Raw genomic sequence first — 115343 nt, forward strand, 5'->3', positions numbered from 1 at the left:
TAGTGCATTTAGTTCAGGTGAGTTTGATGGTGGCAATATAAATCCCCATAAAGATAAACTTAAAAACGGAATAACCTACATAGGTGGAAAAGGCTCAGATACAATTATAGGCACTGAATTTGATGATATTTTATATTCAAACGATAAATCATTAAAAGATGACAACTCACCAGATATCCTAAAAGGTGGAGATGGTTATGACACCTACTACGCTAACGACAAAGACATTATAACAGATAGCGATGGAAAAGGAGAGGTTTATTTTAATAATACACAACTTATTGGAGGTATACTTGATAAAGATAAAAGCTCTAATTCTATAAAAGTTTATCTAAGCGAAGATAAAAATATAGAGTATCATCTAGATGAAAACAGCAAAGTCCTAAAAGTAATTGATAAAAATAACAATAATGCAGAACTTACTATAAATAACTTTAATAAAGAAGAAAAAAGCTTAAATATAAACCTAGCTGATAATCTTGGTAAAGAAGTAGCTATAGTAATAGATACAACTGGATCTATGTGGGATGATATAGAAACTACAAAATCTAAAGCTTTAACTATCGCTAAAAATATATTTAGAGAAAACAGCTCTAAAGATTTAGCACAATCAAACACTTTTTCTAAAATTTCAATTGTTACTTTTAGTGATAACAACATAAAAACCATAGGAACTTATTACAACTACAACTCTTTTCAATCAGGCATTAATAGTATAAATATTGAAAATGGTGGAACTGAGTATCATTGTGCTGCTATGATAGAGGGTATGAGTAACTTTACAAAAGATAATGGACTTGATAAACAGATATTTTTAATGACTGATGAGAGTGGAGATGATAATCATAGAATGGACGAAGTTATAGATATGGCAAATAACTTTGGCAAAGAGATGACAACTTTTACAAGAATGATGAGTAGTTTTACTAACTCTAGTAAAATTATTTATGACAATAGTGTAAAGATAAATGTCATATCTATAAATAGTAATCTTTCTCATCTAAAAAGACTATCAGATGAAACAGGTGGTCTATTTTTGCAACCAAATAGCTTAAATGAGCTAGAAGATGCTTTATTTGATGCAAGTAACTTAGGTACAAACAAATCAGAAACCATAATAGGAAATAATAAAAACAATATCATTGAAGGTAAAGGTGGAGATGATATTTTACAAGGCAAAGAAGGAAGTGATACTTATATCTTTAAAGATAAATTTGATAAAGATATCATAATAGAAACAAATAAAAATAATATTGATAAAAACAAAATTGATTTATCAAGCTTTAGTATAAAAGATGCTAAATTTAAAGTAGATAATAATGACTTAACTATAACTATCATTGATACAAAAAAAGATAGTTTTATAACTGCTTTAGATAAAATTTCTCATAATATTACTAAATTTCTAGATCTAAATTTCACTGAGTTTAAAAATATAAATATTAAAGATAGTATAAAAGGCTCTATTACTATAAAAGAGTTTTTCAATAAAGATGAATTTAAAATTTCTACTATTAAATTTAGTGATTACACAATAGATGAAACTACTTTAAATTCTTTATCAAAAAATAGAGTTGATAATATAGAAATTTTAAATAATAGTTTTATAAATCCATTTAAATCAAATCTAATAATATCTAATGAAGATATAGTTAAAGCTACATTAAAAGATGATATAGTAGTGGCTAATAAAGATAATCAAACCATCATCTCAAATTTAGGTAACGACACCCTAATTACCAATAAAAATAACAACACCCTAATAGGTGGAAATGGAGATGATACCTACATAATAGGAAAAAATGCAAATAATACCATCATAAGAGATAAAGAGTATGTAAATTTAATAGATGGAGGAAATGATACTTTAATACTAAATGATATAGATAAAAGTAGTGTAGAGTTTAAACTAGGTGGAAGCTTTAATAAAGATCTAATTATTAATTATTCAAATAGCAATAGTAAAGACATTAAAACCCTAACTATTCAAAACCAAACTAACAAATACTCTGCTATAGAAAATATTAATCTAGATGGCACAATGCTTGGTACTGAAACGATTAATAAAATCATACAAGATTTAAACTCATATGGCGATGATAAAGGATTAAGCTTAAATTTCAACAGTGAGTTTAAAAATAATGATATTATGCAGATATATAATGGTTAAAGTATAAAATATACATAAAGGGATATTATTTCCTTTAATGCTGGTTTAAGATAAGTTACAATAGCTTAATTTTAAAGTAACTACAACAAATTTCACTAATTGAAAACTAGTATCAAACTTATGATGAATTAAGTTTGGGTTTGGTAGAATGCTGTTATAAAAAAATAAAAGGTATGGTATGAAAAAAATAATTTTTAGCTTAATCATCATATTGATATCATGCATTTTATTTATAAGAATAGTTCCAGATTATTCATCGAAATTTGGCTATAAAATTGTCTCGCTAAATGATTATAAAAAATACAAACATGGGTATTGTTTAAAAGAAGATAGGGTTTTAGGTAAGGAAGAAATATTTAAAAGAGCCGTTAAAAACTATTTTCTTGTTATAAAAAAAGACGCCGAAAATCCAAAATACTGGAACGGTATGCAAGAAGAATATTACTATAGCTACCGTTGTAGTGATGGTGATTCTTGCTTTTTTTATAAATTTGATTTTACCAATTTGGATGATTACAACAAGCTTATGAAAACTATATATAAAATAAGCAAGACCGATTTTATTGAGCAATATGGCAAAAAGACAGACATAAAAAACGCAAAAATTTTTGATGAGAATGGAAATTTAAAAGTTTCAATAGGATTCAATAATAGGAAATATAATTATTTCTATCTGTATTTGCCAAAAAGTTTTGAAATATTATCTTGGGATGATATGAAAAAAAGCAATACGCTATTTGAAAATAATCCAACTAGAAAAATTCCAAGTATAACAAATGAATATAGTAGATATTATCTAAGACTTAAATATATATATACATACGACCTTATGCCTAATTTTATTAAGCATTATATTAAAAAAGATATATATTCAACAGAAAATGATATGCTTATAATAGAAAATATACCTGTAACAAAGTGTGGTGATATCAATATAAGAGATATCTATTTTCAAAGATTTGAACATACACCTTATAGTTTTGATGGAGTATAAATTTCAATACAAAGGATAAATTATGGCAACATTGGATTTAAGTAAAAGTGGTTATGGTTATACTTATAAATAAGCAAAAGCACCTAAGAGGCACTTATAAATATATTATAATCAACCTAATTACAAGGTAATTCATACAAAATTTAAAAGTTAAAATTAGATATGAAATTTATTATAGGCTAAGTTTAGATTTGATAGAATGCGGCTACATATAATTTAAGAAATATAAAATGAAAAGAATAATTCTTTTATTGCTCTCGCAGTTGTGTTTTTTATTGGCAAACAGCACTAAATATATTGAACCAATTAATAAAAATCCACCTAAAAATTTAAGCTATCTTATATCTTGGATCAAAAATATGGATATCAAAACTGATGATGTTTATAGCTCTGAGATAGCGCCATCTTTGCACTCTTACGCAAGTTTTGAAAATCTGTTAGAAGGCAAAAAAGTCTATCGGGACAATAACAAAACTTGGCAAAGAAAAAAGAGAGCACTTGGCATAGAGTTTGACTATTTTTGCGATAAATTTTATGATGATTTGCTAAATTTAGAAAATATTTTAGTTCATAAACCGGTTGTTAACCATACTTCATACGACAATGAAAGATTTCAAAAATATATGGGTAATTGCCTTTCAATGCTTCATTATGCACAACAAAATCAATTAATTGAAGATAGCCCCGATTCATATAGTTTATATGACAATATAAATATTGGATATGGCAGTCAAATTTTTATAATTGAGCATAAAAATAGCGATACTGTCGTTACCTATGAAAAAGATTATTGTGATAATTTTAAAGACAGAGCTAATTTATACTATGTTCCAACTAGATATAATGATGAATACTATGCTAACACTGATAATAGCTTGCAAGATTTATATTTTGGGATTATAAAGTATAAAAATGAGGACTATATTTTACAAATATCAAAGCCTGATATTGCTATGAAAAATTACGATGTGATATATGTAGAGATAAAAAACGATATTCCTGTTGGTTGGCGTTGGAATATGGGTGATGTTTGCAGTAGGACATATTTATTAAAAAAGAAATAAGAAAGGGCTAATTTAATAAAACATAAAAAGCCGTGCAAAAAGCACGACTTCAAAAGTTAAAATTTGTATTCAAAACCTAAAAGTAAGTTATGATTTTTATACTCTTTGCTAAATTTTGCATTGTACCCAAAATCAATATTAAAAAGCTCTGTCACATCATAAGATAGCCCAATTCCTATAACTCCTAAAACTTCGCTATCTGTTTTAGACTTGATGTTAAATTTACTATCCTTTTGCCCCATAAATCCCAAAAACTCAGCATCTACAGAAGTTTTTTTATCAAGCATTCCTTTAGCAACTCCAACTTTTGCATTAAGATTCAAATTTGATGCTAACATAAAATCACTCTTTAATCCAGCCTCAAGCATAAGTGAATCAAATTTTGATTTATCTACACTAAGAGCGATTTTATTATCACCTGTTTCTTTATATGCGTCATTTGCTATATTAAAATAATCAGCTTTAAAATATGGCATAAATTTCATACCATTATTTTCAAAAGCTGTATATGAAGCACCTAAACCAAATGTGTAGAACTTGCTATCATATTTTGATTTTAGTAAGTTATTAGCAAGTCTTATATTTCTTTGACCTTTATTTTTTGAGATACCAGCTCCAGCTATTAAATCAAATTTAATTTTATCTGTTGGATAGATATCGCTATATAAAAATGTCTCATAAGAGTTAATATCTAATTTATGGTCTAAATCTCCTTTTACATTACTTTTTGTAAAAGCAAAAGCAATACCTAAATTTATATTGTCATCTACAAAGCCATCAATTCCTGTAATTGCTGAATAATGATCGCCCTTATAGCCTAAAACTCCGTCATTTCTAAAATCTTTTTTATCAAAGTTTGTTGATATTATGCCCCAGAAATTTTTATCTTTTTTATTTTCTTTATTTAAAATTGAATTTTTATTACTATTAGATATATCAGAAACTATCTTTGTTCCTTGCCCTGAAAGAAGTGGTTGTAGATAAATAAGCTCTTCTTTTTTTACAGCACCTCCTCCAAGAGTATTTGCCAAAGCATCAAGCACACTTCTTGATCTAAAATTTCCATTTTTATCCTTATCTGTTGCAGCATCAAGTGTTTTTCCCATATCTAAAAGAGCAGTGTAACCTAAATCATTAAGTCTTTTTTGAAATATTTTAGATCCTTTTGGTGCTGGACTTGGGTTTGGTTGTGGATTTGGCACTGGTGGTTGTGGTGCTGGACTTGGGTTTGGTTGTGGATTTGGCACTGGTGGTTGTGGTGCTGGACTTGGGTTTGGTTGTGGATTTGGCACTGGTGGTTGTGGTGCTGGACTTGGGTTTGGTTTTGGGTTTGGCACTGGTGGTTGTGGTGCTGGACTTGGGTTTGGTTTTGGGTTTGGCACTGGTGGTTGTGGTTTATTATTTTCTTCACTTTTTTTACTTACTTTTGCATAAAGTTTATTACCTTTATTTACTAGTTCGTATTTGAAAAACTCATTATTGTTATTCATAAGTTCAAATTCGCCAACTATACTTTTAGCCTTTACAAATGGATTGCTCTCACCTCTTTGATTTAAATCATTTATCGCACCCAAAAGATTAAATTTTGCTTTATTGTTTTGACTTAAAGCTTCTTGATTAATGCTAATTTCAGAATCACTTTCTAAAAGTCCTTTTTGAGAATTCATGCTTAAAATTTTACCATTTTCAAATTTTAGCTCTCCATCTGTTATTTTAAGAGTTCCATCAGTTATTTGGAGATGGTTTATTGAGTTAATCGTATCAGCATTTGCCTTTAAAGTACCCATTCCATGTTTTCTAAAAATACCTCCACCATTTGAAAATCTCAATCCACTTCCAAGAGTTGCTTCACTATCACTTATAAAAACATTTTCACCTTTTAAAGTTACTATATCTGTCTCGCTAAAATTTTCAAAAAGTTTTGCATTTTCTTTGGCAATAATATCCACATTTTCAAGATTTAAATTTACTTTATTTCCATTTTCTTTTTTAGTACTTTTAGTTCTAATTTTTACTCTATTGTTTGGTGCATCACTAAAATTATCACTACCAATTAAATTTACATCTTTTTCAAATAAAATATTATCAGAATTAATAGTTGTTTTTTTGCTAATTGTTGTATTGTTAATAGTTAATTTTCCATTTTTACCTTCACTATCACCAACTAAAACATCACTATTATGAATATTTGCCATTACATCTTTTAGGCTCATCTCTTTTACTGCTTTAAAATTGGTATTATATATATCGCCACCATTTAAATTTGAAATATTGATATTATGCCCATTTAACTCGGTGTCTATTAAGGATACTTTTTCTCCGTTTATTGTGATTTCAGCTGAAGGAGTTCTTTCTTCTCCAAGTTTTGATTCTTTAATTACAACATTTGAATTTTCTATATTTACTTCGTTACCAGAAAAAGTACTTTGTTTAAATTCACTACCATCTTTTAAATTTTTTAAATGAACACCATTAAATAAAGCACTAAATGTAGTAGAAGTTGAATTTATAAAACTATCTTTTATCTCTATTTTATTTGCACCAAGAGAGCTTGTTTCAAGTTTTGCATCAAAGCCTTCTAAATTTATATTATTGCCACCTATGGAAGCATTTTTTATTTTTCCACTATCTATATTTTTTAAATTTACATTTCCATTATTTGAGATTATATTGCTTTTATCTGTATCTTTACCATTAAAGTTAATTTCTCCAGATATTTCTACATCGCCATCAGTTGATTTTATATCTGTTTGATTAAAACTTCCTTTATTATTTTCTAAGCTTAGTTTATCTTTTGCTTGGATCGTTGAGTTGGTAAAATTTGCAGTTGAATTTTTTATGGACATTTCCTTATAGCTATTTAGAGAGCTATTTTTTATATCTCCGTTCACTATATTTCTCATTGTAAAATTTTCAGTTGATTGTAATGTATAATTATCAACCTCCATTTTGTTTAAGGTATTTAAGTCTATATTTTTTGCTACAATCTTTGTTGTTTCTTTATCATCAGATTTTAAAGTTATTTGTGAATTATTTTCTGTTTTAAAGTCATTAGCTACTGTAAAATTTGAATTATTAAGCTTTAAAATTCCATTATACATTCTAACATTTTCGAAGCTAAAATCAGAGCTTTTATTTTCTACTTTCAAAATTCCAAGACTTTTTAAAACCAAATCACCATCTCTTTTAAAGGTTAGTTTTCCATTATTGCCTGTTACTTTTACTAAACCATCATCTTTTATAATAAGAGTTGTTTGTTTCTCTGTAGTTTCACCTACTTCTGTTAAATTTTGATTTTTATCTAGCATACTATTACCAGAAACAGACTTATTTTCATAAGTCTCATCAGTATCAACTTTTAACTCAATTTCTCCAGCCTTTGGAATACCATTAATTTTTTTTACTACCTCCGCAGAAGCCACCGTCGCTAAAGCCGTCACACACACTAAAGAAAATAAGTGTTTATTCATAATAATTCCTTAAATTAATTTATATAGGGGCGAAATAATATCAAAATAAAACTTAAATTTATATAAGTTTGATTATGATTATTATATATATTTAAGTAAATATTAAATTAGCAAGATAGATAAAATTTTATTAAAAGACTTAAATTTTTTAAGTCTTTTAAAATGTTTTTAAGCAAGTATTTGGTTAATTGCGATGATTAAAATAGCAATTGGAGCTACAAATTTAAGCATAAAATACCAAATTTCAAAAATAATTTCTTTTTTCATAAAAGGCATAAAAAATCCTTTTACTCTTTGTTTTGGTATGACAAATCCAACAAAAATAGCACTCAAAATTGCTCCAACAGGAAGTCCAACATTTGAACTTGCAAAGTCTAAAATATCAAAAAAGCTTTTTCCACCAAAATTTAAAGCTTGGCTAAAATTTAAATTCAGCGACATTATGCAAAGTGAACCTAAGATAAAAACAAAACCACCTAGATAACAAAGTGCTTTTTTACGGCTAAATTTATACTCATTTATAAGATAAAAAGTAAATGGTTCTATCATAGAAATCGCAGAAGTAATACCTGCAAAAAATAGGCTTAAAAAAAACAAAAAAGATAAAATGTTTCCAACTATCCCAAGCTTTGCAAAAAGCGTAATAAGTGAGAAAAATACAAGGCCAACACCTTGTTGGGTTGGGTCACCACTGTATTCAAAAACAAAGGTAAAAACTATAAGTCCCATCATTAATCCAATTGCAATGTTTATTAAAACTATGTAAAATGAACTTGTTACTGGATTTACATTATCACCTAAGGATGCAGCGTAGGTTAATATACATCCAACTCCTAGACAAAGTGTGAAAAATGAAAGACCCAAAGCTGTTAAAAGCGAATCAACACTTAGCTTTGAAAAATCGGCATAAAATAAAAACTTAAATGCTTCTTTGAAACCATCAAAACTAACCGAATATAAAAGCATCAAAACTAGCAAAATAAAAAGCGTTGGCATAGCATAGACATTTAATTTTTCAATGCCACTTTTTACTCCTTTTGAAACAACTAAAATAGTTAAGATAAAAGCTATGAAAAAGAAAAATATACTTCCTAAAAGATCACTTCCAACAAAACCTTCAAACATAGCCCTTGCACTATCAATATCTTTTGGCAAAGCAAAAAGTGAAATAAAAATATATCTTATAACCCAGCCCAAAATTACCAAATAAAAAGATAAAACTAAAATTCCACTTACCATAGTAAAACCTGCAAATTTCCATTTTTCTTTATTGTTTGGAGCTAATGTTTTATAGGCATTTACTGGATCTTTTTTACTTGATTTACCCATATAAATTTCGGCTAAAAATATGGCAAATCCAATAGTTATGGTAATTAGCAAATATAAAAGCACAAAGGCAAATCCGCCATTCATACCAACTAAAGTTGGGAATTTCCAAGCATTGCCAAGCCCAACGGCACCACCAACAACTGACAAAATAAAACCGATTTTACTAAATTCTTCTCTCATAAAAATCTCTTTTTAGCTAAAAAATAGTTGATTTACCATGATTATAACAACAGCAACTGGAGCAATAAATCTTAAGAGAAAATACCAAATTAAAAATAATTTTCTCCCCATATAAAGTCCAAACAAAGCGTAAAGGCTTTGTTTTTTCATAACAAATCCAACAAAAATAGCTACGATTATACCGGTTATTGGCATCATTAAATTTGAAGTTAAATAATCTAAACAATCAAAAAATGACTTGCCAAAGAATGTTAAGTTGTTAGAAGTTACGTTTTGATAAGATAAAATACAAAGTATTCCCATGATATAAACAAACACAAAGATAAATTTTAAAGCTTTTTTGCGACTAAATTTATAGTTATTTATAAGAAATAAAGCTGATGGTTCTATCATAGAAACAGCACTTGTTAAAGCAGCAAATAAAAGCGAGATAAAAAACATAGCAGCAAATAAATTCCCAATAAAGCCGAGCTTTGAAAAAAGAGTAATTAAAGATATAAATACAAGACCAGGACCTTCTTGAGCTGGATTTCCACCGTATTCAAATATAAAGGTAAAGACAATTAAGCCCATCATAATGCCAATTAAAATATTTATAAAAACAATTGATAGTGAGCTTGTTAGTAAATTTGTTTTATTAGGAAGACTAGCTGCATAAGTTATTATAGTTCCAACACCAAGAGATAAGGTAAAAAATGCTAAACCTAAGGCTGATAAGATAGAGTCTTTATTAAGCTTTGTAAAATCAGGCATAAGCATAAATTTGGCTGAGTCTAAAAAGCCATTCATATTCATAGAATAAATTAGCATTATTATCAAAAATATAAAAAGTGCTGGCATCATCCAAATATTTAACCTTTCAATACCACTTTTTACACCTTTAGAAACAACATAAAAACTCATTAAAACAGCAATTGTAAAGTAAAATATACTAGTACCTAAATCTTTTGTCAAAAGCGAATTAAAGATTTCCTCGCTTTCTTTCATAGAGTTTGGTAAAAAATAGATACTTGTAACTACATATTTTAAAATCCAACCCATTATAACGCTGTAAAATGAAAAAATTAAAATTGCACCGATTATACAAAACCCTGCAAATTTCCATAAATTTTTATTTTTTGGAGCTAAACTTTCAAACGCACCAACGGCATCTTTTTCGCTTATTTTTCCAATTGCAATTTCACCTAAAAATATAACAAAACTAACTAAAAATGTTAGTAGTAAATATAAAACTATAAATGCAGATCCACCGTTTTGACCTACTAAAGTAGGAAATTTCCACGCATTTCCAAGACCAACTGCACTTCCTGCAACTGCTAAAATAAAACCAATTTTGCTAAATTTTTCATTCATTATATTACCTTTTTCTAAGCTTTTAAAAGTGAATTTATCATTATAACTACAACAGCCACTGGAGCTATAAATCTAACGAAAAAATACCAAATTTCAAAAACTTTTTTGCTCATACAGTGGCTAAAAAATGTTTCTAAAGTCTCTTTTTTTAGGATAAATCCGACAAAAATAGCAGCAAAAAATCCGCCAAGAGGCATAATGATATTTGAAGCTAAATAATCAAGCAAATCAAAAAAGCTTTTATTGAAAAATGTAAAATAATCACTCGTTAAACTAAGTGAGGATAAAATACAAATAGTTCCTAAAAGATAAACTACAATTCCTATTAAAATAAGTGCCTTTTTACGGCTAAATTTATACTCATTTATAAGGTGAAACGCAGATGGTTCTACCATAGAAACTGCACTTGTTAATCCTGCAAAAAATAAAGCTATAAAAAAAGTTATTGCTAAAATATTTCCTAAAACTCCCATATTTGCAAAAAGCGAAGTAAGTGAGATAAAAATAAGTCCAGGACCTTGCTGTGACGGGTCACCACCATATTCAAAAATAAAAGTAAATACTATAAGTCCCATCATTAAACCAATTAAAATATTTATAAAAATTATAGAAAATGTGCTTCTTAAGAAATTTGTATTGTCATTTATACTTGCTGAGTAAGTTATAATCGACCCTGCTCCAATTGACATACTAAAAAAAGCAAGTCCTAAAGCATATAAAACGCTATTTGTATTTAAAGCGTCAAAATTTGGCACAAATAAAAATTTAACCGCTTCATAAAATCCATCCATACTCATAGAATAAATTAGCATTAAAAATAAAAGTATAAAAAGTGTTGGCATCATCCATATATTAAGCTTTTCAATACCGTTTTTAATCCCTTTTGATACCACAAAAAAAGTTATAAAAAAGACAAAGCTAAAGCATAAAATTTGGCTTAAAAAATCTTTTAAAAGTAAATTTTCAAAAGTAGTTTTTGAGCTATTTATATCAACTGGTAAAGAGCCAAAACTCATAAAGAAGTATTTTACAATCCAACCAATTATAATACTATAAAAAGATATTATTAAAATCGCACCAATTATAGTATAACCAACGAGCGACCAAGCTTTTTTATGTTTTGGAGCAAGAGTTTTATAGGCATTTACTGGGTCTTTTTCACTAAGTTTTCCAATACTTAACTCAGCTAAAAATATAGTTGATCCAACACATAAAGTTAAAATTATATATAAAAGTATAAAAGCAGATCCGCCATTTTGCCCTACTAAAGTAGGAAATTTCCACGCATTCCCAAGACCAACTGCACTTCCTGCAACAACTAGGATAAAACCTATTCTACTAAATTTCTCATTCAAAACCAAACCTTTTTAAAATATTAAATTGATTTAAATTTATAAGTTTGTAATACTACCATAAAAAAGCTTTGTTTTAAGTCAAAATTTAAAATTTGTTATAAATTTATAAATTTAATTTCTTTTTTTATCATCTACAAAAATTAAGTCAAATCCAGTTCGTCTTTTTTCTAAGTATCTTTTTGTTCCTGTATTTGAAAATTTATCAATCTCTTTTTTTAGATCTTCTATCATTTCTTCATATTCATCGATTTGTTCTTTTAGTCTAAAAACAACATCAACTCCTGCCAAATTTAAACCCAAATCTCTAGTTAATCTTAAAATCATCTTAATTCTATCAACATCATTTTGAGAATAAAGTCTCATCTTGCCTTTTGTTCTATCTGGCTCGATCAATCCTTCTCTTTCATACTGTCTTAGTGTCTGAGGATGAATATCTAAAATTTTAGCAACTACACTTATCATATAAACTGGCTCATCATAGCTTTGCATAATAGATTCCTTTCTAAAATATTTTTATAAATTTATCTTATAGTTTTTCTTCAAGTATTTTTACAACTTCTTTATCAAGCTTTTCAATATCTGGAAGCAAAACATTTACTTTTAGGTATAAATCTCCATAAATTTTTGTATTTCTATTTTGAATACCATATCCTTTAAGTCTTATTTTTTGTCCATTTTTTGTATTTTTACCGATTTTTATACTAACTTCTTTTTTTGGGGTGCTTACTTCAACTTTACCACCAAATAAAGCAGTTTTTAAAGAAATTTCAATTTCTTTGTATAAATCATCATCTTTTATTTCATATTCACTGCTTGGAGTAACGCTTAAGTGTAAAATTATATCCCCTACACTTCTTCCATCGCTTGAGACTTTTCCTTTGTTTCTTATACGAAGTTTTTCCCCATCTTTTACACCTGCTGGGACTCTTATTTTAATACTTTGATTATTTATATTGATTGTTTTTTCGCCACCATTTATAGCAAAATCAAAATCCAAATTAAGTCTTGCATTTATGTCTAAATTTTCACCAAATCCTCCAAAACCACCACCGAAGCTACCGCTAAAATCTGCATTTTTAAAGCCTCCGCCAAAAATATTTCTAAGTATGTCATTTAAATCACCAAAATTTTCGGCATTTCTTGCAAAATCACTAAAATTTTGATTGCCAAACATACTATCACCTCTGGCATCATATTGTCTTCTTTTTTCATCATCGCTTAAAATTTCATAGGCTGCATTTATCTCTTTAAATTTATTCTCGGCTTCTGGGTCTTTGTTAATGTCTGGATGGTATTTTCTTGCTAGTTTTCTATATGCTTTTTTTATATCTTCATTACTAGCATCTTTACTAACACCTAAAGTTTCATATAGGCTATCACTCATACTTCCAATCTCCTTTTAACTATCATTTAATAATTCTAATGAAACTATTATAAATCAAGTTTAATATTTTTACTTTAAAAATTTAAGTCTTATTGTATCATAAAGTTTAGTCTAAGTCAATCAACTTTAAATTTAAACTTTTTCTCACTGGCTATTAATCACAAAATTTAAGCATAAAAATAAACACTTTTAGTTATAATGTCTTAAAAATTTAAAGGGCATTGTATGAAAATTTTAATGATTGAAGATGATGTTGAACTAGCTGAAATTTTAACAGAATATTTAGAAAAATTTAAAATGGAAGTTGTGGTCGCCGATGATCCATATATAGGACTTTCAAAGTTAAATTTAGATAATTTTGATGCTGTCATATTAGATCTTACACTACCTGGACTTGATGGGCTTGAAGTCTGTAAAGAAATAAGAAAATCAAACAATGTTCCAATAATTGTTTCAAGTGCAAGACATGATTTAACTGATAAAATAAATGCGTTTGATTTTGGTGCAGATGATTACTTGCCAAAACCATACAACCCAAAAGAACTTCTTGCAAGACTAAAAAGTGTTATAAGAAGAAGTGAGGGTTTGCTTAGTCAAAATGAGCAAAAACAAAACTCCACAAAAGATCTTGTTGTAAATGAGTTTGAACACACCATAACCTTAAAAGGAAAACCATTAAAACTAACAGTTGCTGAGTATGACATACTAGCATATCTTATACAAAAAGAAGGTGGAGCTATAAAAAGAGAAGAGTTGATTTATAACTGCGATGCGATAAGTGAAGACTCAACAAATAAAAGCATAGATGTAATAATTGGAAGAATTAGAGCAAAACTTGGAGAAAATTCTAAAAATCCAAAATATATTCACGCAATAAGAGGCGTTGGCTATAAGTTGATACAATAATAAAAAAAAGAAAATTTATGAAACATTCATCTATATTTTATAGTATAACTTTTATATTTATACTATCAACAACAAGTATTTTTTTAACTTTTTTATGGCTTATTAATTACGATAAAGAAAACTATACAAAAGAGCTTAATAACAAATACTCAACAGTTTCTGACACGGCACTTTATAGGTTTGCTAAACTAGTTAGCCAAGATGAGTATGAAAATCAAATGAAAAACTACAATATGGTAAAAATATCAGATGATAAAAATATAGCTGCTATTGAACAAAATGGAACTATTTTGCAAGAAGTAAGTGTCAAGCTTGGAACTTCGGCTATTATTTTATATAATAGGCACCATTTTTTAAAAATTAAGCACAACGATGAAGAAATTTTGCTTCAAGATGCAGACTATCAACCATATCGCTATCACATCATAAAAGTTATATTTTTATTTGTTTTTACAATTCTTTTAATAACATATATTTTCATCATAAGAAAAATAAAACCTTTAAGAAAGATAAAAAGACAGATTGACAAATTTGCAAATGGGGATTTAAATATAGAAAATGCAAAAACTGGAAATGATGAGATAAGCGAAGTCGCTGATGCGTTCTACACCGCTGTAATGCAGATAAAAAAACTAAATAAATCAAGACAGCTTTTTTTAAGAAATATCATGCATGAGTTAAAAACTCCAATTACAAAAGGTAGAATTACAGCCGAGATGATACCAGAAGATAAGTATCAAAAAAGGCTTATTTCTGTTTTTGAAAAACTTGAAGAACTTATAAACGAATTTGCAGCAGTTGAAGAGGCAACTTCTGGGAAAAAGCTAAATATAGTTGATGTCTATCTTATAAGCGAACTTATAGATGAAGCTATAAATTTAGCAATGGTTGATAGAAAAAATATCAAAATTTATGGCGATAAAGAGTTAGAGCTTAAAGTAAATTTTAAGCTTTTTAGCATAGCTATAAAAAATATTATTGATAACGGGATAAAATATTCAACTGATAAATTTGTGGAAATTTATATAAAGGAAAATTCTTTAGAATTTCACACAAAAGGAGAAAATTTAGAACAAGATTTAAGCTTTTATATAGAACCATTTTCAAAAGGAAGTAACGCTAAACAAAGCTTTGGACTTGGGCTTTATATAGTTGATAATATTATTAAATCGCACAATTTAAAATTTTGCCATAGATATGAAGATGGAAAAAATATATTTTATTTTGATGAGCTAAAAAATATAATTAGCAATTCTGAAAATATTGATCTCAGCATAATTGATGAAGTTCAAAAGTCAGACAGTAAATAAATTTAAGCTTGATTTAAATCTTAATCTTTAATGATTGTTGGCTTAAATTTATTATTTTACATCTTTAAAATTTATACAAATTCTTTGTGAAATTTAGATAAAAAACTCCACTCACTCCACAAAGGCTAAATTTCACAAAAGTTTTAAAAAACTAAATAAGCCCTACTTCTTTTTTTATAATTTTTACATATTCATCTCTTAAAATTTTACTCCATTTGCCTATTTTGCCACCATTTATTGGCTTATCATCTATTTGAATAACGGGAAGCAAAACCCAAGTTGCAGCACTCATAAAAACTTCATCAGCACTATAAGCCTCATCTAAAGTTATATTTCTCTCCTCAACTTTTAGGTTAAGTTTTGAAGCGATTTTTAATATAGTTTTTCGTCTAATTCCAGGAAGAATTTCATTTGAAAGTGGTTTTGTTATCAAAACATCATCTTTTACTATAAAAAACGACGAACTTCCACCTTCGGTAATGTATCCATTTTCCACCATAACACACTCATTAGCTCCTAATTTATAAGCTTTTGTTTTTGCGATGCACTGAGCAAGCAGTGAAACGCTTTTTATATCTCTTCTTTTCCATCTTAAATCATCAGTTGAAATTATTTTTATACCACTTTTTGCTAAAGGGTTATTTAGTATTTCACATTCATAAACAAATGATACAAATGTTGGTTCTAAATCCTCTAAAAATATGAAATTTCTTGGTGCTACGCCTCTTGTAATTTCTAAATAAACAGCCCCTTCAATAATATTATTTTTTTTAATAAGATTATAAATAATTTCTAAAACTTGTTCTTTAGTAAAATTAAGTTTTATCTCAATTTCATTCAAACTTCTTGTAAATCTCTCCCAAAAGTCATCTTTATTTGCCAAATTTGAATTAATTATCGGAACTACTTCATAAATTCCATCACCAAACACAAACCCTCTATCAAAAATACTTATTTTTGCATCTTTTTTATCCACATATTTACCATTTACATAGACAATTTCACCAAGTTTAGAAGCCATTTTAAAATCCTTTTATAAATTTGAGATTTTTATTTTATCAAAATATAAATTTATAAAAGTTAAAAAGTGATATTTATAACAAAGTTTTGAGAAATTTTTGGTAAAATAGGAGCAAAAAATATTTAAGGTAGAAAAATGAAAACTAACTGTTTTATAGATAAAATTCTTTATGGTATGTTTTTTGTATCAAAAAAACCTGTTTTATTTAGAGATTTACTGGAAGCAAACTCAGCTTACAATGACGGAATGTTAGTAGATCCTTCGAAGTTAAATTTTAGATTTAAATATGGAAAATCATACATAATTTTTGGAATTTTGTGTATTGTAGTTTTAATGCCACTTATTGGAGTTGGACATAAATTTTTTGAAAAGCTTAATATCCATTTTTCACTTTTAATAACAATTTTAATAACTTCTTGTATTTTTATAGGTTTTGATATATTTAAAGCTTACGCTAGAAAAAAACTTACCCACAAGCTTATAAAAGATGCTTGGCAAGTACATTTTCCATATTTTCCTTATGAAAAATACTCAACCAAAACTCAAGAAATTTATGATGAAGCTATTAAAAAAGAAATCCCAAAAAGGGATTTGGAGCAGTATGTTTTAGACAAACTTGTCACAAACAATAGTTAAAATTTTTCAATATTTTTAAATTTTGTATAAATTAAATTTGAGTTTTTATAAAAAATTTCTATATTTTTATTTAGTTTATTAGAGCTGTTTAAAACACTCTCACCTTGCTTTTTGAACTCTTCAAAAATTTTTGAAAGCTCAAAAATTTCATTTTTTATAGAAGAGATATTTTTATTTATATTTTCATCTTTTATGAAAACACTTGCATAATTTAAAATAATAAGCAAATTTGTAGGACTTGCTAAAAATACTGATTTTTGCACCATATACTCAAAAAGCTCGCTACAATTTGAACAAATATAGTTAAATATTGCCTCGCTAGGCAAAAACATAATGGCATATTTTACTGTTTGACCTGAAATTATATATTTATTTGAAATATCATCAATATGTTTTTTTAAATTTCTAACAAACTCTTTTTGATACTCCAAAATATTTTCATTATTATCCAGTCCGTTGCAAATTTTTTGATAACTAGATAGTGGAAATTTCGAATCAATTCCTAAGATAAGATCACTTTTTAAAAACAAAGCCGCATCTACAATTTTATCATTTTTAAGTTTATATTGGGTTTTATAAAATTTACTATTATCGCCATAACTTAATTTTAAAATTTTATATAATTCAAACTCACCAAAATTTCCTCTAAGTTTGTGGTTACTAAAAATTGAGTTTAATTTCATTACTTCATTTTTTAAAAGAATTGCTGAATTGTTAGCACTTTCAAGCTCGTTAATTTTATCTAAAATGTGTTTAAAACGCTTATCTAGGCTATCTATACCACCTGTTAGTGTGTTAGTTGTTGTTATGTTTGAGTTAGTAACACTATCATTTAAGCTCTTATTAAAAAGATAAAAATTATCCTTTAAACTATCATTTACATCGTTTATTAAAGAAACACTGTTTTGATTTTGTTCATAGATAAATTTTTGCGTATTTAAGATCTCTTTTTTTAAAATTTGACTCAATATAAAAAAACTAACTACTAAAATAATTAATAAAATTACGGCAAAAACTAGCATTAAAAGCATTTGATTACTCATTTTCAAATTCCACACTTAATGGATCAATTATCTCATATTTAAATTTTAAAGATTCGATTTTATTTTCTAAATCTTTATTTTCCTCAACTAGTACAGAATGCTTTACACGAAGCTCTTCAATATCTCTACTAATATAATAAATTTCGTTTCTAATATAAATAATAGGTACAAAAATAGCAACTGCCAAAGCCAAAATTAAAAAAGCTACAACAAGATCAAAAAAACCAAGCCCTTTACTTTCTTCATCAATATCTTTGTTATCAATGTCTTGATTTTGTAAATTTGTATTTTTTAGATTAATATTTTGAAAATTTATGTTTTCATTCATTTTATTTTAAATATCCTTAATTTTGCACATTTGCTTCGCGAGTTATTAAGTATCTCACCCTTACTTGGAGTGATTGGTTTTTTTGTCACTATCTTACCTAAGGCATGATTTCCACCACATTCGCATTTTATAAAAAATTCAGGACAAATACACTCTTTTTCCCATTTTTTAAATCTATTTTTTACAATTCTATCTTCAAGAGAATGAAATGAAATTATAGCAACCACAGTATCTTTTAAATTTGCATTTTCAATTGAATTTAGTAAATTTTCAAGTTCCAAAAGCTCATCATTTACCTCTATTCTTAAGGCTTGTAAAACTAAAATTATCTCTAAAATACCGTTTTTCCTAACAGGTTTTAATCCAACTAAATTTGCCAGTTCTTTTATGCTTGAAATTTCTTTTTTTTCTCTATAATTTACTATTTTACTAGCTATAAACTTAGCGTTTTTAAGTTCGCTATATTCTTTAAAAATTCTTTCAAGCTCGCCTAAGCTATATGAATTTATAACAAATTTTGCATCTTTTTTATCATTTTGGTTCATTCTCATATCAAGATTATCACTATTTAATGAAAATCCTCTACTATTTTTATCAAGTTGTAAAGACGAAACACCAATATCTGCTAAAATTCCCCTAACATCATCTGTGTTAATATCACTGAGTGAATTTGAAAAATTTGAATGTTTTATAAAAACTCTATCATTAAACTCATCAAGATATTTTTTTGAGTAATTAATTGCTTCTAAATCTCTATCAAAGCCTATTAATTTTATATTTTTATTTTGTCTTAATATAGCACTTGAATGCCCCCCATATCCAAGTGTGCAGTCGATTATAGTACCATTTTTTATACCCTCAAATGCTTTTAGTACCTCGTTTAACAAAACAGGAGTATGTATCACATATGTCCTTAACTTTAAAAATTTCGTGTATAATAACACAATTTTATTTAAAAAGGCTAAATTTTGGACATAAATCAAACCACTTTGCTATTTCAAAAGCTTTCTTTATCAATGTTTAGAAAGAATTTTTTTGGTATATTTCATGGCTCACTTTCTGCAAAAATAGCCTCAAATAAATTTATGATAAATAAAAAAGATGCAGTTTTTGATGGACTTTTAGAAGATGACTTCGTTGTTTTATATGACAAAAAAGATTATAGATGGAATGATGCAAGCATAGATAGCGATATTCATTTAAATATTTATAAAAATATTTTTGAAGCAAAATTTATAGCTTTTGCGATGCCACCACACACAGTTAGTTACTCGTTAAATCATGATTATATAATCCCAAAAGATTTCTTTGGTTATAAAAAATTTGAAAAAATTAAAATTTATGATCCTAAAAATTTAGATGATTGGTATGAAAGAGCACCTTATGAAATATATAAAACAATGATTACAAATAAGACAAATTTTTTAGTCATTAGAGGATATGGTGTTGTAGCATATAATAGAACTATGACAAATTTGGCAAAAGAAATTGCACTTTTAGATAATAGTTGTAAAATACTATCTTATGAAAAAATATATAATTAAATTTCAAATTTAATTATTTTTTTGCACTAACTAACAAAATGTTAGTAAAAAAGTGTAAAAATTTTAAAAATAAAATGTCTATTTTTTAAGCTTATATAAGCTTATTTTTAGTAGAATATACAGAATTTTGTTAGTTAGTAAGGGGAGATTGATGTTAAATTGGATGCAAAAAAATAGAAAAGCACTAATTCCAACTATTTGGATAAGCACTATTGCTTTTGTTGGAGCAGGTTTTGTTGGATGGGGTGCGTATAGTTTTAAAGCAGATAGCTCATCTTCTGTGGCAAAAGTAGGAAATACTCCTATAACAATAAGAGAATTTCAACAAAAATATAATAATATTTATAGCTATTTAAACTCACTTTCAGGCGGAACTATGACTAGTGAGCAAGCTGATAAAATGAATCTTGATATGGTTGCTTTATCACAAATAATACAAGACACATTAAAACTAAATTTTGCAAATGATTTAGGTATTGGTGCAAACAATGAAGATGTTGCTAAGTATTTGGTTTCTATGCCAGAGTTTCAAATAGCAGGAACATTTGATGAAGAAATTTATAAAAATGCCCTTGCAAGAGTTGGTATAAAACCAAAAGATTTTGAAAGCGATCTTAGAAAAAGTGTTATTTTAGATAAACTTACTCATGCTTTAAATTTAAGTGTTTCAAAAGAAGAAATACAAGCTTTAGCAAGTGCATATTTTATGCAAGATAGAGTTAAAATAGATATAAAAACTTTAAATTTTGATGATGTTAATGCAACAGATGAAGAGATAAAAGCATTTTGGGAAAAACAAAAAGACAGTTATAAAACAAAAACAAACTATGAGTTAGAAAGTTATTTTGTAAAACTAGATCAAGATATTGATGAAGACAAAATCAAAAAATACTGGGAAGATAATAAAAATTTATATATAAATAATGATGATACAATAAAAACTTTTGAGGAAGCAAAAGAAGATGTTTTAAAAAATTATAAACTTGATATAACTAAAAAAGATGCAAATAAAGCTTATATTGCTTTAAAAAATGGCGATTTAAAAACAAATAAAAAACTAAATATAAAAGAAGATGATTTAGACTTTCCAGTTAATGAAATAATTGGTAAAAATGTAAATGAGTTTTTGAAGCCATTTGAATATAAAGATGGCTATTTAGTAGTAAAGATAGCACAAATAAATTCTCCAAAAACTATGGATTTTGAACAAGCCTATGAATACGCTAAAAATGACTATAAAGATGAAAAAGCAAAAATAGAACTTGAAAATTTAGCAAAAGAAAGTTTAAATAGTTTTGATACAAATGATAAAGTAAAAGATCTTGGTTACATTTCAAGAGATAGTAAAATAACAGTTGATGGTCTAACAGAAGAGGAAACTAATTATTTTATAAATGAGCTTTTTAATACAGTTGGAAAACAAAAAGGTTATATAACTCTTAATAATAAAGCGGTATCTTATGAAATCACAGATCAAAAACTTGAAAATCCTGAAAAAATAGCAGAATATAAAGAGAGTATAAAAGAAAATATATCAAATTTAAAAAATACTGAATTAAATCAAGATTTACTAAATTTACTAGAAAAAAGATATAAAATAGAACAATTCTATAGAGGTAAAAACATTGAATAATTCATTAAGTGATAATAATTATTGTATATTAGGTTTAGATGTTGGATCTGTAAATACAACCGCCATTGTAGCTAAGGTAGACGAAAATGGAGTTAGTATATGCGGCGTTGGAAAAAACCCAACTTCTGGACTTAAAAAAGGTATTATTACAAATATTGAAAAAGCTGCGTTTTCTATAAAAAATACAACAAAAGAAGCTATCAGAAGCGCTGGTAAAAATCCAGATAAAATAGTAGTTTCAATTGCTGGAACATACACACACAGCGTTAAATCTCACGGTATAGTCAGTATTTTATCAGGTGAAATAACAATAGGTGAAATCAAAAGAGCAATGCAATTAGCTCAAGATAATGCAGTCGTTGGAAAAGATAGAGCTATTTTACATGTTTTACCATATAGTTTTAAAGTTGATGGGCAAGATCACATAGAAGACCCAATTGGAATGTGCGGATCAAGACTTGAAGTTTTTACTCATGTTGTAACAGCCGATGAAAATTCTATAAGAAATTTAATAAAAGCAACAAAACTTGCAGGACTTGAGATAGATAATATGCTTCTTTCTGGTTATGCCTCGGCTATATCAACACTTACAAAAGAAGAAAAAGAGCTTGGTGTTGGACTTATTGATATGGGTGGTGCAACCTGTGATATAGTAATTCATCTTGGAAATTCAATCATATATAATGAAAGTCTACCAGTTGGCTCATCAAATATAACTATGGATCTTTCAAAAGCACTAAATACTCCACTTGCAAATGCAGAGGAGCTAAAAACAAACTACTCAAAACTGGTTGAAGAAAATACCAAAGAGCTTAGAATTCCAACTATGGGTGAAAACTCATCAACACATACTGCAAGTATGGATATAGCCATAAAAGTAGTCTATGCAAGAATAGAAGAAACTATTTTACTACTTTATAAAAAACTTGAAAGTAGCGGATATTTAAATAAGCTTAGTGCGGGGCTTGTTGTAACTGGAGGTTTAGTAAAAATAGATAATGATATAAGAAATATAATTTCTATGGCTTTTGGCAATATTCCAGTAAGGTTAGCAAAACCAAAAGAAATTGGTGGGCTTTATGAGATTTGCAATGATAGTGAGTATTCTTGCGTTATAGGGCTTTGCCTATATGGAGCTGGACATTTTACTAGATATGAAATAGATTCAAATGGACATTTGAAGTATCTTGATAATAAAAAAATAGATTTTGAGAAGTCTATTTCTTTAAACGATCAAGAAGAGTATAAAAATGAAGACATGACAATAAAAGATAATGAAAATTCGGTGAAGCCAACTCAAACATTAAGAGATGTTAATGATATAAGTGCTTTAAAAAAATTTATTAATAGATTAAAACAAATATTTTAAAGGATAATAATATGAATGGTTTTATAATAGAGGAAAGCAAAGGCGTTTATGGTGCAAAAATGAAAGTTATAGGTGTCGGCGGTGGCGGCGGAAATATGATAAATCATATGATTAGAGAGGGCTATGATAGGATAGATCTTTTGGTGGCTAACACTGACTCACAAGCTCTTGAAAATTCACTCGCAAAAACAAAAATTTTGCTTGGTGAAAAAACTGCAAAAACACTTGGTGCTGGCATGGACCCAACAGTTGGAAAAGACTCAGCTGAAGAAAGCTTTGATACTTTAAAAGACGCACTTGAGTACTCAGACATAGTTTTTGTTGCATCAGGTCTTGGTGGAGGAACAGGCACAGGCGCTTCTCCAGTAGTTGCAAGAGCAGCTAAAGAAAATAAAGCTTTAACAATAGGTGTTGTAACAACTCCTTTTAAGTTTGAAGGTAAAAAAAGAGCAACTCTTGCGCAAGCTGGCATAAACGAGTTAAAAAAAGAGTGTGATTCTATACTTGTAATACCGAATCAAAAACTTCTTAGCCTAATAGATAAAAAAGCAGGAATTAAAGAAAGCTTTAAAATGGTTGATGATGTTTTGGCAAGAGCAGTTGGTGGAATGTCATCTATAATACTTGATTCAGGAGATAGTGACATAAACCTTGACTTTGCAGATGTTAAAAAAATAATGTCTCATAGGGGTCTAGCCTTAATGGGTGTTGGTGCAAGCGAAGGAGAAGATGCTCCAAAAGAAGCTATTCAAGATGCTATACAATCTCCGCTTTTAGATGATATGAGTATAAACGGTGCAATGGGTGTTTTAATACATTTTAAAATTCATCCTGATTGCTCTTTGCTTGAAATAAGTGAAGCAGTTAGCCTAGTAGAAGAAGCAGCCCACGATAATGCAGACATCATCTTTGGAACTACAACTGATGAATCTATAGAAAACAATAGAGTTGAAGTAACACTTATAGCAACAGGTTTTGAAGAAACATCCGAAAAAAAAGAAGATGACAGCCAAAAAGATTCTTTGGATGAAACTAAAGTAATTTCAAGAAGACAGATTAATCAAAGAGTTAGTGGAAGCGATATAGATTTAAAAGATATATATGATAATCTTGATGAGCCAACATACCTTAGATACAAAGCCGATTAAAATCTAAATTTAAACTATAAAATTTATAAAATCTGATAGTTTAATTGCTGTTTTAATCATTTTAAAAGTAATTAAATAAATTTAAAAACTGTATATTAAATCAAATTTGACAGAGCTATCTCTGCCAAATTTGATTATATTTTTTAATGTAAAAAGTGTCTTATTCCAGTAAAATACATTGACATTTTATTATCATCAGCAGCTTTTATAACCTCATCATCTCTTATTGATCCACCAGGTTGTATAACAGCACTAATTCCTACTTTTGCAGCTATTTCAATACTATCACTAAATGGAAAAAACGCTTCACTTGCAAGTACTGCACCTTTTAGATCGATTCCCATATCATTAGCTTTTAAAACAGCAGCTCTAGCAGCATCAACTCTACTTGTCATGCCCATACCAATAGCCACTAAGGCACTATTCTTAACATAAACTACACAATTGCTTTTTGTTAAAGCTGCTACTTTCCAAGCAATTTTTAAATCTTGTAATTCAGTTTTTGAAGCTGGTTTTTGGGTTACACATTTTGCATTTTCAACTTCACTATCTTTTACAAAATCTCTTTCTTGATATACAAACCCGCTATCAACATGTTTAAAGTCAAAACTCTCATTTGCTCTAACTAAAAAATCACTATTTTGAGTAAAAATTTTAGTTCTTTTTTTATCACTAAAAACATCTAAAGCCTCATCAGTTACATTAGCAGCAATAATAACTTCCATAAAAGTTCCTTTTTTATGAAGCTCTAAAGCAAGTTCTTTATCTAAAGTTCCATTTATTGCTATAACGCCACCATAGGCTGAAACTGGATCACACTTTAAAGCTTCTTTATAGCTATTTAGCAGATTATCTTTTATAGCAAAACCGCAAGGATTTGCATGTTTACAAATCGCAACAGCAGGACTTTTTCCAAAGCTACTTGCTAAACTTAAAGCTCCATGGATATCTGTCATGTTGTTAAAACTTGCTTCGCCTTTTACGGCTTTAAAGTGCTTTGTAAAGTGATCTTCAAACTCATATAAAGCACCTTTTTGGTGAGGATTTTCACCATATCTAGTATCAAAAACTTTTTTGCCAACTATAAATTTATACTCACCAAAATCATTATTAAAACGCTTATTCATATAGTTTGCTATCATGGAATCATAGCTTGCGGTATGTTCATAAGCCTTTATCATCATTTTTTTTCTAAACTCTGCATCATTTTTGCCATTTTTAATAGCTTTGATTACTAAATCATAATCCATACTATCAGTTACTATTAAAACGCTTTTATAGTTTTTTGCAGCACTTCTTACCATTGTTGGTCCACCAATATCAATATTTTCTATAATTTCATTAAAATCATCAGTTTTATTGATGGTTTCTTTGAATGGATATAAATTTACACAAACTAGATCAATAGCTTCAATGTCATTTTTAGCTGCCTCATCATCATCAAGACCTCGTTGAAATAAAATACCACCATGAACTTTTGGATGGAGTGTTTTAACTCTGCCACCAAACATTTCAGGACTTTTTGTAAAATCACTTATCTCAGTAACATCCAAGCCATTTTTTTTAAGTAATTTATATGTTCCGCCTGTGCTTATTAGCTCATATCCTAAATTTACAAGCTCTTTTGCAAACTCACAAATTCCACTTTTATCACTAACGCTAATTAGTGCTTTCATGCTTTTTTTCACCCTAACTCCTTTTAAAAAATTCACCTTTTAAACTCTTTTTGTAAAATTTCATACGCCTCATTTATCTCTTTTAATTTTTTGGTTCCTGCATTTATTATCTCCTCATCAGCACCTTTTCCCATTAAGATATCTGGATGATATTTACGAACCAAATTTCTATACTGTTTCTTAACCTCATCAAAACTCGCGCCTTTTTTAAGACCTAAAACCTCATATGGGTTTTTTACATTTTCGTTTTGGTAAGTATTTTGTGAGTGGTTTTGGTAAGTGTTTTGAAATTTGGCAAAAATTTCTTCTTTTATATGTGGTGGGAGTCCAAACCCATCGCAAATTTTTGAGATAATTTGTTTTTCTTCATGGCTAAAATCTCCATCTATAAAAGCCATGTTTAAAAAAAATATAATTCTATTAACAGCATCTAAAAAAGATAAATTTAACTCTTTTTTATATCTAAAAGCTACTTCATATGCATTATTAATATTTTCTTTTTCTTTATTATAGACAGCTTTTAAGATCTCTCTATCATTGCTATTTCCATCAAATTTATAAACTAAATCATCTAGAATTTGGGATAGCAAAGAAGCCTCTTCTTCATTTACTCTACCATCGCTTTTTGCTATTTTTGCTAACAAACTCACTATAAATTTAGCCTCCAAAAGGCTAAATTTAGTAGTTTTTTTATATGTTTTTTTACTTGTTGATTTAGCTAAAAAATAAAATATAATTAAAGCTAAAATAAAATAAAACATTTAAATAAGCTTTTCAAGTGTTTTAAAATAAATTTCTCTAAGCTTATCAATGCTAAAACTCATATCATCAAGTATGAATTTATCTCCACCACTAACACCTAGTTTTACAACTTTTAAGCCTAAATTTAGAGCCTCTTTTTTAAATTTTTCCTCATCTTTTACGCCAATAATTGCTCTTGAAAAACTCTCATCAAAAATAAAATTTTCATTTTCAAAATTAGTTTTAAACTCGCCTGCAATGTTTGAAACAGCGGCCATTTTTGCTAAAGTTATAGCAATGCCACCAATTTCAACTGAATTTGCAAACTCTAAATTATCATCTTTGTTTTGTGAAATTATCAAATCCCACAAAGCTTTTTCTTTTTCAAAATCGATTTCGGGCAATTCTCCACCAAGCTCATTATTAATCACAGTTTGATAAAGTGATCCTGCAAAAACGCCATTTGTTTCACCAACTAAATACACACTTACACCACTTTTAAAAATGCTTGGTAAATTTTTATTTTCATTTACACCAACACAAACTATTGCAGGTGTTGGATGAATATTAATACCATCACTATCATTATATAAACTAACATTTCCACTAACAACTGGAGTATTTAGTTCTTTACAAGCATCTTTTATGCCTTCACAACCCATCATAAATTGCCACATTATTTCAGGATTCTCAGGATTTGCATAATTTAAACAATCAGTTATAGCTAAGGGTTTAGCGCCACTCATAGCCACTTTTCTTCCACTTGTAGCAACTGCCAAAGAAGCCCCTACTTTTGGATTTACAAAATTCATTTTAGGATTACAATCAAGCCCCATTGAAAGCATAACCCCATTTTCTTTTACTCTTAAAATATTTGCACCTAAATAACCAGGCTTCTTAACTGAGTTTGTGCCAACTGTAGAGTCAAACTGAGTATAGATATAGCCTTTATCAACTACATTTTCATCACTAAAAAGCTTTAAAAAAGCTTCTTTTTTTGGAATGCTAAAATGAGTTTTTATATTTTTTATTTCATCTAAATAATTAGGTCTCTTTATTGGCCTATCAAGTATAGGAGCATCTTCACTGAGTGGTTCTATTGGAAGTTCTCCAACCAACTCATCATACCAAAATAGTTCCATTTTTTTAGTATTTGTAACCTCTCCTACAACTGCTGCATCAAGCCCTCTACTTGTGAAAATTTCAATTACTTTATCTTCAAAGCCTTTTTTGGCACAAATTAGCATTCTTTCTTGGCTTTCACTTAGCATTAAATCATAAGGTGTCATACCCTCTTCTCTCATAGGAACTTGATCTAAGAAAAGCTTCATACCACTTTGACTTCTTCCAGCCATCTCAAAACTTGAGCTTGTAAGCCCTGCTGCGCCCATATCCTGGATGCCAACTATATAGTCTTTTTTAAATAACTCTAAGCAAGCTTCCATTAAAAGCTTGCCCACAAATGGATCACCTACTTGAACAGTTGGTCTTAGGGCTTTATTTTCATCATTAAAGCTATCACTTGCCATTACAGCTCCGCCAAGCCCATCTCTTCCTGTTTTTGAGCCAGCATAAATTATCAAATTTCCAACTCCACTTGCCTTGGCATAAAAAATCTCATCTTTTTTAACTATTCCAAGACAAAAAGCATTTACTAAAATATTTCTATCAAAGCTATCATCAAATGTTGTTTCTCCACCTATTGTTGGAATTCCAGTGCAGTTTCCATAGTGCGCTATTCCACTTGCAACACCTTTTAAAAGATGTTTTTGATATTTATTGGTTTTTATATTTCCAAATCTAAGTGAATTTAGATTTGCCACAGGTTTTGCTCCCATGGTAAAAATATCTCTTAAAATTCCACCAACCCCAGTTGCAGCACCTTGAAATGGCTCAATATAGCTTGGATGATTGTGACTTTCCATTTTAAAAACAGCTGCCATGTCTCCACCAATATCAATAACTCCTGCATTTTCACCAGGTCCTTGTATAACCCATGGTGCTTTTGTAGGAAAACCTGTAAGATATTTTTTACTTGACTTGTAAGAACAGTGTTCACTCCACATAGCTGAAATTACACCAAGTTCTAATAAATTTGGTTCGCGGTTTAAAATAGAGAGAATTTTTTCATACTCGCCATCTGTAATTTTATGTGCTTTGATAGTTTCTTTATCCATTTTTTGTCCTTAATATAGATATTTAAAATATATAAAGATGATAGCTAAATTTGACTATGAGTTTAATTAATTTTGTTAAAATTAGAATAATTTTATAAATAAAGGCAAGTTATGCAAAATTTAAATGATGAAATTTCACAAAACAGAAGTCAAGTTAAATTTCCAGATGGAGATGAAGGAATAAAAACCTTAAAAAGAATGAATGAAGCTCATAACGAGGGTGCTTTGTGGGCTATTTCTAAAATAAATTTAGATGAAAATAAACAATTAAATATTTTAGATATTGGTTGTGGCGGCGGACAAAATTTACTAAATTTAAGCATTAAATTTAAAAACTCAACGCTTTTTGGCATTGATTATTCGCCAACTAGTATAAATTTAAGTGCTGAAATTTGCAAAAATTTAGTGGTTAATAAAAGACTTTGTTTGAATATTTCAGATGTTCATAAAATGAGTTTTAGTGACAGCAAATTTGATTTAGTAACTGCTTTTGAAACGCTTTATTTTTGGGAAAATTTAGACATTGCATTTAAAGAGATAAAAAGAGTTCTTAAAAAAGATGGCAAATTTATGATATTTTTGGAAGGCACAACAAAGCAAACTCTTGAAAAATGGGAAAATTTAGGCGAAGGGATTAAACTTAAAAATAAATTAAATCCAACTGAGGTTAAGGAAATTTTAAATAAAAATGGCTTTTTAAATGTTGAAATTTACCAAAAAGACAAAAGCGAAAAAACTTGTTTTATAGCAAAAGTGTAAATTTGCTCAAAGTCATAATATATGGTCTTTTAAGCTGTTTTTGAACAAAATGTGTTTTATTAATATTTTATAAACATTTACTTAATTTTTATAGAGTGTATCCTTTAACAAAGGAGAAATATATGAATTTTAAATTTAAAAAAGCCTATAATCCAGCGGTTTTTTATCCATCGATTATAGTGCTTTTTATAGTTTTAAGTATATGTTTGGTCTTTCCTACATCTACTTTAAAAAATCTTAAAGCAATCCAAAGCTATCTAACGACTAATTTTGGATGGTTTTATGTATTAAGTGTTGCTTTAATTTTCTTTTCAATGTTATTTTTAATGATATCTAGATTTGGAAATATAAAACTTGGAAGTGATCACTCAAAGCCTGAGTATTCAAATCTAGCATGGTTTGCTATGCTTTTTGCAGCAGGAATGGGAATTGGACTTATGTTTTTTGGAGTTGGTGAGCCACTTATGCACTATCTTGCTCCACCATCGGCAGATCCTCAAACCATAGAAGCTGCAAAACAAGCTATGAAACTTACATTTTTTCACTGGGGATTTAACGCTTGGGCAGTTTATGGCATAGTTGCTATAATACTAGCTTATTTTGCTTACAGGCACAATCTTCCACTTACATTAAGATCTGCTTTTTATCCAATAGTTGGAGATAAAATTTATGGAAGATTTGGGGATGTAATTGATATTTTAGCAGTACTTGCTACACTTTTTGGTGTTACAACTTCTCTTGGATATGGAGTTTTGCAAATAAATGCTGGATTTAATTATCTTTTTGGCATAGAAATGACTACAAATATTCAAATTATCACAATACTAATAATTACAGTTTTTGTAACAATCTCTGCAACAAGCGGTGTTGATAAGGGCATAAAAATTTTAAGTCTTTCAAATATATTTTTAGCATTTTTATTTGTAGCTTTTATATTTGTTTTAGGAAATACAACTGGGCTTTTAAAATCACTAGTCGAAAATACAGGAAACTATCTAACATCTTTCATAGGTGATAACTTCAACCTTTTTGCCTATGAGAAAAAAAATGAAAATTGGCTTGGTGGTTGGACACTTTTATACTGGACTTGGTGGCTTTCTTGGTCGCCATTTGTAGGACTATTTATAGCTAAAATTTCACGCGGAAGGACTATAAGAGAATTTGTTGTTGGAGTGCTTTTAGTTCCATCTGGATTTACATTTTTATGGATGAGTGCTTTTGGAAATAGTGCAATAGAGCTTGTAAATGAAGGCTTTACTAGACTTGCAGATGTAACAAATCAAGATGTTTCACTAGCTTTATTTGTATTTTTAGAAAAATTTCCATTAACAAGTGTGCTATCTGGTATTTCAGTTTTAATGATATGTCTATTTTTTATAACTTCGGCTGATTCATCTGCTATGGTTATAGATATGCTTTGCTCACGCGGGAAAGATAGAACGCCTATTTGGCAAAAGATATTTTGGTGTGTTTTAATAGGTATTATCGCAGCTGTTTTACTCTATACTGGTGGACTTGATGCTCTTCAAACTATGACTATCATCTCAGCACTTCCACTTTCTATAGCACTACTTGGCTGTATGTATGGACTTTTTAAGGCTCTAAGGGTTGATTATGAAAAAGGCTACACAAGAAGCATTTTTAATCTCCCAACAGGACTTACTAGCTCAAAAAGATGGCAAGATAGGCTTAAAAACATTATTGATACACCAGATAAAGACGAAGCAAGAGATTTTTTACTTGAAGTTGCAGAGCCTGCGTTTAATGAAGTTTGCGATGAGTTTATAAAAAATGGACTAAAAGCAAGAGTGGAAAAAATAGGCATAAATGGAAAAATTAATATTCATGTTGGAATGGGTGAAGACACAGACTTTATCTATGGTGTAAAAATTATAAAAACTCAAACTCCTGATTATGCTATGAGCGATAACTACTATAGAGCTGAAGTTTATCTCTTTGAAGGCGGTCAAGACTATGATGTAATTGGTTGGAGCAAAGAAGCTTTAATAAACGATGTGATAGATCAATATCACAAACATATGTATTTTTTACATAAAACAAATAGCTAGTTAGCCAACCTAAAAAAGTCAAATTTGTTTTAAATTTGACTTTTTTCTTTTAAGTAAAGCTCGTAAAGTTTTGCCTCTTTTAAAAAAGCATAAAAAGCATTATTAATAGCATCTATAAAACCTATTCTTCCGTTTAAAAAATTTCGTCTTATAAAATAAGATTTAAAAAACATAACTGGAAAAATAAAAGTTAATTTTAAAAAAGATGATTTTTTACCCTTATTAAATTTTTCATTTGCCCTAAGAGTGGAATAAGTATTCGTTTTTTCAAGTTTTTTGCTAATGCTATCAGTGCCATAATGCTTAATAAAGCCTTTTACTTGTAAAATTTTTCCATTTATTTTTATACTTTCGTGTACTAATTTTTCAGGATAAACACCAAATTCTTTTTTAAAAAATCTAACTCTTGAAATTTGCTTTATTGCTTTAATTTGCCAAGGTTTTAATCTAAAATCAACTATTTTTATCTCAAGTGCTTGGCACTTATTTTCATTTATAGTTTCTATAATATCATCTTTTAAATTATCGCTTAACTCTTCATCGGCATCCAAATTGAGCACCCACTCATTTGAGCACAAATTTTTAGCATATTCTTTTTGGGCTGAATAACCTAAAAAATTTTTATGAAAAATTGCTACATTATATCTTTTTGCAATTTCAAGTGTTTTATCAGTGCTTCCACTATCCACGATTATAATTTCATTAAAATCCTTAACACTTTCAAGCACTCTTGCAATATGTTTTTCCTCATCTTGACAAATTATATAAACAGATGCTTTTATCAAATTTAATCCTTAAAATTTATTTCTAATACGTGTAAATCTAAGCCAAAAATCAAAAAAACTTTCCGTGCCAAGAATCCCTATTCTTTTAATTTTTAAACGCTCGTCGTTAATATCAAAAACTCCGCGCCTTACAATTACAGCATTTTTAAATCCAGCTTCATCCACTAAATCAACAATCTCATTATTGAATTTACCATAAGGATATGCAAAGCTCAAACAAGGTTTTTTTGTTATATTTTCAACTTCTTTTTTGGAATTTTCTATTTCACTTTTTGCCTGCTGAATTGAAATTGCAGTAAGATTTGCATGCGTACTTGTATGAGCACCAAATTCAACAATATCTCTCATCTGTAAAATTTGCTCTTTATTTAGCATTTTAGAAATATGTGATGTATTTTTAGCCTCCCAGTAATTTTCATCTTGATTTGGAATAAGAAAAATGGTTGCTTTTGCACCGTATTTTTTTAAAATTTTATAAGCATTTGTGAAGTTATCATCATATCCATCATCAAAAGTAATGCAAACTGATTTTTTTGGAAATTCTTTGCCATCTAAAAATTCACAAATTTCACTTAAAGTAAAAAATTTATATCCTTTTTTACTCATCCAAGCGATTTGGCTTTCAAAATCCTCAGGTTTTACTCGCCATTTATCAAACTTATCGCCAAAATGCTCATTAATGCTATGATACATCAAAACCCTTGCTTTATCATTTCCAGCAGGCACTCGCCACCAATTATAACGAAGAGAAAAAGCTATGAAAATAACAAAAAATAAAATATAAATAAATATCATTTTTTAAAATCCTCTATCAAATCTTTATATGCCTTTATATATTTTTGTGTCATTTTTTTTATGCTAAAGTTATCTTTTTTTAATTTTACCTTTGCAAATTCATCTTGATGCTCTTTATAGTTTTTATAAATATCATTTAGTTTTTGAGTTAAATTTTCATTATTAAAAATCAGCTTTTGCGGAAAAATTTGTCCCGCTATACCGGTTTTTGTAGATATCACAAGCGGAGCATAATAAATTCCATCAATTGTAACAAGCCCAAAAGGCTCAAAATGAGAAGCAATAATTTGCAAATCACAACTTGCTAAAACGCTGCCTATATCATCGTCAAATCCGCAAAATTTTACTTTATCGTTTAAATTTAACTCATTTACTAAATTTTTAAGCTCATTTTCATATTCGCCCCAGCCGTAAATTTCAAGCAAAAAATCAAAATCTACTTTTGATAGTGCTCTTATTATGTCTTGGTGTCCTTTTTCTGGACTCAATCTACCTGATGAGACAATGTAAAAAACACTAGATTTTTTTAATTGGCTTGGTTTTTTGTAAGCCATACCGTTTTCAATTACAATACTATTTTTTGGCAAAATTCCTAGCATATTTTCTAAAATTGCAACTGACAAATCAGCAAGTTTATATTTTTTTTTAAAACTTAAATCGTGTTTTGTAGCAATTATTGGAATTTTTTTATCCAGAAAAAATTGTGCATAATGCATAATCTCGATAACTTTTGTATTGTGAGCGTGAATAATGTCAGGTTTTATCTTTTTTAAAAGTTTGGCTGTCTTATATAAAAAAAATGGATTAAAACGATTTTTATCAAAATTAAACTCTATAAATTTGACATTTTTATCTAGTCTTTGTGTTGTATCTTTATTTGAAAGTAAAATTACTTCATGATTTTTACTCATCTCATTACATAGATCCACACAAACTTTTTCAGTTCCGGCAAATTGAATCCATTGAAGTGTTTGTAAAATTTTCAAATTAATTCTCCATTTTTATATATAAATTCTTTCCACTCATAGTCTTGACTAAAATTTTTATTAAAAAGCAATTCAAGCATAAATTTAGTTACGCGTTTTGCATTTGCGATTTTTAATGTTTTTTCTCTGCCATTTTTACTAATTTGCTCCCATTCTCCATTTTTTAAAATTGCTAAAATCTTATCACTACAATCTTTAAAATTTTTAAAATAAACTATATCTTTACTGGGCTCATAAAGTTTATCAAATCCTGTAATAACCGGCGAAAAAGTACATACCCCACAACCTAAAAATTGTGCCATTCTATCACTTGCACCCAAAAGTTTGTTTGAGTTCTCGCAATCCAATTCATCATCTCTGTTAAAATTTATAGCAATTTTGCTCTCATTTATGGCTTTTAAAAAATCATATCCAAAAACTGGTTTGTTCCCTAAACTTGCATAAATTTTATGCTTTATACTGTTTTTTTTACAAAACTCATGAAGCATTAAAGCAAATTTATAACGGTTATCTTCTTTATAATCTCTTGCTATATAGATGATATCATTTGTTTTTGATAAATTTAAATCCATCTCAAAAGCTTCGTCTGAAATATTGGGAAAAAATGAAAAAATCGTGTTTTGATATTTTTTTGAAATTTCTTTTAATTTAAGCGCATTTGCATAAAAAAACAGATCAATTATTTTAAATTTTTCAAAAAATTCAGCTTTTTCTTCTAGATGATCAACATACCACATCGCAATTTTTATATTTGGCAAAACTTTTTTTATCTTAACAAGCGTATCGTTTTCTATCTTTTCAGCTTTTGCAATAAGCAAAACATCAGCATTTATATTTTTACATATTTCAATTAGCTTTTGATTCATTTTTTTTAAACCACTATTTTTAACGCCAAAAAATCTTAAATTTTTCTCCCAATCTCTATAGCTGAAATCATATACAAAATGACCGTTTTGATGAAGTCCATGCGAAATTTTACGCTCTAAGCCATAAAAAAAATTTCCATCATCAAATTCATTAAAAATACCACAATGAACAATTCTAAGATTTTTCATAAATTTCCTCATAGTAATTTTGTAAATTTAAGATATATTTTTCAAATTTAAAATTTTCAATTATATTTTTATTTTTTTCTTTAAAAATTTCAACTTTTGCATCATAATTCATGTAAATTTCATCTATTTTATCACTTAAATTCTCATGGTTTATTAAAAATTCATCGTCTAAAATTTCAACTATTCCACCAACTGGTGTAGAAATTACAATAGGAGCGTAAAAAAGACCTTCTAAAAGCGTAAGTGGAAAACCTTCTTTTATGGAACTAATAACTTGTAAATTTGAATTTGCTAAAATTTGCGGAATGTTTTGACAAAAACCAAGAAGTTTAACTTTATTTTTTAAATTAAGACTATTTATTAAATTCTGCAAATTTTCCCTTTCGAAACCATCACCTACAATTTGTAAAACAAAGTTAAATTTAAGCTTCTTTACTTCATTTATCAAAATATCAAAACCTTTAATTTTATCAAGCCTGCCAACAGCTGTAATGGTAAAAGTTTTTGATAAATTCGGCTTTATATTTTGCTTATTTATACCAAAATAGATAACTTTTGATTCATGATTTATAGTATTTACGACATTTTTTGAAACAGCTATAACATTTTTAATTTTATTAAAAATTTTACCTTTTCTATTATTGTGCTTTGTAGCAATAAACTTAAATTTTAAAAATTTACTTAAAATAAAGCCCATTTGCGTAGCTTTTGCCCCATGAGTGTGTAAAATATCTGGCTTAAATTCGTGTAAAAATTTTATAATCTCAAAATATAAAAATATATTGTAACGTTTATCGTAGCTTTTATACTCATAAATTTTTACTCTTTTATCAAATTTATTTAAAAAATTAGCACCTTTTGGTAAGATAAGAGCTACCTCATAGCTTTTACAAAGCTCGTTTAATGTTTGCAAAATGATATTTTCAACACCGCCAAAAATATTTGAACAAGAGAAATAACAAACTCTCACCTACTTCTTCCTTTTTTTATTTTTAAAATAAAATGAAGTATATTTCCTCTACCACTTATCATGATTCTAGGAATTTCATAATTTGGGTATCTGTTTTTTAAAACATCATTGTTTGTAGTAACAGAAAATTTATATCCGGATTCTTTAGCTAGTCGCATACTTTCTTTATCATAAAAACCAAACGGATAAGCAAAGCTTTCACAAGTTATACCAAATTTTTTTTCAATTTCTAATTTTGAGTTTAAAATTTCATTTTGTTTATCTTTATAGCTTAGACTCGGCAAATTTGCATGATTTAAAGTATGAGAGCCAATTTCAATAAGACCACTTTCTAAAAGTTTTTTAACATCTTCGTCACTTAACATTTCTTCACTATTTAATTCATCGCTTGATTTTTTAAGATCTTTATCCGTCGCCCAATTTTTATCAAAGCGGTTACAAACTATAAAAATTGTAGCTTTAAAACTGTATTTTTGAAGTATTGGCAAAGTATTTGTGAGATTATCTTTATATCCATCATCAAAAGTTATAATAATTGATTTTGGTGGTAGATCATCTGATATTTCACGCACAAAATAACTTTTAAAACCATTTTTGCTAAGCCACTTGATTTGCTTTTCAAACTCTTTTGGCTCTACTCTTAAACGGTTAAATTTGCTTTTATTTTTAGGCAAATGCTTGCTTACCATATGATACATCAAAACACGAGGGTATTCATAAGAGATATTTTTTCTCCACCAAGAAAAGCGAAGCGAAAAAATTATAAAGCTAATTAATATCGTAAAAATTAATAATACAATAACTATTTGCAAGGTTTAGCCTTAAATTTATCAGAATACACTAAAAACATAAAAATAGTTACAGCACTAAAAAGTTCTTTTGAGTCAAAAACACTAAAATCAAACTGTGTAATAACTACAAAATATACAAGTAAAGACAAGCATATATAGTTTTTGTCTTTTAAAATTTGATAAAACACAGTTAAAACAGCACTAATCCATGCCACCAAACCAAATATTCCAGTAAAAAGTAATATTTCTAAAGTAGAATTATGAAGTCCTGTATGTGCTGCTATATCAACCGGTAAATTTAAATTTCTCCAACAACTAACACCGTGGCCAAAAAATAAATTATTTGGTATTTGAGTAAGTCCAAATTTCCAAAGATTGGTACGGTAGCTTGAATTCCCTTTAAGAAGTGAATTCACTCTATCTTGAAAAATATCAATGCTTAAATATAGTAGTATTACTGCCAAAATACAAATTCCAAAAATTATAAAAAATCTTTTGTCAAGTTTTTTATAATAAAATATATAAAAAACCATGTACGCTACAAAGCTAGCAACCCAACCTGAGCGTGAAAAAGAAAATAGCATACAAAAACCAAAAATTGTAAGTAAGACTAATCCTATTTTTATATTGTCTTTTAAAATAAAAAGAGTAAAGACAACACCTAAACTCATAGCAAGCCCCATAGCATTTCTATTGTCAAAAGTTCCCTTAAGTCCGCCATAAACAGTATCTGGATTTAAAATTAGCATAAAAATTGCGATGGCTGCCACAAACAAAAGTCCGAATAAAAAGACATTAACTAATACTTTTTTATCAAAATACTTAAGCCTGTAAAAATACGCTAAAGCTATAAAAACCAAAACATATCTATAAAAAAATGCAATTATATAATGCCAAGATTTTTTGGCTAAAAGTTCAGGATTTAAGATGTTTGCTAGACACATACTAAGCAAAATCAAAGCAATAAAAACAGTTAAAACTTTAGTTTTTTTAAAATTCTCAATTAAAACAGAGTAGTTTTTATTTATAATCAAATGCACTACAAAAAATAGTAAAACCAAAACAGTTGAAATTTGATAAATGGCATTCTTAAAAGGAATACTACAAAGCCAAATAAAAAGTATAATATTAAAAGCAAGCTTGTATTTATCTTCTTTTAAGCCAATTAAATACTCATGCATTTAAAACCTCCTTATAAATTTTTAAATTTTCGTTGCACATTTTTTCTAGTGAGAACTTACTCTTTATATAAGAATAGCCATCAAATTTAAGATCTTTTGCCATTAAAATTTTTTGTGCGAGTTCTTTTTCATCAAGTGGGGCAAAAAAATATCCGTTTACATCTTCAATAATTATGTCTTTTACGCCCCCATGATTACTTGCCACAACTGGTATGTTTAGAGCTATTGCCTCAGCTACGCTTCTTCCAAAGCTTTCAGGCTTTATAGATGCGCTAACTACAACATCACTAAGAGCATAAATTTTTGCAATTTCACTAATGCTTCCTAAAAAAATAATACTCTTTTTGATATCTAATTTACAAATGAGTTTTTTTAAGAACTCAAAATATTTTTTTCTTTTTGAGTGAACTCCGCCTACTACTAGAAGTTTAACATTTTTGCTTTCTAGAATTTTTATGGCCTTTATAATTGTTTCAATGTTTTTTAAATTTGAAATTCTACCAACACAGCTTATAATAAAATCATCTTTTTTTAAACCAAACTCACTTCTTAATTTCTCTTTGCTCTCAAATTTTGTAGCATCAAAATTTTCTAAATTTACACCTCTAAAGATAACTGAAATCCTACTCTCATCGACATTAAAATTTTTAATAATATACTCTTTTATAAAATTACTAGGCACAATGATTCTATCTGCTTTTACCATTATTTTACTATAAAAATTTACTGAATTAGCTCCATGAACCGTACTTATAATCTTGCATTTTGGTTTTGCAAAATGCACCATCCAAGCAGGCACGCGCGATCTTATATGCACAATATCCGGCTTTATCTCTTTTAAAATTTTGCAAAGTTTTAAAATCCTTACAGGAGCTGTAAAAATATTTTTTGAGCAAACATCATGTAAAATTACCTTGCCACCGTCTTTTTCTATGATACCAGCTAATTTTCCGCCTTTTGTAATCACAAAATTTTCAATTTTATTTTTTACAAATTCACGATTAAGCTCGACTACACCACGTTCAACGCCGCCTTCATTGAGCTCTGGTAAAATTTGAACTACTTTCATAAAATTATGCCTTTTAGAACATCTTTTAAATTTAGTTTTTCTGTTTTTTCAAAAGCGTCGTTTGGACTATAGATTTTTACCAAATTTAATTTTTCTAAATTTAATAAAAATTTATCAAATTTAGAATTTTTATTTTTTTTAAGAGGTAGCACATAAACTGAACTTTTGCCAGCACAAACAGCTTCACTTATCATAGATACACTATCTCTAGTTATAAACACAAACTCAGATTTTGTAACAAAATCATAGATTGGGTTAATTCTATTTTCACTAAAAATTATAGAAAAATTAAAATTTCTTTTTTTTAGTTCTTCTTCAAGCCATTTTGGAGTTCTTGGGGATGTGGTTAATAAAACTTCATATCCTCTAAATTTAGCCATAATTTCATCTATTGCATCTAAAATATTAGGTATTATTTCAAAAATTTTGTTATTTCCACCAATTATAAATGAAATAGATTTGGACTTAGGAGAATAAAACTCTTTTTTCTCTAAAAAATTTATGTTTACAGGTAAAATTGTCATATTTTCAAGCTTTATTTTTGCATCGTTTTTTGTAGAAAAAATATGATAAAAATCTTTTCTAAAACCCTTTGGCATCATTAAAGCTATATTTTTAGATTTAAAGTTTTTAGCAAAAAACTTATTTGCATAATAAGTTGTCGAACCAGCGGAAACTATGAAATCAAATTTATCATTTTTTGGCTTTTCATACATAAAGATTGGAATATAAATTTTTAAAAAATCCAACACATATGAAAAAAGTTTTAAAATTTTAAATTTAAACTTGACATTTATTATTTCATAATCAAAGTTTTTTAATTTACATAAAGCTACACTCTGACTTTCATGACCAAGTCTTTTGTCACTTATTATTAAAGCTTTCATTACATACATTAATCTTGTTTCCAACGATTATGCATCCAAAACCATTGCTCTGGGCTTTGAGATATAATTTCTTCATATATCCTATTACAAATTATAGTTATTGCCTCTATATCTTTTTCTTTATTACCACTTAGAGTTAAATCTGGAAACTTTTTTATAACTATTTCATATTTGTTGTTTGGAAGTCTTCTTGCAAAAATTGGTATAATTTCTGGATGAAATTTCATATAAAGTGAAGCTACAGTTTTGGCAGTATGGCATTTTCTACCAAAAAATGGTACATAAATGCTATTGTTTAATTTTAAATCAGTAAGCATGCCAACTATTCCACCACTTTTTAAAGTTTTTACAATCTTGCTCATTGCATGGTCTTTGTAAGCTAATTTATTGTTATACTCATCTCTAAAAGGTGTTGTTATTTTGCTTTCTATTAAAGAATTATTTCCCTCTCTTGAGATAACAAGCTGTGGAAAACCCATCTTTGCAACAAATTTGGTCAAAATTTCCCAATTTCCAAAATGAGCTGTAAAAAAAACAATTCCATTTTTTCTATTTTGCATGGCTTTTTCAACATTTTTTTTATAACCATTTGGGTCTTCAAAAAAATCTTCCAATTCAACTCTTTTGTTTATTAAAAGCAAACAATCAGCTGTTGTTCTTGCAAGACTCCTAAATGTCTTTTTTGCTAAATTATAAACTTCCTTTTCATTTAAATTTTTAAATGAAAAGGATAAATTATTAATTGCAATTCTACGTCTTGATTTTAGAATATAAAAGAAAAAAATCGATATCTTGTCTAAAAATAAATAAACTAAATTTTTAGGCATAAATTTTGATATTTTTATTAGCAGTAAAACAAAAATATATTCTATCTTTTCACGCAAAATTTCTCCTTTAAATTATAGAATTATAGCTTTTTTAATTAAAAAACTGCTAAAATTAGCGCAATAAATAATTTTGGAGTTTAAAGATGATAAAAATAGCAGTTGTAGGTTTAGGTTATGTTGGGCTTCCACTAGCTCTTGCTTTTTCAAAAAAATTTGACGTTATTGGTTATGATACTAACGAATCAAGAATAAAAGAGTTAAAAAATGGTCGTGATAAAACATTAGAAGCTAGCGATGATGAGCTAAAAGATGCATTAAACAATAATTTAAAATTCACCTACAATCTGGATGATTTAAAAAAATATAATTTTTTTATAATAGCAGTTCCAACACCAGTTGATAAAAATAATCGCCCAGATTTGACACCACTTTTAAAAGCTAGCCAAAGTGTTGGAAGTGTACTTAAAAAAGGTGATATTGTTGTTTATGAAAGCACTGTTTATCCAGGAGCTACCGAAGAAGAGTGTGTTCCAGCATTAGAAAAGTTTTCAAATTTGAAATTTAATAAAGACTTTTTTTGTGGATATTCTCCAGAGAGGATAAATCCAGGAGATAAAGAACATACTATTACAAAGATTAAAAAAATAACTTCAGGTTCAACAAAAAAAGTAGCTGATATAGTTGATGATGTTTATGCAAGCATTATAAAAGCAGGGACTTTTAAAGCCAGTAGCATAAAAGTTGCAGAAGCTGCAAAGGTCATAGAAAATACTCAAAGAGATATAAATATAGCTTTTGTAAATGAGCTTGCTATGATTTTTGAGAAAATGCATATTGATACAACAGAGGTTTTAAAAGCCGCTGGAACAAAGTGGAATTTTTTAAAATTTAGCCCAGGATTAGTTGGTGGGCACTGTATAGGTGTTGATCCATACTACTTAACTCACAAAGCTCAAGAGCTTGGATATCATCCTGAAATAATACTTGCAGGAAGAAGAATAAATGATAATATGGGAAAATATGCTGCAAATAGAGTCGTAAAACTCATGATAAAACATGATAAAAAGATTAATAAGGCAAAAGTTTTAATACTTGGCATTACATTTAAAGAAAACTGTACTGATATAAGAAACTCACGTGTCATTGATGTGATAAAAGAGTTAAAAGAATTTGGTTGTAATGTAGATGTTTATGATCCTTGGGCTGATAGAAATGAAGTTTTAAAGGAATATAATTTAAATTTAATAGAAAATTTAAATTTAAATAATTATGATGCTGTGGTATTGGCAGTGGCTCATGATGAGTTCAAAAATTTAGATTTTTCAAATTTAGATGCTGTAATATTTGATATAAAAGGTGTTTTAGAAAATGCAGATGGAAGACTTTAATATCTTCCTATTTACCCAAACAAAATGATGAAAACATCTCATCTAAAATTTCTGTTCGCTCAAATGGTCTTGTTATAGATGAAATTTCACTAATTGCTGAGTTTATTTCATAAGCAAAAAGCTCAAGCTCGTTTTCATTTAATAAATTTTTAGCTCTTAAAATTCCCTCTTTTGCTGAATTTACAGCATTTATTTGATAAGTTGCTGTAAGCATAATCCCATCATAATTTTTAGTATCAAGATAATTTTTCAACTCATCAGTAACTAGTCTAATGCCCTCTTTAACTGAAATTTGAAGAGGTTTATTTAGTTTTTTATCAAATTTTTGAATTAAATCTGATTTGTTTAAAATATAAAATATTTTTTTATCATTTTTTTCAAGACCCCTGCATATTTCTAAAATTACCCTATCCTCATCATCAAATTTAGCTGAGCTGTCAAACACTGCTAGAATAATATCGGCCTCATTTGCTTTTTTTATTGCAGTTTCAATGCCAATTTTTTCTATATTTGAAACACCCTCTCTAATGCCTGCAGTATCAATTATCCTAACTAAATGGCTTCCTAGCATAAGACTTTCTTCTATCGAGTCCCTAGTAGTACCAGCCTCATTTGAGATTATAGCTCTGTCATAAGATAAAAGTGCGTTTAAAATAGAGCTTTTTCCAACATTTGGCTTTCCTATAATAGCAACTTTAAATCCCTCTATAAGCCCTTTTCTTTGATTGCTAATAGTAACAATCTCATCAAGTTTTTTATAATTTTTACTAAGTAAAATATTAATTTTTTCTAAAATATCAGTTGGTAAATCTTCTTCTGCATAATCTATACAAACTTCAGTATAAGCAAGAGTTTTAACAAGCTCACCCCTTAAAGACTCAACAAATGCACTAAGTGATCCTTGCATTTGATAGGTTAAAATTTTTAAAGCATCTTTGCTTCTAGCAGTTATTAGACTTTGGATAGAGCTTGCTTTTGCAAGATCCATTTTATCATTTAAAAAGGCTCTTTTACTAAATTCTCCTGGTTGTGCAAGTCTAGCACCAGCTTTTAAAAGCTCATCAATGATTAAATTTGAAATCAAAAATCCACCATGAGTTTGAAACTCAACTATATCCTCTCCAGTAAAACTTTTTGGAGATTTAAAATAAATTATTATACCTCTATCTATAAGCTCATTGTCTAAAGAATAAATTTTTAGCAAAGTTGCATATCTTGGAGTTAAATTTTTTGTTTTTAAAAGTTTTAATGAGATATCTAAAGCTTCTTTTCCACTAACTCTTATAATAGATACTGCCCCAACCCCATTTGCAGTAGATATAGCTACAATTGTATCATTCATTTTTTTCCGGTCTTATAACTATAAATTTTCCATGCCTTGAAGAGCGAACACCGACATAATTATTAGGAAGCTCATTTCTAAGCTGTTCTAGGGCAATTTTTACCAAAACACCATCTAAAGGTTTAGTTTGAGCTTTTCCGGTTGTTTTTACCTTTTCAATAACATCAACCAAATATGCAGCAATCATTTTTTCTTGATTTTCTAAAAATCGTGAAATCTCAAGCCTTACATGATATCCGTATTTTGGATAAATCCAATTGTGAAGAAGATGTGTTATTGCCTTATATCTATATCCTTCTTTTCCTATTAAAAGTGCCGCATCATCACCATCTAATTTTATATAAATAGTTTTATCATCAAATTTATTTACTTCAAAGCTATTGATGTTGAAAAAATCATTTTTAAAAAGATTTTCGATTCCATTTTTTATTTCAATAATAGCCTTGTTTATTTCAACTTTTTCATTATTTGGTTTTGTAAATTCTTTCTTATTTTCAAAATTATTTTTTTGCTTTTCAGGTTTTTGATGGCTTTTATCATCCTTTTTAGCTTTTTGAGATTTTTCACCTTTATCTATATTTTGCTCTTTTTTAACTTTTTTTGATTCGCTACTTTTGTTTGTTTCTTTTAAAGATTTTGTATAGCCAACTTTTTTAGCATCTATGATTGCATTTTTTTTGAAAAAACCCAAAATCCCACTTTTTGGATGTTGCAAAACTTTAAAATCAAGCTCAGTTACAGAACACCCTAACTCAACTGAGGCTTTTGTGATAGCCTCTTCTAATGTAAATGCTTCAAATTTCACTATTTTTTCTCCGCCATTTCTAATTCTTTTCTCTTTTTAAACATTTTATTTATAATAATTTGCTGAATTAAGGCAAATATATTATTAACACACCAATAAAGTGTAAGTCCAGCTGGGAATGTCATAAAGAAAAATATAAATATTACAGGTAAAAATTTCATAATCTTTTCTTGCATTGGATCAGTAAAGCTCGTAGGAGTAAGGCGTTGTTGGATATACATAGCAGCACCCATTATAATAGGAAGTATAAAATATGGATCTTTAATAGCTAAATTATCTATCCAAAGTATCCAAGGTGCTCCTTGAAGCTCAATTGCATTTAATAAAACTCTATAAATTGCAAAAAATACAGGAATTTGTAAAATCATAGGCAAACATCCACCCATTGGATTTGCACCATGCTTTCTATATAGTTCCATAACTTGTGCTTGCATTTTTTGCGGATCATTTTTATATTTTTCTCTAATTTCTTTCATTTTTGGAGCTAAATCTTTTAACTTATTCATAGAAATCATAGCTTTATAAGTAAGTGGTGATAAGATAAGCCTTATTAAAATAGTTAAAATAACTATTGCCCAACCCCAGTTTCCAACCATAGTATAAAACTTACTAAGTAACCAAAACATAGGTTTTGCAATAAAAGTAAACCAGCCATACTCTATAACATCACTCAATTCAGGATTTATTGATTTTAAAAGCTCATGATTTTTAGGCCCTATAAAGCCACCAGCTTCAAAAACTCTATCTTCAACTGCTACAAAAGCTTGATTTATTCCATCACTTGTCTCATTTAGCGCTACTTTCATAGGTTTTTCAAAATTATAAAATAAAGTTGCGTAGTATCTATCAAAAGATGATGCAATATCGATATTATTATAAGTTTGAGCTTTATTTTTTACTTTTCCATCTTTTACGATTTCTAGATTATCTTCTAAATTTCTAAGTAATACTCCATGGATTGTAAGTCTATCTGCTGCAACATCTGGCCTAAGTCCTGGAGTTACAAAGTAATTTTCATTCTTATTTGTTTCTACTTTTACCTTATAATTACCCCTTTTTGAAAAAGTTATAGTTTTTTTAACTATAACTTCGCCTAAATTTTGAGTAAGAACAACGCTTTTTTCACCATCATTTAAATTAATGTTTGACACACTTGCTTCGTACGGAATTTCAAAAGCTAGCTTATTAATTTCTTGGTTTGCAAACCTAATTTCTAATGGTTTTGGATATTGTGTTATTAAATTTAAAAAATTTCCTTCTTCATCTTTATAAATATTTTCATTTAATTTAAATGAACTTATTCTTCCCAAAGAGTCAATTTTAGCATTAAAATAATTTGAAGTTATATTTACTATTGTTTTATCTTCTTTTGAAACTGTATTAATAGGAGCTTTATTTTGATTATCAAGCTTTACATCAGGTGCCTCGTTTGCGGTTTTTACCTGTTTTGTGGCAATTGTTGCATTTGTATCTCTAAATTTTGACAAATAAAGACTATCGTAGGCTATAAAAAAAATGAAAGCAAGAAGCGTTGCAATGATAGCTCTTTTTTGAATTGATTTTTCATCCATCATGGGGCTAATTTTCCTTTTTATATGATTTTATTACATAGTATTTTCCATTTTTATAAGGAACAAACCAAAATAAAAACTTCAAATTTCTATTTTTAAAAGAAAATTTTACAGCGGAAAAATCTTTATAAATTATAGGATAGTCAATTCCGCCTTTAAAAAGTTGATTACATCTTAGAATTCTTAGAATAGTTAAAAAAAATGCTTTTAAACAAAAGTTATGCTTAAATTGTATCAAAGCATATTCAGAACAACTAGGATAGTATCTGCAAGCCGCTGGAAAAAGCGGTGAGATGTTATGTTGATAAATTTTTATGATTTTTATAAAAAAATCCTTCATTTAAAAGCATCCATTTTTCTAAAAGACCATCTTAAACTCTTTTTTATAGAATCAAAGCTAAAGTTAATTATTGAAGGCTTCGCAATTATAATGTAAAATCCTGATTTTAAATCACATCCCATATTAGCAAATGCCGCTCTTAGAACTCTTTTAGCACGATTTCTAATAACTGCTTTTCCTACTTTTTTACTAGCAATTGCTGTAAATTTTCTATCATCAGAAGCCAAAAAATAAACAACTGCAAATTCAGTGTGCCATTTTTTAGCCATCTCATAAACTTTTTTAAACTCATCTGCCTTATTTATAGCAGAAAATTCAATCAAACAGCCAATCTTTTTCTACCTTTTGCTCTTCTTGCATTGATAACTTTTCTGCCGTTTTTACTTTTCATCCTAACTCTAAAACCATGTGTTCTTTTCTTAGGAGCATTATGTGGTTGATATGTTCTTTTCATATTTTTCCTTTTAATTTTTTTAATTTACCAAACGGTGATTTTATCTTAAAATTACTTAAAAATAGATAAGAACAACTTTTTTTATGTGTTTAATATTTTGCAGTATAATTTTGAAAGTTTAAAATAAATAAAATTTTAAAGGAAATTTATGAATAGAATTTTAAATATCTATCTTTTTTTGATTGCTATTTTAGTAGGTCTTGAAATTTGTGCAGGAGTTTTTGTTGCACCCGTAATATTTAATCCAGCAAATTTAATTGGTGAAGGTGTTTTAACCCATTTTCAAAGTGGACAAATAATGACTGAAATTTTTCTAAGATTTAATAAAATTTTACTTATCATATCAATTTTGGCATTTATTGCAGAAAGCATTAATCTAGCTAATAAAAATAAAAATTTTAACATTAAATTTTCAACTTTTATGCTTGCTTTTATAAATTTAGTATTAGCCCTACTTTTTATATTTTACTTTTCAAATTATATAGTCAATGCTCAACAAATCGGACCATCAATGACCCAAACTGCTTCTTTTGCACAAATGCATAAAGCCAGTGAATGGACTATGAAAATCATGCTTATAGCTCAAACATTTTTATTTTTTATCAAATTTCCAAGTAGTAAAAATGAACTTAAACAAGAGGTTAAATGAATGAAAATAAGAGTTTATTACGAAGATACAGATGCAGGTGGTATTGTATATCATACAAATTTTATAAAATACTGTGAGCGTGCAAGAAGTGAAATGGTATTTAACTCAAACCTAGATCCATTTACTCCAAATAGGCATTTTGTTGTTAAAAATATAAATGCCTCATATATAAAACCAGCTTTTTTAGGAGATATATTAGAAGTTATTTCAACACCAAATAGTATAAAAAAGGCAAGTTTAGTTATAAATCAAAAAATTTATAAAATTGCCTCTTTAGAAAAAAGCTTGGATGAAAAAGAGCTTATTTTTGAAGCAGATATCAAAATAGCTTATTTAATAGATAAAAAACCAGCTGCCATGAGTAGCAAAATGATAGAGTTTTTTAAAAATTATAAGTAGAATTTTCTACTTATAACTAAAAAGCTAACTCACTATTTAAATTCTTTTCTTCATCTCTAATAGATTCAAATTTATGATTTGTTGTTTTATAAATCTTTGTGTCATAATTTATACTTGAGCCAACGATTCTTTCTTTAAAAATCCGCTCATCATCAGTATTTGCAAAAGCATTGTATAAATAATCAAGCCCAATAGCCGTTGAATAAGCAATCCAGTTATAATAAATATCAACTCCCAAAATTGAACTTATAGAAGCAATATTTTGCGGAACATGAGTAATGGAATTTGCGATAAATAAATTTTGTCTATCTTTAAAATCTATAAGCGATAAAAGTTTTGGAGCATAATTAATCTGTGTTGTAAAAAAGGAATTTGGAGCTAAGTTATTTATCTTTAGCTCATAAATTATCTTAGCTGTTGCATTAAGTGGCAAATTTAAAAAAACATCAACATCTTTTAAACTCTCATCAACTCTTCCTAGAAGCGAAGTTTGGGCACCATCAACTAAAACTTTTTTTTCTATATTTGCACCACTTAAAGAAATATACTCGTCTAAAAATTTTGCCAAAAAGCTATTATCTTCAAAAACAACTATATTTTTATAATCAGAATACTCTAAAAGTTTTAAAACTTGATCTTCGTAGTCAATACCTCCAAAAAAGATATTTCCTTTGCTTGCTTTAACCATTTTATAGTGAAGTGTAGGTATGAAAAAAAGCATATTTATATCAGAATTTTTTGCGATTATCTCAGCGCCTTTTGCAGTAAATGGAGCAATAACCAAAGAAATACCATCATTTTTTATTTTATCAATAGCAGTTATTAATGATGCTTCATTTTCATTTCCAGTTAGATAAAATTTAACCTTTACATTTAAATCTTTAGAAATTATATAAGAAAACACCGCATTTGAAACTATGTGAGCATATCCACCTATTATATTTTGAGGAAGTAAAACAGCAATTTGTTGCTGTGATAAATCCATATCTTTTGTTACAACAAGCTTTGCAATGCCACTAGATAAACTCATATAGTAGCTTTCAAGATAAGAATTTGAATACTCCTTAGAGTATCTTGATAAAAAGCTAAAATCTTTTTTTTCATCAATTAATTTTTTTAAACATTGGCTATCGCAAATTCCAGGTTCAAAGTCTAGATAATAAAGACTTGCTGGTGGGATAGGAGAAGGTTTTTGAATTTTTGCAAAACAACTTGAGAAAATTAACAATAATATTAGTAAAATTTTTTTCATAACAACTCTTTAATTTTTTTTATATCATTTAAAAAAAACTCTTTTTTCGCTGGATTTAACCTTATAAAATCAAGATCAAACATAGGCAAAACAAAGTTTTTTTTATATTTTAAAACATAACCATGAAGTGTTTCTAAACTAGACATTTCAAAATCTTCAAAAATAGCACCTAAACACTCATCACCCATTGCCAAAATAAGCCTTGGATTTAGTTTTTCAATCTCATCAAAAAGATATGGCTTACACCTTTGAAAACTCTCATCATAAGGTTTAATATCTTTATTTGAGTGACATTTTACCATAAAAGTAAAGTATAAATCATCTTCACTTAAATTTAAGGTATTAATAAGCTCGTTTTTAAACTCTAAAACTAGCTTTGAGGATAGCAAATCTCCAGTTTTATTTTGAATATCACTTGGATTTTTTAAAATTATCATAATTTTAGCATGTTTATTTTTAGAAAAAACAGTATTAATTCTTTGTTTTGAAAGATTGCATAACTCGCAAATATTGAGGTTTTGCTGTAGTTCATCAAAGTCTTTAAATTTACTTTTTTTAACCAAATTTAAAACACTTTCATCTATAAATTTATATCCAAAAGCTCTATAACTTCTTAAAATATATATCAAATCACAATTCATCAAAACCATCTTTAAAAAGATTTGAATTTGAGGCTAAAAACACTCTATCAAAACCTGCTAAATCTTTATAAAATTTAGCTTCAAAACCATTTTCTCTTAAGATTTTACTTAAAGGTCTTTTTTGATCATAGCCTATTTCACAAGCTAGAATTCTTGTTTTATCTTTACTTAAATTAATAATGTGTTCTAAAATTTCATATCCTTTAACGCCGCCAAAAAGTGCTTCTTTTGGCTCATTTAAGACCCATTTATCAAGTTTATAGTTGTTTTTTATATATGGCGGATTTGATACTATGATATCAAAACTATCATCTATCCCATCAAGATAAGACGCATTTATAAAATTTACATCTAAATTTAGCTTTTTAGCATTTATACTTGCGACTTCAAAAGCTGTTTTTGAAATATCAGTAGCTGTTATATTTGAGCTTGGAATCATTTTTTTTAGGCTTAAAGAAATTATTCCACTTCCAAAACCAATTTCACAAATTTTAGGATTTGCAAAATTTTTTGCAACTTCATAGACTTTTTTGACTAAAATTTCAGTTTCAAATCTAGGGATTAAAACACCCTTTTTTATAAAAAACTCACTATCCAAAAAGCTTGCTTTACTCGTTATATACTCTAACGGCTCGCCATCTTCATATCTTTTTAATAATAAAAAATATCTATGAGGATGATCTAAATTTTCATTTATTTGAAGTAAAATTTCAGTCATACTTAAATTTAGATGAAATTTTAAAAGTTCTCTTGCAACAAAAGGTGTTGTAAGTTCTTCACCCTTTTTAAGAGCTTCAAATATTTTCATCATTTAACTCACAAATGCGCTCATACAAAGTTGGATGAGAATGGTAAAAATTTGAATAAAGCTTGTGTGATTTAGGAAAAGCTTTATTCTCGCTTCCAAGCTTCTTTAGGGCGTTTATCATGTCATTTTTATTTTGCATTTTAGCACCAAATTTATCAGCCGCAAACTCTCTTTTTCTGCTTAAAAAAGATTGAAGTGGAGTTATAATAAATGAAAGCAAATTTGATAAAATGGCTATCATCACTATAATACTTCCACCACTTTTTTCAATTCCAACAGCGTTAAAAATAGTTTCTGGCAAATTTCCCAAAAGACCAAAAATAACAAAAAATAAAATAGCTGAAAAAACTAAAATTCTTAAAATATCTTTGTTTTTAAAATGCCCTAGTTCATGACCTAAAACAGCTAAAATTTCATCTTTTGTAAGTTTTTTTATAAGCGTATCAAACAAAACTACCCTTTTAGCGCTTCCAAAACCACCAAAATAAGCATTTAGGCGATTATCTCTTTTGCTAGCATCGATTGTAAAAACACCGCTACTTTTAAATCCACATTTTTTAAGAAGTGATTCAATACTATCTTTTAAAACATCATCTTTTAAAATTTCCATTTTGTTAAAAAGTGGAGCGATTAAAGTAGGATATAAAAAATTTATAATTAAAACAATTATAAAAGATAAAATTGCAGCCCAAAACCACCAAAAATTTCCTAAAAAATTTATGCAAATTAAAAGCAAATAAACAACTATTGAGCCAAATATAATGCTTAGTGAAAAAGACTTTAATAAATCCAATAAAAAAGTTTTAACACTCAAATTTGAAAAACCAAATTTTTTATCTTTTACAAATTTAGAATAAATATCAATAGGCAAACTTAAAATTCCACCAATTAAAAAAAAGCTTATCACAAAGACTAAATTTTCAAAAATAGTATTGTTTAAAACCACATTTTGATACAAAAGTCTTAATCCAAAACTAAGCCAACAAATGGTTATAAAAAATTCATATATCAAAGTAAAAATAGCAAATTTTTTATTAAAAATAGTAATATTTCCAGCTTCTTTGTATGTTTTCTCATCTAAAATAACAGCTTCTTTTTTTATCTCTTCTTTTACAAATTTAAGTTCGCAAATTTCCAAAAAAATTTTAAACAAGCTATAAGCCAAAAACAATATTATCAGTATATAAAGCATATATTCTCCATTAATTTTTATTTTGAAATTTTATAAAATGTAATTTAGCATAAATTTAATAAAAAAATAATGAAAAAGCAGTTTTTACAAATAAATTTGTTATAATGCAAAATTTATTAAATTAAAAAGAAATGGTTTTACATGAAAAGGTTTATTTTTACGATTTTTTTATTTCTTCCGATATTTATGTTTGGAAATGAGTTAGCTGATTTAAACGCTCAAAAATTTGGAATTTTAACACTCATTCCTCCAGTTGTTGCAATCACATTGGCTTTTATTACAAAAGATGTTATTTTTTCTCTTTTTATAGGTGTTTTTAGTGGAACATTTATGATGTTTATAACACAAGATAATATTTTTAGTGCTTTTATAAAAGGTTTTGTAAATGTTTGCAATAGAATGGTTCACTCAATGGCAGATCCTTGGAATGCAGGAATTATTCTTCAAGTTTTGGCAATTGGTGGTGTTGTTGCACTAATTACAAGAATGGGTGGTACAAAGGCAGTTGCTGAATGGCTTGCAAAAAAAGCTAAAAACCATAAATCATCACAAATTTCAACTTGGCTAATGGGACTTTTTGTTTTCTTTGATGATTACGCTAATGCCCTTATTGTCGGACCTGTAATGCGCCCAGTTACTGATAAATTTAAAGTTTCAAGAGAAAAACTTGCTTTTATTATAGACGCAACAGCTGCTCCTATTTCTGGAATAGCTATAATCTCAACATGGATTGGGTATGAGCTTTCTGTTATAAAGTCTTCTTATGAAATCATTGGAATGACTGATGTAAATGCATTTGCAATATTTTTAGAGACACTTCCATATAGGTTTTATAATATATTTATGATAATTTTTGTTTTTGCTACAGCTATTACAGCAAGAGAATTTGGCCCTATGTATAAAGCTGAACTAAGAGCTAGAACAACTGGCATAACAACATCAAAAAACAATATGAAAATGGATGATATAGAAGATAAGTCAATTCTTCCTAAAGCAGGTATTAAGCTTAAAACATCAAATGCAATAATTCCAATTTTAGTTTTAATGTTTGGTGCTATTTTAGGTTTTTATCTAAATGGCCTTGGAGCATTAGAGGGTGAAATTTTAGAACAAGTTAAAGCTGATCCTTTTTCACTATTTGCTTTAAGAGAAACTTTTGGTAATGCTGATGCTTCGGTTGTGCTTTTTCAAGCTGCACTTTTTGCGACTGTAGTTGCTATTTTTATGGGTGTTTATAGAAAAATATTTACAATTAGCGAAGCAATTAGTGTTTGGGTAAAGGGTTGGAAAACGATGATAATTACAATAGTTATTTTACTACTTGCATGGTCACTTAGTTCAATCATTAAAGATTTAGGAACTTCGAGATATTTAGTAGGAATTTTATCAGATTCAGTTCCACTTTGGGTTCTTCCAACAACTATTTTTATACTTGGATCATCTATCTCATTTTCTACGGGAACAAGTTATGGAACAATGGGTATTTTAATGCCACTTGCCATACCTTTAGCTTTTGCAATAGGCGGATACAATGGCTTAACAGAGCATATACTTCACTCATATATGATAATAAATATTGGCTCTGTATTAACAGGAGCGATATTTGGCGATCACTGTTCACCGATATCAGATACAACAATACTTTCTTCAATGGGAGCAGGTTGCAATCACATAGATCACGTTGCAACACAAATGCCTTATGCGTTATTAATAGGTGCAATTTCAGTACTTATTGGCTATTTACCTGTATCTTTTGGACTACCGGTGGTATTTTCATTGGCACTTGGAGTAATTTTTATATTTATTATTTTAAAAACAATTGGTAAAAAAGTTGAATAAATTTAGGGTGTAAATTTACGCCCTAAATTTCAAAAGATATGAAAGAAAAATTTATTTTAAATTTAAAAAATCAAAAATCATATTCAATTAAAAAATACTACATTATCCAAACACTTTTTATATTAAGTTATCTATTTTTTGCCTTAATTGTGCCTTATGATATAGAAAAAATTTATCCAAACGCTTTAAAATTTATAGATTTTTTTAAATTTATCCAAGTAGTTGATATCTTAGATAAAGATGAAAATATAAAAAGCGGTATAGTGTTTTACTTTTGTTTTATGCTAGTTATTGGGCTTATTTATACGATTTGGCATTTTAAAAACTACTTTTATAAGCTTGTGATTTTAAATGGTTTCTTAGGCATAAATGAACCTGTAAAAGATGGTATTGTTGGTAAAATGAACGAACAAGATTTAAAACTAGTTAAAAATCCATTTTTACTTTTTATTTTACTGATTTGTGTTTACCTGTTTTTTATCTATATTTTATATTATTTTTTTAGCGGAAATTTTTTAAATGATTGTGGTGATATCTTTGAAAGACGAAATAATATAACTTATTTACAAAAATATCAAACAAAGCTTGGTGCTTCATATACCACAGCTATTTTTCAAGGAATTGCTTTTTATATAAGTATCGTTGTGATAAATTTAAGAGTGTTGCATCTTTTGTGGTTGTATAAAAATAGTAAAAATAAAATTGACTAAATTTTAAAAAAGTATTGAGCTTTCAACTTTTTAAACTCTCAGCCAGCGCTAAAACTTCAAAATACTCATTTTCCATATTTGTTAAATTTCCCTTTTTTTCTTCTAGTTCTTCAAAAAGAGATTGAATCCCTACTTCTTTATAAATTTCAGGTGTTGAAAGTGCGTGATTTAGCTCTTTTATACGGTTTTCAAGTCTTTCTATTTCAGCTGGATACTCATTTAAAATTTTATTTTGCTTAAAGCTTAATTTTGTTTGAGTTTTTGGCTGTAAGCTTTTTTGAGCTTGTTGCTCATTTGATTTTTCTTTGGCATCTTTTTCTATTTCATCAAGCTCTTCGATCTCATCTTCAAGTTCTAAATACTCACTATATGGCATATACGTTTGATTAATATTTCCGCTATTTTCAAAAATCCAAAGCTTATTTGTAACTTTATCTACAAAATATCTATCATGACTTACGATTATAACAGCACCTTCAAAACTCATTAAATACTCTTCTAAGATATTAATCGTAGCAATGTCAAGGTCATTTGTAGGTTCATCTAAAATTAAGCAATCATACTCTTTTGTAAAAAGTAAAGCCAAAGCTACTCTATTTTTTTCGCCACCACTTAAAGAGCCAACCTTTTGAGTTAAAAACTCTTTTGGGAAAAGAAAGTTTTTTAAATAGCCATATACATGCATATATCTACCTCTAACCCAAACATGGTCCCCACCATTTGGACAAAAAACTTCTATTAAGCTATCATCGTCGTTAATGCCTTCTCTCATTTGATCGAAATATCCGATTTTTAATTCACCTTTTTTTATAACTCCACTATCTGGTGAAATTCTACCCAAAAATGTTTTTAAAAGTGTGCTTTTTCCACTTCCGTTTTTTCCTACTATTCCAATCCTCTCACCTTGCAAAACTCTTGTATTAAAATTTTTAAAAAGTGTTTTTCCACCTAATGCTTTTGTTAAATTTACACACTCAAAAAGCATTTTTTTTCTATTTTGCCCAAGTCCGCCGTGATTAAAACTAACATTTGCTCTTTCTAACTCAAGTTTTACTTTTCGTATAATTCCAGGATTTTTCTTTGCAGCTTCTCGCATTTGAATAACGCGTTGTTTTCTTCCTTCATCTCTTTTAAGCCTAGCTTTTACTCCGCGCCTAAGCCACTCTTCTTCACTTTTTAAAGTTTTTATTAAAGTTTCGTAGCTTTTTTGCATAGAAGCTAACATTTCTTGTTTTTTAATTAAATAATTTTCATATCCACCATCAAAACTTTGAATTTCGCCATCTTCTATTTCTATACAACGATTAGCAAGGCGTTCTATAAAATATCTATCATGACTTATAAATACTATTGTTTGGTTACTAGAAATAATCATTTCCTCTAAAAATTTAACCATATAAACATCAAGATGGTTTGTTGGCTCGTCCAGTAAAAGCACATCAGGTTTTTTTAGTATTAGTCCGCCAAGTGCGACACGCCTTATCTCACCACCACTTAAAGTTGAAATAGCTCTATCTTTAAACTCATCAAGTTCGAAATGCTCAATTACACGAGTTATTTTATTTTCTATATTCCACGCATCGTGTGTATCTATAAATTTGCTAAGTTCGTTTTGCTTTTGTATTAAGTCTTTATTTTGAGGATCATTAGAAAGCGAATTTAAAGTTTTTGTATATTCATCAAGTGCACTATATATCTCTTTAAGTTCTGATCTTATGGCTTGTTCGACTGTAAAATGAGACTTGAAATTTGGAGCTTGTTCAAGATATTGCACATTTATACCATTTTGCGTAACAACTCTTCCCTCATCAGGTGTATAAATTCCAGCAATTATTTTCATAAGAGTTGATTTTCCACCACCATTTTTTCCAATAATGGCAATTCTTTCTTTATCGTTTATAGTTAAATTTGCATTATTTAAAATACTTTTTGTACCAAATTTCTTTTTTACATCTATTAAATCAACAAGTGCCAATAAATTTCCTTATAATAAATTTTATTATTCTATATCAAATAAGTTAAATTTATAATAAAATAGCTTGATTTTAGTCAAAATAGCTTAATTTATCATCTTTTGGATTGTAGTTTTGTTTTGCAAATTTAATAAATTTCTCAATATTTTCTTTTTTTGAACTATCTTTTCTATATATAAAGTAACTATAATTTTGCAAAGGGTAATTATCATCTTTTGGATGAGAAATTGTGCCTTTATATTGCAAATAAGCCGAGTTTAAATTTCGCGTGTAGTAGTAGCTTGCATATCCGATAGAATAAGGAGTTTGTTTTATAAAAAAAGCTATTTCTTTATTTCCCTTTTTTCCAATTCCTAGTTTGAAATTTACAAACTCACTGTTTTTTAAATTCCAAAAATCACTATTGTTTTTTAAAAAAGATGATAGTGTAAATGTAGTGCCAGATCCATCATATCTATGAAAAAAGATTATTTTTTCATTTGGTAGATTTAAATTTGGATTTAAAAGAGTTATCTCTTTATCATTCCAAAACTTAATTTTTCCTATAAAAATTTTAGATATCAAATTTGGAGTTAAAACTAAATTTGAAATATTTGGCAAATTGTAACTTATGGAAATTGGACTTTTTATAAATGGTATAAACTCTAAACTATCATCTTTTAAAGCTATATCAACTATTGCAAAATCAGCTTTATTAAGCAAAACTTGTTTTATTCCACCGCTTGATCCAATTGGAAAATATGAAATTTCATTTTTAGTTTTTAATTTATATAAATTTGAAAGTTCAACCACTTTATCGCCTGCAAAGGTTGCACCATATCCTTTAAGCTCATAAGCATTTAATAAATTTATGCATAAAAATATAAAACTAAATTTCACTATTTTTTGCAGCATTGCTATCCTTAATTCCAAAAAATTTTATAAAAATAATTTTAACTTTTTGCATAATTTTATCAAACCAACTCTTTTTTTGAAGTAAAATCGAAATATTTATCCCATCTTTTTTTGTATAAATTCTACTAGCTCCATCAAAAACAGAAGTATAAAACTCATCTTCATCTAAAAGTTTTTCTTCAACTAAATCTTTCGTATCTATAAAAAGATCTATATCAATGCCATATTTTTCTCCTAGCTTATTTAACTCATTTCTTAAATTTACAATATCTTCATGAAAATCTTTTTTTATCTTTTTTTTAATTACAAAAAGATCTATATCGCTACTTGGCTTTGGAGTTCCTTTGGCATAGCTTCCAAAAATCCAAATTTCTCTTGGGTTTAAAGATTTTAATTTTTTAATTAACTTATCTTGAATACCCTTTGGCAAATGAGTATTATCCAAATTTTCCACCTACATACTCTTGTAAAAGTTTTTCTCTTGGGTTTTTAAATATTTGCTCAGTTTTGCCAAATTCTATTAAATCTCCTAAATACATAAATGCTGTATAATCACTAACTCTTAGAGCTTGTTGCATGTTGTGAGTTACAATGACAATTGTGTAGTTTTCTTTTAGTCTATGTATAAGCTCTTCAATAGCTATTGTGGAAATTGGATCAAGTGCTGAAGTTGGCTCATCAAAAAGCAAAATATCAGGGCTTACTGCAATGGCTCTTGCTATACAAAGTCTTTGTCTTTGGCCTCCTGAAAGTCCTGCGGCATCATCATTTAATCTATCCTTTACCTCATCCCAGATATTTGCACCTTTTAAGGCACTTTCAGTAATTTGCGATAATGTTTTTTTATCTTTTATACCTTGAAGCTTTAAGCCATATTCAACATTATCTTTTATACTCATTGGAAAGGCAGTAGGTTGCTGAAAAATCATACCGATTTTTATTCTTAAATTTATTAAATCAATATTGCTACTTAAAATATTTTCACCACAAAAAGAAATTTCACCTTCGTAGCGATTTCCTGGATAAAGATCGTGAATTCTGTTAATTGACCTTAAAAGAGTTGATTTACCACATCCTGATGGCCCTATCAAAGCAGTTACTTTTTTATCAGCCACTGGCATGTTGATTTTATTTAAATTTGGTTTATTGCTTCCTTGATACCAAAATGAGAAATCTTTTATGCTTAAAGCAAGATTTTCTTTAACTTCTGTTATTGTTGCCATAAATTTATCCTTTATTTTTCTTTGTTTTTATTAACATTCTACCGATTATATTTACACCTAAAACTACAACCGCTAACAAAAATGCTCCCGCCCATGCAACTGAATTTAAGTCCGCATCAGGACTTTGAGTAAATTCATAAATTGTATTTGTTAAGCTTGGCATTGGAGCAAATGGATTTAAAGTTAAAAAATCCCATGCACCTGAAGTAAATAAAAGCGGTGCAGTTTCACCTGAAACTCTTGCCACAGCTAAAACAACCCCAGTTAAAATGCCATTTTTTGCCGCACGAAATACAATTTGCATTGTAACTTTATATTTTGGTGCACCCAAAGCAAACGCCGCTTCTCTTAAGCTTTGTGGAACCAAAGTTAGCATATCATCGGTTGTTTTTAATATAACCGGTATCATCATAACAGCCAAAGCTAAAGCTCCAGCAAATCCATTATAAGAACCAAATGGTGATACCACAATAGCATAAATAAATGCACCAATTACAATTGATGGCGTACTCATCATAATATCGCTCATATTTCTTATAAAGTTTGATTTTCTATCATTAGCTCCGCCATATTCACTTAGATATGTTCCAGCCATTAATCCGATTGGAATTCCTATAACTGAGGCAATTCCTACTAAAATAGTATGTCCGATAAGAGCATTTCTAAGTCCGCCAAAAACAGTATCATCTATAAAAATAGAGCTACTAAATCCAGCTATTCCCTTAACTATCAAAGTCACCATTATCCACACTAAAAAAAACAATCCCAAAACTGCAAAGAAAATAGAAACATAATTTACTATTTTATTAGTTCTTACTCTTTTTGCAGCGGCTTTTTCTCTTATAGCTTTAAATTTATCACTCATTTTATTACCCTTTTCTTTCTAAGTAGCGCAAACTTTGCAACTGCAATCGTAATAAAGCTAATAACAAATAAAATAAGCGCTAAATAATACATCGAACTTTCATAAACTCTCATTCCCATTGCCTCGCCAAATTGTAAAGCAAGTGTTACTGGGATACTTGTTGCTGGATCTGAAATATTACTAGGAATAACAGAAATTCCACCAAGCAAAAACGCAACAGCCATAGTCTCACCAAACGCTCTACCTAAAGCTAAAATAATTGAACCAATAATTCCTGCTTTTGCATATGGAAAAATAACATTTTTTATAACATCGAATTTAGTAGCACCTAAGGCATAAGCTGATTCTTTTAAAATGGCTGGAGTTGTCTCCATACTATCTCTTGTAACTGAGGCAATAAATGGCAAAATCATAATCGATAAAACAAGTCCACCAGTTAAAAGTCCAAGTCCAGTTCCTCCAAAAAGCTTTTGAACAAAAGGAACAAAATATAAAAAGCCCCACATTCCATAGACAATAGATGGAATTGCAGCTAGTAATTCAATATTTACACTAAAAAAAGTCCTAACTTTAAATGGAGCAATTTCTGTTAAAAATATAGCTATACCGATAGCAACAGGCGTAGCTAAAAGCATAGCTATAAATGTTGAAACTATCGTTCCAAATATAGCAGCTGCACCACCAAGACGCTTATTTGCCACATCCCAAGTAGAATCAAACAAAAACCCTAACCCAAATTCATTTATAGCAGGAAGTGCCCTATAAAAAAGTGTTAGAAAAATAATAAGCAAAATAATTAAAACCAAAATTGAAGACATTTTTGCAAAAAATGAGAATATTTTTTCATTTTTTAAAGCATGGCGCTGAAAACCTGTCATTATAAACCTTTTTGTAAGTTATAGCTCTCTGCAAGAATTAGCAGAGAGTTTTTTAATTTAGTTGTTGTTTGGTTGAATGTCGTATTTTTTCCAATACTCTTCAATCATCTTAACAGTATCATCAGGAAGTGGTAAATATCCTAAATCAGCAGCTGCTTTTTTAGCTTTTTGACTTGTAAATGCCCATTTAAAAAATTTAGTTACTTTTTTACCATCTTCAGCGTTATCACTTGGTAAAACGATAAATGTTGCTGCAACGATCGGATATGATTTCTCACCAGCACTATATGCTAAAACATCATAAAAATGCTCATCAATGCTAAAATTTGAATTTAATGCAGCACGATCAAAGTTTTCTTTTGTTGGCTCAGCCCAATCACCATTTTTTGTTTTTAGAGTTGCTGCAGCTAAGTTTTCTTGAACTTTATAAGCGTATTCAATATATCCAATTGAGTTTGAAGTTTGCTTTATTGTTTTTGCTACAAGAGGATTTCCTTGAGCTGGAGTTACTTTTGCGCCCCAATTAATTGTTTTTGCAGCACCATAATTTTTAGCCCAGTCTTCATCTGCTCTTGCTAAATAACTTGTAAAGTTAAATGTTGTTCCACTTGATTCACTTCTTACAACTGGAACGATGTCTGCAGCAGGAAGTTTTAAATTTGGATTAAGCTCTTTTAGGTATGCATCATCCCATTTTGTGATTTTTCCACTAAATATTCCTGCAACTGCTTTGCCATCAAGCTTTAATTCATGATCTTTTACACCATTTATGTTATAAGCTAAAACAACACTTCCTGTAACTCCTGGAAATTGTAAAAGTTTTTTCTCTTTTAACTCCTCTTTTGTTAAAGCTGCATCAGTTCCACCGAAATTTCCATTTCTATCAGTTATAGCACTTACTCCTTTTCCGCTTCCACCACCGCTATAAGTTACTTGATTTTTAGTATCTTTGTAATATAACTTTGCCCACTCTTTATAAACGGGCATTGGAAAAGTTGCACCTTGACCTGAAATTTTGTCATTTGCACTCAAATTTGAAAAAACAAATGCCGAAGCGACTGCTAAAATAGCTAATTTTTTTACCATTTTTTATCCTTTTTCTAAAATTTGAAGCAATTGTAAGAAAACTTTATAACTTTTTGGAAACTTTTATAAAGCAGATAAAATTTAGACTAAACTCATAAAATTTAGCTATACTTTCACTATGAATAAACTTAAGCCACTTGCCTCTTTTAAATTTAAAAACTTTAAAATTTATTGGATTGGGATGAATGTCTCACTAATTGGCTCTTGGATGCAAAGTATCGCTCAACCTTGGCTAGCCCTTAGTATTACAAATAATGCATTTTTGGTAAGTTTGGTTGCCGTGGCTCAGTTTTTACCGCCACTTTTTTTAACTCTAATCTCAGGAGCTTTGGTTGATAAATTCGATACAAGAAAGCTACTTTTTATCTCTCAAACAGGACTTATGATAGTAGCTATTTTATTTACTTTAATAATGACAATGTTTGAAATTTCATTTTTAATGATAATGGTGCTTTCTTTTTTAAATGGAATATTTTTAAGTATTGATGCTCCAGCTAGACAAAGTTTTGTTTATGAGATAATAGAAGATGATAAATTTATACCAAACGCAGTTGCCCTAAACTCAATGAGTTTTAATGTGGCAAGAATTTTAGGGCCAGGACTTGCCGGACTTGTAATAGCTAGTTTTGGTATAGAGTATTGTTTTTTAATAAACTCAGTTAGCTTTGCGGCTATTATAGTAAGTCTATTTTTTATAAAAAATAGGAGAATTTTATCAAAAAACAGATCTAAAAATATGCTTTATTCTATAAGAGATGGACTAATTTATGCTAAAAATAATCATATCATATCAAGCATGTTATATTTACTTTTGATAATGGCTCTATTTTTACCACATTACAATGTAACGATTTCTGCATTGGCAAAATTTGAACTTAATGGAAATGAGAAGACATTTGGATATTTAATGAGTTTTTTAGGGATTGGTTCATTTTTGGGTGCACTTTTTATAGCAAGTTTTGGAAAACTTAATTTTAAAATGATTTTTGCTGCCCCAATATTAGCTTCTGTTTTCTTAATCTTAACAGGATTTAGTTCAAATTTTTATATAAGTGGGCTGTTTCTTTTAATGACAGGATTTTTCTTTGTTGTTGCAAGTTCTAGTATAAACTCAACCATTCAGCTAAAAACTAAAAATGAATATAGAGGAAGAGTTATGAGTATTTATTCACTGTTTTTTCAAGGAAGCATACCATTTGGTGCAATTTATAGCGGTGTTTTGGTTGATGTCTTTAAGCCAAGATATGGAATTTTAATGTGTGCTTTAAGTGCAGTAATTTGCATAATTTTACTTGTTAGATTCAAAAAGGTTTTGTTTTGGAAAGTTTAATTGTAGTAATTGATGATGAAGAGGATATGCTAGATCTTCTTGAGTTTAATCTTACAAAAGCAGGCTATGAAGTGCTTGGTTTTTTAAACACTTCTAAAATTGAGCAACTTTTAAATGAAGAAAATGTTGATTTGCTAATAGTAGATAGAAACTTACCGGGTGTTGAGGGAAGTGAGTTTATTAAGAATTTAAGACTTAAAGGATACAATAATTCAGTAATTTTTTTAAGTGCTAAAACTTCTATGAATGAGCAGCTTGAGGGTTTTGAAGCAGGAGGCGATGACTATATAACAAAGCCTTTTGAAATGGATAATCTACTTGCAAGAATCAAAGCTGTCTTAAAAAGAACAAAGAAAAAAGCAGATATTTATAAATTTAAAGATATTTTTATAAATTTAACAAATGCTGAAGTTTTAATTGGTAACACAAATATTGAGTTAACTAAATTAGAGACAAATTTACTTGTTGAGTTTATAAAAAATAAAAATATTTTACTCACAAGAGACTATCTTTTAAGTGTTATTTGGAATGATGAAAACTCAAGCGAAAAAACAGTAAATATTGCTATAAAAAGACTTCGTGAAAAAATTGATCCAACAAGAGAAAAAAAATATATAAAATCAATTAGAGGCGAAGGATATATGCTTTGTTAAAAATCTATCAAATTTTTTTTATAAATTTCATAACTATTTTTTTGATTATGTTTTTTAGCTTTTCTTTTTTTACCTACAAGGCTGATAAAGAAAGAAGCTATGAAAAAGCAGTAAATAAACTTAACACTATAAAAGAAATTTTAAGCATAACTCCAGGAAATTTATCAGATGATTTTATAAAAGGTCTGGCACTAAAAACAGATACCTATATTGCGGTTTTTGATGAAGATTTAGGCAAATTTACACTAAGCAACAATGAAATAATAAAGCTTGATATTTTTTTAGGACTTAAAAGCGTGATAAATAAAACAGATTTTGACTATATAAATAAACAACCAATAATATATGAAGCAAGCAGCGTTAAAATAGCAAATAAATCATATATAATAGTTGTTGCTACAAACCTAGAGAATAGTTATATAAATTTAAAAAATCTTTTTTTAAAACTATTTTTAATTTTTACTGTTTTTTTAATTTTAACATATTTAATAAATAGAACTTTTAGCAAAATTATAGGAAAAGAAATAGTAAAGATAAATTTCTTTTTAGATAAAATTTCTAAAAAAGATTACTCTTTTAATATTTCAAACTCATTTATAAAAGAGATTGACTTAATATATAAAAAACTCAATCAAGTTAAAGTTGATATAATAAAACTTGATAAAAAATTAAATCAAAAAACTGCTAAAATTCGTCTTAAAAACACTCAGCTTGAAGGAATACTAAGCGCTATTTCGCATGAGTTTAAAAACCCAGTTGCCATTATAAAAGCTTCATCTGATACTTTAAAAAATGATCCCTTAATGAGCGAAGAGTTTAAAAACAAATTTATAGAAAAAATTATAAAAAACTCACAAAAAATAGTAAATTTAGTTGATAAGATAAAACTCTCCTTTACTCAAAAAGAAATTATTTTAAATATCAATGAATTTAATTTAAAAGACATTGTAAAAGATGTTAAAAACGAGCTTTTAGAAAAATACAAAGATAGAAATATTTTAATAAGCGGCAACGATACTTTAATAAAAGCCGATAAAATTCTAATAAAACAAGTTATATTAAATCTAAGTGAAAATGCTTTGAAATATTCAAATGATGAAATTATTTTACAGATAAACGAACACTCTTTTTTTGTAAAAGATAGAGGAATAGGAATAGAAGAAGAAAACTTAAATTTAATAACAAAAAGATATTTTAGAGTAAGTAAAAATAGCTGGGATAACTCTCTTGGATTGGGGCTTTACATAGTAAAGCAAATTTTAAAAATACATAATTTTAATTTTATAATTAAAAGCGAATTTGGTAAGGGCTCAAATTTTGGTTTTGAGTTTTAAAATTTGATATAATCTTTTTTCATAAAAAAAGGATAAATTAAATGGAAAAAGAAGTTACACTTAAAAACTTATTCATACCAATATATTTAAATATGCTTTTATCGCTTTTTACCATCATTATAAATACATACATGATAAGTTTGATAGAGCCTCATTTAGTAGCAGCTATGGGAGCTGGAAATCAAATATTTAATTTAATGGTAAATGTTTTTAACCTTTTAGCAGTAGGCTGCTCAGTTGTTGTAGCTCAAGCTATTGGCGCAAGAAATAAAAAACTTGCAATTAGAAGTGTTCATGTAAGCATAGCATTTAATGCGGCTCTTGGATTAGTTGCTGGAATTTTTGTTTTTAGCCTTGCTAGAATTATCTTAAAACTTATGCAAATTCCAAGTGAAATTTTTGATGAAAGTTTAATATATCTAAGAGTCATTAGTATTGTATTTTTTATAGATGCGGTTGCTATAGTTTTGATTGCTGTAATTAGATCTTATGGATATGTATCTCACACAATAATAGTATCTGTTTTTATGAATGTTTTTACAATATGTGGAAACTATATTGCACTATTTGAGCCATTCGGACTTTCATATTATGGTCTTTTTGGAGTTGGAATCTCAACCGCTTTGGGTAGATTTTTTGGTGTTTTTATTTTATTTTATATTTTAATAAAAGTTGTTAAAATTCCAATATTTATATCTCTTTTTTTTAAAGCTCAAAACTATGTCTTAAAAAAAATTCTTTCAATAGGACTTCCAAGTGCAGGAGAAAATTTCATCTGGACTTTTCAATACATAGTAGCTTTTAGTTTTGTAGCAAGTATGGGGGCAAATAGTCTTACAGTTCAAACCATATTTTTTCAAATTTCAGCATTTATATTTTTTGCAAGCAGTGCAATAGGCATCGCAAATGAAGTAATAGTTGCTAGAATGGTTGGAGCTGGTAAAAACGAACTTGCATATAAAGAAAGTTTTAAAAATTTAAAAATAGGCTTTTTAGTAACTGCTGGATTTTTAATATTAGTGTTTTTTAATCAAGATTTTATAATGAGCTTATTTCATCTAGATAATGATATTAAAAGCATTATGAAACCTCTTTTTATACTTTCACTATTTTTAGAAATAGCAAGAACACAAAATGTAATAATGGTAAATGCAATTAGAGCTAGTGGGGATGCTAAATTTCCATTTTACATGGGAGTTATATTTATGCTTGGAGTTTCACTTCAAATCGGATATACTTTAGGAATTTATTTAGGAATTGGAATACTTGGTGTTTGGATAGGGTTTTTAGCTGATGAGAGCTTAAGAGGCTTGGCAAATACTTTTAGATGGAAAAGTAAAAAATGGCAAGGTAAAAAAGTGGTATAATCAACCTTCTAAGATTATCAAAAAAGGACATATTTATGGATAAACATGAAAAAAAAGTAACAATTAATTACCTAAAATCACAAAAAGGCAAATCAAAATTAACTATGATAACTGCGTATGATGCACTTTTTGCAAATATTTTTGATGGATTTGTTGACATGATTTTAATAGGCGATAGCGTAGAAATGAACTTTAATGGACGAGATGATACATTAAAAGCCACAATGCAAAATATGATTTATCATACAAAAGCAGTTTGTAGAGGTGCAAAAACCTCATATATAATTGCTGATATGCCATTTGGTAGCATAAAAGATGAAAAAACGGCTTTAAAAAATGCTATTTTATTCTATAAAAAAACAAAAGCTGATGCGGTTAAAATAGAAGCAAACACTATTCCTCTTAGTATCATTAAAACTATTGTAAACAACGGAATTGCAGTAGTTGCTCACATTGGCTTAACTCCCCAAAACTCACGCGATGAGGGTGGATATCATGTAAAAGCAAAAGAAAAAAATGAAGCTAAAATGCTAATTCAAAAGGCAATAGATTTAGAAAATGCTGGAGCTTCGATATTAGTAGTTGAAGGAACAATAGCAAGTGTTGCTGAAAAAATCACACAAAGTGTAAAAATACCAGTTATTGGCATTGGAGCAGGAAACAAAACTGATGGACAAGTTTTAGTTTTTAGTGATGCGTTTGGATTTTATGATAAATTTAAACCTAAATTCGTAAAAAGATTTTTAAATGGAAAAGAACTCGTTCAAAATGCTTTATTTGAATACATAAACGAAGTAAAAAGTGGTAAATTTCCAGATCAAGAACATAGCTACAATGGATAGCAAATTTATAAAATTTGATAAATTTGACATAAAAGCTACTAAAAAGCGTGTAAAATATGCAAGACTTAGGGTTGATAGAAATGGCGATATACATCTAACTTTGCCAATTTTATTTCCTAAATTTATGGTTTTAGAGTTTTTAAACAAAAATAAAGACTGGATTGAAAATAGAGTTAATTTTATAAAAAGTAAATCACTTCCAGAAGATAAAACTATGCTTTTAGGTCAAATTTATAGTTTAAAATTTGATGAAAGTTTTAAAAAAACTGAGATTTTATGCGATGAAATAAGAGCTTTAAATTTAAATGAATTTATAAAATTTAAAAAAGATTTTGCAAAAAATGAGTATATGAAATTTATAAATTTATATTTGCCAATTATAAATCAACCTATCAATAAACTAACAATTCGAGATATGAAAACTAGATGGGGAAGTTGTAATTTTAAAAAAGGATATATAAATCTAGCTTTAAATTTAGTGGAAAAAAGTCCTGAATTAATCGAATATGTAGTGCTTCACGAACTAACTCATCTAATTTTTCCACATCATCAAAAAAGTTTTTATGACTATATCGGCAATTTAATGCCCGATTTTAGAGATAGAGAAAAAATGCTTAAAGGTTAATATTTTTATTTAATTTATCTAATTCGTCTGAATATTGGTTAACCATATTTATTAAAATGCTGGAGAAATATTCAGGTGTTATATTATTTAACATTATATTATTAGCTAAATTTTCCTCTTGTCCGTTATCATTTTTACCTAACCATTTACATGCAATCCACCACTTATTAACGCTGAAACCATTTTTATTTTTTCCGCTAAAGTCTATTTTTCTACAATCGATATTTTCATATTTATTATCTTTTCCTATACCATAGCATAAAAATCTCTGTTTGCTATCATCAAACTCAAAACAAAAATATAATTTCCAATCATTTTTCCTTATTATCATAATATCCTTGCCACCTCTACCATTAAATTTTTTATACTCTATTATAAATTCATCAGATAGCCTTTCTTTTACAATTTTATATGTCTTTTGAGTAAATTCATCAACTATTTCTTTTTCTGCCTGTTCAAAATCTTGATAAATAGCTTTTGCTATTTCATAATTTTCTTTTATGATATTTCTTACATCTGTACTTACCATCTTGTATTCTCCATATAATTTTTTTATAACCTTTTCATATTCCGTAATGTAAAAATTTAAATTTGTTAAATTTTCAACTTCATTTTTACACTCTTTTAGCCATTTTGTAATTTCTAGCTTGTAAGTAAAAATATGTAATTTTATTTTTTCATCATTGTTTATTAAAAAATTATTTTTTATTTTATAATTCCCTAAACTATATTTACTTGGAAATTCCCTATCTAAACTAAGATATATAACCTCTATATCTTTAAAATTTGCATCTTTATCTATTTTTATAGTTTTTATATATCTTTCTATTTGAGCTTCTTGATCACCTGCATAAATTTTATTTTCTAAAATAACATGTTTATTTCCATCCGTTATATAAATATCTATATGTTTGTATTCTTTAAAAACTTCAGCATTTTCATAATTAAAATCTCTTATATCGCAAATTTCTAAAAATTTTTTTAAAAATAAACTTTTTTGATAATGTGTGCCTGCTGGATTTAGAAGAGAATATATAAAGCCCGAATGAAGTCTAACTTCATCATTTTGATCTAAAAGCTCAGTAAAAATATTATAATCATTAACTCCGCGAAGCTTTCTTAGCTCAGATTCTTTTTTAGCCATACTAACATCTTGAATTAGCTTATTAAAATTTATCATTTTTATCTTTCAATCAATAAATCTCTTAGTTAAATCACCGTAGCTATCAATCCTTCTATCTCTTAAAAATGGCCACCAACGCCTTAAATTTTCGCATCTTTGCTTATCGATCTCAACAACTTCACAAAGCTCACTTTCATTATCACTTCTAAAAAGCTCTTCGCCTTGTGGTCCAAAAACAAAGCTATTACCCCAAAACCTAATGCCATCACTAACGCCACTTTTATCTGGTTCAAAGCCAACTCTATTTACTGCAACAACTGGAAGTGTGTTTGCTACAGCATGACCTCTTTGAACACTAACCCAAGCTTCAAGTTGGCGGTATTTTTCATCTTCTTCATCGCTATCAAACCAGCCAATAGCTGTTGGATAGATTAAGATTTCTGCTCCTTTTAAAGCCATTAATCTTGCAGCCTCAGGATACCACTGATCCCAACACACCAAAATACCAAGTCTTCCAACACTTGTATCTATTGGCTCATATCCTAAATCTCCTGGTGTAAAATAAAACTTTTCATAAAAATTTGGATCATCTGGGATGTGCATTTTGCGGTATTTTCCAGCTATTTCTCCATCTTTTTCAAAAACAACAGCAGTATTATGATAAAGTCCAGCAGCTCTTTTTTCAAACAAAGATGTTACCAAGACAACACCGTTTTTCTTGGCAACTTCACTCCAAAATTTAATATCATCTTCATAGGAATTTGCATAATCAAATAAATTAACATCCTCATACTGACAAAAATACTCACTTTGATGAAGTTCTTGCAAAACAATTAAATTTGCACCTTTTAAAACTGCTTTTTCTATCAAATTTACTGTTTTTTGTCTAGTTTGGTCTTTTGAAATTTCAAATTTTTGTGAAATTATGCCTACTTTTAAATCTTTCATATCTTACCTTTTAAAATGTATTTTAAAAATTATAGCAAATTTAATCTTTTTTAGAGTCATCAACTGGATCAAAATGAATATCTATATCCCACTCAAAATTTGGATAACTGTCTTTTATATAATTAATTAACACTTCACCTTCATCATGAGCATTTTGCAAAGAAATATCTTTTTTAAAAACCAAATCAATGCTAAAATAAGCTTTATCTACACTTTGCCTAGTTTTTAAATTATGATAACTAAGAACTAAATTTCTACTTTTTATAAAATCGACTATATTTTCAACTATATTTTTATCAATAGCCCTATCAAGCAGTATATTTCCACCTTCTTTTATGAGCTTTACAGAGCTTATAAAAATATAAACACTAACGATAATGCCAAAAAGAGAATCAATTAAAACAAAACCTGTAAAATATATAATTATAAGAGCTAAAATAGTTGCTATATTTGTGTAAAGATCACTTTTATAGTGTAAAATATCGGCTTTTACAATTAAAGAACTTTTTTTCTGCAAATGAAGATAAAAAACTAAAAGTCCAGTAGTTAAAGCCGAAATAACCATAACCAAAATTGCGATATCAGTTTTTATCTCACCTTGGGAATAAAATATATTTTTAACGCTTGAATAAAATATAAAAAGCCCAACTCCAAGTATAAAAAGCCCTTCTAAAAATGCCATTAAAGCTTCAAGCTTGCTAAGTCCGTAGTTGAATTTAGAATTTGCTTTATCTTTTGATTTTTTTAAAGCTGCATAGTTTAATCCTGAAATAATAGAATCAAGCATCGAATCAATCGCCGATGCCATAACAGCAATTGAACCACTAAAAAGTCCTGCAGTTAGCTTAAATATAGCTAAAACAAAAGCAGTAACTCCTGCAACAAGCGGTGGACTTACTTTAAAAAATAAAGTTTTGTTTTTTAAATTTGACATTTTTTGCTTTCCTTTTAATTATCAATAAAATAACTTATTGATAATTATAGGACTAAAATCTAAATTTATACTTAATATTGAAACGCTATTAAATAGAAGGTTATTTAAATTTTTTTCTTAGTTGCTTGTTTAAAATAAAGTACAATCAAACCAATTATTATAAGTAAGATAAATGGCATAATTAATGGATTTTGCTTTATGAGGCTGAATAAATTTATAAGCATATCACCTGAAAAATAACTTAAAAGCCCAAGACTTAAAGCCCATATAAAAGCACTTATTATATTTATAATGCTAAATTTATAAAAGCTATATTTTGTAAGTCCAATGGCAAGTGGAACTAAAGTTTTTAAACCATATATATATTTTTTAAATAAAATAATTTTTCCACCATGTTTTTTAAATAATATTTGAGCTAAAGCTAAATTTCGTTTTTGCTTTTTAAAATATGGCATAATTTCTTTTTTATTATACCTACTCAAATAAAAAAGAAGAGTATCCCCCAAGGCATTTGAAATAGTCGCTATAATTATAACGAGTGATAAATTCATGCTTCCAGCATAGCTTAAAACTCCAGCGGCAATTATTGCAACCATACCACCGCCAAGTGTGTATAAAAATAAAATAATATATCCATAAATTGAAAGTGAAGTTAGCATTTCGCTCATCAATAAGCCTTTTTTATAGTTTTTACTAAATTCTCAAATGCATAACTATCTTGATTAAAGATCTTACCAGTATCAATATTTACTACAAATCCACCTATATTTACGCCGGCAAAAGCTCCGGCTTTATTAACAAAAGCATAAACATCCTTATCAAATACACTAACAGCTCCAACGCTTGCACTAGCCTTATACAAAGAAACTGTTGCATCCACTCCAAGTTTAATATCTGCATTTATCATAGAATTTAAAATTTCATCATTCATAACAAAAAGTACCATATAGTTATCTTCATAACCTATTTGAAAGCCAATACTTCCATTTGATACACTTGCTTCATATGCATTAAAATTTGAGCCATTTTTTATAAGAGCAACCCCATTTCCATACATTCCTGCAACTATAAAACCAACTTTTTTAACACTTGGAAATATTAAAATGGCTTTTGAGCTATCAACTAAGCTTTTTTTATCAACATTTGCCTCTCTCATAGTAAGCTCATAAGCATTTGATGCATTCAACAAATCCTCGTCTTTTGCATGTGAATTTAAAGCTAAAAAAAATAAACTTAAAATAATTAAAATTTTTTTCATTAAAAATCCTTATTTTGCATATTCAGTAACTCGTGTTTCTCTTATAACACTTACTTTTATTTCTCCTGGATATTGAACATTAGCTTTTATATCATCAGCTATTTCTTTTGCAACTAAAACAGCCTCATCATCATTTATCAAATTTGCATTTACCATAACTCTTATTTCTCTACCAGCATTTATTGCGTATGCTTGCTTTACTCCATTTTTGCTAGTAGCTATCTCTTCAACCTCAGAAACTCTTTTTAAGAAACTTTCAAGTACTTCACGTCTAGCTCCAGGTCTTGCAGCACTTAGCGCATCAGCTGTACAAACTGCAGCACACTCTATACTTTGTGCTTCCTCATGTCCATGGTGAGCATATATCGCATTTATAACAACTGGGTGTTCTTTATATCTTTTACAAATTTCAGCTCCTAAATCCACATGACTTCCCTCATATTCATGAGTTAAGGCTTTACCAATATCGTGTAAAAGTCCAGCGCGTCTTGCTAAATTTTCATCTCCACCAGTTTCAGCTGCAATAATTCCAGCTAAATGAGCAACTTCAAGACTATGAGCAAGAGCGTTTTGCCCATAGCTTGCTCTAAATTTAAGCTTTCCAATTAATTTTATGATTTCTGGATGAATTCCGCTAAGCCCTAAGTCCATAACGATATTTTCACCCTCTTCTAAAATACTTGCTTCAAACTCTTCACATACTTTTTTATGAATTTCTTCAATTCTAGCAGGCTGAATTCTTCCATCTTCAACCAATAACTCAACAACTCTTGTTGCAATTGCTCTTCTATAAAGGTTAAAGCTACTTAAAATAACTGCATGTGGGGTATCATCAATTATAACATCAACGCCTAAAACCATTTCTAGGGTTTTTATATTTCGCCCCTCTTTACCGATAATTCTACCTTTTAAATCATCATTTTTTATATCAACAACATTTATAAGTCGTTCTGCTGCATACTCTCCGGCAAATCTAGTTGTAGCTTGAGCTATGATATAGTTTGCTCTTTTTTTTGCCTCTTTTTTTGCCTCTTCTTCATATTTTCTAACAATGTGAGCAATGTCTCCACGGCTTCTTTCTTCAACTCGTTTTAAAATTTCATCTTTTGCCTCTTCTTCTGTTAGGCCTGCAGAATGCTCTAAAACTTTTAAAGCCTCTTCTATTTTAGTTTCATAGTTTTTCTTTAATAGCTTTCCTTCATCATACATATTTTTAGCATCTTTATGAAACTCTTCAATTTTTTTGGTATTAGTATCTAGAGTTTGCTTTTCTTCAACAAGCTCTTTTTGTTTTTTATCAAGTTCAGCTGTTTTTAAATCAAAATCTTTTTGAATTTTTAAAACTTTATCTTCATACTTTTTTTTAGCATCAAACTCAGCTTCTTGGATAGTTAGTTTTGCATCTTTTAAAATACTTTCAGCCTCATATTCAATAGCTTTTGCTTTTGCTTTTGCCTGCTCTACAAAGATATTATAATTTGCTTCATTTATTTTTTTAGATATTAGATATCCTGCACCAACTCCCACTGCACCGGCTCCTAAGCCTAGAATTATTTCTATCATTTTTTCCTCTTATTATGTAATTTTTCTTTGGAGTTAAGTAAATATCACATTTAATATCATGTTTTTGTGAAATAATCTCTTTTATATACATATCGCAAATCTCCACAAAAATAATTAAAGGCTTATAATTAAGATTATCAAAAAATCTATCATAAAAGCCCATTCCATGACCAATTCTAGCCATTTTTCCATCAACTCCAATAACTGGAACTACAGCTAAATCTATTTTTTTCTTAAAAACATTTTGAGATCTATTTTCTAAGATGCCAAAACGAGATTTATAAAAAGGTCCTCTTAATTTTACCATTTCAAAGCTAAGATTTCGCATAAGCGGGATAAAAATTTCATTACTTTTTGCTAATTTTCTTCTTAAAAGTAACAAATTAGGCTCATTTGCCGTTGGCATAAAAAATAAAATTTTCTTAGAATTTGTTGTTTTAATTATCTTTTTTAGATTTCTTAAAATTTCATAATGGTTACACTTAGCTTTTGTTTTAGTAATAAATTTAAGCTTTTTTTTAGCTCTTTTTCTAAATATTTCTTTTGTCATCATTTAACGGTTATTTTATTAAATTTATGTATAATTTTAGATTAAAAAGATTTTAAATAGAGGAATTTTATGAAATTTATCAAATTTATAGTATTGTTTTTGATTATTTTTTTTGCAGGTTGCGATAAAAAAGATGATAAAAAATCAACTTCTACTTTTAAAGATAGCAATAAAACTTTAAATTTAGAACAAAATGAAGCTATTTTAACAACCAACTTAGATGCGCCAATTACAATTAAATTCACCAATCATAATCTTATAAGCGTTACTAAAACTGGCGATGGAATAAATATAGAAAATAGCGATAAAGCTACAATTTTTTTCTTTTTCACACCTTGGTGCCCTCCTTGCTTGGTTCAAATACAAGTGCTTAATAATTTGGCCAATAAATTTGAAAATGATATCAACATTTACGGGATTGTGGTAAAAAATGATGAAAACCCAAGCGAAAATAAAATAAGTCTAGAAGATATAAAATTTCAAATAAGCCAAAGCTTGGAAAATGAAACTTTGATGGATGCAATAGGTGGAATTAAAAATATACCTTTTATGAGTGTTTATAAAAAAAGTGGAAAGCACTATAAAGACTATTTAGGTATAATACCCGAAGAAATGCTTGAAATAGAGATTAAAAAGGCTATAAAATGATAAATTTTTTTAAAAAAGGTTTGCAAAAAACAGTTGAAGCGATGAAATCTGCCAAACCTAAAAACGAAAAAATTTCAAAAGATATTTTAGAAGAGATGCTTTTAGAAGCAGATGTCGATTATGAAATAGTTGAAGAGATAATTTACTATCTTCCACCACAAGATGAAGTTTCAAAAAAAGATTTAGAGCGTGTTTTAAATACATATTTTATGTATGAAGATAAAAATATATCAAAACAAAAACCTTTTGTTGAGTTAATTTTAGGCGTAAATGGCGCTGGAAAGACAACATCGATTGCAAAATTAGCAAATTTATATAAAAAAAGTGGAAAAAAGGTAATTCTTGGAGCTTGTGATACTTTTAGAGCTGGAGCTATCGAGCAACTTAGACAATGGGCAATAAAACTTGATATTCCTATAATTGCATCAAACCAAGGTCACGATCCAGCAGCTGTTGCATACGATAGCATAAGCTCAGCAGTTGCAAGAGGATATGATAATGTTTTAATTGACACAGCAGGAAGACTTCAAAACCAAAAAAATTTAGCAAATGAGCTAGAAAAAATAGTTAGAATTTCATCTCGCGCCATGCCAAGTGCACCACATAGAAAAATTTTAGTTCTTGATGGAACACAGGGAAATAATAGCGTTAAGCAAACTTACGCTTTTAATGAAATTGTAAAACTTGATGGGGTGATAATTACAAAGCTTGATGGAACATCAAAAGGTGGAGCACTTTTTGGAATAGCAAGGGAGCTTGAACTTCCAATTTTATATATCGGAGTTGGCGAAAAAATGGATGATTTAGTCAAATTTGATGCAAAGGAATTTGTAAATACACTTTTAGATGGGATTTTTGAAGAATAATGGCTAAAAAAAAGACAGTTTTTGAATGTAGTGCATGTGGAAACAAACAAGCTAAATGGATGGGAAAATGTCCTGAATGTGGTGCTTGGGATAGTTTTGTTGAACTAAGTGAAGAACAAATTAAATTTATAGAAACTTCTTCAAAAATAATAACTACTCCAAATAAAGCACAAGAAATTTGTGATATAAAAATAGAAGATGTTAAAAGAGTCTCAACAGAGGATAAAGAGCTTGATTTAGTTTTAGGTGGCGGGATAGTAGAAGGCTCACTTGTGCTAATTGGTGGAAGCCCTGGGATTGGCAAATCAACGCTTTTACTAAAAATAGCTTCAAATTTGGCAAAAAAATCCTTAAAAGTTCTTTATGTAAGTGGAGAAGAAAGCCTTAGTCAAATAAAACTAAGAGCCGATAGGCTAAATGCTGTTTCAAAAAATTTATATCTTTTGGCTGAAATTTCACTTGAAAATATTAAAAATGAACTTTTACAAAATGAGTATAAATTTCTAGTTATAGATAGTATCCAAACTCTTTATAGTGACGCTATAACCTCAGCTCCAGGATCTGTTTCACAAGTAAGAGAAATAACATTTGAGTTAATGCGAATAGCTAAAGAAAAAGGAATTTCTGTTTTTATCATAGGTCATATCACAAAAGAAGGCTCAATTGCAGGTCCTAGAGTGCTTGAACACATGGTTGATGTGGTGCTTTACTTTGAAGGAGATGCTAGTAAAGAGCTAAGAGTTTTAAGAGGATTTAAAAACCGTTTTGGCTCAACAAGTGAAGTTGGCATATTTGAAATGAGTGATAAAGGCTTAATAAGCGCAAAAGATGTAGCAAGTAAATTTTTTACAAGAGGCTCTGCTGTGAGTGGAAGCGCAATAACAGTTATAATGGAAGGTTCTCGCCCATTAATAGTAGAAATTCAAGCCCTAGTTTGTGAAAGCTCATATCCAAAAAGAAGTTCAACTGGATATGACAAAAACAGACTTGATATGATAATAGCCTTGCTTGATAGAAAAATGGAAATTTTACTTGGACATTATGATGTTTTTATAAATGTAATTGGCGGTGTTAAGATAAGCGAAACTGCTGCTGATTTAGCTGTAGTTGCGGCAATTGTAAGCAGTTTTAAAAATCGCCCGATTAGCAAAGAAAGTATATTTTTAGGAGAAGTTAGCTTAAATGGTGAAATTCGTGATATTTCAAACCTAGATCTTAGAGTAAAAGAAGCAAAAATGCAAAATTTTAGAAATGTCATAGCCCCATCTTTACCAATTGAAGAAAAAGGAATAAAAATATTTCAAACAAAAGAAATAAGGCAAATTTTAGATATGATGTAAGCGTTTTATGGTATAATACCTTAATTTATAGCAAAAAGGTTATATTATGAAGAAAAGTGATGAAATCATAAAAGATATACAAAATAGAAACCACAATTATTTAATTATGATAAATGACTTTGGTGTGAGTTTGGCTAAAAATAGTTTATCGTTTTTTGAAATTCAATCTTTTTTTAAAAATTTAGCAGATTATGCAGCATATCAATTTGAAGATTTAAAACAAATTTTTGATGAGTTTGAAATAGATAAAAGACAAGTTGAGTCTCATATTAAAAATCAAAAAATATTTTTAAACGAAGTTAATTATATGTGCTCATATGTAAGTGATGATGTCTATAAGATAAAACCACTTTTAAATTTTTTGATATTTTGGTCAGAATCTGAAGTAAATAACCAAAATTTCCTGCTCTTTAAACAGGTTGAGCTTATAAAAAAAGGAATGACTCCAAGTGATGCATACGAATTGATGAGTCTTCATGATAATACAACCTTTGCAAGAACTATTAATAATTTTATAAATACATTAATCCAAAAAAATGACGAACTTGCACAAAATAATATAGCTCTGCAAATAAAACTTAATAAAACTACAAAAAAGTTGAATGCTTTAAATAAAGAGCTTGATGCTTTTCCAGTAACAGACCCAATTACAAATCTATCAAATAGAACTCAAGCCTTAAAAGCTTTAAATATTTTATTTAAAGAAGAAAATAAAAATGTTGGAGCTTTGTTGTTTTCCCTAACAAGCTATAACGACATGATAAATCAACTCGGGTATGAAGTAACAAATAACATATTTTTAGCAATCATAAGAATTATTAAAAATTCAATGCGAAGTGATGATTTGATTTACTCTATGAAAAAAGATGAGCTTTTATTAATTTGTCAAAATCTAAATGAAACAAGTGCAATTAATATAGCAAATATGTTAATAGAAAGAATTACAAAAAATAGTGTTTTAAACACACTTCTTGGAAGTTTTAATAAACTTAGTATAAATATTGGTATAGCATTACTAAAATCAGTATCAGACTCCGATGATCTACTTGTCTTGCTAGATAAAAAGCTTAAAAATGCTCAATCTATGGGAAAAAATAGAATTGAAATTTAATTAAAATTATATAGGTTTTTTAATTTTCAACTCGACTTTATATTTTGCATTATAATAAGAATATAACTCAAAGCAAATTTAGAGCAACAAATGAAGATGAGATAACACAATTCACAAATAGTAGAAAGTATAAATTAAGTTAAATTTGGTGCATTTAGCACCAAATTTATTAAGCAAGTGTTGCAGAAAGCATCCAAAGAGCTTTTTCATATTTGCCAATGTAATCATCACAAATTGCTCCTGTTGCTCTATCTCCTGCCTCATCACTTAATTTTGCTAATTTTCTAAACTCGCCTAGCAAATACTCATAATCTTTTTTTATTAATTCAACTACTTCTTTACAAGTAAAAGAATCTTTTTCTACTTTTGGAGTTTTTGATCTTTCAATTATAGCTTTTGGGCAAATTATAGCTTTTCCACCAAGTTGGATAGCCCTTTCGGCTGCCTCATCAAATAATTCACCCATATCATCATAAGCTTCTTCAGTATATTTATGGATAGCTAAAAATTGGGTTCCTTTTACATTCCAGTGATAATTATGAAATTGAACGCTTAAAGCTAAAGCATCTGCTTGAATTTGGTTAAGTTGTTCTATAACTTTATTCATTTTATTCTCCTTTTATTAAAATAAATTATGAGAATAATTATACTCTAAAAAGTTAAATAAATATCCTTAACGCATAAAAATATTTAAAAATAAAAATTATTTAGAAATTAGAGTTTTTAAAATTCTTTTACCTATCTCAACCCCTGGCTGATCATAAGTATTGATATCAAGCATAACCCCAACTGCACTTGTTAAAAGCATATAATAATAAAGCAAATATCCAACATGCCACTCATCAAGCTTGTTTAACTCTATTAAATCAACGCTAATTCCCTCATTTATTACAGCTTGCATTGTTGATTCACACTGAAGATTTAAAATTTCACTCATAGAATAACCATTTATAAAATCACAACTTTCTAGATATTTTAAACTTAAATTTACTTTATTTTTATCGTTTTGCTCTTCTAAAACTCTTATAAAAGTTACAGTTTTATCCTTTACACCATCCATAATAAGCTGTAAAAATGAGTGTTGATCCCTACTTCCAATCAATGCAACAGGTGTTAAGCCAAATCTTTTATACTCTTTTTTCTTACCTAAGCTTTCAGCCCAAAGCTGCACATACCAATTATTAAAGCTTTTAAAACGGTCCGAGTAACTAAAAAGCACATTTATTTTTGCTTTTTTATGTGTTGCATAATGGTATGCTTTTTGTAAAATAGTATCATTTTTTTCTATAAAAAACTCATTTGCACACTTTGAAGCACCATTTAAAAACTCTTTTACATCATATCCTAAAATCTCTAAAATAACAGTTGTTGATGGGCTTAAAACACTAAATCTTCCGCCTACATTTGATGGTATATTAAAAACTTTAACATCAAAATCTTTTGCTAGTTTTTCTAAATTTGAACCATTATCTGTTATAAAAACAAAATTTTTACTAAAATTTTTAACCTCAAATTTAGAAATAATTCTTTTAAATATAGTAATTGTTTCTATTGTGGTGCCTGATTTTGAAACAATAAAAAAAAGTGTTTTATCAAATTTTAAAGAATTTACAACATTTGAAAAACTATAGAAATCTAAATTGTCTAAAAAATTTACTTTTATTTTTTTATTTCCTAAAAGTTTGCAAACCGCCTTTGTTCCAAGTGATGAACCACCCATTCCAACAACAACCAAATCATCAAATTCTTTATTTTTTATAAATTCTTTAACCTCATCTAAAACATCAAGTCCAGTTTTAGGAAGATGAAAATAACCAATATTTCCCTCTTTAAATTCTAAATTTATTCGTTTTGCATACTCTTCAATTAAATTTCTATCAACTTTACTAAATTTTAAACTATTTACCACCATTTGAGTTTTTACCATTTTTTAATTTATTATAAAAATAATTTGTTGCTTCAACAAAACCATCCAAAGAGCCACAATCAAATCTTTTACCTTTAAATTTATATGCTAAAACAATGCCCTCGTTGGCTTGTTTTAAAAGTGCATCTGTTATTTGAATTTCACCATTTTTACCAGGTTTTGTAGCCTCTATAAAATTGAAAATATTTGGCGTTAATATATATCTTCCAATAATTGCAAGATTACTTTTTGCCTCTTTTGGGTCTGGTTTTTCAACCATGTTATTTACTATTAATAAATCATCTTCGATATATCTTCCCTCAACAATTCCATATTTATCGGTGTCTTTATTATCCACTTCCATAACAGCAACAATCGAAGCTCGGTATTTTTCAAATACTCTAAGCATTTGAGTCATTACTCCCTCGCCATTTTCATTTATACATAAATCATCAGCTAAAATTACACCAAAAGGCTCATCTCCAACTAGAATTTTACCTTTATTAATAGCATCTCCTAGCCCTCTCATCTGTCTTTGTCTAGTGAATGAAAATCTGCAATTTTGCATTAAATCTCTAACTTCTTTTAGCAAATGTTCTTTACTTGTACCTGAAATTTGATCTTCAAGCTCATAGCTTAAATCAAAATAATCTTCCAAAGCTCTTTTGCCGCGCCCTGTTACAAAAGCCATATTATGCATTCCAGCCTCTAATGCCTCGTCAACCCCATAATGAATTAGTGGTTTTGTAAGTATAGGTAGCATTTCTTTTGGAAGAGATTTTGTAGCTGGTAAAAATCTAGTTCCATAACCAGCTGCTGGAAAAAGACAAGTTTCTATCATAATTTAACCTTTTTAGAATTTGATTATACAATTATATCTAAAATTTTATAAAATCTTTGTTGTTTAAAATATATACATATTTTATTAGATTTTAATATTTAAAAAGTTACAATCAAATGGCATTTAATTTTTTAACAAAAAGGAGTTTTGTTATGAAAAAACTATTATTACTGAGCATTACATTATCGTTTCTGATGGCTGATAAAACCTATTACCTAAATGTCAAAAATATGAATTGTGGCGGGTGTGCAAGAAACATAGAAAAACTTTCAAATACAGTAGCAACGGTAACAAATATGAGCTTTGATATCCAAACAAAAGATGTAAATTTAACCATAAAAGATAACGATGATATTAAAAAAGTCTTAAATACTATAGAAGAAAAAGGCTACAAAATAAAACTCAAAGATTAGCATATATATGAAAAAAATAATATTTTACGCAATCATCTTAAATTTATGTTATGGTGAAAATGTTGTTTTAAAAGAAATAGTTGTAACTGATTTAGATACTTTAAAAACATTTAATTCTTCAAATTACTTAAATAAAGAAAAAATAAATTTAATAACTTCAAAAGATGGTTCTATAACTGAAGTTTTAAAAACAAATCCAAATATCGTTTTTAGTAAGAGCGCAAGAAGCTCCACAGAAAGTGGAGAAATATCCCCAAAAGATATAAGTATAAACGGTGCAAGTCATTATCAAAATAACTTTTTAGTTGATAATATAAATTTTAATGACGATATAAATCCTACAGGATATAAAAATTTATTTAAAAACGTTTGGAGAGGTCCAAGTCTTGGCACTCAAGCCATAAATTTAAACTCCGATCTACTAAAAAGCATTGAAGTTTTTGATAGCTTGGTGTCTGCAAAATATGGTGATTTCCAAGGTGGAGTTATAAAAGCAAAAACAAAAGATCCAAGTACAAAATTTAGCGGAATTACCAGCTTTGGATACACAAATGGAAATTGGCAAAAAACTTTTATAGATGAAAAAGTTAAAAAAAATTATGAAAATAAAAGAGGCTGGATGGATAAAAGCGATTTTGCAAAACGAAAATACAGATTTGAAATAGAAGGATATGTAAGTGAAAATGCTGGACTTTTGTTTGATTACTCAAGGAACGATTCGATCATCAAATACAATACAAAAAGCTCTATTTTGGATCCTGAATTTGCAAGTTTTCCAAACGACAAAAGAATAAATGAAAATTATTTTTTAAAAGGCATTTTACATCCAAATCAAAACCTTACAATAAAACCTAATTTTTTATACGCCAAACAAAAAACCAAAAGCTTTATAGAAGATGATAAAAACTCAAATATGAGTAATGAATTTGGAGGATACTCATTTGGAGTCGATGCCGATTTGGCATTAGATAGCATTTTTGTAGAGCAAAGTTTAAATTACAGCGAATTTGAAAGTTCGCGTTATTTTAATTTTAAAGATGGACTTTATATTTATAAAAAATCAAATTTAAAAAACTGGGGAGCTGGCAAAACATCAACTTATGGTGGGCTTAGCGACATAGAACAATTTCAGAAAACATTTAATTATAAACTTGATTTAACTTTTGATGAGCTTAAAACAGGTGAGATTTCGCATAAATTTATAACAGGACTTGAATATATTAACAAATCAGGTAATCATAAAACATTAACTCCGGTAAAAGAATATACTTTTAGCAAACTTCCGACTGGGTATAAGTGTAAAAATGGCGATTTAGAGTGTATAAATGACGATAGTTTCGGTGGAAAAGGACAATTTGCAAACTCGCTTTGGTATTATGGAGATGTTGATAATAAAACCACAATGGATCAAATTTCACTTTATTTAGAGGATGAAATAAGCTACAAAAAGTTTAAATTTAGACCTGGAATCAGAATGCAAAGAGACTCTTTAACAAAAGATTTTTATAAAGCATTAAGATTTGCAAGTCAATATGAGTTTTATGATAAACAATTTATTGGTCTTGGTTTAAACAGATATTATGGAAGAAATATTTTTTATCAAAAACTTTATAATGATACATACAGACATCAAAAAGATTTTATAAAAAATCATCCTGATGATGAGTGGAAATTTGCAGGAAATAATACAAATAGCTATCTCTCAACCCGTTTAAAACTTCCTTACGATGATGAGTTCAGTATTTTTTACAATGGTAAAATTAATAATTTTGACTTAAATTTAAAATATGTTAAACGAAAAAGTAAAGATGAAGTTGTAGGCAAAACTGCCTCAAAGCTTGGACACACACAAAAAATAAATGGCTGGGATGATAACTATGCTATTTATACAAATGAAGGCAAAACAAACAGTGACATTTACACTTTTATTGTAAAAAATAACGAGCCAATTATAATTTTAAATACTCCAAATAACTTTGAAATTTCATACACGCGCATGAAAAGAAAAAGAAATTTTAACAACTATACCGATAAAAATTTAGACACAAAAGTGCTTTATAATGGAAAAATTACCGAAGTTGGGAATTTACCAGTAATTGATTTTTACACTCCAAACTCTTTTAAATTCTCTCATAATGTAAAAATATCAAATTTTGTCATCTCAAATTTTATATCTTACACAGACAAAAGTGATGCATTAATAAAAGAATGGGATAGAAATCATCGAATGACTTCTTATAAAAAGGTTAAAATTCCATCTTATACAACTTGGGATATGAGAATTTCTTATTCTCAAAATTTACACAACGATATAAACTTCTTTACAAATTTAGATATAAATAATATTTTAAATAAAAAATACACTGTTTCAAAAGATCTTGATAATGGTGAAATTTATAACACTTTTGATCCAGGAAGAAATATCTGGCTTGAAATGGGTCTTAAATGGTAAAAAATTGATGAGCTACTTTCTAAGCTCATCATCTTGTCTTTTAGAAATATAATAATAAAATAAAGCTACGATTATAAATAAAATAATAATTAAAAAAGTCATTTTTTACTCTTATAATGGAGTGTAGCCTGTCTTTTGAATTATGAGTTTTGCTTCACTACTTTTTAGCCACTCTAAAAATTCTTTAACACTTTCTTTTTTATTTTCTTTTAGTGTTACTGCATAAAATTTACCAACAAATGGATAAGTTTCATTTAAAATGCTTTGCGAGTTTGGATAAACTCCATTTATTTTAAGTAGTTTTATATCAGAGTTTTTTACCATTTCTTTAGTAAAATACAAAAATGAAAATCCTAAAGCGTTTTTATAATTTTTATAAGTTCCAACACTTTTAACTATGCCAACCATATCATCAACAACATTTGTAGCAGGTGCTTGCATAAGCTTTTTACCAGCCATTATCTTTTCAAGCATAGTTTGCGAACCTGAGTTTTTATCTCTTTGAAATGCTAAAATTGTAGCATTTTTTCCACCAACTTCTTTATAATTTGTAATTTTGCCTGAATAAATTTTAACAACCTCATCAACACTCAAATTATCCAAACTATTTTTTGAATTTACAAAGAAGACAAAAGCTTCTTTACCAATTTCTAAAAACTCCATAGTAACATTTTTATCTTTTGCCAAATTTAGCTGTTCATTAGAAGCACCTGCAACAAAAATAATATCAACTTTTTGATTGATTAAATTTTCATACGCTCCAGTTGTAGTTGAGCATTTTGCTACACTATCTTCGGCATGGCAAGGATAATATTTTAAATTAGAAGGATAAATGCTTTCAACAAAAGCAGCATAAATTGGGTAAAGTGCAGTTGCACCATCGATTAATGGTGGATTATCTTTAAATTTAAAATCACTTTTTATAGAAGCTAAATTTGGATTGTGTAAAGTTATTTTATCTTTTAAGTCTAGCTCTAAATTTGGATCATTAAAGTCAATAAATGGAGCAAATTTATCTAAATTAATCCTAGTATTAACCTGTTTTATATGCAGATCTTTTTCTAAAAAATATGTATAAACTCCAAAAGATAAGGAAATTAAAAGGCAGATAAAAAGCGGTTTTTTATAGTTTTTGCCAGTATCTAAGAGGTTAAAGAAAAATTTCATAAAAAACAACCAAATAAGTAAAATAATTAAGGCATAAACGATGCCTTCGTAATCACCACTGCTATAAACAAAAATATAAAGTCCAAAAAATATAAAACAAATTCCAAAAGATAAAATTCCAACAATTATTAAAATTAAAAGCTTTATCAAATTTATACCTTTTTATATTTTAGATAATTAACATTTTTTAAAAATACCAATTATTTATCTAAATTATCTATTTTAGTCTTTTTTTAACTGATAGCTTGTGAGCCTCTAAGCCCTCAGCTTCGGCTAAGCTCATGCAAATTTCTGAAATTTCATTAAAGCCTTTTTCACTCATTGAAATTATTGAACTTCTTTTTAAGAAATTATATACCCCAAGTGGAGAGAAAAATCTAGCACTTCCACCAGTTGGTAAAGTATGGTTTGGTCCAGCCGCATAATCACCCATCGCCTCAGGTGTAAAATGTCCTAAAAATATCGCTCCAGCGTGTCTTATATATGGTAAATAACTATTTGCATCAGTTGTTTGAATTTCCAAATGCTCAACTGCCAAATCATTTATTAATTTTATAACTTCGCACTTATTTTTTGCTACTATGATAGCAGCTTTTTGCTCAATGCTTTTTTTAGCAATTTCATATCTTTTTAAATTTGGTAAAATTTCATAAATTTCATTTTTAACTTTTTTGGCTAGATTTATAGAACTTGTTACTAAAAAACTACTTGCAAGTTCATCGTGTTCAGCCTGAGAAAGCATATCTATAGCCACTAAATGCGGATCTGAGCTATCATCTGCAATAACTCCTATCTCGCTTGGTCCTGCTATCATATCGATATTTACATCACCAAAAACAAGCTTTTTGGCAGTTGCAACAAAGATATTTCCAGGACCAGTTATAACATCGACTTTTGGAATAGATTTTGTACCATAAGCCATCGCCCCAATCGCACTTGCGCCACCAACTTTAAAAGCTTCTTTTATATCAAGCAAGTACATTGCAGCAAGCAAAAGCTCATTTACTTTTCCACCAACTGCTGGAGTACAAACCACTATTTCTTTAACACCAGCTACTATAGCTGGGATTGCATTCATCAAAAGCGAGCTTGGATATGCTGCCTTTCCTCCAGGTATATAAAGACCAGCTCTATCAACAGGTGTAATTTTTTGGCCTAAAATAGAGCCATCGTTTTCAAAATTAAGCCAAGATCTCTCAAGTTGTTTTTCATGGTATGATTTAATCCTATTTTTAGCTTTTTTAAGAGTATTTTTCATATTATCATCTAAATCATCATAAGCTTTTTTCATACTTTCTTGTGTGATTTTAAGATTGTTTTTTACTTCCCATTTATCAAACTTTAAAATTTGCTCTTTTAGGGCATCATCGCCATTAGTTTTTACCTCGTTGATGATATTTTTAACTATTGCCTCAACACTATCCATATCCAAATTTGATCTATTTACAAGTTTATTAAACTCAAAATCAAAATCTTTATCCATACTATTTAAAAATTTCATAACAATCCTTTGTATTGATATCTTTTTATTTGTGAAATATTTCCCAAAATTCCGCCTTGATGAATGTATAAAAGCGGATTTTTAAACTCATTTAAATTTGATAAAACCGTTAAAAAACCAACTGGATCATAAATAAGATCAAATTCTACACCAGTTTCATTAAAAAGTTCTTTATAAATTTTAAAAAGCTCTTTTTTTGGCTTTGCAAAGTGATACTTTTTTGAAGGATTTAAAATAAATAGGTTTTTTAAATTTCCTAAATTTAAATTTCCAAGCTGTTTTTTAAGATACTCTTTATCCCCAGCACATGGGCATGTAAAGACATTAAACTCGCTATTTTTTGCTAAATATCCTGCACTTGTTCCAGTTCCACTAGGAAGAAAAATATCGAATTTAATATCATTATTTTTAGCAAATTGACTTATATCTTTGGCTTGGGAAATAAAGCCAATTTCTGCCTCTTTTTGAGCAACTCCCTCTTCGATAAAGATAGTTTTTTTATCAACTAAACTAAGAGCAAAATTACGGCGATTTGGCGATATAAAATACTCCATCCCATTTTCTAGTGCAAACTTAAAATTTCCAACTGGATTTTTAGCTAAATTTGAGTTTAAATAACTTATCACATATTTAAACTTTAACCCTTTAAGCTTTGCAAAAACTGAAAGTGAATACATTGCATTTGACTGAGAGGAGCCATTTGAGACAATTGTATCATAATGGGTTAAATCCGCATGTAAAAAATAATCTAATTTTCTTGCTTTGTTACCGTTAAATTCATCACATAAATCACGTCCAAGCAAATCATCTCTAAGTAAAAAAAAATCTAAATTTTTAAATTTTACCTTTTCAATTTTCATATTCTAAGATCTTTTGAATTTCATTAATTGTATTTTTATTAGATAATACAAATTTTATCTCAATTCTTCTACTTGCATCTTTATCTTCAACACCATCTTTCATTACCGGAGACATAAAACTTCTTCCACTTGCTAAAAGATATTTTTTTAGTCTTTCATCTTCATTCCAAGAAGCTATAAACTCCATAACCGAAAATGCTCTAAGCTGAGAAAGCTCAAGATTAAAAAGATAACTTCCATCACTATCTGTGTGTCCTTCAATGATAATTGTGTCTAAATTTTCTCTAATTTCATCGTTTTGCATTAAAACTTCGAAATATTTGCTTAGTGTATTTTTAAGACTTTCTTTTGCCTCATCTTTTAAAGCATATGATCCTTTATCAAATAAAACCGATGATGATAGTCTTAAAGCTCCAGTATTTGGGTCGATACTTACACTATCTCCGAGTTTTTCTTTAATATCGGCTATAACTCTTACGCTAATTCCACTTAAATTTTTTATACGATTTTTTGTAATATTCAAATCATTTAAAATTTTATTAATACTTGCATCTTTTAATGAAATTTGCTCCATTAAATAAGCTATTTTAAGCTCATTTTCATTTAAAGTATTATTCAAGTCTTTATTTAAATCACGCTCTTTTTCATAATCTCCATAAATTTGATGAAGAGTTGCGTTAAGATCTGATTTTTCATCTTTTAAGCTATCAACTATTTTTTTCAAGCTTTCCATTTCAACTATAAAAAATGAGTTTTTTTCTTTTAATTTATTAGTTTCTATATCAAGCTCATTTAGCCTATTGCTAAAAATTTTATTTAATTCCTCAAGCTCTGAGTTTTTTTGCTCTTGAGTTTTTAAACTCGCAAGTGTGCTTAAAAAATCAGCTTCTTTTTCTTTAAGACTGCTTTGAGTTAAAACATATTTTACAATAATTCCACCTATTAAAAGTATAAAAACAAATAAAAGCCCCGCCATAAGATCGGCATACGCTATCCAAAAAGTATCATTTTGCTCTTTTTTTATTTTCATCTGTTTTTCTTCTTTTATTTTTTAGAGTCTTTTTTCTCCACATTATCAAGTGAAATTTTAAGCTCTTCTATAATATTTGTATTAGTATTTTTTTCTTTTTTTAAGCTATCAACAACTTTTTTTATCTCATCAACACTTTTTATCACACTTTGATTAAATATGTTTTGTGTTTCATTTTGCTCGTTTAAAATTTTCTTGTTAAAGCTTTCCAAGCTAGCTTTAAACTCCTCTAAACTATAAATAATCTTATCAGCTAAGTCTTGTAAATTTGTATCCCTTTTATCATTAAACGATAAAAGTTTTTCAAACTGTATTGATAAATTCACATAAATTTCATTTGTATCATCTACTAATTTAGAAAATGAGTTTAACATCTTCTCAAAGTCTTTATTGATGTTTTTTGAAATTTCACTAATGTTAGTAAACAGTGAAATTGTTTCGTTTAAATTTGATGAAGTTGTTTTTAAAGAGTTTTTTTGCAATTCAAGCATCTCTTCAAATGTGTGAAAATTCTCTTTCATAGCAGTGCGTAAGTTTTTAGTAAATTCAGCATTAAAAACAGTTTCAAAGCTATTTGCAACTTTTTCATTTTGATTTAGTATTTCACTCATAAGACTTTGCGAAATTTCATCCTTTTCCCAAAAGAAATTCTTAGTCACACTTTTATATCTATAAATAATACTTTCAAATCTACTTAAACCTTTTTTTTCAAAATATATCCACCACAAAGCCAAAAATATACCATAAATAGAAACATAAAAAGCTGTTCCAACTCCTCCTAGAAGTTGAGCTATTTCTGCTTCAAGTGAGTTTATATTGGTTGATGAAAAATGTGGCATTGAGATGGCTATACTTATAAAAGTTCCTAAAATTCCAAGCATAGGAAAAACACCAGCTGCAACTGAAGCGTAGTTTTCATTTCTTAAATTATTTGTAAAATTATCGCTAAAACTTTCAAATGGTGCGTTTGATTTTTTTCTATTTCCAACGACCATTAAATGACTCATTATGTATTTTTTAAGCTCATCTTTGAAAATAGCACTTCTGCTTTCAAATAAACAACATCCATATTCTGCATTATGTCTTGCAAAAATCAAAGCTATGAAAAGTAAAAATCCAAGCATAACGATAGAGTGAGATTCTACTTTTAAGCTTATATAATTTAGATATCCTGATAGAAAAATTAAAAATACTAAAACAGGAATAAAAACTATTTTTATATAAACTCCAAAAAGAGATCTTTTAGACTCTTTTAATAGACTAAACTCATCAGTTATTTCATTTTTACTTTCCATAATATTTAAATCCTAATTTTTATTTATACAATTTAAATCTTCAAAGGCTTCCATTAATCTTTTTACCATACTTTCCTCACCAGCTCTTAACCATTTTCTAGGATCGTAATATTTTTTATTTGGGCTATGTTCACCTTCTGGATTTCCGATTTGCCCTTGTAGATAATCTCTATTTTTAAGTTCATATTCTCTAACACCATCCCAAAAAGCCCATTGAGTGTCTGTGTCGATATTCATTTTTATAACACCATAACTTACGGCATCTTTTATATCTTCTATATCACTTCCACTACCGCCGTGAAATACAAAATTTACCGGCTTATCGCATTTTGTATTAAATTTTTCTTTTACAAATTTTTGGGAATTTTTTAAAATTTCAGGTCTTAGAACAACATTACCTGGTTTATATACACCGTGAACATTACCAAAACTTGCTGCAATTGTAAATTTATCACTTATTTTACCAAGTCTTTCAAATGCTTGAGCAACATCTTTTGGCTGAGTATATAAAAGTGCATTATCAACATTTGTATTATCAACACCATCTTCTTCTCCACCAGTTACTCCAAGCTCAATTTCCAAAGCTATGTCTAATTCACTTAGAGTTTTAAGATACTGCTCACAAGTACTTAAATTTTCATCCAAACTCTCAACACTTAAATCAAGCATATGAGAAGTAAAAAGTGGTTTTTTAAAAAGCTTAATGTTTTCTTTGCTAGCTTCAATTAAAGAATCAATCCAAGGAAGAAGTTTTCTAGCAGCATGATCAGTATGTAAAATCACAGGAATGCCATAATGTTTTGCTAGCAGATGAACATGTCTTGCTCCGCTGATTGCCCCCAAAACATCGGCTTCTTGGCAGGTTTTTCCTGCCACAAAACCTGCTCCACCATTTGAAAACTGGACTATTACGGGTGAATTGACTTTTTTTGCGCTTTCTAAAACTGCATTTATAGAATTTGTTCCAACTACATTAACAGCTGGTATAGCAAATCCCTCACTTTTAGCGTAATTATAAAGCTTAATCGCTTCATCGCCACCTAAAACACCTGCATTTACAACATCTAAAACACCCATTTAAAATCCTTATTTTTTATTTTTATATTCAATTTTTGCTTTTGATTTTAAATCTTTTACTTTTTTCTCAAAATCTGCTTGAAATTTTTCTTGTTTTACAATGCTTTTAATATAGTCTTTAACTTCAGCTAGACCAAGTTGTTTTTTATCTTTTGCATCGTTTTTAAGTATTACGTGATAGCCAAATTGAGTTTTTACAGGAGTTTTAGTAAGCTCACCTTTTTTAAGCTTATTGGCTGCTTCACCAAACTCAGGAACCATTTGCTCTTTTACAAAGTATCCTAAATCTCCACCATTTTGTTTACCACTTGGATCAAGACTTTTTTCTTTTGCAATTTCAGCAAATTTTTTCTTTAGCTCATCACCTTTTAGCTTGCTTAAATCAGCTATTATTTTTTTAGCATCATCTTCTTTTTCAACTAAAATATGGCTAACTGCAATAGCTGCTGGCTCAATAAATTTATCTTTATTTTTATTATAAAAATCCTCTATTTCTTTGTCGCTTACTTTTGTGTTGTTAAGCTCTTTTGCTTGCCAAGCTCTTAAAGCAATATCATCTTTTACAATTTCAAGCTGTTTTTTATAAAGCTCATCTTTTTCAATACCGCTTTTTTTAGCTTCATTGATTAAAACTCTTAAATCAATTGCTCTATCAATTACTTGATTTTGAATCTCAGCTGGAAGAGTTTCAAAATTAACTCCTGGCATTCCTGCAAGCATAGGCGCAAGATCAACATCAGTGATGTCCTTTCCATCAACTGTTGCAAAAACTTTAGCATTTAAACTCATAGCTACTGCTAGGCTTAAAGCTGTAAATAAAACTTTTTTCATATAAAACCTTTCTTAAAAAATTAAATTATTATATCTAGTAATAGTAAAGAAATGTTGAATTTTTGTAAAATTTAGGCTAAAATCCTTAAAATGAGAACCAAAAAAGAGATAAATTTAATAAAAGAGTTATTTTTAAAGCATTTTGATAAACCAGTTACAGAACTTAAATTTAAAAATCTTTATGAGTTGGTAGTTTGCGTTATGCTCTCAGCACAATGCACCGACAAAAGAGTAAATCTAATAACACCTGCTTTATTTAGCGAATTTCCAGATATCAAGTCTTTATCAAAAGCAAATTTAAACTCACTTAAACTTCTTATAAACTCATGTAGTTTTTTTAACAATAAAGCCGAAAATTTAATAAAAATGGCAAAATCTGTTATGCAAAATTTTGGCGGTGAAATTCCACTAAATAAAAAAGATCTTATGAGTTTGGCTGGAATTGGGCAAAAAACAGCAAATGTTGTTTTAATAGAGTTTAAAGGTGAAAATTTAATGGCAGTTGATACGCATGTTTTTAGAGTTTCACATAGACTTGATTTAAGCAAGGCAAAAACGCCAGAACTTACAGAAGTTGATCTAGTAAAAGCTTTTAAAACCGAGCTTAACTACCTTCATCAAGCAATGGTGCTATTTGGAAGATATACCTGCAAAGCGGTTAAGCCAAATTGCAAAGAGTGCTTTTTAAATGAAATTTGCAAAAGTAAGGATAAAGTTATTTAAAACATCATCCTTACTAAAATTTTAAGCATTTTTTACAATTTCATCAACCACTTTATATATTAAATCAGCAGATTTTATTTCTAGTTTTTCATTTATGCCATGTGGAGCAAAAATATTTGGCCCAATAGAAGCAACCTTCAAATCACTTTGTTTTGCTAGAAAAACCCCACATTCAAGCCCAGCATGAACAGCTACAAATTTTGCTTTTTTATTATATTTTTGCATATTTTTTAAAATAAATTTAGCAAATTCGTTGATTTCAGGCCTCCAAGGAGTAGTTTGATTTTCAGTTCTTATGTCGAAATTAAAACTTTTTGCCAAAGTTAAGGTTTCAAATTTGGAGTTTTCAAGTCCTTTTGCACTCATTGATCTTGCAAAAAATAAAACTTCGAATTTATTATCTACTTCTTTTGCAGTTGAGAGATTTATACTATCCTCTGGAGTATTAACTTCTGTATTAAAAGCCCTTACTCCCTGTGAGAAAATACAAAGCATATTTAAAAGCTCATCACTAAATTTATAAATTTTACTCTCTTTTTTACCTATAAAATCAGCTTTTATAAAATTTGGAATTTCTTTTAACTCTTTAAAAAATATAACTTTTGCATCTACTTTTGCAGCAATAGAGTTTCTTCTTTCTCCACCGTTAAAATAGGCTATTTTACCATCATTTTCTTTTATAAATCTAGCCATGGATTTAATAGCATTTGGAATATTTTCATGGATTTGTATGCCGCTATGTCCGCCTGGAAATTTATCATTATCATCTATTTTTAACTCATATAAAAAGCCATTGCAATCTATTTTTTCTAAATTTCTAAATGCATACATATCAACGCTTCCTGCACACCCAATCGATACTTTATCATCTTCTTCGCTATCTAAATTTAGCAAATTTGGACTTTTTATAACTGAGTTAAATCTTGCAACACCCCAAAGTCCAACTTCTTCATTGTTAGTAAAAACAACTTCAAAATTATCATATTTATCCATCATACTCATCATTATAGCTACTCCAATGCCATTATCGGCTCCAAGACTTGAGTTTTTTGCCATCAAAAAACCATCTTTTTCAAAAGTTTGAATATTTGGAGCTTCACCTACACAAACCATGTCATAGTGACTTTGCAAACAAATTCTTGGGTTTCCTTTAAAAGCATGTATATTTCCAGCCTCATCAACACTTGCTTTAAAGCCATTTTTTTCGCAATGCTTTAGTAAATATTCTTTCATTTTATCCGTTTCAAAACTACCATGAGGAATTTTACAAATTTCTTTAAAATACTCCATATAACTTTTCATTTTTTAGTCCTTTTAAATAAAAATTAAGGTATTATACCCTAATTTATTTAGGATTTAATGATGAATTTAGACGAAATACGAGCAGATAAATTTAAAGAATTGGATTTAAAAATTTATAAAAATATTTGGGAAAAAATCTCAAATTTAAACACTGATTTTGATATAAAATGCAAATTTGAAGACATTGTTGATATTGAAATTTTAGATGAAAAAGCAAATTTAGATGAAATTTTACAAATAGCTCTTATGCTCAAACCTTGGCGAAAAGGCCCTTTTAAAATTCATAATAAATTTGATGAAATTTTTATAGATAGTGAGTGGCAAAGTTTTATTAAATTTAATAATTTATTACCATTTTTAAATTTAAAAGATAAAGTTGTTGGTGATATTGGATGCAATAACGGATATTATCTTTTTAAAATGCTTGAAATGGACGCATCAAAACTTGTGGGATTTGATCCAAGTATTAGAACTTTTTTACAATTTGAGTTTTTAAATAAATTTATAAAAAGCAATATTAAATATGAGCTTTTAGGCGTAGAACATCTGCCTTTTTATGAGCATAAATTTGATACTTTATTTTGCCTTGGAGTAATTTATCATAGAAGTGATCCAGTAAAAATGCTAAAAGATATAAAACTTTCTTTAAATAAAAACGGAGAGATTTTTTTAGATACAATGTATTTAGACATGGATAGTGAGTTTGCTTTGGTTCCAAAAAATAGTTATTCAAAGATGAACAATATTTATTTTATCCCAACTATTAAGGCTTTACAAAATTGGTTTGAAAAAGCTAAATTTAAAGATTTTGAAGTACTTACTACAAAAACAACATATTTAAACGAACAAAGAAAAACTGAGTGGATAGATGGTGAAAGCCTTGGTGATTTTTTAGATCCAAACGATAGCTCTAAAACTATCGAAGGCTATCCAGCACCTAAAAGAGTTTATGTCAGGGCTATAGTTTAAATTTATCAAAAAACCACATAAAACAAAATGCTAAACTTGCTGGTTTTGGGATATTTTCATCATAAATAAACTCTTTTGCTTCTTTTATAGGCAGATAAAAAATCTCTATTTTTTCATCATCTATCCCACCTCCAACAGACACTTTCATCTCATCTGAAACCTCGGCATAAAAAAATGTCTGTTTAGATGCCGCAGTTCCTAAACTACCATAAAATGAAGCTATTTTTTCTACACTATCAACCCTGTATCCACACTCTTCTAAAATTTCTTCTTTTATTGTATTTTCTTCACTTAAATTTTTATCCATTATGCCAGAACAAAGCTCATAGCTTATTCCATTTTCGCTTAAATTAATACTATCTTTTTCACATTTTAATAAAAGTGGAATGCGAAGCTGTTTCACAAGAACAAAAGCTTTTTTATCTGCATCAAACAGAAGAACTGAAACACTATCATGAACACTTATACATTCCCATTTTAATAGTTTTTTATCAAGCTCATACTCAACTAAAAATGGCTTTACAAATTTAGGATTTTCCAAACTTTTTATATTTTTTATTTTATAACTCATTTTAAATTTTTCCAAACTCTATAAAAGTATCCAAGACGCAAGCGCTAAGAAACTAAAAAAGCCAATTATATCAGTTCCTGCTGTTAAAATAACAGATGAGCCAACGGCTGGATCGATGTTAAATTTCTTTAATGTTAGAGGGATTATAGCTCCTAAAAGTCCAGCGCAGCCCAAAGTTATAAGCATGGCAAGAAATATAACAACTCCAAGCATAGGTTTATTAAACCAAAGATATGCGATAATTCCAACTAAAACGGCAAAAGTAATTCCATTTATCAAAGATATCGTAAACTCTTTTTTAATAACTTTTTTAGCATCTTTAAACTCAATGTCCCCTAGTGCTAAACGTCTAACTGTAACAGTTAATGCTTGCGAGCCTGTATTTCCTCCAAGAGAAGCTACTATTGGCATTAAAACAGCAAGTGCTACAAATGATTCAATAGTTGAATCAAAAATTCCTATAATAAAAGATGATAAAAATGCAGTGATTAGATTAAAACCTAGCCAAACAGCCCTTGATTTACTAGCTTTTAATGCACCATAATCATCTTCTTCAACTTCATCATCAACACCAACAAGGTTATAAATTTGTTCAGTTGCACTTTCTCTTACAAAGTCATGAATATCATCAGGCGTAATTCTTCCAAGCAAAATACCATTTTTATCAACAACTGGCAAAACTGATAAATCAAAATCTTGGAAAAGTATAGCTACATCTGAAATTTTATCTGTATCTAAAGCAAATTTTGGTTTAAAAGCATCAGGTTTTGCACTTTTAACAACTTCATCTATGGTTAGACTGAAATTATAAATTATAAGATCCGATAGTGGGATACAGTATTTTAAAACTCCTTTTTCGTCAACTGCACAAAGCTGATAAGCCATCTCTATTTCGCCACTGTGTCTTAAGTCTCTTAATCTGTCAACCGCCTCCATAACAGTTTCATTTAAATTTGCTTTAAAAACTTCAAGTTGCATATAGCTTCCTGCTTCATCATCCTTATAGGCAGAAAGTTTTAAAATATCTTTTTTATCTTCATCATCAAGTTCATTAAATATTGTTTTAGCTTTTATTTCATCTATGTCTTTGATATAGTCTAAAAGCTCAAATTGATCATCGCTTTCAAGTTCTTCTATGGCATTTACAAGTTTTTCTTTTGGAATGTTTTCAAGAACGTCTTTAAGCATATGCTCAGGCATTTCAATCGCAGAAGTCGAAAGGCTTTCTAAATCGAGTTTGTGTAAATATTTATAGTATAAATCTTCATCTTCTTTTTTTAATATTTTTAAACATTCAGCTATATCATCAGGGCTTAACTCTTCTTTATTTAAACTACTTAAATGTTCATCAAGTCTATTTTGTGCTTCTAAAAGCTCTTTATTTTCTATATTTTCCATATTTGCCCTTTTTTATAATTTTATAACCACTAAAACTCTATAAAATTTTCAAAATCAATAAATTTGGAAGGATTGTGATATCCACCCATAGCCATTTGTAAAATTTCATTTTGAGATTTTATATATTTTTTAAATCTTTTCTTCTCTTCTTTTTCAAGTTCTATATTTTCCTTAGCAACTTTTACAACTTTTTCAAAATCCATTGCTTTGTTATTTTTATAAAGTCCAAGATGCAGGTGTGGTCCTGTACTCATACCCGTATTTCCAACAAAAGCAACGATATCTCCTTGTGAAATTTTTCTTCCTTTTTTCATTCCTTTTGCAAAACCGTTCAAATGGGCATACAAAGACTTATAACCATTTTGATGTTGAATTTCAAGTGTTTTACCATATCCGCCTTTATTTCCCACAAAAACCACAGTCCCACTTCCAACTGCCTTTATAGCAGTTCCTCTTGGAGCAGCATAATCTGTGCCAAGATGAGCTCTATATCTTTTTAATACAGGATGATATCTTTTTGGAGTAAATTTTGATGAAACTCTAGCTCCTGGAATTGGAAGTTTAAACAAAAAATTTTGACTTATTTTACCATTTTCATCATAAAATTTTGATTCAAAATAATAAATATAATTACTTTTTTTATTTTCTTCTATCATAGCTGATAAAATTTGAGGACTTCCGTAAGGTTTTCCAAGTCTAAATCTTTGAGTATAATTTATAGCGATTTGATCACCTTTTTGAAGACGTGAAAAATTTACTCTTCCTTTAAAAGCATTTGTAAAAGAAGCAGCAAGCTTACCATCTCCAGTTGCATTATTTATGTCTAAATATGGCATAGTTTCGACAGTTAAACCCAAAGTATTATCTGTTTGTGTAAAAATTGTTGGAGTAAAAGTAAGATTAAATTTATCTTTTTCATCTTTATAGATGTGAATTTGAAGTTCTTCTGTTATTGGTATTAAAATTTGTTCTAAATTTCCATCTTCATCTACAAGTTTCTCACATTCTACATCAGCACCTATTTCAGTGGCTAGTTCTTTGTCATCTTGCGATAAATCATAATAAAGACTTAATGGCAAGTTTGAATCTTCTAAAAAATGTAAAAATGTTTTTCCATTTGGCCAGTTAAATTTTTGAACAGTGCTAACATTTGCAAACAAGCTTAAATTTAAGATAAAAAAAATAAATGCTTTTTTAAACATAATTCCTCTTTTTGAAATTTTGACTAATTTTTTATAATACTATATTTTTTTTGATAGCTGGTAAATGAACTAAATTTATATTGTATAGGCATGATAAAAAACCAATATGGTAAGCTTTTTAACAACAAAACATTTTAAAACACATAAATGTTTCATATAATTTTTCCTAAGTTTAAATCAATCAAGTAAATTATTTATATTTTTAAATTTTAAATACATTGGTATTGGTCACTATAAATACAAAATTCTAATTCACACATGTATGTAAAAAATTATCAATACTTTTTAACATCTTTTAAAAATTTCAATTTTTCTTATTTTATTCAAAACAACAATAAATTTGATTATATTTTAAAAAAATATATTTATAGTTATTTTATAGTTTAAAATCAATATAAGAAAATTAAAAATTTATCAATTATTATTTAAATTTTAATTTTTATTTATTTTTGTATTTATTTATATATCTATACTTAAATAGAAATTAACTTAAAAAATCTGATTTTGGATACTAAATTTTACTATATTTTATTTTATTTCAATTTTATATTGATATAATCGAATATTAATGACATTAAAAAAGTATTTATGAACCAAGAAAAAAATAGAACTAAAAATTGCCAATTTTTAATGGATAAAACATTTTTTATCCTAGCCATCAAAGATGTTAAAAATGTGGATGCAGAACAATTTAAAAATTCACTTAAGTGATAAAATGTAATTACCAAATAAAAAGGACACAAAATGGAATATATTTTTAGTATACATAAAAAAAACAGCGATAGTCTTATTTGTCAATTTAATGATGATGGTTTTTGTGAATATATTAATTTTTTATCTATTTTTTTTAAAATAAGAAAAAATGGTAAGTTATATATAATTTTAGACTTAAATTTAAAAATGACTGAGGATATTAAGGCAAAATATGAGTCTTTCTTTAATGAAAATAAAAATAAAATATTTTTTAAAATAAAATCCATACTGGATAAAATAAAACTAAATGAATATTTTATTATTTTACCTAAAGAACTAAAAGATAGCAAAGAAAAAATATGTATTCAAATCTTGTTAGAAACATTGAATTATACCGAGGATAACCAAGAAAGAGCTAAATATTTTGAAAATAAAATGAAGCAATATGACAAATTTGATGAAATTTTTGAAAATTATGATATTAAATTATTTGATAAAGATATGAGAATAAAAATAGGCGAATCAGACAAAAACAAAAGAGTGTGTAGGTTTTGTGGGAAAAACAGTAAAGGAACTAACTTTAGAAATAAAGCACACGCAATATCTGAAAGTTTGGGATTTAAAAATATAATATCAAATGAAGAATGCGATGAATGTAATAAAAAATTTGGAGACAGTATAGAGCAGGATTTATTAGAGTGGTTAAAACCTTTTATACCAGTTTTTAAAATAAAAGGTAAAAAAGGACATCCAGAGTTCAAATATCAAAATGGTTCTATGAAATATATAGAAGAGAAGGACATAATTGCAATATGGTCTAAAGATAATACTTTTAATCAAAAAACAAAAGAATTTAATATCAAATTGGATTCATACAGAAAAATAAAACCTGTCAATATATATAAAGCTCTAGTTAAATATGCAATTGGCACTATAGAAAATAAAAAAGTTTTAGATAAATTTAATAAAACTATAAAATGGATAAATTCAGATATTAAAGCAGATAAACTTCCAAAAATACCTTACTGTATCACGCCGATAGATATGGGTATTGCACTAAAGACATATTTTAGAAAAAATCATGATAAGTCCTTGCCTTATATGTTTTGTAATTTGAGTTTTAATTGTTTACAAATATTTTTTATAATTCCTTTTTCAGATGACGACTCTTGTAATTTTACAGAAGACAAGGAGTATAATACATTTATAGACAGAATACCATTTTTTAAATTTCACCCTGAAAATTGGATTTTTCAGGACTTCTCTTCAAATAGTGAAGTCAAAATAAATCCTAGCATAAAAATGCAAGAAAATAAATAATATTTATGATATGGATTCAAATATGCGGATCGTTTAATTATTAATTTGTCAAGAGATTAATTTATGCTTATAGCCTAAATTGAAATCATTATAAATCACTAGAGTATATTTAAATTTTACCTTTTTATTTCAAATATATCTCTTGCAAAATTTGTAAAAATATGCTACTTAACAAACATTCAAATACTTTTTTTATAGAGTTTATTCCTTGTTCTAAAGAACAGCTATCCTTGAAGAAAATTTGATTTTTAAATTTGGAAATAAAATATAATTTTTGTCTTTTTGCTCGCACTCTAAACATTACACTTTTGCATAATATATTTTCAAGCTCTATCTACAAAATGTTTGTTATGCTAAGCTTCATAATTTTAAACAAATTTATAAAAATATTGATAGTTTTAACTCTATTCCATGCAAGAGTGCTTTTTTATATGCAAATCAATTTTTCCACAAGTTTTGATAAATTACCTTGAATTTGAGTGTTTACTTTAATCATGACCATCATTAAATCAATCTCTTTTGAAATCTTAAATACTTAGTTTTATATTTTTATTTATCACAACTGGATATTTACCTTGTAAACAGCTTATTTGCTATGGTTTATCAAACCTCCAAATTCTAAGAAAATATATTAATTTTTTTTATATACATCTTTTTTATATGAGGATAAAAATTTATCTTTATTTGTATTAAAATGTACTAAAAAAATGCGCAATTTCAACTAAGATATATTTACAATATCTTTCATTGCAATAGCTAACATAGAATGTTTTAACTAATCTGTCCTTATGCCAAATGATACGATGACAAAAAGCCATTTGGAGTGTCTATTTCATATTATAAGCAACTTTTTACTCTTGAATCTGTCATATTAAGAGATAAGATATTTAAAAACAATATTTTGCAAATGAGATTTAGCGTTCAACATAGAAAAGCACACTTAAAAACATAATGACAACATAGTCAAAATAAATAATCTTTTAAGGCTTTTGATTAATTTTATTGATTATTTTAAACCTCGTAAATAATTTTAAATACCTTGTTTTTTAAGTACATACTTTAAATTTTTAACTATTTTATAATCATTATTTCAAAAAACAACTTTCATCTTTTTGTAAAAAAATAGATTTCTCAAACATTAACTAAAAATTTAGTATAATGATTTAATTTTTTTCAAGGAGTAATTTTGAGATATTTTATAACTATTTTTGTTTTTATACTTTCACTTGCAAGTGCGGCAAATTTTTCCATGCCAACCTATACTTCAAATTTGACATCTGTAAAAAATGGCTATGGCAAAGTTATCGATAGTCCTGATATTATAATTGGAAGTAGCGGAATTGTAATGCATACTTTTAATAATGGTGAAAGTTCAATCATCGCAAGAGCAGTAGTAACTGATAAAAGTGCAGGTTTTGCAACTGTGAGATTTGAAGTTTTTTCAGCACTTGCTCAGCCAGCTCTTCCAGTTCCAGGAATTTTGCCAAAAGCCGGTGATAAAGTGATATTAAACTATCTTTATAATAGAGCAATAATAGTAGTTCCAAATGAAGAAATTTATAACCAAATCACAAACTCATTTCCAAATATTCATTTTATAAATCCAGATCTTGCAGCATCACATCTAAACGCTTATAGAAAACCAAATCCATCTCGTGATGATTTTAGAAAAATTTGTTCTCAAACTGTTGCTGGACTTATATTTATAGCCATGGATAAAAAGGCTGTTTTTGCAGATTGTGGAAGTTTTGAAATTTTAAAAAGTTTTGAAACAGGCGAAATTAAAAACTATCAAGTACCATTTTTTAGCAACGTTTATGGCATCGCACCTGCTTGGTGGAAATGGGAAAGTGATTATATAACAGATTATAATAAACATTATAAATTTTTACTAGATATTAAGGATTAAATTTTGGAACAAATTCATATAGATTTTTTTAAAAAGCTTTTAGGCGAGGACAATGCATATTTTGACGAAGCACATAAATTTGCTTATTCTTATGATGCAACAAGAAAAAGATTTAAGCCAGATGCTGTTTTGTATCCAAAAGATGAAAATGATGTAAGTAAAATTTTAAAATACTGCAACGATAACTTAATAACTGTAATTCCAAGAGGCGCTGGAAGTGGCTTTACAGGTGGGGCTTTAGCAGTTAGTGGTGGAGTTATAATATCTTTTGAAAAATATATGAATAAAATACTTGAGATTGATCTTGAAAATATGGTAGCAGTTGTCCAGCCTGGAGTCATAAACATAAATTTACAAAAATCAGTTCAAAAACTAGGACTTTTTTATCCACCTGATCCTGCAAGCCAAACATACTCTACAATAGGTGGAAATGTAGCTGAAAATGCAGGTGGAATGAGAGCTAGCAAGTATGGTATAACAAAAGATTATGTTATGGCATTAAGAGCTGTACTTCCAAATGGAGAAATCATAAGAGCTGGCAAAAAAACCATAAAAGATGTAGCAGGATATAACCTAGTAGGAATTTTAACAGCAAGCGAGGGAAGCTTGGCTGTAATCACAGAAATTACTCTTAAATTAATAGCAAAACCAAAGCTTAAAAAAACAGCTTTTGGAGTTTTTAAAAGTGTAAATGAAGCTATGAATGCAGTTTATAAAACTCTTTCAAGTGGAGTTAAGCCAGTAGCAATGGAGTTTTTAGATAATTTAAGCATAAAGGCCGTTGAGGAAAATTTCCACAAAGGACTTCCAAAAGATGCTGGGGCTATTTTAATAACTGATGTTGATGGGGATTTAGAAATTTCACTAGATAAAGACTTAGAAATTATAGAAAAAGTATTTAAAGAAAATGGTTGCTTTAATTTTATCATCGCAAAAGATGAAAAAGAAAGTAATGATTTATGGTTTTCTAGAAGAAATTGCTCTCAAGCAATTACATGTTATGGAAGTTTAAAAATAAATGAAGACATCACAGTTCCTCGCTCAAAACTCCCTGCTCTTTTAGAAAAAATAAATGAAGTTTCTAAAAAATATGATGTTTTAATCCCTTGTTTTGGGCATACTGGCGATGGAAATGTTCATACAAATGTAATGGTTGATAAAAGCAATGAAGATGAAGTTAAAAAAGGATATGCTGCTATTGAGGAGATTTTTAAGATTACTATAGACCTTGGAGGAACTCTAAGTGGAGAACATGGTATAGGAATTTCAAAAGCACCATATATGAAGCTTGCTTTTAGCGACGCTGAAATGGAACTTTTCAGAGCTATTAAAAAAGCTTTTGATCCAAATAATATCTTAAATCCAAATAAAATGGGGCTTTAAATTTAGCCCTAATTTAAATTTATGAACAAAATAGAATTTAGTAAATTTATAAATTTTATTTTTATAGTCTATCTTATTTGTCTACTTCGTTTAGCTGTTTTTAGAGATAGTTTTAGTATTTTTCATATATTTGAAGTTGGCGAATATAATTTGTCTTTTTTTAGTGATTTGGCTGAAATTTATAAAAATGATAAAAAGATTTTTCTAATTTTATTTTTGGGAAATTTAGGTTGGTTTTTCCCTTTTGGAGCGTATTTAAGATATAAAAACATAAGCATTTTAAAAATTTTATTTTTTAGCTTTTTGTTTTCATTGCTAGTTGAAAGTTCGCAATTTATTTTTAAATGTGGTATTTTTGAAATAGATGATTTGATTTTAAATACAATTGGTGCAGTGCTTGGAGCTATATTTATAAACATTATATTAAATTTTAAAAAGGAAAAAAATGATAAAAAAAATAAAAGATTTTTATAATAAATTTTATGATAGAGATTTAGTGCATTTTGCTGCAAGTCTTAGCTTTTACACTATGCTTTCTATCATTCCACTTTTGCTTTTATCATTTACGATTTTTACCCAACTTCCAAGCTTTGAAGAGTATCTAGATAGAATAAAAAGTTTTATTTTTGAGAGTTTGCTTCCATCTCATCAAGAGATAATTTCACAATATTTAGAACAGTTTTTATCCAATAGTTTAAATTTAGGACTTATTGGTTTTGTTGCGATTATATTTTCAACAACAGCTTTTTTTGATAACTATAAATATGTAGTAAAAAAGCTAACTACATCTTCGGCAAGTGGGTTTTGGCAAGATTTTAGTAAATACTGGACTTTGATAACCCTTGCTCCACTTGGACTTGGACTATCATTTTATTTAACAGCTAAATTTCAAATTTTACTTAATCAAACAGAGCTTACAAAATGGATAAATTTAGCCATTTTTTTACCATATATCATTATTTGGGTGATTTTTGCCATAGTTTATAAAATATCAATCAACAAGCAAACTTCTAATAAATTTATTTTATTTTCATCATTTATAACAAGCCTTGCATGGAATGGCTCGAAATTTGCTTTTATAAAATACACTTTTTATAACAAAACTTACACCAGTATTTATGGCTCATTTAGTATTTTACTCTTTTTTCTTTTATGGATTTATATAAGTTGGATTATATTTTTATATGGATTTAAAATTTATACCCTCTTAGATGAAAAAAATGGGAATGAGACCAAAAATTGGGAGCAAAATAGCTACTAATCTGTTTTTAATAGCTACAAAATTTAATAAATTTAAACTATAAAAAAGCATTGGCGGTATGAAAATCTCATAAGTTTTAATGTTGTAGTTTAAAAAATTAAGCAGCAACTCATCCATTAAATTTCCAGCTCCAAAAATATGCAAAAATAAACTTAGTGGATAAAAAATAGTAAAAATATATCCGATTGGAATAACTGCAATTTGCGAAAAAGTAAAAGTGTTAAAATAATAATAAACAGGTATATTCATCGCAAAAAATACATAAATATTAAAAACTAAAATATGTTTTAAAATGCCTATTTTAGTGCTTTTAAATAAATTTTTAAAGTGATGTAAATACAAATAAATATAAAAAACTCCAAGACAAGAAAAGTAAAATCCAACCGAAAAAACCAAATTTGGCATAAAACAAATACTTATAATTATCGTTAAAAACAGTGTCCAAAATGAAAAAATCTTTAAATTTTTAACTAAAAATAAAAACGCCAAAGCACTCATTAAAAGTGAGCGTAAAAACGCAGGTGTAAAATCAAGCAAAAAAAGATAAAAAACCATTAGTAAAAACGCCACTAAACTTATATCAAAATACCTACTTCTATAAGGGAAAAATCTATTTTGAAAAAAACGATATATCGGAGTTAAAATTAAAAAAATAGTTGTAAAAATTATACCAAGATGAAACCCGCTAATCGAAACAACATGAGCAATCCCCCACTTTGTAACATCATTTCTTAATTCTTTTGAAATGGGTGTTGCAAGATAAAGTGTAGAGTAAAGTTCTTTGATTTTGTCATTTTCATGTTGATTTGAGATGAAATTTATCAAATTATTTTTAAAATTTGGACTATTTTGAAGTTTTTTTATATTAAAACTTTTTAAATAAAAACTTTTTTTAATATACTCTTTAAATGTTACTTTATCAGTTATAACTCCAAGCTTAATATTATCATATCTTTTTAGCTCATTTTCCTTTTTTGTAGTGGTATAAAAGCTAAAATCACCATTTTTAAGCTTTAGAACTCTGTAAGTTTTATCATTTTTTGTTTTTAAATATGACTGCTCCACTACAGCATCAACATATCTAAATTTCAAAGTTTTGAAATCTTTAAATTTATAAAACTCATAACTTAAATTTAACCCAAAAATTGTAAAAGCAACTATAAAAAATAGTAAAAGCTCTTTTTTTGAGTTAAATAAATTATTCATTCTATTATTTAGCAAATCTATTTTTAAATTTTAATCACAACATAAAATTTAAAAACTTTTATTATCTAACTATCCTCTAAAAGCTTGCTTACTAAGATATTGCTTGTATCTTTATGTTTTCTTATATTTTTAGCAAGCTTGTTATAATACTCTTCTAAAAACTCTTGGCTATTTAGAGGATTTTCAGAACTTAGTTTTACATACTCTCCATCATTTCGAAGCTCAAACGCTAAAGAGGTGTCATTTAACTGAACATTTAATATATCAATCATCTTATTTTTTAAGCTTTCATTAAAAATAGGAGTCATCAATTCAAGTCTTCTTTCTAAATTTCTAGGCATCCAATCAGCACTTGAGATATAAATTTCAGGACTTGAATGTTTAAAATAAAAAATTCTTGCGTGTTCTAGGTATTTACCAACTATAGAAATTACTCGTATATTTTCACTCATTTCAGGAATTCCTGGTCTTAAACAACAAATTCCTCTAACGATAAGTTCTATTTTTACACCTGCTTTGCTTGCGCTAGTTAAAGCTTTTATCATATCAGAATCAACCAAAGCATTCATTTTAGCAATTATATGCCCATCGCTTCCTTTTTTTTCTTCTACTTTTATCATCTCAATTAAGCGCTCTTTTATCTGCATTGGTGACATAGAAAGCGTTTGCAATACTCTATTTTTATTATATCCTGATAGAATATGGAAAAAAGTTGTAGTGTCTTTGGCAAATCTTTCATCAGTTGTAAAAAAACTTGCATCTGTGTAAATTTTTGAACTACTTCCGTTGTAATTTCCAGTTCCAAGATGCATATAAAATTTTAGTTTATCACCACTTTTTCTAATTATTTGTGTTGATTTTGCATGAACTTTAAATCCTGGTATTCCATAAACCACATGAGCTCCAGCACTTTCTAGCGATTTTGCCCAGTGAAGATTATTTTCTTCATCAAATCTTGCTTTTAATTCAACCATTACAGTTACTTGCTTGCCATCATTTGCTGCATCTATTAAAGAAGCTACTATAGGAGAGTTTTTTTCAACTCTGTAAAGTGTCATTCTAATTGATACCACCTTAGGATCTTTTGAAGCTTCTTTAATGAGTTGCTCAACTGGGTTAAAACTTTCATAGGGGTGATAGATTAAAATATCGCCTTTATCCATTGTCTCAAATATTGACTCATTTTCATTAAAAGGTGGTAAAATTTTTGGAGAATATGGCGGAAGCGCTAGATTAGAAAAATTTTTATTTCCAACAACCCCCCAAAGACCATCAAGTGAAAGTGGTATATCATACTCAAAAATATCTTTATAAAAAACATTTATATGCTCATTTAAAAACTTAGTTATATCAGGATCTGCATTTTTTGCTATTTGAAGTCGGACAAATGCACCTTTTCTGCGAAGTTTTAACCCTTGTTCAAGTATCATCATAAAATCATCAGCTTCTTCTTCTTCTATTACAATATCAGCATTTCTTGTAACCCTAAAAGGAGCTGAACTAATCAGGCTATACCCTGGAAAAATTTCTTCTGCATGGCGATGAACAATTGTTTCAATTGGTGTATAAGTATCTGTGCTAACTTGAACAAATCTTGGAATTACTCTAGGAATTCTTATCATTCCAAATTTAAAGCTTTGGGAGTCATTTGTATCTTTTAGTTTAACAGCTAGAGCAAAACTAAGATTGTTTAAATGTGGAAAAGGATGAGTTGAATCAACAGCTATTGGCACAATAATAGGCAAAATATTTGAGAAAAAATACTCATCTGCTTTTTGCCTTAATTCATCATTTAAATCATCATAGTTTTTAATATAAAAACCATCATTTGCTAAAGCTTCAATGGTTTGTTTATAATAAATCTCTAAGCTATTTTTTTCATTATGCAAATACTCTCTTATTTTTCTAAGTTGATCAAGTGGTGTCATCTCATCGCTTCCACTAGCTGTAATGCCTGCTATGAAAAGTTGTTTTAAACCAGCTACTCTTATCATATAAAACTCATCTAAATTTGTTGAGTAAATCGCTAAAAATTTAAGCTTTTCAATCAGCGGAATATCTTTTTCACACTGAGCCAAAACACGAGTATTAAACCTAAGCCAAGAAAGCTCTCTGTTTAAAAAAATAGAACCATTTTTTAAATCTTGCATATTTAACCTTTAAATTTTTATATGTAATTATAGCTTAATTTTTTATCTGTTTTGTAAAACATATTTACAAAAATTTAAGTTAATTTAAAATAATAATAAATTTAATGCTTTAAATTACAAGCCTTAAATTCCATCTATAAAATCAAATTTATTTTAACTCTATTCTTATTTTAGATTGTTTTTCTTCTGTGATTTTTGAGTATTGCTTTCCTTTGTAATATCCTATATTCTTATATCCTACTAAAACCTTTTTATCAACTTTTTGCTCTTTATACTCGCAACCACTTTTTTGGTTTCCTTTTATATTTCCTTCAACTCTATTTCCTGCATAGCCTCCAGCTATAGCTCCTGCAACGGTTGCTAGTTTTTTACCACTTCCACCGCCAAATTGATTTCCAACAACTCCACCACCAACTGCTCCAATTGCTGTTCCTAAAAGATTATAGTCATTTATAGAATTATTGCAGTTTTCTACATACTGGGTATCAGTTTTCATCTCGTAGATAGGTTTATGCTCTGCAACATCGATAACTATACTTCTTGCAAACGCAAATCCTAAAAAAGCAAACGATAATAAAATAATTTTTTTCATAAAATCTCCTTTTTGAGTTAAATTTTATATATTATAATTTAGATTTTTAAATTTATCTTAAAATTTCTAATCTTTTTTTAGCAGCATCTGCAATATCTTCTTCATAATCATAAAATTTAAATGTGGCACCATGCTGGATGCTTCCATCAAGCAAATCTCCACTTTGGCGGTTTTTAAGGTCAATTCCAGCAACTTTAAATCCATCCAATGTTTTAGCAAATTCTAAAAGTCTAGAAGGTGGCTCTTTTAATTTTGTAAAAAGATAACACCAACCACTTCCTCCATTTCGTCCAACTCGGCCACGAAGTTGATGTAAAGTCGCAAGTCCCATTCTCTCAGGTGCTACTACAACAATAATGCTAAGTCTAGGAAGTGAAATTCCAACTTCAACAACCGTTGTTGTCAAAAGCAAATCCCCTTTATCTCTAAACTCTTTTAAAATTTCTTCTTTTTCTTTATCACCACCATGAGTTAAATAGACATTTTTAAAATTTTTATACCAGTAAGTACTTCCCTCATTTAAGCTTTGATAGTTTGAGCTTTGGCTTTCTTCAACAAGTGGATATACGATAATTGCCTGCTTTGCTTTACTTATCTCATCTTTTATATGCTTTATCATATCAAAAAAACCATCTTTATTTACAATAATTGTTTTTATATCTTTTTTAAATGGCATTTGTTTTAAAAAGCTTTGCTCTACGATATTTGATTGTATTAATGAAAGTGTTCTAGGAATTGGTGTGGCGGAAAATTGTAAAAAATGAGCTTTAAATTCGCCATCTTTTGTGAGATTATTTATCTTTTGTCTTTGATTTGAGCCAAAGCGGTGCTGTTCATCAACCATTATTAAATTTGCTTTTGGAAGTGGTTGAAAAAGTAGTGCGTGAGTGCCGATTATCAAATTTATATCTTTAAAATCTAATTCTTTATCACCACTTTTAACAAGCATAATTTTCATAAATTTTGGTAAAAGTTTTAAAGCTTCATTATAAATTTGCTCAGTTAAAATACTAGTTGGAGCCATTAAAACAGCAGTTTGTGGATAAACCATAAGACAAGCCCCAAGCATCACAAGAGTTTTTCCACTTCCAACATCGCCCATTATCACGCGTCTTTTTGCCTCCAAGCTTAAAAAATCATTTTTTATATCATTTAAAGCGTTTATTTGGTCGTTTGTGGGTGTAAAAGGCAGAGTTTTTATCCAAGAACTTATATCATAAATTTCTATTTTTTTAGCAGGAAAATTAAACTTTTTTTTACTAAGTTTTTTCATATAGTTAAAAATTTCTATAAATTTAAGCGTATTTAAAGCCTCATTATTTAGTTCTAAATTTTTAACTAGCTTTATACTTTCTTTACTTTTTTCATGAAGTTTTAGTAAAAACTCAGCTTCAAACTCATTTAAACCCTCACTTAAAAGTCCATCTTTATTTAGGTATTTTTCTATTAAAGATGTGATTTTATCATCTTTTAGGCTAAGTTTATATTTTGGTAAAATTTCACCTATTTTTGTTATAATTTTTGGATTTGTAAATTGCCAAGTAGAGTTATAAAAAGAGCTTTTCCCAGTAATATAAATTTTTTTACCATTTTTAAAAGCACCATAATGCCATGGTCTTGCATTAAAAATAATTATTCTAATGTCTAAATTCCAAGTTACACAAAATGCAGTCATGCTTAAAAAACTTCCTTTATTAAGCATAAATTTACACTCAATTAAAACTGTATTGTCACCCTCGTTTGGAAACTCACTCAAAGTTAAATCTTCAAAGTTTTTAGGCAAAATTAAAGCTAAATCAATAAGAGTTTTTACTCCAAGTTTATCAAGCTCTTTTTTGTCTAAAACTTCCATTTTTCTTACTTTTTTTTATTTTTAACTTCCACTAATTACTGAAAAGCTTAAATTTAAAATTTCATCATGAGCTTTTATAAATTCATTTAAATCATCTAAATTTAAAGCTTTTATTTTTTCTAAGGTTCTTTCAAGCTCGCCAAATTCCTCACCCATATAAAACTCTTTTTGCTTAATATTTATACGGCCAAACATAGTTTCTTTTTGCAAAACAACACTTCCAAGTAAGAAATTTTTAGCACTATTTAGTTCATCTTGGCTAACTCCATCTTTTACAAATTTTAAAAACTCAGATTTTATAACATTGATAGCATCATCTTTGCTTTCATTTTTTGTTTGCATATATCCCCAAATTTTAGAACTACTTAAACCAAAATCAGCTCTTGCGTAAATAGAGTAAGCAAGCCCTCTTTTAACGCGGATTTCTTCCATTAGTCTGCTTCCAAAACCACTGCTTCCAAAGATAAAAATTGCAACATTAGCTTTAAAAATTTCATCTTTTTTTACATTATATGGCGCACCAAAATAAATATAAGCTTGTTGTGATGGTTTGTTTATAAAATTTATAGTTTGTTTATTACTTGTTTTTATAAATGGAAGTTCGTTTTTAACTCCACTATCAAAGCACTCTAAAAGAGAAATTGAATTTATATTTTTTTCATCAACATCTCCAGCTAAAACAATAAATAAATTCTCTAAAAATAAAGCGTTAAAAAACTCTTTTACTTCATTTAAACCAATCTTTTCAATACTTTCTAAAGTCCCAATTTGTGGATATTCTAAACTTGTATTTTCATATAAAAGTCTATTTAGCTCAGTCCTTGATAAATAGTCAAAATCTGTATTATTTGAAGCGATTTCACCTTTTATTAAAGTTTTAATCTTATCAAGTGTTTTTTGTGTAAAATTTGGATCTTTTAGTAGACTTATAAGCAAATTTAAACCGTAGTCAAAATTTTCTTTTAAAGTATTTATCTCAAAACCAAATGTTTCAAAACCTGAAAATATGCTTAAATTTACAGCCTTTAACTCAAGCAAATTTGCAAACTTACTAACTCCAAGCTTTGAAGTTCCTTCATTTAGCATTTTAGCCACTAAATTTGCTAGGCCTGGGAATTTGCCATTTGCCACGCTTCCACTTGCCTTAAAAATGAGTTTAAAATTTACTACTGGCATAGAATTATCAAACTCATAAAGCAAAGGAATGCTTAAATTTTTATACTTTAAATCTATTTTTTTCATTTGTAAATTTCCAATATATCGTAATTTGTATTTCTTTTAGCAGGAATTTCTTGGGCATCTTTAATTAAATTTATTAACTCATCTGCATTCATTCTAAAATTTGCTCCTGCGGCCTTAACAACATTTTCTTCCATCATTGTTGAGCCCATATCATTTGCTCCAAATTTTAAAGCAAGTTGTCCGATATAGCTTCCTTGTGTTACCCATGAACTTTGTATATTTTTAAAATTATCTAAAAAAAGTCTTGAAACGGCAAGAAGTCTTAAATAACGGTTTGATGAAGCTTTCATAATTTCAGGATGCTCTTTTAAAAGACGAGTATTTTTTCCTTGAAAGCTCCACAAAATAAAAGCCCTAAACCCACCAGTAATATCTTGCAAATCTCTTAAAAATTTCCAATGCTGCACTATCTCTCGAGTTGTCTCAACTGTACCAAACATCATCGTAGCTGTTGTTTTCATACCAATTTCGTGTGCTTCTTTATGGATTCTAAGCCAAGTAGCGGTATCACATTTTTTAGGTGCTACAATATCTCTAACCCTATCATTTAGTACTTCTGCTCCAGCTCCAGGGATTGAGTAAAGACCTTTTTTTTGAAGTCTTAATAAAACTTCTTTTGTTGAAATTTTGCTAATTTTTGCAATATAGTCAATCTCAATAGCAGAAAATCCATGAATTGTAATACTTGGATAATTTTTAGCGATGTATTCTACCAAGTCTTCATACCAGTCAATTTTAAGTTTTGGATGAACACCGCCTTGAAATAATATCTGCGTTCCGCCTATCTCAATCAATTCTTCTATCTTTTTACCAATTTCTTCGAAGCTTAAAACATAAGCATCATCTTCATTTACATGGCGATAAAACGCACAAAATTTACAATCCACCCAACAGGCATTTGTATAGTTTATGTTTCTATCAATTATAAAAGTTGTGATTTTATCAGGATGTAAAGAGAGCTTTTTTTCATAAGCCATTTTACCAAGCTCCCAAAGCTCAGCATTTTCTATCAAATTTACAGCTTCATCTACGCTTAATCTTTTGTTTATATCTAACATTATTTACACTATAACCTTTTAAAATTTAGTAAAAATTATTATATCAAATTTAGGCTTAATTAATATTTCTAAGCTAAATTTTGTAAATTTTCAATTAGTTTTTTATAATCACTCTCAACCAATACCATATCTAAAAACTTTTTATCAATAAAACTCTCATCACTTTGAAATTTCACAAACTCAAAAAGCTTATCGTAAAATCCATTTAAATTTAAAAAGCCAATTGGCTTTTTATGATAGCCAATTTGTGCGTGAGTCCATACTTCAAACGCTTCTTCAAGTGTTCCAAGCCCGCCAGGAAGTATTATAAAAGCTTCACACATATCATTCATCAAAGCTTTTCTTTCGTGCATTGTTTTTACAGTTATTAGTTTTGTTAAATTTTTAGTTGCTAGCTCTTTTTTAAGCAAAAGCTCAGGTATTATGCCAGTTATATTTCCACCACCATTTATAACACCATCAGCCAAAGCTCCCATAAGACCAATTCCACCACCTCCATAAATCACATTATGATTATTAAAAGCTAGATATTTACCAAGTTCAAAGGCTATATTTTTAAAGTTTTCATTTCCTATTTTTGAGCCACAAAATATAGTTATATTCATAATAATTTCCTTAAAATAAAAAAGATTATACCAAATTTTGATATTTTAAAATTTAAAAGATTATAAAAATTTGAAAGATTAAATTTATATGCTATAAATTTAATTTATTTTTAAAAAATACTAAAAATAACCAAATAATGTATTGTAAAGTAAATTTAGTTCAATGAAAATATGTTAAAGATTTTATTTTAAAAAGCGTTTATAAATTTAGCATTACAAATTTTAGCTATAATGCTTGGAATTTTTTAATTTTTGAGTAAATTTATGAATAGATATATAAATCTTTTTAAAGCTAATAAAACTGTTAGAATTCTTTCAACCATACAACTAATTTGCTATTTTGGTGCGTGGTTTAGCCATATCGGGGTTTTTACACTTTTAAACAAACTTGGAGCAAGTGATCAAATGGTCGCACTAACAGCAGCTATGGCATTTATCCCAAGTGTGATAATAGCACCATTTGCTGGAGTTATAATAGACAAATTTAGAGCATTTCCACTTTTTATGACATTTATGATAATAGAGGCTATAACTGTTGCTTTGCTTTTGCTAGTGGATAGCTTGAGTTGGTTTTGGTTTTTACAAGCTTTAGTTTTTATAAGAATGGGATTAGCTGGTGTTTATTTCCAAGTTGAGATGAGTTTGCTACCAAAAATTTTAAAAAATGATGAGTTGAAACTTGCAAATGAAATTCACTCCATAATTTGGGCTGTTTCATACACTTTTGGTATGGCATTTGCAGGAATTTTTATAAATCATTTTGGGGTTTATAACTCGTTTAAATTTGACTTTCTTATCTACTTAGTTGGTATTTTTTTGCTTACAAGATTAAATTTAAAAGAAGAGAAAAAAACTCTAACAACAAAAGCATTTTTTATGATAAAAGAGGGATTTATCTATCTTAAATCCAATCCACTTTTAATAAATTTAATTTTAATTCACGGCTTTGTGGCAGTTACTTCATATGATACTTTAATAAATATTTTAGCAAAATATCAATATAAAGAAATTTTAAGTTTTGCTCTTATTTTGGGCTTTATAAATACAGTTAGAGCCTTAGGACTTATAATAGGACCTATAGTTTTAAGCAAATTTGCAAATAATAGGACCATTTTTTTAATTTTTATCGCCCAAGGTTTGGGGCTGTTTTCATGGGCGATTTTGCAATTTAACTTTTATCTAAGCTTTATCGGACTTTTTTTAACTGGACTTAGCACCTCAACTCTTTGGTCTTATACATACACTCTTATACAAACACATTGCGATAAAAGGTATTATGGTAGAGTTATAGCTTATGTTGATATGGTGTTTTTAGGAGTTGCCGCAACTACCTCTATACTTACTGGATATTTATACAAGCTTGGTCTAAGTGCGTTTTGTATAACTATACTTTTTGGACTTAACTTTATAATGGCAGCGTTTTACTATAAAAGAGTTTATAAAAGGATTTAAATTTAGCCTTTAAACATGGTTTGAAATGAAATTTAAAAAAGTAAAGTATAAGTTAAATTTAGTTTTTCCAAAGATTGTGCTTATAAATTCCTAAAATATAAATATCATCATTTTTTATCCTAAAAACAACAACAAAGCCTTTAAATATCAAGTCTTTTACATCTTCATCATCTGTGGTTAATGACTTTCTATAAATTTGTGGATAGTTTGGGATTTGGTCGATTTTAGATAATAAATCATCTCTAAATTTTAAAGCTTTTGTTTTACTATCTTTTTTGATAAAGCCTACAATCTTGCCTAACTCTTTTTTAAAGCGATTAGTTAAAATTATCATTATTTAGCTATTTATGATTTTATCTGTGTAAGTTCTTATTTCTTCCATTGTGTGAAGTTCCATCGTGCCATTTTCAATTTGCTCTATAGTGTCCTTAACTTCGGCTTTTATCTCATCAAATGTTAAATTTGACAAATCATCATCTTTTTCAATAATAAATTTCGCATTTTTATCTTTAATAAATTCTAAAATTTCATCAATGACGCTTTTTTCAGCTTGTAAAGTTATAGTTTGCATTATAAAACTCCTTATTAAATTTATAAAAGTTTAGCTAAAAAGTGTTAAATTTATCTTAAAATTTTACTTGGTCTTTTTGCTACAAATTCCCCTCTTTTTTCCTTAGGTACAACTTCTTGAAATGCAGCAAATACAAATAAAAACGCTAGTATTAAAACATAGACTAAAACAAAACCTAAAGAGCCAAAAATTTCTATAAAAACTCCTGTGATTAATGGTCCTAAAAGTGAGCCAATAGAATAACTTAGTAAAAGCTCAGCTCCAACTTTTGCACTTTCGTTTTTATTATTTAACATATCATTTGCTCTTGCAAGTGATAATGCATAAAGTGAAAATGTTCCAAAAGTTAGAAAAAATACGCAAATTTTTAAAATAGTTAAATTTTCTAAATTAATCCACATAAAAAAAGAAGCAACTAAAGCAATAAAAACACCAAGCATAATTGAATATTTTCTACCAAATTTATCACTAAAATTTCCAAAAAAAAGCTCTGATAACAATCCACCTATCATAGCTATAAAAATAAAAGCAGAAATATCTAAAACACTTCCTCCTGTTTTTAAAACAAACACGCTTGACATTGCAAAAAAAGAACTTAGACAAATTCCAGCTGTAAAACTTCCACTAAGTGCTAATGGAACGAGTTCAAAAACATTTGGAATTGATAGTTTTCTTTTTTCAGGAAGTGGTGGTTCTTTAATTTTT

General features: G+C 28.1%; 108 protein-coding genes (2 of these 108 only partly in view). 37 read left to right on the plus strand and 71 right to left on the minus strand.

Features of this window, described 5'->3' with window-relative positions:
• The 3 genes from CURT_RS06440 to CURT_RS06450 form a co-directional block, all read left to right on the plus strand.
• A protein-coding gene (locus tag CURT_RS06440) for a VWA domain-containing protein (protein WP_039750244.1) crosses the window boundary here: on the plus strand, nucleotides 1-2170 show its 3' portion. It extends 1151 nt beyond the left edge of the window; the window shows 2170 of its 3321 coding nt (coding positions 1152-3321); the start codon falls outside the window, past its left edge; it ends in the stop codon at nucleotides 2168-2170.
• Nucleotides 2171-2348: 178 nt separating this feature from the next.
• Nucleotides 2349-3164 carry a hypothetical protein gene (locus CURT_RS06445; RefSeq protein WP_018713909.1) on the plus strand — a complete coding sequence of 272 codons (816 nt, stop codon included), beginning with the start codon at nucleotides 2349-2351 and terminating at the stop codon, nucleotides 3162-3164.
• Nucleotides 3165-3394: 230 nt separating this feature from the next.
• Nucleotides 3395-4228 (plus strand): hypothetical protein, encoded by an 834-nt coding sequence (locus CURT_RS06450; RefSeq protein WP_115651842.1) that lies wholly within the window; start codon nucleotides 3395-3397, stop codon nucleotides 4226-4228.
• Nucleotides 4229-4284: 56 nt separating this feature from the next.
• On the opposite strand, the gene CURT_RS06455 is transcribed toward CURT_RS06450, so the two are convergent.
• From CURT_RS06455 to CURT_RS06480, 6 genes are all read right to left on the minus strand, one after another.
• The gene (locus CURT_RS06455; protein ID WP_115651841.1) at nucleotides 4285-7698 is read right to left on the minus strand and encodes an autotransporter domain-containing protein; all 3414 of its coding nucleotides are present in this window, start codon (nucleotides 7696-7698) and stop codon (nucleotides 4285-4287) included.
• Between the two features lie 168 nt (nucleotides 7699-7866).
• Nucleotides 7867-9207, minus strand: a complete 1341-nt coding sequence (locus tag CURT_RS06460; RefSeq protein ID WP_018712608.1) for a sodium-dependent transporter — start codon at nucleotides 9205-9207, stop codon at nucleotides 7867-7869.
• A gap of 12 nt (nucleotides 9208-9219) precedes the next feature.
• Nucleotides 9220-10560: a sodium-dependent transporter gene (locus CURT_RS06465; RefSeq protein ID WP_018712609.1), complete on the minus strand. Its 1341-nt coding sequence runs from the start codon at nucleotides 10558-10560 to the stop codon at nucleotides 9220-9222.
• Between the two features lie 14 nt (nucleotides 10561-10574).
• Nucleotides 10575-11915 carry a sodium-dependent transporter gene (locus CURT_RS06470; RefSeq protein WP_018712610.1) on the minus strand — a complete coding sequence of 447 codons (1341 nt, stop codon included), beginning with the start codon at nucleotides 11913-11915 and terminating at the stop codon, nucleotides 10575-10577.
• Nucleotides 11916-12026: 111 nt separating this feature from the next.
• Nucleotides 12027-12407 carry a heat shock protein transcriptional repressor HspR gene (locus CURT_RS06475; protein ID WP_024962519.1) on the minus strand — a complete coding sequence of 127 codons (381 nt, stop codon included), beginning with the start codon at nucleotides 12405-12407 and terminating at the stop codon, nucleotides 12027-12029.
• A 34-nt stretch (nucleotides 12408-12441) separates the two neighbouring features.
• A complete protein-coding gene (locus CURT_RS06480; RefSeq protein ID WP_018712611.1) occupies nucleotides 12442-13299 on the minus strand; it encodes a DnaJ C-terminal domain-containing protein in 858 nt (285 codons plus the stop codon).
• Nucleotides 13300-13524: 225 nt separating this feature from the next.
• On the opposite strand from CURT_RS06480, the gene CURT_RS06485 reads away from it, so the two are divergent.
• Nucleotides 13525-14205, plus strand: coding sequence for a response regulator transcription factor (locus CURT_RS06485; protein WP_016646845.1), 681 nt, complete (start codon nucleotides 13525-13527; stop codon nucleotides 14203-14205).
• Between the two features lie 17 nt (nucleotides 14206-14222).
• Nucleotides 14223-15515, plus strand: a complete 1293-nt coding sequence (locus CURT_RS06490; RefSeq protein ID WP_018712612.1) for an ArsS family sensor histidine kinase — start codon at nucleotides 14223-14225, stop codon at nucleotides 15513-15515.
• Nucleotides 15516-15666: 151 nt separating this feature from the next.
• Here the strand turns inward: CURT_RS06490 and CURT_RS06495 are convergent, their stop codons facing one another.
• Entirely contained in the window at nucleotides 15667-16536 is an 870-nt protein-coding gene (locus CURT_RS06495; RefSeq protein WP_018712613.1) for a D-amino acid aminotransferase, read from the minus strand.
• 135 nt (nucleotides 16537-16671) lie between these two features.
• Here CURT_RS06495 and CURT_RS06500 point away from each other — a divergent pair, with 135 nt between their 5' ends.
• On the plus strand, nucleotides 16672-17172 hold the full coding sequence (locus CURT_RS06500; RefSeq protein WP_018712614.1) for a hypothetical protein: 501 nt from the start codon (nucleotides 16672-16674) through the stop codon (nucleotides 17170-17172).
• On the opposite strand, the gene rmuC is transcribed toward CURT_RS06500, so the two are convergent.
• Genes rmuC through rsmH form a run of 3 tightly spaced genes read right to left on the minus strand, consistent with a single transcriptional unit; the run spans nucleotide 17169 to nucleotide 19448 of the window.
• On the minus strand, nucleotides 17169-18215 hold the full coding sequence (gene rmuC, locus CURT_RS06505; RefSeq protein WP_018712615.1) for a DNA recombination protein RmuC: 1047 nt from the start codon (nucleotides 18213-18215) through the stop codon (nucleotides 17169-17171). The two genes, CURT_RS06500 and rmuC, sit on opposite strands and share 4 nt — an antisense overlap.
• On the minus strand, nucleotides 18208-18543 hold the full coding sequence (locus tag CURT_RS06510; protein ID WP_018712616.1) for a P-loop NTPase family protein: 336 nt from the start codon (nucleotides 18541-18543) through the stop codon (nucleotides 18208-18210). Before CURT_RS06510 ends, rmuC begins: the two co-directional genes overlap by 8 nt.
• Nucleotides 18540-19448: a 16S rRNA (cytosine(1402)-N(4))-methyltransferase RsmH gene (rsmH, locus tag CURT_RS06515; RefSeq protein WP_018712617.1), complete on the minus strand. Its 909-nt coding sequence runs from the start codon at nucleotides 19446-19448 to the stop codon at nucleotides 18540-18542. The genes CURT_RS06510 and rsmH overlap by 4 nt, the downstream gene beginning before the upstream one ends.
• Before the next feature lie 63 nt (nucleotides 19449-19511).
• Here rsmH and CURT_RS06520 point away from each other — a divergent pair, with 63 nt between their 5' ends.
• The 4 genes from CURT_RS06520 (at nucleotide 19512) to ftsZ (ending at nucleotide 24237) form a co-directional block, all read left to right on the plus strand.
• Nucleotides 19512-20087 (plus strand): class II aldolase and adducin N-terminal domain-containing protein, encoded by a 576-nt coding sequence (locus CURT_RS06520; RefSeq protein ID WP_018712618.1) that lies wholly within the window; start codon nucleotides 19512-19514, stop codon nucleotides 20085-20087.
• 151 nt (nucleotides 20088-20238) lie between these two features.
• Nucleotides 20239-21720 carry a peptidylprolyl isomerase gene (locus CURT_RS06525; RefSeq protein ID WP_018712619.1) on the plus strand — a complete coding sequence of 494 codons (1482 nt, stop codon included), beginning with the start codon at nucleotides 20239-20241 and terminating at the stop codon, nucleotides 21718-21720.
• On the plus strand, nucleotides 21713-23089 hold the full coding sequence (ftsA, locus tag CURT_RS06530) for a cell division protein FtsA (RefSeq protein WP_018712620.1): 1377 nt from the start codon (nucleotides 21713-21715) through the stop codon (nucleotides 23087-23089). Before CURT_RS06525 ends, ftsA begins: the two co-directional genes overlap by 8 nt.
• A gap of 11 nt (nucleotides 23090-23100) precedes the next feature.
• Nucleotides 23101-24237 carry a cell division protein FtsZ gene (gene ftsZ / locus CURT_RS06535; RefSeq protein ID WP_018712621.1) on the plus strand — a complete coding sequence of 379 codons (1137 nt, stop codon included), beginning with the start codon at nucleotides 23101-23103 and terminating at the stop codon, nucleotides 24235-24237.
• Between the two features lie 143 nt (nucleotides 24238-24380).
• On the opposite strand, the gene purH is transcribed toward ftsZ, so the two are convergent.
• The 3 genes from purH to purL are packed head-to-tail and all read right to left on the minus strand — an operon-like array spanning nucleotide 24381 to nucleotide 28831.
• Nucleotides 24381-25913, minus strand: a complete 1533-nt coding sequence (gene purH, locus CURT_RS06540) for a bifunctional phosphoribosylaminoimidazolecarboxamide formyltransferase/IMP cyclohydrolase (RefSeq protein ID WP_026320294.1) — start codon at nucleotides 25911-25913, stop codon at nucleotides 24381-24383.
• 32 nt (nucleotides 25914-25945) lie between these two features.
• On the minus strand, nucleotides 25946-26674 hold the full coding sequence (locus CURT_RS06545) for a DnaJ domain-containing protein (protein ID WP_018712623.1): 729 nt from the start codon (nucleotides 26672-26674) through the stop codon (nucleotides 25946-25948).
• On the minus strand, nucleotides 26675-28831 hold the full coding sequence (gene purL, locus CURT_RS06550; RefSeq protein WP_018712624.1) for a phosphoribosylformylglycinamidine synthase subunit PurL: 2157 nt from the start codon (nucleotides 28829-28831) through the stop codon (nucleotides 26675-26677).
• 111 nt (nucleotides 28832-28942) lie between these two features.
• On the opposite strand from purL, the gene CURT_RS06555 reads away from it, so the two are divergent.
• Both CURT_RS06555 and CURT_RS06560 read left to right on the plus strand, forming a co-directional pair.
• Nucleotides 28943-29590, plus strand: coding sequence for a class I SAM-dependent methyltransferase (locus CURT_RS06555; protein ID WP_018712625.1), 648 nt, complete (start codon nucleotides 28943-28945; stop codon nucleotides 29588-29590).
• Between the two features lie 122 nt (nucleotides 29591-29712).
• On the plus strand, nucleotides 29713-31659 hold the full coding sequence (locus tag CURT_RS06560) for a BCCT family transporter (RefSeq protein WP_018712626.1): 1947 nt from the start codon (nucleotides 29713-29715) through the stop codon (nucleotides 31657-31659).
• Between the two features lie 29 nt (nucleotides 31660-31688).
• Here the strand turns inward: CURT_RS06560 and CURT_RS06565 are convergent, their stop codons facing one another.
• Genes CURT_RS06565 through CURT_RS06610 form a run of 10 tightly spaced genes read right to left on the minus strand, consistent with a single transcriptional unit; the run spans nucleotide 31689 to nucleotide 41062 of the window.
• Nucleotides 31689-32444, minus strand: a complete 756-nt coding sequence (locus CURT_RS06565; protein ID WP_018712627.1) for a glycosyltransferase family 2 protein — start codon at nucleotides 32442-32444, stop codon at nucleotides 31689-31691.
• 9 nt (nucleotides 32445-32453) lie between these two features.
• Nucleotides 32454-33239, minus strand: coding sequence for a polysaccharide deacetylase family protein (locus tag CURT_RS06570; RefSeq protein WP_018712628.1), 786 nt, complete (start codon nucleotides 33237-33239; stop codon nucleotides 32454-32456).
• Nucleotides 33236-34225 carry a glycosyltransferase gene (locus CURT_RS06575; RefSeq protein WP_018712629.1) on the minus strand — a complete coding sequence of 330 codons (990 nt, stop codon included), beginning with the start codon at nucleotides 34223-34225 and terminating at the stop codon, nucleotides 33236-33238. Before CURT_RS06575 ends, CURT_RS06570 begins: the two co-directional genes overlap by 4 nt.
• Entirely contained in the window at nucleotides 34222-35280 is a 1059-nt protein-coding gene (locus tag CURT_RS06580) for a glycosyltransferase (RefSeq protein ID WP_018712630.1), read from the minus strand. Before CURT_RS06580 ends, CURT_RS06575 begins: the two co-directional genes overlap by 4 nt.
• Nucleotides 35267-36250, minus strand: a complete 984-nt coding sequence (locus tag CURT_RS06585; RefSeq protein WP_018712631.1) for a glycosyltransferase — start codon at nucleotides 36248-36250, stop codon at nucleotides 35267-35269. The genes CURT_RS06580 and CURT_RS06585 overlap by 14 nt, the downstream gene beginning before the upstream one ends.
• On the minus strand, nucleotides 36247-37062 hold the full coding sequence (locus CURT_RS06590) for a polysaccharide deacetylase family protein (RefSeq protein WP_018712632.1): 816 nt from the start codon (nucleotides 37060-37062) through the stop codon (nucleotides 36247-36249). Before CURT_RS06590 ends, CURT_RS06585 begins: the two co-directional genes overlap by 4 nt.
• The gene (locus tag CURT_RS06595) at nucleotides 37053-38222 is read right to left on the minus strand and encodes an O-antigen ligase family protein (RefSeq protein WP_018712633.1); all 1170 of its coding nucleotides are present in this window, start codon (nucleotides 38220-38222) and stop codon (nucleotides 37053-37055) included. Before CURT_RS06595 ends, CURT_RS06590 begins: the two co-directional genes overlap by 10 nt.
• Complete coding sequence (locus CURT_RS06600) at nucleotides 38215-39291, minus strand: glycosyltransferase family 4 protein (RefSeq protein ID WP_018712634.1); 1077 nt, start codon at nucleotides 39289-39291, stop codon at nucleotides 38215-38217. The genes CURT_RS06595 and CURT_RS06600 overlap by 8 nt, the downstream gene beginning before the upstream one ends.
• Entirely contained in the window at nucleotides 39288-40202 is a 915-nt protein-coding gene (locus tag CURT_RS06605; RefSeq protein WP_018712635.1) for an ELM1/GtrOC1 family putative glycosyltransferase, read from the minus strand. Before CURT_RS06605 ends, CURT_RS06600 begins: the two co-directional genes overlap by 4 nt.
• Nucleotides 40187-41062, minus strand: coding sequence for a lysophospholipid acyltransferase family protein (locus CURT_RS06610; protein ID WP_018712636.1), 876 nt, complete (start codon nucleotides 41060-41062; stop codon nucleotides 40187-40189). The genes CURT_RS06605 and CURT_RS06610 overlap by 16 nt, the downstream gene beginning before the upstream one ends.
• Before the next feature lie 86 nt (nucleotides 41063-41148).
• On the opposite strand from CURT_RS06610, the gene CURT_RS06615 reads away from it, so the two are divergent.
• A complete protein-coding gene (locus tag CURT_RS06615; protein ID WP_018712637.1) occupies nucleotides 41149-42393 on the plus strand; it encodes a nucleotide sugar dehydrogenase in 1245 nt (414 codons plus the stop codon).
• A gap of 7 nt (nucleotides 42394-42400) precedes the next feature.
• On the opposite strand, the gene mnmE is transcribed toward CURT_RS06615, so the two are convergent.
• Genes mnmE through rpmH form a run of 6 tightly spaced genes read right to left on the minus strand, consistent with a single transcriptional unit; the run spans nucleotide 42401 to nucleotide 46905 of the window.
• Nucleotides 42401-43735, minus strand: coding sequence for a tRNA uridine-5-carboxymethylaminomethyl(34) synthesis GTPase MnmE (gene mnmE, locus CURT_RS06620; protein ID WP_018712638.1), 1335 nt, complete (start codon nucleotides 43733-43735; stop codon nucleotides 42401-42403).
• The gene (locus CURT_RS06625; RefSeq protein WP_018712639.1) at nucleotides 43728-44540 is read right to left on the minus strand and encodes a Jag N-terminal domain-containing protein; all 813 of its coding nucleotides are present in this window, start codon (nucleotides 44538-44540) and stop codon (nucleotides 43728-43730) included. Before CURT_RS06625 ends, mnmE begins: the two co-directional genes overlap by 8 nt.
• On the minus strand, nucleotides 44540-46114 hold the full coding sequence (gene yidC / locus CURT_RS06630; protein ID WP_018712640.1) for a membrane protein insertase YidC: 1575 nt from the start codon (nucleotides 46112-46114) through the stop codon (nucleotides 44540-44542). The genes CURT_RS06625 and yidC overlap by 1 nt, the downstream gene beginning before the upstream one ends.
• A gap of 4 nt (nucleotides 46115-46118) precedes the next feature.
• The gene (gene yidD / locus CURT_RS06635) at nucleotides 46119-46451 is read right to left on the minus strand and encodes a membrane protein insertion efficiency factor YidD (protein ID WP_018712641.1); all 333 of its coding nucleotides are present in this window, start codon (nucleotides 46449-46451) and stop codon (nucleotides 46119-46121) included.
• A complete protein-coding gene (gene rnpA, locus CURT_RS06640; protein WP_016646801.1) occupies nucleotides 46448-46774 on the minus strand; it encodes a ribonuclease P protein component in 327 nt (108 codons plus the stop codon). Before rnpA ends, yidD begins: the two co-directional genes overlap by 4 nt.
• The gene (gene rpmH / locus CURT_RS06645) at nucleotides 46771-46905 is read right to left on the minus strand and encodes a 50S ribosomal protein L34 (RefSeq protein WP_018712642.1); all 135 of its coding nucleotides are present in this window, start codon (nucleotides 46903-46905) and stop codon (nucleotides 46771-46773) included. The genes rnpA and rpmH overlap by 4 nt, the downstream gene beginning before the upstream one ends.
• 148 nt (nucleotides 46906-47053) lie before the next feature.
• Between rpmH and CURT_RS06650 the strand changes: the two genes are divergently transcribed.
• Both CURT_RS06650 and CURT_RS06655 read left to right on the plus strand, forming a co-directional pair.
• On the plus strand, nucleotides 47054-47554 hold the full coding sequence (locus CURT_RS06650) for a DUF4149 domain-containing protein (RefSeq protein ID WP_018712643.1): 501 nt from the start codon (nucleotides 47054-47056) through the stop codon (nucleotides 47552-47554).
• Nucleotides 47555-47953, plus strand: coding sequence for a YbgC/FadM family acyl-CoA thioesterase (locus CURT_RS06655; protein ID WP_018712644.1), 399 nt, complete (start codon nucleotides 47555-47557; stop codon nucleotides 47951-47953). It abuts the gene before it with no gap.
• A gap of 16 nt (nucleotides 47954-47969) precedes the next feature.
• On the opposite strand, the gene CURT_RS06660 is transcribed toward CURT_RS06655, so the two are convergent.
• Genes CURT_RS06660 through CURT_RS06675 form a run of 4 tightly spaced genes read right to left on the minus strand, consistent with a single transcriptional unit; the run spans nucleotide 47970 to nucleotide 51846 of the window.
• The gene (locus CURT_RS06660; protein ID WP_018712645.1) at nucleotides 47970-49205 is read right to left on the minus strand and encodes a type 1 periplasmic-binding domain-containing protein; all 1236 of its coding nucleotides are present in this window, start codon (nucleotides 49203-49205) and stop codon (nucleotides 47970-47972) included.
• Nucleotides 49202-49834, minus strand: coding sequence for a uracil-DNA glycosylase (locus CURT_RS06665; RefSeq protein WP_244848427.1), 633 nt, complete (start codon nucleotides 49832-49834; stop codon nucleotides 49202-49204). The genes CURT_RS06660 and CURT_RS06665 overlap by 4 nt, the downstream gene beginning before the upstream one ends.
• A 1-nt stretch (nucleotide 49835) precedes the next feature.
• Nucleotides 49836-50654, minus strand: a complete 819-nt coding sequence (prmC, locus tag CURT_RS06670; protein ID WP_018712647.1) for a peptide chain release factor N(5)-glutamine methyltransferase — start codon at nucleotides 50652-50654, stop codon at nucleotides 49836-49838.
• A complete protein-coding gene (locus CURT_RS06675) occupies nucleotides 50641-51846 on the minus strand; it encodes a M48 family metallopeptidase (RefSeq protein ID WP_018712648.1) in 1206 nt (401 codons plus the stop codon). The genes prmC and CURT_RS06675 overlap by 14 nt, the downstream gene beginning before the upstream one ends.
• A 141-nt stretch (nucleotides 51847-51987) precedes the next feature.
• Here CURT_RS06675 and CURT_RS06680 point away from each other — a divergent pair, with 141 nt between their 5' ends.
• Together CURT_RS06680 and CURT_RS06685 are read left to right on the plus strand one after the other, a co-directional pair.
• Complete coding sequence (locus CURT_RS06680; RefSeq protein WP_026320298.1) at nucleotides 51988-53685, plus strand: Na+/H+ antiporter NhaC family protein; 1698 nt, start codon at nucleotides 51988-51990, stop codon at nucleotides 53683-53685.
• 38 nt (nucleotides 53686-53723) lie between these two features.
• Nucleotides 53724-54395, plus strand: a complete 672-nt coding sequence (locus CURT_RS06685) for a hypothetical protein (protein ID WP_018712650.1) — start codon at nucleotides 53724-53726, stop codon at nucleotides 54393-54395.
• 22 nt (nucleotides 54396-54417) lie between these two features.
• On the opposite strand, the gene abc-f is transcribed toward CURT_RS06685, so the two are convergent.
• The 7 genes from abc-f to pstS form a co-directional block, all read right to left on the minus strand.
• Entirely contained in the window at nucleotides 54418-56370 is a 1953-nt protein-coding gene (gene abc-f / locus CURT_RS06690; protein ID WP_018712651.1) for a ribosomal protection-like ABC-F family protein, read from the minus strand.
• Between the two features lie 70 nt (nucleotides 56371-56440).
• Nucleotides 56441-57262 carry a phosphate ABC transporter substrate-binding protein PstS gene (locus tag CURT_RS06695; protein ID WP_018712652.1) on the minus strand — a complete coding sequence of 274 codons (822 nt, stop codon included), beginning with the start codon at nucleotides 57260-57262 and terminating at the stop codon, nucleotides 56441-56443.
• Entirely contained in the window at nucleotides 57237-57716 is a 480-nt protein-coding gene (locus CURT_RS06700) for a nucleotidyltransferase family protein (RefSeq protein ID WP_039749961.1), read from the minus strand. The genes CURT_RS06695 and CURT_RS06700 overlap by 26 nt, the downstream gene beginning before the upstream one ends.
• Entirely contained in the window at nucleotides 57700-58485 is a 786-nt protein-coding gene (gene pstB, locus CURT_RS06705) for a phosphate ABC transporter ATP-binding protein PstB (RefSeq protein WP_018712654.1), read from the minus strand. Before pstB ends, CURT_RS06700 begins: the two co-directional genes overlap by 17 nt.
• A 4-nt stretch (nucleotides 58486-58489) precedes the next feature.
• Entirely contained in the window at nucleotides 58490-59350 is an 861-nt protein-coding gene (pstA, locus tag CURT_RS06710; RefSeq protein ID WP_018712655.1) for a phosphate ABC transporter permease PstA, read from the minus strand.
• Nucleotides 59347-60228 (minus strand): phosphate ABC transporter permease subunit PstC, encoded by an 882-nt coding sequence (gene pstC, locus CURT_RS06715; RefSeq protein WP_018712656.1) that lies wholly within the window; start codon nucleotides 60226-60228, stop codon nucleotides 59347-59349. The genes pstA and pstC overlap by 4 nt, the downstream gene beginning before the upstream one ends.
• A 57-nt stretch (nucleotides 60229-60285) precedes the next feature.
• Nucleotides 60286-61314, minus strand: a complete 1029-nt coding sequence (gene pstS / locus CURT_RS06720) for a phosphate ABC transporter substrate-binding protein PstS (protein ID WP_018712657.1) — start codon at nucleotides 61312-61314, stop codon at nucleotides 60286-60288.
• A 118-nt stretch (nucleotides 61315-61432) separates the two neighbouring features.
• Between pstS and CURT_RS06725 the strand changes: the two genes are divergently transcribed.
• The 6 genes from CURT_RS06725 to CURT_RS06750 are packed head-to-tail and all read left to right on the plus strand — an operon-like array spanning nucleotide 61433 to nucleotide 67465.
• Nucleotides 61433-62644 carry an MFS transporter gene (locus CURT_RS06725; protein ID WP_081617944.1) on the plus strand — a complete coding sequence of 404 codons (1212 nt, stop codon included), beginning with the start codon at nucleotides 61433-61435 and terminating at the stop codon, nucleotides 62642-62644.
• On the plus strand, nucleotides 62632-63297 hold the full coding sequence (locus CURT_RS06730; protein WP_018712659.1) for a response regulator transcription factor: 666 nt from the start codon (nucleotides 62632-62634) through the stop codon (nucleotides 63295-63297). Before CURT_RS06725 ends, CURT_RS06730 begins: the two co-directional genes overlap by 13 nt.
• The gene (locus tag CURT_RS06735; RefSeq protein WP_018712660.1) at nucleotides 63291-64631 is read left to right on the plus strand and encodes a sensor histidine kinase; all 1341 of its coding nucleotides are present in this window, start codon (nucleotides 63291-63293) and stop codon (nucleotides 64629-64631) included. Before CURT_RS06730 ends, CURT_RS06735 begins: the two co-directional genes overlap by 7 nt.
• A gap of 41 nt (nucleotides 64632-64672) precedes the next feature.
• On the plus strand, nucleotides 64673-65998 hold the full coding sequence (locus CURT_RS06740) for an MATE family efflux transporter (protein WP_018712661.1): 1326 nt from the start codon (nucleotides 64673-64675) through the stop codon (nucleotides 65996-65998).
• A 35-nt stretch (nucleotides 65999-66033) separates the two neighbouring features.
• On the plus strand, nucleotides 66034-66840 hold the full coding sequence (panB, locus tag CURT_RS06745; protein WP_018712662.1) for a 3-methyl-2-oxobutanoate hydroxymethyltransferase: 807 nt from the start codon (nucleotides 66034-66036) through the stop codon (nucleotides 66838-66840).
• Nucleotides 66833-67465 carry a M48 family metallopeptidase gene (locus CURT_RS06750; RefSeq protein ID WP_018712663.1) on the plus strand — a complete coding sequence of 211 codons (633 nt, stop codon included), beginning with the start codon at nucleotides 66833-66835 and terminating at the stop codon, nucleotides 67463-67465. The genes panB and CURT_RS06750 overlap by 8 nt, the downstream gene beginning before the upstream one ends.
• Here the strand turns inward: CURT_RS06750 and CURT_RS06755 are convergent.
• From CURT_RS06755 to CURT_RS06785, 7 genes are all read right to left on the minus strand, one after another.
• Nucleotides 67455-68645, minus strand: coding sequence for a PDDEXK-like family protein (locus CURT_RS06755; RefSeq protein WP_018712664.1), 1191 nt, complete (start codon nucleotides 68643-68645; stop codon nucleotides 67455-67457). The two genes, CURT_RS06750 and CURT_RS06755, sit on opposite strands and share 11 nt — an antisense overlap.
• Before the next feature lie 9 nt (nucleotides 68646-68654).
• The gene (locus CURT_RS06760; protein ID WP_018712665.1) at nucleotides 68655-69536 is read right to left on the minus strand and encodes a carbon-nitrogen hydrolase; all 882 of its coding nucleotides are present in this window, start codon (nucleotides 69534-69536) and stop codon (nucleotides 68655-68657) included.
• Between the two features lie 40 nt (nucleotides 69537-69576).
• Nucleotides 69577-70470, minus strand: coding sequence for a cation diffusion facilitator family transporter (locus CURT_RS06765; RefSeq protein ID WP_018712666.1), 894 nt, complete (start codon nucleotides 70468-70470; stop codon nucleotides 69577-69579).
• Nucleotides 70471-70574: 104 nt separating this feature from the next.
• Complete coding sequence (locus CURT_RS06770) at nucleotides 70575-71138, minus strand: DedA family protein (RefSeq protein WP_018712667.1); 564 nt, start codon at nucleotides 71136-71138, stop codon at nucleotides 70575-70577.
• The gene (locus CURT_RS06775) at nucleotides 71138-71728 is read right to left on the minus strand and encodes a lipid-binding SYLF domain-containing protein (RefSeq protein ID WP_018712668.1); all 591 of its coding nucleotides are present in this window, start codon (nucleotides 71726-71728) and stop codon (nucleotides 71138-71140) included. The genes CURT_RS06770 and CURT_RS06775 overlap by 1 nt, the downstream gene beginning before the upstream one ends.
• Nucleotides 71729-71737: 9 nt before the next feature.
• On the minus strand, nucleotides 71738-73291 hold the full coding sequence (rny, locus tag CURT_RS06780; RefSeq protein WP_026320300.1) for a ribonuclease Y: 1554 nt from the start codon (nucleotides 73289-73291) through the stop codon (nucleotides 71738-71740).
• On the minus strand, nucleotides 73224-73844 hold the full coding sequence (locus tag CURT_RS06785) for a 5-formyltetrahydrofolate cyclo-ligase (protein ID WP_026320301.1): 621 nt from the start codon (nucleotides 73842-73844) through the stop codon (nucleotides 73224-73226). Before CURT_RS06785 ends, rny begins: the two co-directional genes overlap by 68 nt.
• A 66-nt stretch (nucleotides 73845-73910) precedes the next feature.
• Here CURT_RS06785 and CURT_RS06790 point away from each other — a divergent pair, with 66 nt between their 5' ends.
• Genes CURT_RS06790 through CURT_RS06805 form a run of 4 tightly spaced genes read left to right on the plus strand, consistent with a single transcriptional unit; the run spans nucleotide 73911 to nucleotide 77806 of the window.
• Nucleotides 73911-74489 carry a TlpA family protein disulfide reductase gene (locus CURT_RS06790; protein ID WP_018712671.1) on the plus strand — a complete coding sequence of 193 codons (579 nt, stop codon included), beginning with the start codon at nucleotides 73911-73913 and terminating at the stop codon, nucleotides 74487-74489.
• Nucleotides 74486-75355 (plus strand): signal recognition particle-docking protein FtsY, encoded by an 870-nt coding sequence (ftsY, locus tag CURT_RS06795; RefSeq protein WP_018712672.1) that lies wholly within the window; start codon nucleotides 74486-74488, stop codon nucleotides 75353-75355. Before CURT_RS06790 ends, ftsY begins: the two co-directional genes overlap by 4 nt.
• Nucleotides 75355-76695: a DNA repair protein RadA gene (radA, locus tag CURT_RS06800; RefSeq protein ID WP_018712673.1), complete on the plus strand. Its 1341-nt coding sequence runs from the start codon at nucleotides 75355-75357 to the stop codon at nucleotides 76693-76695. The genes ftsY and radA overlap by 1 nt, the downstream gene beginning before the upstream one ends.
• Before the next feature lie 46 nt (nucleotides 76696-76741).
• On the plus strand, nucleotides 76742-77806 hold the full coding sequence (locus CURT_RS06805; RefSeq protein WP_018712674.1) for a diguanylate cyclase domain-containing protein: 1065 nt from the start codon (nucleotides 76742-76744) through the stop codon (nucleotides 77804-77806).
• A gap of 169 nt (nucleotides 77807-77975) precedes the next feature.
• Here the strand turns inward: CURT_RS06805 and CURT_RS06810 are convergent, their stop codons facing one another.
• The 3 genes from CURT_RS06810 to galU all read right to left on the minus strand — a co-directional run bounded on the left by CURT_RS06810 (nucleotide 77976) and on the right by galU (nucleotide 80553).
• Nucleotides 77976-78413: a Dps family protein gene (locus tag CURT_RS06810; protein WP_018712675.1), complete on the minus strand. Its 438-nt coding sequence runs from the start codon at nucleotides 78411-78413 to the stop codon at nucleotides 77976-77978.
• A 96-nt stretch (nucleotides 78414-78509) separates the two neighbouring features.
• Complete coding sequence (locus tag CURT_RS06815) at nucleotides 78510-79718, minus strand: glucose-6-phosphate isomerase (protein WP_018712676.1); 1209 nt, start codon at nucleotides 79716-79718, stop codon at nucleotides 78510-78512.
• Complete coding sequence (gene galU / locus CURT_RS06820; RefSeq protein WP_018712677.1) at nucleotides 79705-80553, minus strand: UTP--glucose-1-phosphate uridylyltransferase GalU; 849 nt, start codon at nucleotides 80551-80553, stop codon at nucleotides 79705-79707. Before galU ends, CURT_RS06815 begins: the two co-directional genes overlap by 14 nt.
• A 152-nt stretch (nucleotides 80554-80705) precedes the next feature.
• Between galU and CURT_RS06825 the strand changes: the two genes are divergently transcribed.
• Nucleotides 80706-80966 carry a heavy-metal-associated domain-containing protein gene (locus CURT_RS06825; RefSeq protein ID WP_018712678.1) on the plus strand — a complete coding sequence of 87 codons (261 nt, stop codon included), beginning with the start codon at nucleotides 80706-80708 and terminating at the stop codon, nucleotides 80964-80966.
• A gap of 7 nt (nucleotides 80967-80973) precedes the next feature.
• Nucleotides 80974-83418 (plus strand): TonB-dependent receptor plug domain-containing protein, encoded by a 2445-nt coding sequence (locus CURT_RS06830; RefSeq protein ID WP_018712679.1) that lies wholly within the window; start codon nucleotides 80974-80976, stop codon nucleotides 83416-83418.
• A gap of 111 nt (nucleotides 83419-83529) precedes the next feature.
• Here CURT_RS06830 and CURT_RS06835 read toward each other — a convergent pair whose 3' ends face one another.
• From CURT_RS06835 to CURT_RS06865, 7 genes are all read right to left on the minus strand, one after another.
• Nucleotides 83530-84735: a PstS family phosphate ABC transporter substrate-binding protein gene (locus tag CURT_RS06835; protein WP_018712680.1), complete on the minus strand. Its 1206-nt coding sequence runs from the start codon at nucleotides 84733-84735 to the stop codon at nucleotides 83530-83532.
• A gap of 67 nt (nucleotides 84736-84802) precedes the next feature.
• On the minus strand, nucleotides 84803-86086 hold the full coding sequence (hisD, locus tag CURT_RS06840) for a histidinol dehydrogenase (RefSeq protein WP_018712681.1): 1284 nt from the start codon (nucleotides 86084-86086) through the stop codon (nucleotides 84803-84805).
• The gene (locus CURT_RS06845; RefSeq protein ID WP_018712682.1) at nucleotides 86083-86946 is read right to left on the minus strand and encodes a hypothetical protein; all 864 of its coding nucleotides are present in this window, start codon (nucleotides 86944-86946) and stop codon (nucleotides 86083-86085) included. The genes hisD and CURT_RS06845 overlap by 4 nt, the downstream gene beginning before the upstream one ends.
• A complete protein-coding gene (locus CURT_RS06850) occupies nucleotides 86936-87976 on the minus strand; it encodes an OmpA family protein (protein WP_018712683.1) in 1041 nt (346 codons plus the stop codon). Before CURT_RS06850 ends, CURT_RS06845 begins: the two co-directional genes overlap by 11 nt.
• 14 nt (nucleotides 87977-87990) lie before the next feature.
• Complete coding sequence (locus tag CURT_RS06855; RefSeq protein WP_018712684.1) at nucleotides 87991-89271, minus strand: MotA/TolQ/ExbB proton channel family protein; 1281 nt, start codon at nucleotides 89269-89271, stop codon at nucleotides 87991-87993.
• Between the two features lie 12 nt (nucleotides 89272-89283).
• A complete protein-coding gene (fbaA, locus tag CURT_RS06860; protein WP_018712685.1) occupies nucleotides 89284-90348 on the minus strand; it encodes a class II fructose-bisphosphate aldolase in 1065 nt (354 codons plus the stop codon).
• Between the two features lie 9 nt (nucleotides 90349-90357).
• Nucleotides 90358-91179: a peptidylprolyl isomerase gene (locus CURT_RS06865; RefSeq protein ID WP_018712686.1), complete on the minus strand. Its 822-nt coding sequence runs from the start codon at nucleotides 91177-91179 to the stop codon at nucleotides 90358-90360.
• A 90-nt stretch (nucleotides 91180-91269) separates the two neighbouring features.
• On the opposite strand from CURT_RS06865, the gene CURT_RS06870 reads away from it, so the two are divergent.
• Entirely contained in the window at nucleotides 91270-91902 is a 633-nt protein-coding gene (locus tag CURT_RS06870) for an endonuclease III domain-containing protein (protein ID WP_018712687.1), read from the plus strand.
• Nucleotides 91903-91923: 21 nt separating this feature from the next.
• Here the strand turns inward: CURT_RS06870 and CURT_RS06875 are convergent, their stop codons facing one another.
• Nucleotides 91924-93204: a zinc-binding metallopeptidase family protein gene (locus CURT_RS06875; protein ID WP_018712688.1), complete on the minus strand. Its 1281-nt coding sequence runs from the start codon at nucleotides 93202-93204 to the stop codon at nucleotides 91924-91926.
• Between the two features lie 60 nt (nucleotides 93205-93264).
• On the opposite strand from CURT_RS06875, the gene cmoB reads away from it, so the two are divergent.
• Entirely contained in the window at nucleotides 93265-94173 is a 909-nt protein-coding gene (gene cmoB / locus CURT_RS06880; protein ID WP_018712689.1) for a tRNA 5-methoxyuridine(34)/uridine 5-oxyacetic acid(34) synthase CmoB, read from the plus strand.
• On the opposite strand, the gene CURT_RS06885 is transcribed toward cmoB, so the two are convergent.
• The 3 genes from CURT_RS06885 to CURT_RS06895 are packed head-to-tail and all read right to left on the minus strand — an operon-like array spanning nucleotide 94163 to nucleotide 97344.
• The gene (locus tag CURT_RS06885) at nucleotides 94163-94744 is read right to left on the minus strand and encodes an NUDIX domain-containing protein (RefSeq protein WP_018712690.1); all 582 of its coding nucleotides are present in this window, start codon (nucleotides 94742-94744) and stop codon (nucleotides 94163-94165) included. The two genes, cmoB and CURT_RS06885, sit on opposite strands and share 11 nt — an antisense overlap.
• An 18-nt stretch (nucleotides 94745-94762) precedes the next feature.
• Complete coding sequence (gene mgtE / locus CURT_RS06890; protein WP_018712691.1) at nucleotides 94763-96142, minus strand: magnesium transporter; 1380 nt, start codon at nucleotides 96140-96142, stop codon at nucleotides 94763-94765.
• A 29-nt stretch (nucleotides 96143-96171) separates the two neighbouring features.
• A complete protein-coding gene (locus tag CURT_RS06895) occupies nucleotides 96172-97344 on the minus strand; it encodes a peptidoglycan DD-metalloendopeptidase family protein (RefSeq protein WP_018712692.1) in 1173 nt (390 codons plus the stop codon).
• A 744-nt stretch (nucleotides 97345-98088) separates the two neighbouring features.
• On the opposite strand from CURT_RS06895, the gene CURT_RS06900 reads away from it, so the two are divergent.
• The 5 genes from CURT_RS06900 to CURT_RS06920 all read left to right on the plus strand — a co-directional run bounded on the left by CURT_RS06900 (nucleotide 98089) and on the right by CURT_RS06920 (nucleotide 103910).
• Nucleotides 98089-99357 (plus strand): HNH endonuclease, encoded by a 1269-nt coding sequence (locus tag CURT_RS06900; protein ID WP_018712694.1) that lies wholly within the window; start codon nucleotides 98089-98091, stop codon nucleotides 99355-99357.
• A 1186-nt stretch (nucleotides 99358-100543) separates the two neighbouring features.
• Nucleotides 100544-101266, plus strand: coding sequence for a plasminogen-binding N-terminal domain-containing protein (locus CURT_RS06905; protein WP_018712695.1), 723 nt, complete (start codon nucleotides 100544-100546; stop codon nucleotides 101264-101266).
• 3 nt (nucleotides 101267-101269) lie between these two features.
• Nucleotides 101270-102649, plus strand: coding sequence for an FAD-linked oxidase C-terminal domain-containing protein (locus CURT_RS06910; RefSeq protein ID WP_018712696.1), 1380 nt, complete (start codon nucleotides 101270-101272; stop codon nucleotides 102647-102649).
• Nucleotides 102650-102670: 21 nt separating this feature from the next.
• Nucleotides 102671-103123: a VanZ family protein gene (locus tag CURT_RS06915; RefSeq protein ID WP_018712697.1), complete on the plus strand. Its 453-nt coding sequence runs from the start codon at nucleotides 102671-102673 to the stop codon at nucleotides 103121-103123.
• Entirely contained in the window at nucleotides 103095-103910 is an 816-nt protein-coding gene (locus CURT_RS06920; protein ID WP_018712698.1) for a YihY family inner membrane protein, read from the plus strand. Before CURT_RS06915 ends, CURT_RS06920 begins: the two co-directional genes overlap by 29 nt.
• Here CURT_RS06920 and CURT_RS06925 read toward each other — a convergent pair.
• From CURT_RS06925 to CURT_RS06955, 7 genes are all read right to left on the minus strand, one after another.
• On the minus strand, nucleotides 103857-105116 hold the full coding sequence (locus CURT_RS06925; RefSeq protein ID WP_018712699.1) for a ComEC/Rec2 family competence protein: 1260 nt from the start codon (nucleotides 105114-105116) through the stop codon (nucleotides 103857-103859). The genes CURT_RS06920 and CURT_RS06925 overlap by 54 nt on opposite strands.
• A 65-nt stretch (nucleotides 105117-105181) precedes the next feature.
• Nucleotides 105182-107266, minus strand: coding sequence for an RNA degradosome polyphosphate kinase (locus CURT_RS06930; protein ID WP_018712700.1), 2085 nt, complete (start codon nucleotides 107264-107266; stop codon nucleotides 105182-105184).
• 148 nt (nucleotides 107267-107414) lie between these two features.
• On the minus strand, nucleotides 107415-107858 hold the full coding sequence (locus tag CURT_RS06935) for a glycine zipper 2TM domain-containing protein (protein ID WP_018712701.1): 444 nt from the start codon (nucleotides 107856-107858) through the stop codon (nucleotides 107415-107417).
• 52 nt (nucleotides 107859-107910) lie between these two features.
• A complete protein-coding gene (gene recG, locus CURT_RS06940) occupies nucleotides 107911-109710 on the minus strand; it encodes an ATP-dependent DNA helicase RecG (RefSeq protein ID WP_018712702.1) in 1800 nt (599 codons plus the stop codon).
• 21 nt (nucleotides 109711-109731) lie between these two features.
• Nucleotides 109732-110952 carry a M16 family metallopeptidase gene (locus tag CURT_RS06945; protein ID WP_018712703.1) on the minus strand — a complete coding sequence of 407 codons (1221 nt, stop codon included), beginning with the start codon at nucleotides 110950-110952 and terminating at the stop codon, nucleotides 109732-109734.
• Nucleotides 110949-112010 carry a dehypoxanthine futalosine cyclase gene (locus CURT_RS06950; protein WP_018712704.1) on the minus strand — a complete coding sequence of 354 codons (1062 nt, stop codon included), beginning with the start codon at nucleotides 112008-112010 and terminating at the stop codon, nucleotides 110949-110951. The genes CURT_RS06945 and CURT_RS06950 overlap by 4 nt, the downstream gene beginning before the upstream one ends.
• Nucleotides 112011-112078: 68 nt before the next feature.
• Nucleotides 112079-112615 (minus strand): LOG family protein, encoded by a 537-nt coding sequence (locus CURT_RS06955; RefSeq protein ID WP_018712705.1) that lies wholly within the window; start codon nucleotides 112613-112615, stop codon nucleotides 112079-112081.
• A gap of 264 nt (nucleotides 112616-112879) precedes the next feature.
• Between CURT_RS06955 and CURT_RS06960 the strand changes: the two genes are divergently transcribed.
• Nucleotides 112880-114067 (plus strand): MFS transporter, encoded by a 1188-nt coding sequence (locus tag CURT_RS06960; RefSeq protein WP_018712706.1) that lies wholly within the window; start codon nucleotides 112880-112882, stop codon nucleotides 114065-114067.
• 58 nt (nucleotides 114068-114125) lie between these two features.
• On the opposite strand, the gene CURT_RS06965 is transcribed toward CURT_RS06960, so the two are convergent.
• The 3 genes in view from CURT_RS06965 to CURT_RS06975 are tightly spaced (at most 50 nt apart) and all read right to left on the minus strand, a layout consistent with a single transcriptional unit that may run on beyond the window.
• Entirely contained in the window at nucleotides 114126-114401 is a 276-nt protein-coding gene (locus CURT_RS06965) for a type II toxin-antitoxin system RelE/ParE family toxin (protein ID WP_018712707.1), read from the minus strand.
• A 3-nt stretch (nucleotides 114402-114404) separates the two neighbouring features.
• Nucleotides 114405-114638: a hypothetical protein gene (locus CURT_RS06970; RefSeq protein WP_016646734.1), complete on the minus strand. Its 234-nt coding sequence runs from the start codon at nucleotides 114636-114638 to the stop codon at nucleotides 114405-114407.
• 50 nt (nucleotides 114639-114688) lie between these two features.
• Nucleotides 114689-115343, minus strand: partial view of an MFS transporter gene (locus CURT_RS06975; protein ID WP_018712708.1) — the 3' portion only. The gene runs 557 nt beyond the window's last position; the window shows 655 of its 1212 coding nt (coding positions 558-1212); the start codon falls outside the window, past its right edge — the gene reads right to left on this strand; the stop codon is at nucleotides 114689-114691.

Source organism: Campylobacter ureolyticus, from assembly GCF_013372225.1.
Lineage (GTDB): Bacteria > Campylobacterota > Campylobacteria > Campylobacterales > Campylobacteraceae > Campylobacter_B > Campylobacter_B ureolyticus.

Bases quoted from the DNA above. Each gene is read 5' to 3' on its own strand.
- CURT_RS06755 (WP_018712664.1), bottom strand. From the start codon at position 68,645: ATGATAAATTTTAATAAGCTAATTCAAGATGTTAGTATGGCTAAAAAA.
- CURT_RS06935 (WP_018712701.1), bottom strand. From the start codon at position 107,858: ATGAAAAAAATTATTTTATTATCGTTTGCTTTTTTAGGATTTGCGTTT.
- CURT_RS06805 (WP_018712674.1), top strand. From the start codon at position 76,742: ATGAAGAAAAGTGATGAAATCATAAAAGATATACAAAATAGAAACCAC.
- fbaA (WP_018712685.1), bottom strand. From the start codon at position 90,348: ATGGGTGTTTTAGATGTTGTAAATGCAGGTGTTTTAGGTGGCGATGAA.
- CURT_RS06500 (WP_018712614.1), top strand. From the start codon at position 16,672: ATGAAAACTAACTGTTTTATAGATAAAATTCTTTATGGTATGTTTTTT.
- CURT_RS06775 (WP_018712668.1), bottom strand. From the start codon at position 71,728: ATGAAAAAAATTTTAATTATTTTAAGTTTATTTTTTTTAGCTTTAAAT.
- CURT_RS06870 (WP_018712687.1), top strand. From the start codon at position 91,270: ATGAGAACCAAAAAAGAGATAAATTTAATAAAAGAGTTATTTTTAAAG.
- CURT_RS06785 (WP_026320301.1), bottom strand. From the start codon at position 73,844: ATGATGACAAAAGAAATATTTAGAAAAAGAGCTAAAAAAAAGCTTAAA.
- CURT_RS06450 (WP_115651842.1), top strand. From the start codon at position 3,395: ATGAAAAGAATAATTCTTTTATTGCTCTCGCAGTTGTGTTTTTTATTG.
- ftsZ (WP_018712621.1), top strand. From the start codon at position 23,101: ATGAATGGTTTTATAATAGAGGAAAGCAAAGGCGTTTATGGTGCAAAA.
- CURT_RS06680 (WP_026320298.1), top strand. From the start codon at position 51,988: ATGAAAAGGTTTATTTTTACGATTTTTTTATTTCTTCCGATATTTATG.
- cmoB (WP_018712689.1), top strand. From the start codon at position 93,265: ATGAATTTAGACGAAATACGAGCAGATAAATTTAAAGAATTGGATTTA.
- CURT_RS06790 (WP_018712671.1), top strand. From the start codon at position 73,911: ATGAAATTTATCAAATTTATAGTATTGTTTTTGATTATTTTTTTTGCA.
- CURT_RS06485 (WP_016646845.1), top strand. From the start codon at position 13,525: ATGAAAATTTTAATGATTGAAGATGATGTTGAACTAGCTGAAATTTTA.
- prmC (WP_018712647.1), bottom strand. From the start codon at position 50,654: ATGAAAATATTTGAAGCTCTTAAAAAGGGTGAAGAACTTACAACACCT.
- CURT_RS06595 (WP_018712633.1), bottom strand. From the start codon at position 38,222: ATGCATGAGTATTTAATTGGCTTAAAAGAAGATAAATACAAGCTTGCT.
- CURT_RS06570 (WP_018712628.1), bottom strand. From the start codon at position 33,239: ATGATATTTATTTATATTTTATTTTTTGTTATTTTCATAGCTTTTTCT.
- CURT_RS06960 (WP_018712706.1), top strand. From the start codon at position 112,880: ATGAATAGATATATAAATCTTTTTAAAGCTAATAAAACTGTTAGAATT.
- CURT_RS06675 (WP_018712648.1), bottom strand. From the start codon at position 51,846: ATGCTTTATATACTGATAATATTGTTTTTGGCTTATAGCTTGTTTAAA.
- CURT_RS06845 (WP_018712682.1), bottom strand. From the start codon at position 86,946: ATGAAAATTGAAAAGGTAAAATTTAAAAATTTAGATTTTTTTTTACTT.
- rpmH (WP_018712642.1), bottom strand. From the start codon at position 46,905: ATGAAAAGAACATATCAACCACATAATGCTCCTAAGAAAAGAACACAT.
- CURT_RS06660 (WP_018712645.1), bottom strand. From the start codon at position 49,205: ATGAAAAAAATTTTACTAATATTATTGTTAATTTTCTCAAGTTGTTTT.
- CURT_RS06945 (WP_018712703.1), bottom strand. From the start codon at position 110,952: ATGAAAAAAATAGATTTAAAGTATAAAAATTTAAGCATTCCTTTGCTT.
- CURT_RS06970 (WP_016646734.1), bottom strand. From the start codon at position 114,638: ATGCAAACTATAACTTTACAAGCTGAAAAAAGCGTCATTGATGAAATT.
- CURT_RS06760 (WP_018712665.1), bottom strand. From the start codon at position 69,536: ATGAAAGATTTAAAAGTAGGCATAATTTCACAAAAATTTGAAATTTCA.
- pstB (WP_018712654.1), bottom strand. From the start codon at position 58,485: ATGGCAACAATAACAGAAGTTAAAGAAAATCTTGCTTTAAGCATAAAA.
- pstS (WP_018712657.1), bottom strand. From the start codon at position 61,314: ATGGTAAAAAAATTAGCTATTTTAGCAGTCGCTTCGGCATTTGTTTTT.
- CURT_RS06560 (WP_018712626.1), top strand. From the start codon at position 29,713: ATGAATTTTAAATTTAAAAAAGCCTATAATCCAGCGGTTTTTTATCCA.
- CURT_RS06765 (WP_018712666.1), bottom strand. From the start codon at position 70,470: ATGTCAAATTTAAAAAACAAAACTTTATTTTTTAAAGTAAGTCCACCG.
- mgtE (WP_018712691.1), bottom strand. From the start codon at position 96,142: ATGGAAAATATAGAAAATAAAGAGCTTTTAGAAGCACAAAATAGACTT.
- CURT_RS06855 (WP_018712684.1), bottom strand. From the start codon at position 89,271: ATGGAAAGTAAAAATGAAATAACTGATGAGTTTAGTCTATTAAAAGAG.
- CURT_RS06490 (WP_018712612.1), top strand. From the start codon at position 14,223: ATGAAACATTCATCTATATTTTATAGTATAACTTTTATATTTATACTA.
- CURT_RS06685 (WP_018712650.1), top strand. From the start codon at position 53,724: ATGAAAGAAAAATTTATTTTAAATTTAAAAAATCAAAAATCATATTCA.
- CURT_RS06850 (WP_018712683.1), bottom strand. From the start codon at position 87,976: ATGAAAATAAAAAAAGAGCAAAATGATACTTTTTGGATAGCGTATGCC.
- CURT_RS06750 (WP_018712663.1), top strand. From the start codon at position 66,833: ATGGATAGCAAATTTATAAAATTTGATAAATTTGACATAAAAGCTACT.
- yidD (WP_018712641.1), bottom strand. From the start codon at position 46,451: ATGAAGGATTTTTTTATAAAAATCATAAAAATTTATCAACATAACATC.
- CURT_RS06740 (WP_018712661.1), top strand. From the start codon at position 64,673: ATGGAAAAAGAAGTTACACTTAAAAACTTATTCATACCAATATATTTA.
- CURT_RS06915 (WP_018712697.1), top strand. From the start codon at position 102,671: ATGAACAAAATAGAATTTAGTAAATTTATAAATTTTATTTTTATAGTC.
- rmuC (WP_018712615.1), bottom strand. From the start codon at position 18,215: ATGAGTAATCAAATGCTTTTAATGCTAGTTTTTGCCGTAATTTTATTA.
- CURT_RS06455 (WP_115651841.1), bottom strand. From the start codon at position 7,698: ATGAATAAACACTTATTTTCTTTAGTGTGTGTGACGGCTTTAGCGACG.
- radA (WP_018712673.1), top strand. From the start codon at position 75,355: ATGGCTAAAAAAAAGACAGTTTTTGAATGTAGTGCATGTGGAAACAAA.
- CURT_RS06810 (WP_018712675.1), bottom strand. From the start codon at position 78,413: ATGAATAAAGTTATAGAACAACTTAACCAAATTCAAGCAGATGCTTTA.
- CURT_RS06875 (WP_018712688.1), bottom strand. From the start codon at position 93,204: ATGAAAAGTTATATGGAGTATTTTAAAGAAATTTGTAAAATTCCTCAT.
- CURT_RS06480 (WP_018712611.1), bottom strand. From the start codon at position 13,299: ATGAGTGATAGCCTATATGAAACTTTAGGTGTTAGTAAAGATGCTAGT.
- CURT_RS06865 (WP_018712686.1), bottom strand. From the start codon at position 91,179: ATGAAAAAAGTTTTATTTACAGCTTTAAGCCTAGCAGTAGCTATGAGT.
- CURT_RS06495 (WP_018712613.1), bottom strand. From the start codon at position 16,536: ATGGCTTCTAAACTTGGTGAAATTGTCTATGTAAATGGTAAATATGTG.
- rny (WP_026320300.1), bottom strand. From the start codon at position 73,291: ATGATAGAAATAATTCTAGGCTTAGGAGCCGGTGCAGTGGGAGTTGGT.
- CURT_RS06930 (WP_018712700.1), bottom strand. From the start codon at position 107,266: ATGCAAGATTTAAAAAATGGTTCTATTTTTTTAAACAGAGAGCTTTCT.
- CURT_RS06650 (WP_018712643.1), top strand. From the start codon at position 47,054: ATGAATAGAATTTTAAATATCTATCTTTTTTTGATTGCTATTTTAGTA.
- CURT_RS06460 (WP_018712608.1), bottom strand. From the start codon at position 9,207: ATGAGAGAAGAATTTAGTAAAATCGGTTTTATTTTGTCAGTTGTTGGT.
- CURT_RS06615 (WP_018712637.1), top strand. From the start codon at position 41,149: ATGATAAAAATAGCAGTTGTAGGTTTAGGTTATGTTGGGCTTCCACTA.
- CURT_RS06545 (WP_018712623.1), bottom strand. From the start codon at position 26,674: ATGTTTTATTTTATTTTAGCTTTAATTATATTTTATTTTTTAGCTAAA.
- CURT_RS06920 (WP_018712698.1), top strand. From the start codon at position 103,095: ATGATAAAAAAAATAAAAGATTTTTATAATAAATTTTATGATAGAGAT.
- CURT_RS06955 (WP_018712705.1), bottom strand. From the start codon at position 112,615: ATGAATATAACTATATTTTGTGGCTCAAAAATAGGAAATGAAAACTTT.
- CURT_RS06525 (WP_018712619.1), top strand. From the start codon at position 20,239: ATGTTAAATTGGATGCAAAAAAATAGAAAAGCACTAATTCCAACTATT.
- CURT_RS06510 (WP_018712616.1), bottom strand. From the start codon at position 18,543: ATGAATGAAAACATAAATTTTCAAAATATTAATCTAAAAAATACAAAT.
- CURT_RS06580 (WP_018712630.1), bottom strand. From the start codon at position 35,280: ATGAAAAATCTTAGAATTGTTCATTGTGGTATTTTTAATGAATTTGAT.
- CURT_RS06965 (WP_018712707.1), bottom strand. From the start codon at position 114,401: ATGATAATTTTAACTAATCGCTTTAAAAAAGAGTTAGGCAAGATTGTA.
- CURT_RS06770 (WP_018712667.1), bottom strand. From the start codon at position 71,138: ATGAGCGAAATGCTAACTTCACTTTCAATTTATGGATATATTATTTTA.
- recG (WP_018712702.1), bottom strand. From the start codon at position 109,710: ATGGAAGTTTTAGACAAAAAAGAGCTTGATAAACTTGGAGTAAAAACT.
- purL (WP_018712624.1), bottom strand. From the start codon at position 28,831: ATGGATAAAGAAACTATCAAAGCACATAAAATTACAGATGGCGAGTAT.
- CURT_RS06465 (WP_018712609.1), bottom strand. From the start codon at position 10,560: ATGAATGAAAAATTTAGCAAAATTGGTTTTATTTTAGCAGTTGCAGGA.
- CURT_RS06950 (WP_018712704.1), bottom strand. From the start codon at position 112,010: ATGTTAGATATAAACAAAAGATTAAGCGTAGATGAAGCTGTAAATTTG.
- pstC (WP_018712656.1), bottom strand. From the start codon at position 60,228: ATGACAGGTTTTCAGCGCCATGCTTTAAAAAATGAAAAAATATTCTCA.
- ftsY (WP_018712672.1), top strand. From the start codon at position 74,486: ATGATAAATTTTTTTAAAAAAGGTTTGCAAAAAACAGTTGAAGCGATG.
- CURT_RS06900 (WP_018712694.1), top strand. From the start codon at position 98,089: ATGGAATATATTTTTAGTATACATAAAAAAAACAGCGATAGTCTTATT.
- CURT_RS06725 (WP_081617944.1), top strand. From the start codon at position 61,433: ATGAATAAACTTAAGCCACTTGCCTCTTTTAAATTTAAAAACTTTAAA.
- CURT_RS06695 (WP_018712652.1), bottom strand. From the start codon at position 57,262: ATGCTGCAAAAAATAGTGAAATTTAGTTTTATATTTTTATGCATAAAT.
- yidC (WP_018712640.1), bottom strand. From the start codon at position 46,114: ATGATGGATGAAAAATCAATTCAAAAAAGAGCTATCATTGCAACGCTT.
- CURT_RS06445 (WP_018713909.1), top strand. From the start codon at position 2,349: ATGAAAAAAATAATTTTTAGCTTAATCATCATATTGATATCATGCATT.
- hisD (WP_018712681.1), bottom strand. From the start codon at position 86,086: ATGAAATTTTTAAATAGTATGGATAAAGATTTTGATTTTGAGTTTAAT.
- galU (WP_018712677.1), bottom strand. From the start codon at position 80,553: ATGATAGAAACTTGTCTTTTTCCAGCAGCTGGTTATGGAACTAGATTT.
- pstA (WP_018712655.1), bottom strand. From the start codon at position 59,350: ATGAGTGATAAATTTAAAGCTATAAGAGAAAAAGCCGCTGCAAAAAGA.
- CURT_RS06600 (WP_018712634.1), bottom strand. From the start codon at position 39,291: ATGAAAGTAGTTCAAATTTTACCAGAGCTCAATGAAGGCGGCGTTGAA.
- CURT_RS06815 (WP_018712676.1), bottom strand. From the start codon at position 79,718: ATGGTGGTAAATAGTTTAAAATTTAGTAAAGTTGATAGAAATTTAATT.
- purH (WP_026320294.1), bottom strand. From the start codon at position 25,913: ATGAAAGCACTAATTAGCGTTAGTGATAAAAGTGGAATTTGTGAGTTT.
- panB (WP_018712662.1), top strand. From the start codon at position 66,034: ATGGATAAACATGAAAAAAAAGTAACAATTAATTACCTAAAATCACAA.
- CURT_RS06655 (WP_018712644.1), top strand. From the start codon at position 47,555: ATGAAAATAAGAGTTTATTACGAAGATACAGATGCAGGTGGTATTGTA.
- CURT_RS06825 (WP_018712678.1), top strand. From the start codon at position 80,706: ATGAAAAAACTATTATTACTGAGCATTACATTATCGTTTCTGATGGCT.
- CURT_RS06925 (WP_018712699.1), bottom strand. From the start codon at position 105,116: ATGAATAATTTATTTAACTCAAAAAAAGAGCTTTTACTATTTTTTATA.
- mnmE (WP_018712638.1), bottom strand. From the start codon at position 43,735: ATGAATGATACAATTGTAGCTATATCTACTGCAAATGGGGTTGGGGCA.
- CURT_RS06555 (WP_018712625.1), top strand. From the start codon at position 28,943: ATGCAAAATTTAAATGATGAAATTTCACAAAACAGAAGTCAAGTTAAA.
- CURT_RS06830 (WP_018712679.1), top strand. From the start codon at position 80,974: ATGAAAAAAATAATATTTTACGCAATCATCTTAAATTTATGTTATGGT.
- CURT_RS06895 (WP_018712692.1), bottom strand. From the start codon at position 97,344: ATGTTTAAAAAAGCATTTATTTTTTTTATCTTAAATTTAAGCTTGTTT.
- CURT_RS06885 (WP_018712690.1), bottom strand. From the start codon at position 94,744: ATGAGTTATAAAATAAAAAATATAAAAAGTTTGGAAAATCCTAAATTT.